Source organism: Ralstonia sp. VS2407 (assembly GCF_052950655.1).
Genome location: NZ_JBRFVG010000005.1, coordinates 1 through 110601, shown reverse-complemented (window position 1 = coordinate 110601; position 110601 = coordinate 1). Strand labels below are relative to the sequence as shown.

Genomic DNA, 110601 nt, shown 5'->3' with positions numbered 1-110601 from the left:
GACCCGCGCAGCCGAAGGCGGCGGCATGCAGTTCTCGTTCGACATGCCGCTGCGCGAAGCGCGCGACCTGTTTGAGCGCGCCTACTTCGAATACCACCTGCAGCGTGAGGGCGGCAGCATGACTCGCGTGGCAGAAAAGACCGGTCTTGAGCGCACCCACCTGTACCGCAAGCTCAAGCAGCTGGGTGTCGAGCTCTCGCGCAACAAGGGCGAACCGGCCACGTGATCATCAAAGTGCTCAGAGATGCTTGACGGCGGGGCACAACTCCTGTCATACTTGCCTTTCTTTGCTTGGCCCGGTAGCTCAGTTGGTAGAGCAGCGGATTGAAAATCCGCGTGTCGGTGGTTCGATTCCGCCCCAGGCCACCAAAATTCTTCGCCCTTCAAGATCAATCGATTTTGCAGGGCAACAAAAAGACCTCCTCGCGAGGTCTTTTTTCATTTCTGCGGCGCCATTCACGCGCGCCCGCCATCTCCGGATTTTCCGCCCCGGACGCCAATCTGCGGCGCAGTGTCGCACTCACAAAAAATGTACCCGCACCTCTTGACGCAGCGCAGCTCAGGGTATACCTAGCGGCGCAAACTGCGCCAAACTGTCGCAGGTCTCGGTATAGTGACTCAACGCTATCAAACGGCAAGCACAAGGAGATTCTCCATGGCACTCGTTGGCACCGGTCACCACCACTTCCATTTCCACGCTTTCGACGGCATCAGCCGCAAGACGCGGCTGACGTGGTTGCGCAATGCCGCAGCGCTGACGTGCTTGATGGCCCTCGTCGCGGCCATGTGGGTTGGCGGCAATCTGTCGGCGTTGATGCATACGCCGCTCATGAGCGGGGTTTCGTCGCTGGGCGCGGTGATGATTCTGGCCTGCACGTGCATGGCGCTGAGCTTGCTTGGCCTGATCGGCGCCGGCTTCTTCCAGTTCCGCATGGAACAGCTCGACGCCCCGGCAACCTGAAGCGCGCGCTTCACACACACCCAACGGAGGCTTCGGCCTCCGTTTTTGTTTGCCCGCCACGGCTGCACGCCTTGCGTTGCGGCCGTTTCGCTTTCGTGCGCGATCCCAAGGGTGAATCCGATATTGACTCAACTGTTTCAAATTAGTAGTTTACGAAACAATTGAATCAAAACGATCACCTCATGACGTTCGATGGGCTCATGCAAACGCTGCGCGACCGCGCCAGCGATCTCTCTCCGCAACTGCAGCGCGCCGCCATGTTGCTTGAGACGCACCAGCACGACATCGCCCTGCTTTCGATGCGGGACCTGGCGCGCCGCTGCGACCTGCCGCCGGCCACGTTCTCGCGCCTGGCGCGCGCGCTGGGCTTTGATGACTTTGCCGCGCTGCGCGATATCTGCGTGAACCACCTGCGCCAGCAGGCCGACGGCTTTGCCGGTCGCGCCAGCGCGCTGCAGGGCGACGATACGGCCGGCGCTTCGGAGGCTGAGCGCATCGGCATGGCCATCGGCGCACACGTGCAGTCGGCGTTTTCGCCAGCCAACCTGGCGTCGCTCGACACCGTGGCTGCCGCTCTCTGTAAGGCGCGCCGAGTCTATCTGCTGGGCGCACGCAGTTGCCTGGCGCTGACGCATGCGTTCGGTTATGCAGCCCAGCTTTTCGACGACAAGGTCATCCTCTGCACCGGTAGCGGCAACACGCTGGCCGACCCGCTGCGCTTTTGCGGCGAAGGCGACATCGTCGTGGCCGTCACGTTCGATCCGTACACCCGCGAAGTCATTGAGGCGATGCAGTACGCGCATGCGCGTGGTGCGCGCCTCGTGTACGTGACCGACAGCGCCATCGCCCCGGGCGCGGAACTGGCGTGGCAGCAGCTCGTCGCGCCCGTCGCCATTCCGTCGTTCTTCCATTCGCTGGCCGCGCCCATGGCGCTGCTCGACGCGCTGCTGATGACGTGGTTCCGCCACGCCGGCCCAACCGCGCTCGCACACCTTGCCGACAGCGACGCCCAGCTCAAGCAACAAGCCGCCTACGTGCGTAGCGCCCGCCGCAGTGAAGCGGCCGTCGCCGTGCCGTCCACCCAACGTTGAGCCCGCCCGACCGCCTATGACTCCGTCCACCACCTCTGTCTTCCACCGCGATCCGCGCAAGACGCTGCCCACCGCTGTCGGCGGTGAGGGCATGACCCTCATCGACTCCGACGGCAAGCGCTATCTCGATGCCTGCGGCGGTGCTGCCGTTTCGTGTCTCGGCCACGGCCACCCGCGTGTGGTGGATGCCATCTGCAAGCAGGTGCGCGCGCTGGCCTATGCACACACATCGTTCTTCACGACAGACGTGGCCGAAGAACTGGCCGCACGCCTGACCGCCGCCGCACCGGGCGATCTGGATCACGTGTATTTCGTCTCGGGCGGTTCGGAAGCGATTGAAGCGGCGCTCAAGCTGGCGCGCCAATACTTCGTCGAGATCGGCCAGCCGCAGCGCCAGTACTTCATCGCGCGGCGTCAGAGCTATCACGGCAACACGCTGGGCGCGCTGGCGATTGGCGGCAACGCATGGCGCCGCGAGCCGTTCCTGCCGCTGCTGGTGCCGGCACACCATGTCTCGCCGTGCTATGCGTATCGCGAGCGACTGGATGGCGAGAGCGACGCGCAATACGTGCAGCGCCTCGCCGATGAGCTGGACGCGAAGATCGTCGAACTCGGCACGGAAAATGTCGCGGCCTTCGTCGCGGAGACGGTGGTGGGCGCCACCGCCGGCGCCGTGCCGCCCGTGGCCGACTACTTCCGCAAGATCCGCACGGTGTGCGACCGCCACGGCGTGCTGCTGCTGCTCGATGAGGTGATGTCCGGCATGGGGCGTACCGGCTACCTGTTCGCGTGCGAGGAAGATGGCGTGGTGCCAGACATGATCGCCATTGCCAAGGGCCTGGGCGGCGGGTATCAGCCGATCGGCGCGACGCTGGTGAATCGCCGCATCTACGACGCCATCACGACCGGCAGCGGCTTCTTCCAGCATGGCCACACTTACATTGGCCACGCGACGGCGTGCGCGGCGGCGCTCGAAGTGCAGAAGGTGATCGAGGAAGACAACCTGCTTGCCAACGTGCAGGTGCGTGGCGAACAACTGCGTGCGGCACTGCGTGCGCGCTTTGCCGACCACCCGCACGTGGGTGACGTACGCGGGCGCGGCTTGTTTGTTGGCGTGGAATTGGTGGCCGATCGCGCAACCAAGGCGCCGCTGGCACCTGCATGCAAGACGCACGCGCGCGTGAAGGCCGAAGCGATGCAGCGCGGCCTGATGGTGTATCCGATGGGCGGCACGATCGACGGCCAGCGCGGCGACCACATCCTGCTGGCGCCGCCGTTCATCGCCACCGCGCAGGACATCGACGCCATCGTCGAACGCCTGGGCGATGCGGTTGACGCCGCCACTGCCAAGGCGCAGGAGGCCGCATGGTGACCCGGCCCATCGCCATCGCCGTGGCACCCAACGGCGCGCGCAAGACGCACGCCGATCACCCCGCGCTGCCGATTACGCCCGACGAACTGGCCGCTTGCGCGCGCCAATGCGTAGATGCCGGCGCAGCGATGCTGCATCTGCATGTGCGCCGCCCAGACGGCACGCATAGCCTGGAGCCTGAGGACTACCGCCCGGCCATCGCCGCCGTGCAACGCGCCGTAGGCGACGCGCTGGTGATTCAGATCACCACCGAGGCCGTTGGCATCTACACGCCCGAACAGCAGATGGCATCGGTGCGCGCCCTGCAGCCAGAAGCAATCTCTGCCGCGCTGCGCGAGCTGGCGCCCGATGCCGCGCACGAGGCGGAGGCCGCGCGCTTTTTTGGTGAGCTTGCCGCAGCGCGCACGGCCATCCAGTACATCCTGTATTCCGCCGACGACGTGGTGCGCTACCGCGACCTGCGCGCACGCGGCGTGCTGCCCGACACGCCGCATTGGGTGCTCTTCGTGCTTGGCCGCTATAGCGCAGGCCAGCGCTCTGATCCGTCGGATCTGCTGCCCTTCCTGCAGGCGTGGGCTGAGGGCGCTGACATCACGGCAAACGTACCCTGGGCGATGTGCGCATTCGGCCCGCGTGAAGCCGAGTGCGCGCTCAGCGCGGCGCTGCTCGGCGGCCACGCGCGCCTGGGATTCGAAAACAACATGGCGCTGCCCGACGGCAGCACGGCACCCGACAACGCGGCGCTCGTCACCCACCTGCGACGGCATCTCGACGCGCTGCATCGGCCGGTGGCCAGCGCCGCAGAGCTGCGCAGCTGGTTCGGCCGCTAAGACTCTCCGCACTCATCACCACGAAGCCAAAGCAAAGACGGCCGCAACACAACAGGCCGCGCACCACAACCATTGGAGGAAGTATGCGTTTGACCACCCGCTGTATCCGATCCATCCCGCTGGCGCTGGCCAGCCTGCTCGCGATCAGCGCGCACGCGCAGGCCCTGGACGGCACGCTCAAGAAAATCCAGGACAGCAACACGATCCTGATCGGCGTGCGCGAGTCGTCGATTCCATTTTCTTACCGCGACAGCAAGAACGAGATTGTCGGTTTCTCGGCAGACCTGTGCGCCCGCGTGATCGACGCCGTCAAGAAGAAGACGGGCAAGCCCAATCTGGACATCAAGCAGATTCCGGTGACGTCGCAGAACCGGACATCGCTCGTGCAGAACGGCTCGGTGGATCTGGAGTGCGGCGTGACCACGCACCTGAAATCGCGCGAGCAGCAGACCGCGTTTTCGACCACCCTCTTCATCGCCGGCACACGCTTGCTGACCAACGTGAAATCGGGCGTGAAGGATTTCCCAGATCTGGCGGGCAAGTCGGTCATCACCAACGCGGGCACCACGTCGGAGCGCATCCTGCGCAAGATGAACGACGAGAAGAAGATGAACATGAACGTGATCAGCGGGAAGGATTACGGTGAATCGTTCCTGACGCTGCAAAGCGGCCGCGTGGTGGCGTTCATGATGGACGACGTGCTGCTGGCCGGCGCGCGCACGCTGGCGCAGAAGCCCGATGACTGGGTCGTGACCGGTACGCCGCAGTCGTTCGAGGCCTACGGCTTCATGCTTCGCCGCGACGATCCGCAGTTCAAGAAGCTGGTGGACGACACCATGGTTGGCGTGATGAAGAGCGGCGAAATCAAGACGCTCTACGCCAAGTGGTTCGAAAAGCCCGTGCCGCCCAAGAACCTGAACTTCAACTTCCCGATGAACGATCAGTTGAAGGCGCTGTACGCCAATCCGAACGACACGCCGTTCGAGTGAACGGCCGCACGGCCGGCTTCTGGGGCCAACCTAGATGCCGGCCAGCGCAACGGCCTCGATGCGGGCCTGATGCACGGCTTGTTTGATGTGCGCCGGGTTGTCGGCATGGCGCTGGGCGACAGCGCCCGCGTCGATGGAGGATGCGGCCTCCAGCGCGCGCAGCAGGCGTTCCGTCTGCGGATAGCTGCGGTCTTCAAACCCGAGACGACCGCGCGCATCGGCCTCGCACGCCTGCAGGGCCTGACGGAAACGATCGGGCTTGCGCAACGCATCGCAACGCTCCAGCAGACGCACCAGCGCTGCGGCATCAAAGCCGTCACTGCGATGGATGTTGCCATGCTCGCGCGCAACCACCAGCGCCAGTTCACGGCACTCGGTGGGCACACGCAGGCGCTGGCACACCGCTTCGATCAGCGGCACGCTGCGCCCTTCATGGCCGATGTGGCGCGGCAGGATGTCCTCAGGCGTCGAGCCCTTGCCGAGATCGTGCACCAGCGCAGCGAAGCGTACCGGCAGCGGAGTCGCCATCGCTGCGGCCGTTTCGATCACCATCATGGTGTGCACGCCGGTATCGACTTCGGGGTGATAGTCGGCGCGCTGCGGCACGCCCCACAGCCGGTCAAGTTCCGGCAGCAGGCGCGCCAGCGCACCGCAGTCGCGCAGCACGGCAAACATGCGCTGCGGATGAGCCTCCATCAGGCCGCGGGCAATTTCCTGCCACACACGCTCGGCCACCAGCGCATCGACTTCGCCGGCCTGCACCATGCGCTGCATGAGCGCGTTGGTTGCGGGCGCGACATGAAAGTCGGCAAAGCGCGCAGCAAAGCGCGCCAGGCGCAGGATGCGCACCGGGTCTTCCATGAACGCATCGGACACATGCCGGAACGTGCGCGACGCCAGGTCAGCCTGCCCTCCATACGGATCGACGACGGGGCCCACCAGCGCGCCGTCTTCCGCCACGCGCTGCGCCATCGCGTTGATGGTCAGGTCGCGGCGGATGAGGTCGTCTTCGAGCGTGACATCCGGCGCGTAGTAGACCGAGAAACCCTTGTAGCCCGCAGCCGTCTTGCGCTCGGTGCGGGCGAGCGCGTATTCGGCATGCGTAACGGGATGCAGGAACACCGGGAAATCCTTGCCGACCGCTCGAAAGCCACGCGCCTCCATGTCTTCGGGCGTGGCCCCGACCACAACGTAGTCGCGGTCCTGCACGGGCAGCCCGAGCAGCGCGTCACGAATGGCGCCGCCTACGGCATACACATCCAGCCCGTGCGTGGCTGGATCGACGATGGCTTCAGTCTGCGCTGCGCGTTCCGTCATTGATTGGCGGCAACCAGCGTGTCTTCGTCCGGCGCGGTGCGATACGGCTCGTCGTCGGCGAGGAAGTCATGCTCGGCGCGCGCCCCGTCGATCCACTCCTGCATGGCGGGCAGATTGAGGATGTAGTCGGCGTAGGCCTTGGCGGCATCCGGCAGACGCACACCGTACGTGGCGAAGCGGCTGACCACCGGCGCGTAGAACGCATCGGCCACCGTGAAGTGGCCGAACAGGAACGGGCCTTCTGCGGCGTACTTCTGGCGAAGCTCGGTCCACATGGCTGCAATGCGGTCGATGTCGCGCTGCACGGCCACGTTCCAGCCCATGCCGGGCAGCACCGCCGTCACGTTCATCGGCATGTTGTTGCGCAGGTTGTTGAAGCCGCTGTGCATTTCAGCGCAGATCGAGCGGGCGTGCGCGCGGGCTTTCGGGTCTTGCGGCCACAGTTGCGCGCGCGGAAAGCGCTCGGCCAGCGTCTCGCAGATGGCGAGCGAATCCCACACGTTCATGTCGCCGTCCACCAGAACCGGCACGCGGCCGGCGGGCGAATGACGTGCCACGTCGGCGGCAAAGGTCTCGCTCAGCAGGCGCACGCGGATCTCTTCGAACGGAATGCCGGCCTGCTTGGCGAGCAGCCACGGGCGTAGCGACCACGACGAATAGTTCTTGTTGCCGATGACCAGTTTCATGATTCCCGTCCTTGGAGAGTGCACAGCAATTGTTGTGGGAGCCCGCCAGCATCGCGCGGGAATGCCGGGGCGCTCTGGTTTTGTTGTATCGGAAACGGCGAGCGGCAGCGCGAGGGCGAGCGAACCATTCTAGCCTCGCGCTGCACCGCCACAAAACGAATCCGATTGGCCACGGTTGTGAAGCGGATTCACAAACGCGGCAAATCCTCCGCGTTTTCGTAGCGGCTAGCGATGGACCCGTGTGCGTGCGGCACGCAATCCGCGGTCCGGCCCCAAGCCGGCCAGGGCGGGCAGCATGACGGCCTCCATGCCGAGCGGATGGATGCCGAGTTCCGGCGCGACCGGTTCCATGCTGACGTTGTCCACGCGCATGGAGTCGAGGTTGTCCCGCGAGATGGGCGCCCCTGGCAGATGCTCCAGCAGCGCGGCCTGCATGCGGCCCAGGCCTTCAGGCAGTGGCACGATCCAGCGCGGGTGGCCGCTGGCACGTCCGGCAAAGCGCATCAGCTCCGCCAGGGTGTAGACGCGCGGCCCGACCAGCGGATAAGCGTGCCGGATCGTCGCGGGCTTTTTGAGCGCATTGATGAACGCTGCCGCCACGTCATCTACGTACACGGGTTGGAAACGCGCATCGGCACAGGCCAGCGGCACAAACGGCGCCATGCGCTGCATGCTCGCAAACAAGTTCAGGAAATGATCCTGCGGACCGAACACCACCGACGGGCGGAACACCGTCCAGTCCAGCTCGCTGTTCATGACCACGCGTTCGCCGTCGCCCTTGCTGCGCAGGTACATCGACGGGCCGGCCGGATCGGCACCCAGCGCACTCATGTGCAGCAGCCGGTTCACGCCATGGCGTCGGCATGCGGCGACGATGCGGCGGGGCAGGTCGACATGCACACGCTGGAAATTCGGCCCGTACGGCATCCCGCGCGCATCCTGCAGCACGCCAACGAGGTTGACGACGGCACAGTGCTCGCCGCCGCGCTCGGTGAGCGCCAGAAACAGCGCGTCGAGGGCATCGTCGGCGTAGATGTCGGCGTCCATCACGTCCACGCGCGGCAGCAGGGTGAGGTTGTGCGCGCGGGCGGATTCAGGATCGCGCGTGGGCACGATCATCCGGCCCTCGGGTAAGCCGGGCGCGGAAAACGTCTCCGTCACCAGCCGAGACAGCAACTGCGAGCCTATAAAACCGGTACCGCCAAAAACGAGCAGATTGGAGGGCTGCATGGAGGCATCTCCAAAACGGGAAAGGAGGCAACACCACAATACATCCCGAACGCGATGGCCCCCAAGGTATGTCGACGCGACGTGCAGCGCGCCACACTTCTGTGCGCTAGCCGGCGCACATGCCCAAGAAAAACGCCCGCGTTGCGGCGGGCGTCGAATGACAGCGGGATGACGATCCGGTGCTTAGGGCAGGTCGTCCGGCGTGACGGATTCCGGCGCCACCTTGCCCAGGCGGTCCTTCAGCGACTGCGGGCGGCCGGTCAGCAACGCGCTGTAGTACGTCGCGTTCGACAGCACGTTTTTCACATACGTGCGGGTCTCGTTGAACGGGATCGTCTCGGCGAAGATCGCGCCTTCCACCGGCCGCGCGAGCGTCGAGCGCCAGCGTTTCGGACGGCCTGGGCCCGCGTTGTAGCCGGCGGTCGCCAGGGTGATCGAACTGTCCAGGTTGGTCAGGATCATCGACAGGTAGGCCGTACCCAGCAGCACGTTGGTATCGATGTCGCTCATCTGCGAAACGCGGAACGCCGGCAGGCCGATCTTCTTGGCAATGTGCTTGGCGGTTTCCGGCATCACCTGCATCAGGCCAGAGGCGCCCACCGACGAACGCGCGTCCATGATGAAGCGCGATTCCTGGCGGATCAGACCGTAGGCCCAGGCAATGTCCAAGCCCACGGCATCGGCGTTGCGCTGGACCACGCTGAGGTACGGCGTCGGGAAGCGCAGCGAGAAGTCGTGCTCGGTCTTGGTCTTGTCCGCGGAGTTGACGGTGCGATCGAGCAAGCCGAGCTTGCGGCCATATTCGGCCGCGGCGAGCAACTCGCGGTCGCTCATGTTGCGCAGCTCCCAGTTCCACTCGCGGTTGCCCTCGAAGCGCAGATTCAGATCGTACAGCTTCTTGGCACGCCCAAAGCCCGGGTGGTTGCGGCCCATCACGTCGATCTCGGCGTCGGTCACGGTTGTGCGCGGCGGCACGGTGATGCGCTGGCCGAGTTCTTCCTGCGCCAGTTGGCCGTAGAAATTGAACTGGCCGGCAATCGACTGGAACTGTTGGCGAGCCTCGTCGTTGCGGTTGTCGGCCTTGAGCGCGCGGCCGTACCAGTACGTCCAGGCGGGATCACGATCGCGCAGGCTGGGGCGCATCTTCTCAATGGACTGGCGCACCATCTTCCAGTCACCCGCGCGCAGGGCGGCGCGAACACGCCACTCCTGCGAATCGTCCGAAAGGTAGGCATCGCCGCCGAGCGTCAGTTGGCGACGGTAGGCGTCCAGCGCATCGGGCGTCTGCTTCTTGGCGGCGTACTGGCCGATCACGCCCCAGCCCGCGCCTTGCTCTTCGCGCGACAGGCTGCCGCTTTGCGCCAGCAGATACGCCGTTGCCTGCGAAGGATCGTTGCGCGCCATACGCGTCACGTTGGCCAGCGTGTCGTTGTCCACGCGATCACCGTCGGGCAGCACCGCCGCAATGCGCGATGCCTGCGTGACGAGGTTCTGCTCCAGCGAAAGCCGCGCCGCAAACGCCACGTCCGCACGGGTGAACTGCTTGGACTGCGCCAGATAGCCGATCAGGTCGACGCAGCCTTCGCCATAGCCCTTGGGATCCGACAGCGTGTTGCGCGCGTCGGCGGCCACGTTCTGGCCCTTCATCGCGCGCGAGAGCAGCGCATAGCACTCGACCTGCGTGTCGTCCTTCAGCACGAAGTTGGGGTACTCCGCATCGAACGTGGCCCAGTCGCGCTTCTTGCCGAGCACGAGCAGCCAGTCGTTGCGCAGCCGATCGGCAATCGCCTCGCCCTTGTAGCGCTGCAGGAACGAGCGGATCTCATCTTCCGGCGCATCGGTACGCGCATAGCCGCTGGCATCGAACAGCTGCGGCTTGATGCGGAAATACTGCACGTAAGACTGGATCGGGTAATCGGAGAGGCTGTCGGCCAACTCCCAGCTGCGCGACACATCGTTGCGGCGGGCAGCGTTGCGCAGCTCGACAAACGCATCGTCCGGATTGGCCGGGATGCCCTGCGGCGCCTGGCGCTTTGCGGCCACCGCCAGCGGCGTCGGGCCGACCACGCTCATGCCGACCATGCCTGCAAAAGCCAGCGCTACCGCGCGATATACTGCCTTGGCCTTCAATGTCATCTCCTGCCCCATCCAATCACTGTTAGGTCCGCCGAATTATCCCATGTCAGCCTTAGCGCCAATTCACCGGCGAGAGGCCACATCCAATGAATACGCACGATCCGGCCAATCCCACCACGCCAATCGAATCGCGCCGCACGCTGCGCGCCATGTTGCTCGATGCACGCGCTGCGCTACCGGACCGCATTGCCCACGATGCTGCGCTGGCACATCACCTGGCTGAGTTGCTGAACGCACTGCCCGTCAAACGCCTGGCCGCCTACTGGCCAACGCAGGGAGAGTTCGATGCGTTGACCGTGCTGGGCCATTGGCTGGCGGCCGACGCCACGCGCCATGCACTGCTGCCTGTGGTGACTGACAAGTTTTCTCCCCTGCAGTTTCGGCGATGGACGCCCGATTGTGAAATGACGCCGGGCGCTTACAACATCCCCATCCCCCGCTCGGGTGAGATGGAAACGCCCGATGCCTTGCTGATCCCGTGCGTGGGCTTTGACGCGCAGCGCTATCGCATCGGCTACGGCGGCGGCTTCTACGACCGCACGCTCGCTGCGCTGCATGCCGCCGGACACCGCCCGCGCACGATTGGCGTGGCGTACGAGGTGAACCGCGTGGAATCCATCGCGCCGGAACCGCACGACATCGCGCTGGACTGCATCGTCACCGAGCGCGGCGCGTTTTAATCCTGCACAGGAAGCCCATGTCCCACACGCTGAAAACTGTTGCCGACCTCGAAGCCGTGTATGGCGCCCCGAACCCGCGCTCGCTGCTCAAGGAGATCGACCACCTGAACGCCGACTACCGCGCGTTCGTGGAGGCGTCGCCATTCATCGTGCTGTCATCGGTGGGCGCGCAGGGCACGGACGCTTCGCCAAAGGGCGATGCGCCGGGCTTCGTGCGCATCCTCAACGAACGCTTGCTGGCGATTCCCGATCGGCCTGGCAACAACCGCATCGACAACCTGCGCAACATCGTTGAAGACGGGCGCGTGTCGGTGCTCTTCATCGTGCCGGGTGTGGGTGAGACGTTGCGCGTGAACGGCACGGCCACCATCTCGGCGGATCCGGCATTGCTTGCGTCGTTTGCGGTGCAGGGCAAGCTTCCGCGCAGCGTGATCCTCGTGCAGGTGCAGACGGTCTACTTCCACTGCTCGAAGGCACTGGTGCGCTCAAAGCTGTGGGAGCGCGGCGCGCAGGACACCAAGCCGGCTGTGCCCACCGCAGGCCAGATCCTGCAGCACATCAGCGGCGGCGCATTTGATGGAGACGCCTACGATCGCGAGTTGCCGGAGCGGCTGAAGACAACGCTGTACTGAGCGTTCAGCGCTTGGCTGTCTTTTTTGCGGCGACCGTCTTGGTCGCCGTTGTCTTTGTTGCCTTGGTAGCTTTCGCCGTCTTTGCCGTGGCGCGCTTCGGCTTGGCCGCCTTGGCATTCGCGTCACGCAGCGCGGCTTCAATCGCCAGCCGTGCCCAGTCGCGCAATGGCTGCCCACCGTCCAGCGCCTCTGCCGGCGTGCTCAGATAACCCGTCATGCTGATGGTGCGGCCGTTGCGCTCGTAACTGAACGGCGTGCATTTTTCAGCGAGAAAACGTTCGCGCGTGAGGTCGTCAACGCGCAGGTAAGACGTGCCGCGCAGCACCAGCGCAAAGACAATGTCGTCGTAATACAGCGCCGCGCCGCTGAACATTCGGCGCGCGCGAATCTCACCGATTTGCGCGGCAAGCGGCCGGAGTTCGTCAAGCAACCAGGCGATCAGCGGATCGGGTGCGGCTGCCATGACGACCTCCTTTGCAGTGCGCTTTCTTCTTACAGACCCAGGCGCTGCCAGATGGCGCGCGTGGAGCCGGCGGCGTTGAGCGTGTAGAAATGCAGGCCCGGCGCGCCGCCTTGCAGCAGGCGGTCGCACATGGCCGTCACCACGTCCAGGCCGAACGCGCGGATCGATTCACGATCGTCGCCAAAACCTTCCAAGCGCTTGGCGATCCAGCGCGGCACTTCCGCACCGCACATCTCGGAAAAGCGCATCAGTTGCGACGAATTCGTGATCGGCATGATGCCGGGCACGATCGGCACGTCCGCGCCGAGCTTGCGTGCGTCGTCCACGAACTGGAAGTACGCGTCGGCGTTGAAGAAGTACTGGGTGATGGCGGAGTCCGCACCGGCCTTCACCTTGCGGGCGAAGTTCTCCAGATCGTGCCGCGCCGAGCGCGACTGCGGATGGTATTCCGGATAGGCCGCCACTTCGATGTGGAATGCCTCGCCGGTTTCCTGGCGGATGAACTCGACCAGCTCGTTGGCGAAGCGGAATTCACCGATCTCGCCCATGCCCGAGGGCATGTCGCCACGCAGCGCGACGATGCGTCGAATGCCGTGCTCGCGATACGTGTTGAGAATGCCGCGGATGCTCTCGCGCGAGGAACCGACACACGACAGATGCGGCGCCGCTTCAATGCCTTCGCGCTGGATTTCCACCACGGCGTCGAGCGTGCCCTGTTGCGTGGTGCCGCCCGCGCCAAATGTCACCGAGATAAAGCGCGGCTTGAGCGGCGAGAGTTGCGCACGCGTGTTGCGCAGCTTCTCGGCGCCTTCCGCCGTCTTGGGCGGGAAGAATTCGAAACTGAATTGACGGTCTTGCATGACAGAAACCTTAAGCCTCGCGCAGCAACAGGCTCGAGAGCAGCCACGAGATCACGCTGTACAGGATGGAACCCAGCAGCGCGGCGCCAAAGCTGGCCACCTGAAAGCCCGCCAGCAGGTTGCCGACAAACAGGAACAGCAGCGCGTTGATGATGAAGATGAACAGCCCGAGCGTGAGCAGCGTCACCGGCAAGGTGAGGATTACCAGGATCGGGCGGATCAGCGTGTTGACCAGACCCAGCACGAGCGCCGCGATCAGCGCGGAGCCGAAGCCATTGACGTGGATGCCTTTGAGCAGATAGGCGACAAGAAGCAACGCCAGCGCGTTGATGACCCAGACAGCGAGCAGTCTCATGGAGGAGTCCTCGGTTGGAAAGCCGGCGGCAGGGAATGCCGCCGGCAGGTACGGCTTAGTAGCGGTAGTGGTCAGCCTTGTACGGGCCTTCCTTGCTCACGCCGATGTACGCGGCTTGCTGGTCGGTCAGCTCGGTCAATTGCGCATTCAGCTTCTTGAGCTGCAGGCGCGCGACCTTCTCGTCCAGGTGCTTGGGCAGCGTGTAGACGCCCACCGGGTACTTGTTCGAGCCCTTCACCGCTTCGGTCCACAGCTCGATCTGCGCGATGGTCTGGTTGGCGAACGAGCTGCTCATCACGTACGACGGGTGGCCCGTGGCGCAGCCCAGGTTCACCAGGCGGCCCTTGGCCAGGATGATGATCTTCTTGCCGTCGGGGAAGATCACGTGATCGACCTGCGGCTTGATCTCTTCCCACTGGTACTTCTCAACCGACGCGATGTCGATCTCGTTGTCGAAGTGGCCGATGTTGCAGACGATGGCCTGGTCCTTCATCTTGGCCATGTGGTCATGGGTGATGACGTGGTAGTTGCCAGTGGCGGTCACGAAGATGTCGCCGTGCTCGGCAGCGTAATCCATCGTCACCACGCGGTAGCCTTCCATGGCGGCCTGCAGCGCGCAGATCGGGTCGATCTCGGTCACCCACACTTGCGCCGACAGTGCGCGCAGTGCCTGTGCCGAACCCTTGCCCACGTCGCCGTAGCCGGCCACGACCGCCACCTTGCCGGCGATCATCACGTCGGTCGCACGCTTGATGCCGTCGACCAGCGATTCACGGCAGCCGTACAGGTTGTCGAACTTGCTCTTGGTGACCGAGTCGTTCACGTTGATGGCCGGGAAGCACAGCTCGCCGCGCTGGGCCATCTGGTACAGGCGATGCACGCCCGTGGTGGTTTCTTCGGTCACACCCTTGATGGCGTCGAGGTTGCGGCTGTAGAACGTGGCGTCCTTGGCCAGCTTTTCCTTGATGGCCGCAAACAGGAAGGTCTCTTCTTCGCTGCCCGGCTTGGCGATCACGGAGGCGTCTTTCTCAGCGCGGGCGCCCAGGTGCAGCAGCAGCGTTGCGTCGCCGCCGTCGTCCAGGATCATGTTCGGCGTGCCACCGTCGGCCCATTCGAAGATGCGGTGGGTGAAGTCCCAGTATTCCTTGAGCGATTCGCCCTTGAACGCGAACACCGGCGTGCCCGATGCGGCAATCGCGGCGGCCGCGTGGTCCTGCGTCGAGAAGATGTTGCACGAGGCCCAGCGCACGTCGGCGCCGAGTGCCTTGAGCGTCTCGATCAGCACGGCGGTCTGGATGGTCATGTGCAGCGAGCCGGCAATGCGCGCGCCCTTGAGCGGCTGGCTTGCAGCAAATTCCTCGCGAATCGCCATCAGGCCGGGCATTTCGGTCTCGGCAATGGCGATTTCCTTGCGGCCCCAGTCGGCCAGGCTGATGTCGGCAACGAGGTAATCGTGTTTCAGATCGGTGACAGCGTTCATTGGATCACTCCGGAAAAGAAGGGTGACCGCACGCGGAGAGATGACCACTGAGACGGGGCCCATGCTGGGGCCCCGGATAGATGCGTTCTCGCCATCGTGTCAGCCACGATACTGCGAGCGCCGTTTGAACTTCCGAGCCTGGCGGCCGCCCCGTCTGAACTTGGGCCGGTCGTTGCAACGCTCCTCGGAATGGGCTGGATTGTAGCGGATTCTTGCGACAGAGCGCCGGGGAAAAGAACAAGCGGGCATCAGCGTCATGGACGTCGCCGTCAGCCGTGAAGCATCGATCACTCAAGCGGTGTCGGTGGCGGGCCGTAGCCGCGACCCTGACATCCAAGCGGGATGCGGGAGTTGGCGAAATATGACAGCTGAGCACGTTGATCCCGTCGCTATAATCCCCACCGTCACCGCCTCAACGGTGACCGGGTTTCGCAGCCCATCTCCTCCTCTTTTTTCCCAGACGGACAGCCGCCTTTCGCGCGGCGTTTTCATGTCCGGTGCTTGTGCACGCCTATGCTTTTCATGGCGGGCCGGGCAGGGAGACCTTCGGGTCTGCCGGCAATGCTGGGATAGGAGGCCGGTCTGCGAACCCTGTCGTCAGGCCCGCCACCCTCGTTTCGCAGCGAGCGGCGAGCCTCCCTCTACCTATCCCCGGAGGCCACATTGGCTACCGCACTCAGCGGGCACCGCCCCGCGTCTTACCCTTCTCCACCCCCTTGGCGCCGCATGCTTCCCACACAACCGGGAGGCGCCCTATGTCGCTGACCAAGAACCGCCTCTACCTCGACGGTGCAGTGTCGGCGCGCGCGTTTCTGTGCCGCACGCGCACCGATATGCGCACCCATGGCCAATGCAGGCTAGGCATGCTGCGCGAGCAGCTCACGTACTTCTCGGAACATGCGTATCCACCGGCATTCGTGAAGGGCTTTGTCGATGCCATCGATGCGTATCTGTCGATGTCGCTCGGGGGGAGCGACGTGGACCCGCGCACGTGGGAGGTTTTGGCCGCCATCGAGCGGCGGCGGGTCTCCGCCGCATAACGACAGCAAGACGTATCCCCGGGGCGGGCCGGGGATATGCCCCGGAGCCAGCGGATTCGACCGCCACCACGGCAGTTCATTGCTCCAGCAGCATGTTCAGCATCCGCTGCGGATTCGCCAAAAAGTCTCGCGTCACCTGAAAGTGCTCGGTCTCTTCATAAGCGACGCGCCGAATGCCATCCCCGTCACACTGATAAATCCACGCGTCGGGATAGGCCATCAGGATCGGCGAGTGCGTGGCGATCACGAACTGGCTTTCCGCCTGCACCAGGTCATGCAGGCGCGTGAGCACCGCCAGCTGCCGCTGCGGTGACAGCGCCGCCTCGGGTTCGTCGAGCAGGTACAGGCCGTTCGGGCCGAAGCGGTTCATCAACAGCGCCAGAAACGATTCCCCATGCGATTGCGCATGCAGCGATCGGCCACCGTAGGAATCGATCACGCGCACGCCCAGGCCGGGCTCATCATCCATCTGCTGGATGTTGGTGGCCACGTTGAAGAAACTCTCGGCGCGCAGGAAGAATTCGGTGCGCGGCTTGCGAAAGCCCCTGGCAATGCGCAGATGCGCGTGCAGCTCGGAGTGCGACGCGTGCGTGCTGAAGTTGAAGTTGCGCGAGCCGCCCTCGGCGTTGAAGCCGAGCGCCACGGCAATCGCCTCCATGAGCGTGGATTTGCCCGAGCCGTTTTCGCCGACGAGGAACGTGACCTTGGGATGCAGCTCCAGCGTGTCGAGCGCGCGCACGGCGGGCAGGCTGAACGGATACGCATCGAACGCGGCAACGGTGTCGCGCCGCAGCGTGACGTGACTGACGAACTGGCGGGTGAGCATGGGGCGGCGCAGGGCGAATCGCAGATGCCGCATCGTATCGCGCCGCATGCCGCCTCGCGAGCGGCCACCTGCTCAGGCAACGGAGCCGCCGTAACGTGCGTCACGCGGCAGTGTCAATGCGCTGTCACATGCCAACCTTGCGATCCGGTTAGGAAGTGGCGCACCCGCATCACGGACCTGCAACACGCGGCCACCAAAGTGCCGGGCATCGTTCAGGGAGCCAACGATGCACAACCATAAACTCACGAAGTACGCCGCCGCCGCGGCCGCTGCACTGGCCATGGCCGCGTGCGGCAGCGACGGCACGTCCACCTCCGGCAGCGCCACGCCGGACACCACCCCGCCCAGCACCACGCCCGCCAAGAACGTCGTGTTCTTCCTGGGCGACGGCATGGGCCTGACCACCATGACCGCCGCGCGCATCTACAAGGTCGGCGAAGACGGCGAACTGACCATGGACACGCTGCCGGAAACCGGCTTCGTGCGCACGTATTCGAACAACGCGCAGGTGACCGACTCGGCGCCGTCGATGTCGGCCTACATGACCGGCGTGAAGATGAACAACGAAGTCATCTCGATGTCGCCGGACACGATGGCCTATGACGCGGGCGGCAAGGATTACATCTCGGGCGCCGACAGCACCTGCCCCAGCGGCAACGGCAAGCCCGTCACGACGCTGCTCGAACTGATGAAGGCCGCGGGCTACGGCACGGGCGTGGTCACCACCACGCGCATCACGCACGCCACGCCGGCCGCCACGTATTCGCACATCTGCCACCGCGACGGCGAAAACACCATCGCCGCGCAACTTACGCCGGCCGGCAAGGGCTTCAACGCGGCGCTGGGCGATGGCGTGGACGTCGTCTTCGGCGGTGGCCGCAAGCACTTCCAGCCGACCACGGCGGGCGGCGCGCGCACCGACGGCCGCGACCTGATCGCCGAACTCAAGGCCGGCGGCTACCGCTATGCCAGCAACAAGGCCGAATTCGACACGCTGCAGGCCACCGACGGCAAGGTCGTCGGCCTGTTCACGAGCAGCCACATGTCGTACGACCTGGATCGTGATCCGAGCAAGGAGCCGAGCCTGGGCGAGATGACCAACAAGGCCATCGACGTGCTGGCCGCCAAGAAGAAGGGCTTCTTCCTGATGGTGGAAGGCGGCCGCATCGACCACGCGCTGCACGAAACCACCGCCCGCAAGGCACTGCAGGACACCGTGGCGTTCGACTCCGCCATCCGGGGCGCGATCGACAAGCTCAACACGATCGACCCGGGGTTGAAGAACACGCTGATCGTCGTGACCGCTGACCACGACCACACGCTGGTGCTCAACGGCTACGCCAAGCGCACGGGCCCGACCAGCGACAGCAACCCCGGCGTGCTGGGCCTGCTGAAGAACTACGTGACGGGCGCCAACGCCACCGACACCGGCGGCAACCCGTTCACGATCATCGGCTTCGGCACCGGCGAGAACCGCCCGGCCACGCGCGGCGCACTGACGGATGCCGCCGTGTACGACAAGAGCTATCACCAGGAAGCCGTGATCCCGGTTGCACCGGGCGGCGAAACGCACGGCGGCACCGATGTCTTCATCGGCGCACGCGGCCTGGGTGCCGAGCGCTTTACCGGCACGATGGACAACACCGAGGTCTTCGGCCTCATCAAGCAGGCCGTGGGTCTGTAAGCGGGAGAGGGCACATCATGAACACGCAATCGAACCGTATCCTGCGCGCCACGCTGCTGGCGCTGGCAGCCGGTGCCTGCGCCCAAGCGCACGCCGCCGGTGAAGCCAAGAACGTGATCTTCTTCCTGGGCGACGGCATGGGCCCGACCACCGTCACCGCCACGCGCATCTACAAGGTGGGCGAGGCGGGCAAGCTGACGATGGAATCGCTCAAGCGCACGGCACGCATCAAGACGTACTCCAACGATGCGCAGACCACTGACAGCGCCCCCTCGATGTCGGCGTACATGACCGGCGTGAAGATGAACAACGAAGTCATCTCCATGTCGGCCGACACGAAGGCCAGCGATGCCACCGGCAAGGGCTACGTGAGCGGTGCAGACAGCACGTGCCCCGCCAACAACGGCACGCCTGCCGTCACGCTGCTCGAACTCGCCAAGGCTGCCGGCAAGTCGGTGGGCGCGGTGACGACCACGCGCGTGACGCACGCCACGCCGGCCGCCACGTACTCGCACGTCTGCCACCGCGACGGCGAGAACACCATCGCCGCGCAAGGCACGCCGGGCAACACGCTGTACAACGCCGCGCTCAAGGATGGCCTGGACGTGCTGCTCGGCGGCGGCCGCCGTCACTATCTGCCGCAAGGCACGACGGGCAGCAAGCGCACCGACACGACCGACCTGACCGCCCAGTTCCAGACCGCCGGCTACAGCTACGTGACCACCGGCACGCAGCTCACTGCCGTCAATCCGGCCACCACCAACAAGCTGCTCGGCCTGTTCAACCTGGACCACATGAACTACGAGCTGGACCGCAAGAAGAACAATGTGGACGAACCCAGCCTGGCGGACATGACCGAGAAGGCCATCCGCGTGCTGCAGAAGAACGGCAAGGGCTATTTCCTGATGGTGGAAGGCGGCCGCATCGACCACGCGCTGCACGGCACCAACGCCAAGCGCGCGCTGGAAGATGCCGGCGCGTTTGACGAAGCCATCAAGCGGGCGCTGGGCACGGCCGATCTGTCGAACACGCTGATCGTCGTGACGGCCGACCACGACCACACGATGACGATCAACGGCTACCCGCGCAAGGGCAACCCGATCCTGGGCGTGTCGAACGACATCAAGACCGGCCAGCCGCAACTGGCCGCCGACGGCCTGCCGTACACCACGCTGGTGTTCGGCAACGGCGGCACGACACGCAAGGCCACACGCGACAACGTGGCCTCGGTCGACACGGCTGCAGACGATTACCTGCAGGAAGTGGGTGTGCAGCTCGGCACGCCTGGTTCGGAAACGCACGGCGGCGGGGATGTGATGCTGTTCTCCTCTGGTCCGGGCAGCGCACCGCTGAAGGGCACGCTGGACAACACGAAAGTGTTCGGCGTGGTCAAGACGGCCATGGGCCTCTGATTCCTGCGTTTCCATTGATGCGCATGCCGAGGCAATCGGCATGCGCTTTTTTCGCTTCCGCCTGACCGAATTCGTATGACCCGATCTGCCCGCATTCTGTTTTCGTTCGCCTTCGCCGCGCTTGCTGCCACGGCACAGGCCGCCGGCCCGGCTTCGTCCAACCCGCTGACCGCCCTGCGCGTCGAACACCAGATGTCGTCGCTCGGCACCGACGGCATCCAGCGCGACGCCCGCTTTGCCGAACGCGTCTACCGCCAGGGCGACCGCGTCTGGATCGCACGCGAGCTGCCGCCCGCTTCGGCGCACGCCGAGCACGACCACGCCAACGCCCACGCCGGCCACAAGCACGCCGATACCGACACCGCCCCGCGCTGGATCGAACGCGACGCCAAGGGCGCGCTGAGCGTGCGCGTGGTCAGCGAATCGCAGCAGAAGAACTACGCCGTGGAACCTGCCGAATATTCCAACATCGGCTTCGACGGCTCGTGGGCGACGGCGTATCACTTGCTCGACCCCGCCGCGCTCAAAGGCATGCGTGCGGAGGGCTCCGTGCGCAATGGCGTGCAGACCTACCGCTCGACGCAGGGCGAGCGCACCATCACCGTCGATTGGGACGTGGCCGGCCAATACCCGCGTCGCGTGGAATCGCGCAACGCCACCGGCACCCAACGCAAGCTCACGCGCGTGACGGCGTTGCCGGCGCCCGCCGCCGCACCGTGGGAACGCGCCCAACGCTACGCCGCTGCTGATTACACCGACCTCATGGACTGACGCGCCGCCGTCTGCAGTCGGAGCGCCAGGCAAAAAGCCTCGCGCTCCACACCCGGACAGCCGATCGCGGGGGTCCAAGGCCCGTGCTCCGCTCTCCGAGCTTCAAATTTTCGACCTCGGACGGCCGCCTTCCACGGTCCAATGCTCACGCACCGGCCTTGGAGGGTGACGAACGGCGCTCGGAGCCCCACGCGCGGCTCTCCAAGAGCCAACAAAACGGTGCTTTGACAGCGGTGCGCCGCACTCTGAGCCCCGAGTTCGACCCTCAGGCGGTGGTGCTCCATGGTTTGAGCCTCGTGATCGTGGGTAAAAGCGTCGCGCTCCACGGTCCGAGGCTCGCATTCGGGCCGGAAACGATCGCTCCTGACGGTTTGAGCCTCGCGCGCGAGCCAAACACCGTCACGCTCCACGGTATTTGCTTCGCGCTTGGGCCTGAAACCGTCGCCTTCCTGGGTCAGAGGCTGGCGCGTCGATCCGGCCGCGATAGCGCTATAGTGCGAAACACCCCCCACACATTCGCACGACATGACGATCACCGACCCGACCCTCGCTGCGTTTGCCGCTCCTGCCTCGCACGTGCCGCGCGTGCTCACCATTGCCGGTTCGGACAGCGGCGGCGGTGCGGGCATCCAGGCTGACCTGAAGACGTTTGCCGCGCTCGGCTGCTACGGCATGTCGGCCATCACGGCCATCACCGCGCAGAACACGCGGGGCGTGACGGCGGTGGAGTCGCTCACGCCCGACATCGTCGCCGCGCAAATCGACGCCGTGGCAAGTGACATTGGCGTGGATGCTGCCAAGACCGGCATGCTAGGTACGCCGCAGGTGGTGGAGGCCATCGTGTCGGCGCTGGAGCGGCATCCGATCGCCAACCTCGTCGTCGATCCGGTCATGGTCAGCACCAGCGGCGCAGCGCTCGGCAGCGACGCCACCGTGCAAGCCATGGCGAAATGGCTCTTCCCGCGCGCGTTGCTCGTCACGCCGAATCTGCCGGAAGCCAGCGCGTTGCTCGGCCGCGAGGTGCGCACCGCCGACGACATGCTGCCCGCCGCGCGCGACCTGCTGGCGCTTGGGCCGCGCGCCGTGCTGCTCAAGGGCGGGCATCTGGCCGCCACGTCCAGCGCCGGTGAAGACGGCGTGCTGCAAGACGTGCTCGTCACCGCCGATGGCACCGAGCGCATTTACGCCCATACCTATATCGACACGCCGCACACGCACGGCACCGGCTGCACGCTGTCCGCCGCCATTGCCGCCCACCTGGCACGTGGCGATGCGCTGGAGGTCGCCATCGAAGCCTCGCTCGATTACCTGCTGCACGCCATCGGTGCCGGCCGCCACCTGGCGCTTGGGCGTGGCGCCGGTCCGTTGAATCACGGGTTCGCACCGCGCCCGCTCGCCGCACCGCGTTCGCTTGAAGTAGATGTCGAGGAAGACTGATCAGGGGAGCTGCCATGAAACGCCTGCCGATCATGCTGGTTCGCCACCTTCCGGTGGCTGTGCTGTGCGCGCTGCTCGGTGCCTGTAACGGCTACATCAGCCTGGGCTCGCCCATCGGCAGCGTCTTCTCGATTGGCGGGACGTTGTCCGGGCTGCCCGGTGGCCAGTCGATCGTGTTGCTCAACAACGGCCGCGATTCGCTCACGCTGGCGGCCAACGGCCCGTTCGTCTTTGGGGGGTTGGTGCCGTTCGACGACAGCTACCTGGTGACGATCAGCACGCAGCCCGCATCGGCCAACTGCGTGGTGACCAATGCCAGCGGCACGGTCAATGGTGATGTGAACAATGTGCAGGTGACGTGCCAGCCTCGCTAGGCCATTACCCGGGGCAAAGAAAAAGCGCGGCTCTCGTCCGCGCTTTTTTATTTGCTACGTCGATATTCAAGCCGATGCCGCTGCCTGCTCCTTCGTCCACTTCTCCATGCGCTTGGCCATCTCATCGGGCGCCACGTCTTCGACATGCGTGGATACGGTCCACACGTGGCCGAACGGGTCCTTGAGCGTGCCGGAGCGGTCGCCGTAGAACTGGTCCACCACGGGGCGGACTTCCGTGCCGCCGGCCTTCAGCGCATTGGCAAACACGGTGTCGACGTTGGGTACGTAGATCATCAGCCCGACCGACGTGCTCTGCAGCGTGTCGGGGCTGGCGCAGATCATGTTCGGCATTTCGTCCGCCAGCATGATGGGTGAATTGCCGATGCGGATTTCTGCGTGCGCGATGGTGCCGTTGGGGCCGTTCATGCGCATGATCTCGGTGGCGCCAAAGGCCTGCTTGTAGAAGTCGATGGCGCGCGCGGCGCCTTTGATGCTCAGGTACGGGGTGACGCTGTGGTAACCCTCGGGGATGGGCTGGACCGCCATGTCTTGTCTCCTGCAGCGTGTGTTGGAAAGCCGCTGCGGCAACAACCGCAGCGGCGCACGAACAGGATAGGTCAGCGATAAGGCGGCTGCGCGGCGCAAGCGCGCCTGCGTGCCGCGAACGATGCTTAGGCGCGCACGTGCGCCGCGAAGGTCGCTTGCAGTGCGTCCACCGCGGCTGGCACATCGGCCGCCTGGGTGATGGCGCGCACCACGGCCACGCTACCTACGCCGGATTCCAGCACGCGCGGCATCGCTGCCAGATCGATCCCGCCAATGGCGACCAGCGGCGGCGCCGGCACGCGCGTGCGCATGGCGGCCGCGTAGGCGAACAGGCGGCCGAGGCCCTGCGGCACGGTCGGCATGGTCTTGGTGGGCGTGGCGAACACGGCGCCCAGCGCGAGGTAGCTCGGGTTCAGCGGTGCGACGCGCAGCATTTCGGCAAAGCCGTGCGTGCTGATGCCAAGGCGCAAACCGGCCGAGCGGATCGCCGCCAAGTCAGCCTCGTCAATGTCTTCCTGGCCGAGGTGAATGCCGTAGATGCCGCTATTGGGCACCTGCGCGTGCACGTCCAGCGTGACTTGCCAGTGGTCGTTGATGAACAGACGCGTGGCGCTGCCGCGTGCGGCGGCTTCTGCGCGGCGCACCTGGTCCACCACGGCCTGCGCGTCGTCCGACTTGAAGCGCAACTGCACCGTCGGCACCTTGAGCGCGACGAGGCGCGCGACCCAGTCCGCATCCGGCACGACGGCGTAGATGCCGAGCTGCGTCGGGCACGGTGCAAATGCGACGTCCGCTGCGGTCGGGCACGGCAACGCTGGTTCGACCACGCGGGGCAGCGCGTTGAAGCGCGTCGGCCAGGCGAGCGCGTCGGCATTGCCTTCGGCGATCCACGCGCGCGCCACGCACAGCGCATCGCGCGGTTCGAACGCCAGCGCGAGTGCCGCACCGAACACGGCGACAAAGCGAGCGTCAAGTGCATCGCCTCGTGCAGCGGAGGCGACGCGGTACATGCCAAGGCGGTCGTGCACGGTATCGATGCGCTGATCGCCTTCCACTGCTGTCAGCACAACGGCTGCGCCAGCGGAGCGCGCGCGTTCGGCCTGCGCGGCATCCGTCGTCAGCAGAACAGTGTTGGGAGTGGTGGCTTCGTCAGCACGATCGGTCACGCTCCAGGCGTGCGGCGCGCGACCAAAGGCTTCCACATGGCGATCGATGATCTGTGCGGCAAGCGCAGCCGCTTCCGGCCACGTGGCGGAAAAACGCAAGGCGGACAGGCTCATGCGACCACCTCAGTCTCGTTATCGTTCATCAAACTGCATCGGCATCGGTGGTGGATCGTATTCGCGGACGTGCGCCTCCCCGCTGCGCGGGGGCCCTGCTTACTGCTCATACGTCCTCCTCTCTTCCGCATGCCAGAACGGCAAACCCACAACCGGCGTGCTCGCCTGCGCGACATCACGCTCGGGCATCGGGCCGGACAGGCGCGCGAGGCGACCGGCCTGCGTGGCCATCGCAAACGCCTGCGCCATCGCCACCGGGTCGCCGGCTTGGGCGACGGCGGTGTTGAGCAGCACGGCGTCGTAGCCCCATTCCATCACTTGCGTGGCGTGCGACGGTACGCCCAGCCCCGCATCGACGATGAGCGGCACGTTGGGCAGGCGTTCACGCAGCAGGCGCAGGCCATACGGGTTGGTGGGTCCGCGGCCCGTGCCGATGGGTGCAGCCCAAGGCATCAGCGCCTGACAGCCGACGTCGAGCAGGCGGCGGCACAGCACGAGGTCTTCAGTGCAGTACGGCAGCACCTTGAAGCCATCTTTGATGAGACGTTCGGCCGCGGCCGGCAGCGCGAGCGTATCGGGCTGCAGCGTGTAGTCATCGCCGATGACTTCGAGCTTGATCCAGTCGGTCTCGAACACCTCACGCGACATCTGCGCGAGGGTATAAGCCTCGTCGGCGGAATAGCAGCCGGCGGTGTTCGGCAGCACGGGCACGCCGAGGTCGCGCAGCATCTTCCAGAAGCCGGCACCGCCCTCGGGCGAGCCCGCGCTCTGGCGGCGCAGCGCCACCGTCAGCATGGCCGGGTTGGACACGCGCACCGCGTCTTCCAGCGCTTGCGGCGACGGATACCGCGCGGTGCCGAGCAGCAGGCGCGAGGCGAAGGTCTCGTCGTAGAGGCGCAGCGGGTCCGCCACGGCGGAAAGGTTCGTAGTGGTCATCGAAGACTCCTAGCCGCCCACAACGGGCTGCACGAGTGCAATGCGGTCGCCCGCGTTGAGCGCGTGCTGAGCATGGCGCGCCTTGGGCACAAAGTCGCCATTCACCGATGCGGCAAACGGCGGCGCAATTTGCAATTGCGGCGCAGCAGCACCAATGGCATCGGCCAGCGTGCTGCCCGCAGGCAGCGCGAGCGACAGGTCGTTGAGGGTGACGTTCAGCGTCATGACAAAACAGGTTCGGGGGGTGCGGCGGCGAACAGCGCGGGCCATTCGCAGTCATCCGCATCGAAGGCACAGCCGTCCAGCACATCGCACGCCGCTGCCACCGCGGCTTGGGTGACGGCGGGCGCAATCATGTAGCCGTGCCGGTACAGGCCATTGACCGACAATGTGCCCGCGCCATCCCAGCGGATGGCCGGACGGTGGTCGGGCAGCGTCGGGCGGCACTGCGTGTTCAGCTCCAGCACGCGCGCCTCGCCAAACGCGGGGTGCACGGCGTAGGCCGCAGACAACAATTCCAACGTGGAACGCACGCTGGCCGGCGACATGTCGTCGGATTCCAGCTCGGTCGCACCGATCACGTAGACGTTGCCCGGCTTGGGCGCGATGTACAGCGGGTAGCGCGGATGCAGCATGCGCACCGGCCGCGTGAGCGACACATCGGGCGCATGGATGCGCGCCACCTCGCCGCGCAGGCCACGCAGGCGTGGCCACTGCGGCTTGGCGCCCAGGCCACGGCAGTCGAGCACGAGGCGCGCACCCAGCCCCGCAGCAGCCAGCGCGTCGGGGCTCGGATCAGCAACCTCCGTGTTCCAGCGCAATTGCACGCCCAGCGCTTCCAGCTCGGTCGCCAGCGCATCCAACACGCCGCGCGGGTCAAGCTGACCTTCGCCCGCCAGATACAGACCTTGCGTGAAGCGTTGTGCGAGCAGCGGCTCGAGCTGGGCAATGCCGGATGCGTCTACGGCGCGCAGATCGGCGGCCACGCGCTCGGGCGGCGCGGCATTGCGCACGTGGTTGGCAAACAGCGATGCCTCACCACGGTCTGCCGCGTGCCACACCACCAGCGTGCCGGCCTCCTGGAAGAACACCGGCGTGCGCAGCTTGGGCAGCCAATCGCGCCACAGCGCCAGGCTTGCCAACCCCAAATCGACGACGAAACGATCGGCCACGGCGGCTTCGGCCAACGGCGCCAGCATGGCTGCAGCTACATACGCGGCGGCACCGCTGCCATCACGCGCGCCGCGCTCCACCACGGCAATGCGCGCGGGGGGCACCCCCGTTTGCGCAAGTTGCCAGGCACACAGGCGGCCAGCGAGGCCGCCACCGAGGATCGTTACGTCGAATGAAGTTGAGGTTGGCATTGCACCGGTTGTGGTTAGCTGTAGATCTTGCTGCCGCTCTTGCGGAACTCGATCGACTTCTCTTCCATGCCCGCAGTGGGGTTAACTGCTGCGGCTGTGGCGTTGGAATCGAGCGATGCCGCGTAGTCGCGCACTTCCTGCGTGATCTTCATCGAGCAGAACTTCGGACCGCACATCGAACAGAAGTGCGCGATCTTGGCGCCCTCGGCCGGCAGCGTTTCATCGTGGAAGGCGCGTGCCTTCTCCGGATCGAGGCCGAGGTTGAACTGGTCTTCCCAGCGGAATTCAAAGCGTGCCTTCGACAGCGCGTTGTCACGCAGCTGCGCGCCCGGCCAGCCCTTGGCAAGGTCAGCCGCGTGCGCGGCGATCTTGTAGGTGATGATGCCTTCGCGCACGTCTTCCTTGTCGGGCAGGCCCAGGTGCTCCTTGGGCGTGACGTAGCAGAGCATGGCCGTGCCGTACCAGCCGATGTTGGCTGCGCCGATGCCGCTGGTGATGTGGTCGTAGCCCGGGGCGATGTCGGTCACCAGCGGGCCCAGCGTGTAGAACGGGGCTTCGAAGCAGTGCTTCAGCTCTTCGTCCATGTTGGCCTGCACGCGCTGCAGCGGCACGTGGCCCGGGCCTTCGATCATGACCTGCACGTCGTGCTCCCACGCCTTCTTGGTCAGTTCGCCCAGCGTGTGCAGCTCGCCGAACTGCGCGGCGTCGTTCGAGTCGGCAATGCAGCCGGGGCGCAAGCCATCGCCCAGGCTGAACGACACGTCGTACGCCTTCATGATTTCGCAGATCTCGTCGAAGTGCGTGTACAGGAAGTTTTCCTTGTGATGCGCCAAGCACCACTTGGCCATGATCGAGCCACCGCGCGAGACGATGCCCGTAATGCGGTCAGCCGTGAGCGGCACATAGCGCAGCAGCACGCCCGCGTGGATGGTGAAGTAGTCCACCCCTTGCTCGGCCTGCTCGATCAGCGTGTCGCGGAACATCTCCCACGTCAGGTCTTCCGCCACGCCGCCAGTCTTGTCCAGCGCCTGGTAGATCGGCACCGTGCCGATGGGCACCGGCGAGTTGCGCAGGATCCATTCGCGCGTCTCGTGAATGTGCTTGCCGGTGGACAAGTCCATGATCGTGTCGGCGCCCCAGCGGATCGCCCATACCATCTTTTCCACTTCCTCGGCCAGCGACGACGTCACCGCTGAGTTGCCGAGGTTGCCGTTGATCTTCACGCGGAAGTTGCGGCCGATGGCCATCGGCTCCAGCTCGGTGTGGTTGATGTTGGCGGGGATGATCGCGCGGCCGGCAGCGATTTCTGCGCGCACGAATTCCGGCGTGATGTCTTCCGGGCGCTGCGGCAGGTTGGCGCCGTACGAGAAGCCCGGATGCTGCTTGAGCAATTGGCGGTATTCGGGCTTGTCTTGCAGCGCCTGCAGGTTCAGCGATTCGCGCAGTGCGACGTATTCCATTTCCGGCGTGATGATGCCGCGACGCGCGTAGTGCATCTGGCTCACGTTGGCGCCAGCCTTGGCGCGGCGCGGGTTCGTCAGTTGTGCAAAGCGCAGGTGGGCCGTGGCCGGATCATTGGCACGCGTGCGGCCGTATTCGGACGACAGGCCCGAGAGGATTTCCGTATCGCCGCGCTCGTCGATCCACTTGGCGCGCAGCGGGGCGAGTCCCGCCTTCAGGTCGATGTGCACGTCCGGGTCGGAGTAGGGGCCCGAGGTGTCGTACACCGGCACCGGCGGGTTCAGCATCTCGCCCTTGTCGGTGCGCGTGGCGGTCTGCTTGATGGTGCGCATCGGCACGCGGATGTCCGGGCGGCTGCCGACGATGTAGGTCTTGCTGGAGGCCGGATAGGCGAACTTCTGGTCGAGCTCGGACTGCAGCGAGTCGAACGATGCGGCGGGGGCGTTTTTGGCTTGGGGCATGGTCTCGTCCTAGATTCTGTGGCCTGGTGGAGCAGGCAGTGGACGAAACCGGGAGAGGTGGCGTGGCCAGAAGAACTGAGGGGGTGGCTGCCAGAGACTACGCGGTGTTCTGAAACTTCCCACGCCGGTACGAACCGGATCGGGTGCGAAGGGACTCTCTCAGCCGCACGGCCCATCCGTACGGCACCCCTGTTTCATCCAACGAGGCTGAATTTAAGCACAGGGCCGCCGGCGTTGCCAGCACGAAAACCCTTGAGGTGACGGTTGGCGGGTCATTTCAGTCCAAACCGCCACGCAATGTGCGGCGGCGCGCACGGGCACCGCCCGCCTTGATCTTGCGCAACCCCGCCGCGTTTCACCTATGCGACGCTCAATCCCTTTTCTATTGCATTGCGGCACTGCCGCTGGGAGTTGTCATGCTGGAGCGTCGGTTCACACTCGCGGGGCGCAGCCTCGTACCCATCGTGCAGGGCGGGATGGGCGTGGGTATTTCGGCGCACCGGCTGGCCGGCGCCGTGGCGCGCGAAGGCGGCGTCGGCACCATCGCCAGCATCGACTTGCGCCATCACCATGCAGACCTCGTCGCCGCCACCGAGAAATCCCGCGACAAGGACGCCATCAACGCCGCCAACCTTGTCGCGCTGGACCGCGAGATTCGTGCAGCGCGCGAAGGCAGCCAGGGCAACGGCATGATCGCCGTGAACGTGATGAAGGCGGTGGAATCGCACCCGGCGCTGGTGCGTCAGGCATGCGAGAGCGGTGCCGATGCGATCGTGATGGGCGCGGGGCTTCCGCTCGATCTGCCGGAGATGACGGCAGAGCACCCGAAAGTGGCGCTCATCCCGATCCTTTCCGACTCGCGCGGCGTGGGCGTGGTACTCAAGCGGTGGATGAAGAAGTCGCGCCTGCCCGATGCGGTGGTGATCGAGCATCCGACGCACGCCGGCGGCCACTTGGGCGCGGCGCGCATTGAGGATTTGCGCGACGAGCGCTTTTCGTTTGCGCGCGTGCTGGACGAATGCCGAGAGTTGTTCATCAAGCTGGGGCTGGCTGCGGAACAGATTCCGATCATCCTGGCGGGCGGCATCGACTCGCATGCGAAGGTGAAGCACTGGCTCGACAAGGGCGCCGCTGCGGTGCAGCTCGGCACTGCGTTTGCGGTGACGGAAGAGGGCGATGCGCACGTGCGCTTCAAGCGCGTGCTGACGGGCGCGGAGCAAGGCGATATCGGCGAGTTCGTCAGCGTGGCGGGGCTGCCTGCGCGAGCCGTGATGACGCCTTGGCTGTCGCGGTATCTGTCGCGCGAGAGCGCGCTGCAGGCCAAGGCCAAGGTGCGGGATTGCCTGCAGGGATTCGATTGCCTGCAGACGTGCGGGCTGCGGGATGGCATCGGCAAGGTGGGGCAGTTCTGCATTGACCTGAAGCTGGCGCAGGCGCTGCGTGGGGATGTGGAGCGCGGGTTGTTTTTCCGTGGTGCGGGGAAGCTGCCGTTTGGCGAGGCGATTCGGCCGGTGAAGGAGTTGATGCATTACTTGCTGACCGGAGAAAAACCGGCGGCATCCTCGACGGCCACCTGATGCGCTGACATCGCGTCCGAAAAAAAGAGCCAGCCCGAAGGCTGGCTTTTTGTTGGGCGCTGACCGCTTGTTGCGTCAGAACGGTGCAGCGAACGTCAACCGAACCCCCTGCTGCAAACCGCCCATCCCGGCCATCACGCTGTAGTCCAGCCCAAACGTGAGCGGCCCGGTGCGGAACTTCGTTCCCAGCCCGATCTGCATGCGATCGCGCCCAAACGGCGTACCCGGCACGTAATAAGCAGGGCCCGCCGAGGCCAGATCGGCATACGCCAACCCTGCATTGCTCTGCCCATTGAAGTCGTGTTGGTACTCCACCCGTGCGAACGGCAGGAACGTGCCCCACTTGGTCTTCTGCGTGTATTCCGCACGCAGGCCGAGCGTGCCGGATACCGTCGTCACCGTCTGGTCGAAATACGTCAGCGCGTTGATGCCGGCGCCTGATTCGGTGAACTGATCCAGCGTCGATTGCGAGACCGAGAGGCGCCCGTAAGGCGAGATCAGCCAGGTGCGATCGCGATGCTCATAGCCGGCCGATACGGACGCGAACACTTGCTTGCCGTTGCGCTTGCCGGTGGCGAAGTCGTTGGAGTCCGTCACCCAGCGGCGCGAGTCGAAGCTGAGCGTGCCGAAGCCGGCCACACCATCGACGAACAACGAAGGTAGCGGGCGATAGCTGCCGTAGAGCGCAAGGCTATAGCTGTCGCCCGTGCTCTTGGTGCCCGCGTTGCCGATGTCGGTGGAGTCGCGCCCGTAGCCGAAACCGCCCCCGATCGAGAACTGATCGGACACGCGGTAATCCGCGCCGGCCGTCACGCCGCCCGTGGTGAAGCGGAAGCCGGATCGTTGCGTGCCAGCGTTGGCGAAACCGAAGTCCAGCGTACCGGCACTCCAGAACGCGAGGTTCGGGTCGGTGTTGTCCGGGCCCGCGCCGGCCGCATCAGCACCGGGCAGGTCGGGGCCTGCATCGGCGTTCGACTTGTCGGTGTTGCCGCTGGCCGCATCGGTGGTGCGCTTGCCGCGCGCGAACGGCCGCACGCCCTGGCCCTCACCGCGCATGCAGGCATCGTGCGCGGAAATGCCGACCACATCCTGGCAACGCGCCTGCATGTCCACGCGCTGGCCCGGCATGGCGACTGTCAGACCGTTGCTTGACTGCGCCCGGCCGGTGCCATGCAGCGCTTCCAGACGACGGTTGTAGTTGTCGATCTGCGTTGTGGCGAAGCGGCGCGCGGCCTGGACTTGCGCGTTGATCAGACCTGCCACATCCGGGTCGGCCGAGGGGTCCTTGCGCGGCGCCACGCTCACCTGCACCGTTGCCGGTGCAGAGGTGGCAAACGCGTTGGACAGCGTGTACGTCAGCACGGCCTGGCCGCTGTAGGTGCCCGACGGGGTGAAGTTCAGCACATAGGTCGATGCCGCCGCAGCCTGCGGCTTCAGGCCGGCCGGTGTCTGCACGGCCTTCTGCACGATCGTGGCCGTACCGGCGTTGGCTGGCACCACCGACACCAGCGTCGCGCCTGTGAAGGGGCCGCCCGTGGCACCTTCGGTGAGGTCCACGCTCACCGCCTGACCCGACGACGTGATGGCCTGTTTCTGCGCCACCGCAATCGGCACGGCGTTCACATTGACCGTCACCGGAATCGGCGCGGATGTGCCGGCCGTGTTGATCAGCGCATAGGTGAAGTTGACGGCGCCGGAGGTGGTCGGGGTCGGCGTGTAGACGATGTCCAGGCCGTTGACGACGGCGGTGCCGCTGGCAGGCGGACTGACAATCGCGATGGACGAGAACGGACCGCCCGTTGCATTGGCCGTTGCATGCAGCGTGATCGGTGCCGTCGACATGGTGGTGGCCGTGATTGCCGGCGCGGTGCCGATCACCTGGCCCACCGTGATCGTGTAGCTGCGTGTACCGCTGTACGGAGCGCCGGTGCCTGTGCTGCTGTCAGTGGCCTTCACAGTGAAGGTGCTGCTGCCCAGCGTCGTGGGCGTGCCCGACAGAACGCCTGTGCTGGCGTTCAGGCTCAGGCCCGCGGGCAACGTACCGGTGGACACGGCGTAGGTGTAAGGCGCGGTGCCGCCGGTGGCGCTGAAGGTCTGGCTGTAGGCCGTGGTGACCTGGGCCGGGTTAGCAGCCGCCGGATTCACCGTGACCGTGGGCGCGCCGATGGTGACGCTGTAGCCCCGGCTGGCCGTGAAGCTGTTGGCATCCGTCGCCGTGATGGTGAAATTGAACGTTCCGCCTGCGGTGGGCGTGCCCGAGAGGACGCCGGTGGTGGTGTTCAAGCTCAGGCCTGCCGGCAATGCACCCGCCGTCACGGCGTAGGTGTAAGGCGCGGTGCCATTGGCTGCCGTGATGGTTTGGCTATACGCCGATGCAATCGCCGGGTTGGGCAGCGTGGCCGGCGATACCGTCACGCTTGGCGCGGCGATGGTGAGCGTATAGACCCCGCTTACCGCAAATGGAGCGCCCGTCCCCGTCGAGCTGTCGGTAGCGGTGACAGTAAAGCTGACCGTGCCGGCCGTGGTTGGTGTACCTGCCAGCGTGCCAGTGGCGCCATTCCACGTCAGGCCCGCGGGCATGGTGCCGCTGTTGACCACGAGACCATAGGTGTACGGGCTCGTACCGCCACTTGCCGTGAAATTGCGGCTGTAAGCGGTACCTGCCACACCGCTGAGAGAACCCGAGGCCGGCGTGATGGTCAACGAGGGCGACCCAATCGTCAGCGAGTAGGCGCGGCTGCCCGTGTAGGGGCCGGTTCCGGTACTGCTGTCAGTCGCAGTGACGGTGAAGTTGAACACTCCACCCGCCGTGGGCGTACCCGACAGCGTGCCGCTGCTGGACAGCGTCAGCCCCGTCGGCAGCGACCCTGCCGTGACGGCATAGGTGTAGGGACCTGTGCCGCCACTCGCCAAGAGGGTCTGGCTGTATGCCGTAGCGACGGTACCGCCGGGCAACGTGCTCGGGCTCACCGTGACGGTGGCAGCGTTGACCGTCAGGGTGTACGCACGCGAGCCGGTATAGCTGTTGGCGTCGGTGGCCGTGACGGTGAAGTTGAAGTTGCCGCCCGCCGTGGGCGTACCCGTGATTGCGCCGGTGCTGCCGTTCAAGCTCAAGCCCGCTGGCAGCGCGCCAGCAGTCAGCGCGTAGCCGTAAGGCGTGGCACCCCCGCTGGCCGTGGCGGTCTGGCTGTAGGCGGCGCCGACAGTTGCCGCAGTCAGCGTGGTGGGCGACACGGTAATGGTGGGCGCCGAGGTGGTCAGCGTGTAGGTGCCAGACGTGCTGTACGGCCCCGTGCCCGATGCGTGATCTGTGGCAGTTACCGTGAAATTGACCACGCCCGTGGTGGTGGGCGTACCCGATAGCACGCCGGTGCTGGTGTTGAACGAGAGACCGGTCGGCATCGTCCCGCTATTGACCACCAGGCTATAGGTGTACGGCGTTAGACCGCCACTGCCTGTGAAGGTCTGGCTGTAGGCCACGCCCGCTGAAGCACTGAAACTGCCCGATGCCGGTGTGATCGCCAACGTGGGCGCATTGACGACCAGCGAATAGGCACGGCTGCCGGTATACGGGCCGCTGCCGGTACTGCTATCGGTGGTGGTCACGGTGAAGTTGAACGTGCCGCCTGCCGTGGGCGTCCCCGACAGCACACCGCCAGAACTGAGCGTGAGGCCCGCCGGCAACGCTCCGGAAGTGATGGCATAGGTGTAGGCCGCCGTACCGCCGCTGGCCGTTATCGTCTGGCTATATGCCGTCGCAACGGTGGCATTGGTCAGTGAAGACGGCGAGAGCGTGATCGTCGGTGCGGCGACGGTCAGCGTGAGCGCGCCGCTGGTCGCCGTGAACGGACCGGTGCCTGTGCTGCTGTCGGTGGCCGTCACGGTGAAGTTGAACGTACCGCCGGCCGTGGGCGTGCCCGACAGCGTGCCGTCGCTGGCCAGCGAGATGCCGGCTGGCAGCGCGCCCGACGCGATCGTGTAGGTATAAGGCGCCGTGCCGCCACTGGCCGAAGCCAGCGTTTGGCTATAGGCCGTACCCACCGTGCCGGCTGCAGGCGAGGACGGCCCATACGTGACTGTCGGATTCGACACAGTGACAGTCACTGTGGCCGGCGCAGACGTACCACCCGCGTTGGTCGCTGTGTACGTGAACGAGTCCGTGCCCGAGTACGACGCGTTGGGCGTGTAGGTGATCGACGTGCCCGACGCGGTGGCTGTGCCGTGCGCGGCCTGCGTTGCGACGGCCACGCCGGTCGGCGTGCCGCCGGTGATGTTCAGCGTGACGGGGTTGCCTGTACTGCCGTGTCCAACGGTGGTGCTCACTGCGTTCGCAACGGGAGGCGCCACAAAGGTGTATTGATCGGCGGCGCTGGTGGTGCTGGTTCCGTTCGCGTTGGTCACGGTGACATCAACCGTACCGGCCGCCCCTGCGGGCGAGGTGGCTGTGATCGACGTTGAACTAGTGATGTTGTAGCTGGTGGCGTTGGTCGCGCCAAATTTGACGGCCGTGGCGCCGGTGAAATTGGTGCCGGTGATGGTGACGGAGGTGCCGCCGGCGGTCGTGCCCGAGTTTGGCGAAATGCTTGTGACCGTGGGCGCAGGCAATGTGACGTTGATCGTCACGTTGCTGGTATATGGAAAGCAACTGACACCGGCGGGACATCCGTAGAACGCAAAGGTCCACGGCCCAGTCTTGCCCGTCGCCGGCTGAAGCACGAGGTAGTCATGCGGGTAGGAGCTCAAATCGACGGACATGGAAGAGCCGTCAGGAGCAGCAACCGAGCCAATATCCCCGTTGGAATCCATCCAGATACCGTTCGCACCTGCGGTCACACCGTCCGTATCGCAGGCGCTGTATTCGGCGCTAGTGAGCTCCCGCCTGTAGGTACCATTGCCTTGACTCTCCGAAGGCTGCACGTTCCAGTTAATGGTGCAGTCCGCCCATGCTGCCGACGCCGACGCCCACAGTACGAGCATTAACATCAGAGCCCGCAGCCAACGCCACCACACTAGGCGATGTTGCTCAACGCACCACTGACGGGATGTGCCGATATAACGGTATGCGGCACCCGCGCCTCCCGAGCACTGAAACATTAACGATCCGGCCACCCCACGCCGGCCATACGGGCTGGTTTGTGTCAGCACGCGCATTTCTCCCTCGTCCCGCCCGCTGTATTGCGGGCTTTTTTCTTTTGCGCCTCGGGAATTTCGGGCCTGATTGCCATCAGGCACTCCCCGTTTTTTTTGGAAGCCGCGCCAGGTTTATTCCACCACAACCGATTGCATCATCCGTAATGATGAAAAGGCCAAGCGTTAACCCTTACGGAAACCCCAAGAAACCAGGCCTTCTTATTTTTTTCATTATCTGGATAGGCACTGTGATTCCGACGCGATGCTAGGAAAACCCTCCCGTGCCGTCAATCCCAAAGAATGAGGAGATGGACACGTGCCATGGGTCTTGGAACCGCTTACCCATTGACACCGGCAATACGTGTTATCGATTGGAAATACTGAGCATTATGTCTTATCGATACAACATAGCCGGGGTTCATCTGAAATTGCGGCACCTGACCAATGGGTGATAAAAATGGCGCACAGCAAAAATCAATATCGTGGCAGTGCCACATCACGAGGGAGGGGTTGTGGATCAATACCTGGGCGAGATTCGCCTCTGCGCATTTCCATTTCCACCAAAAGGGTGGGCGATGTGTAATGGCGCACTTTTACCGATTCAGCAGAACTCCGCACTGTTCTCGCTACTTGGCATTCAGTACGGCGGCAACGGCACGACCAATTTCGCGCTGCCGGATCTGCGTGGTCGCACGCCGCTGCACCGCGACAATCAGACGTATTTGCAGGGCGAGGTCGGCGGCGTCGAAACCGTCACGCTGACCTCGCAGCAGTTGCCGATGCACATCCATTCGTTTGTTGCATCGACTGCGCCTGCCACGGCAAGCAATGCCGGCACCGCGCAAGACCACCTTCTGGCTACCAGCAACCTCTACAACGCCACCAATCCCAGCATCAGCGGCCCCGGCACATTGCTTTACAGCGCGCCCGGCACCCTGACGGCGATGTCTGCCGAGGCCTGCGGCTCCGCCGGAAGCACGCAACCCCATGAAAACATGCAGCCCTCGCTGGTGCTGAACTACATCATCTCGCTGACGGGTATCTACCCGTCACGCGGCTAGGAGACAACGCATGGCACAACCGTACATTGGCGAAATCCGCCTGTTCGCCGGCAACTACGCGCCGGTCGGGTGGCTGCTCTGCCAGGGCCAGACGCTCTACATTTCCGATAACGAGCCGCTGTTCAGTCTGCTCGGCACCACGTATGGCGGCGATGGTCAGACCACCTTCGCGTTGCCCGCGCTGCAGGGCAAGCTGCCCGTTGGCCAAGGGCAGGGGCCTGGGCTGACCAACCGTCTCATCGGTCAGCAGCTTGGCCTTGAAAATGTTTCGATCACGACCACTGAGATGCCCGGGCATACGCACACCATCAACGCCACCAGCGCGGATGCCTCGACCATCACGCCGGGCCCGGGCGTGCTGTTGTCCACCGTCCCTAGCGCGCAGGGGTTCTACGACGCCGGCACCCCCAATCCGACAACCAAGGCTGCATTGGCCTTGCAGACGATCGGTCAGATGGGCGGCAGTCTTCCGCACTCTAACCACATGCCGACGGCATCCATTAACTACATCATCGCCACGGCGGGCATTTTCCCGTCGCAGAGCTGAGCGGAAAAAGGGAGATCACATGTCTGATCAATTCGTTGGCGAAATCCGCATCTTCGGTTTCAGTTTCGCCCCGGTGGACTGGGCCGCCTGCGACGGCGCAATCATGCCCATCTCTCAGAACACCGAACTGTTCTCGATCCTGGGCGTCAACTACGGCGGCAACGGCACATCCACCTTCGGGCTGCCCGATTTGCGGGCGCGCGCAGTGATGGGGCCCGTCAACGGGGCGCTGGGCGATCCGCAAGGCGCATCCACTATCACGCTGACAACGGCGGAAATGCCGTCGCACTCGCACACCGCTTATGGCGACAACGCGCGTCCTGCGTCGACTACGGCGGGCGGCCGCCTGGCCTCACGCTTCATGGTTCCGAACAACCAGGCCTTCGTTCCCGCGACCCCAACCCCAGCGCTCACAACACTGTCGCCGCAAGCAGTGGGCGTCGGCGGTGACAACCAGCCGCACGAGAACATGCAGCCATACCTGACAAGCAATTACTGCATCGCCCTGCAAGGCGCGTGGCCGACGCACCCGTAATTCGGGCTGTCGCAGCGGGCCGGCCTCGCATGTCACGCCGGCCCGACCTCACCTTGGATCTTCCAGATTCCCCGCATCCATGACCATTTCCGCTGAGCTATTCCAACCGCACGTTGGCACCGCGTTCTCCGTGACGACAGTGCCAGGCCAAGCGCCTGACCTGCCATTCACGCTGCGCCTGGACGAAGTCGCGATATCCCGTTTTGCGCGCCCAGGCCAGAAGGCGTTCTCCCTGTTGTTCGAGGGCGATGCCTCGTTCACGTTGCAACAGGGCACGTACTTCCTGCAGCACGACACGCTTGCAGAACAGCCGATGTTCCTGGTCCCGATCGCCCGCACCGCGGAAGGCTTCCGCTACCAAGCCTGCTTCAACCTTGCTTGAGACACCGGTATGCCCACCTTCCGCATCGAGCGCAATGGCACCACGCTGCGCCCCCTGACCGACGCAGACCAGCCCTTCCTCCTGCACCTCTACGGCACCACCCGCGAGGCCGAACTGCAGGCGACCGGCTGGACTGATGAACAGAAAGCGCAGTTTGTCCGGATGCAGTTCGATGCACAGCAACGCGCCTACTTTGCGTACCCCGACGCGGAATTTTTCGTGATCGAACAGGAGGGCGTGCCTGCCGGGCGGATCTACCTGCAGCACCGGCAGGAAGCCCTGCTCATCATCGATATCTCGCTGGTGCCGGAGCAGTGCGGTTCGGGGATCGGCAGCGCGGTGCTTTCTGCTGTATTTGCGCAGGCCCGCGCTTCAGGAAAACGCGTGCAGATCCATGTGGAGCGCTTCAACCCCGCTCAGCGTTTGTATCAGCGAATGGGGTTTCGACTGGTGGAGGACAAGGGCGTGTATCTGTTCCTCGAGTGGGATGGGGCCGCCATGCAAGCGGCAACCGTATAGAAATCCCCCTCCACCCACCTCCACCGCCGGTGGTCTACCATGGCCCACACAACCAAAAGCACCACGCCAGGAGACCCCAAATGCCCACCGAGGCCACCCACCGCGTCTTCAACCAAGTCCCAGACCTGACCGGCTTCAACCCCTTCACGTCGGACACCACGCTGCAAAGCGCACTCGAACGCCTGGGTGGCGGCTGGAACGCCAGCGCGCTGCAAGCCTTCGGTGACCAGCTCGGCGCGCCCGAGACGCTGCAGTGGGCCACAGAGGCCAACACCTACCACCCCGAACTCCACACGCACAGCCGCACCGGCGAGCGCATCGACGCCATCCGCTTCGACCCCGCGTGGCACTCGCTGCTCGGCCTGATGCGCAGCCAAGGCCTGCAGGCGCTGCCGTTTTCCGACCCGCGCCCCGGCGCCTGGGCCGCGCGCACCGCCGGTTATTTCATGCAAGCGCAGATCGAATCCGGCACGCTCTGCCCAGCAACGATGACGTTCGCCAGCATCCCCGTTCTACAAAAAGAGACGGCGCTGTTTGCCGACCTCGGGCCGCGTCTCTACGCCCGCGAACACGACGCACGCGATCTGCCGTGGCGCCAGAAGACCGCCATCCTCGTCGGCATGGGCATGACCGAAAAGCAGGGCGGTTCCGATGTGCGCAGCAACACCACGGTGGCAACACCGTTGCGCGGCGAGGGCCGCGGCGCCACATACGCGATCACCGGACACAAGTGGTTCTTCTCCGCCCCGATGTGCGATGCGCATCTTGTGGTGGCACGCATGGGCGCGGAAGACGGGCCGCTGTCGTGCTTCTTCGTGCCGCGCTTTCGTGACGACGGCAGCAAGAACCCAATCCAGATCCAGCGCCTGAAAGACAAGCTCGGCAACCGGTCCAACGCCAGCAGCGAAGTGGAGTTCCGCGGCGCGGAGGGCATCCTGATTGGCGAAGAAGGGCGCGGCATTCCGACCATCATCGAGATGGCGACGCACACGCGGCTCGATTGCGTGATCGGCAGCGCAGCCATCCTGCGGCACGCGCTGATGCAGGCGCTGCACCACGCGCGCCACCGCATGGCATTCGGCCGCCTGCTGGCCGACCAACCGCTGATGCGCAATGTGCTTGCCGATCTGGCCCTGGAATCGCAAGCCGCAACCTTGCTGATGATGGAACTCGGCAACGCGTTCGAGCGCGCCGATGTCGATCCGCTGGCCGGGGCGTGGAAGCGCATCGTCACGCCTGCCGCCAAGTTCTGGGTCTGCAAGCGCGCGATTGAGGCGACCGGCGAGGCGATGGAAGTCTGGGGCGGCAACGGCTACGTGGAAGAAGGCCCGATGGCGCGCCTGTACCGCGAAGCGCCGGTCAATTCCATCTGGGAAGGCTCGGGCAACGTGATGTGCCTGGACGTGCTGCGCGCCATCGCCCGCACGCCGGACGACGCGCTGCGCCTGGTGCACGACATTGGCGAACGCGCGCAGGGCCACCGCGCCGTGCGTGCGGAGCTGGCCGCGCTGCAGGCGATGCTGCACCAGCCCGGCGACATTCAGGAGACGTCTGCCCGCCGCATCGCGCAGGGGCTGACGCTCACCGCACAGGCCGCCCTGATGCTGGCCCATGCCCATCCAGATGACGCCGAGCGCTTTATCGCGAGCCGCTTCCATCATCAGCACGGCCGCGTGTTCGGCACGCTCGACGGACATGCGCAGGAGCTGGGTGCGGTGCTGCAGCGCGCGTGGCCTGTATGAAGACTCTGTGAAGAGAAACGCGGGAAGGCCGGCGTGAAAGCGGGATGAAAGATCACATCGCCTAGGGTGGGGGGAGCCGCGCGAGCGCGCCGGCACCAGAAAAATACCCAGACAGGAGACATTCCGTGCCGCACCCGACCCGCGCATTGCTCGCGGCCGGCCTGGCGTTGTGCGCTTTCCAGGCGTTGGCTGCATCCCCCGTGCTTGACCGCATCCGTGATACCGGCACCGTCCGGCTCGCATATCGCGAGAACTCCGTACCGTTCTCCTATGTCGATGGCGGCAAGCCGATGGGGTATTCGATCGACCTCTGCGCGCGGCTGGTCGACGCAATCAAGGTGGCGGTCAAGCGGCCCGATCTGAAGGTGCAATACGTGGCCGTGACACCCGCCACGCGCATCGCCGCCATTGCCGAAGGCCGCGCAGACCTCGAATGCGGATCGACCAACAACACGCGCGAGCGGCGCGAGAAGGTAGCGTTCACTATTCCGCATTACATTGCCAGCAGCCGCATGCTGGTGAAGACCAGTTCGGGCATCCACCGCTGGGAAGACCTCAACAACAAGACGGTGGTGTCCACGCGCGGCAGCACGAACGGCGGGCAGATCCGCGCGATGGCCGATGCGCGCGTGCTCAAGGTCAACGTGGTGGAGGCCCGCGACCACGCCGAAGCCTTCGGCATGGTGGCGGCCGGCCGCGCCGATGCGTTTGCGATGGACGATGTGCTGCTCTATGGCTTCCGGGCGACGTCGCCCAACCCGGCGGACTACGCGGTCGTCGGCAGCAACCTGGCTGTGGCGCCATACGCAATCATGCTCGGCAAGGACGATGCCGAGTTCAAGAAGGTGATCGACCTGGCGATGTCACGCACGATCCTCGATGGCGAGGCGGAAAAGCTCTACAAGAAGTGGTTCCAGCAGCCGATTCCGCCAAATGGCGTGAAGCTGGAAATCCCGATGAGCTTCCTGCTGCGCGATTCGTTCAAGTTCCCGACCGACAAGGTGGCGGATTAGCGCAACGCTCGCCAACCATGCACCGAGAAGGTGCTTGAGGGTATACCCGCAGTCAGCGCATAATGCGCGCCCATGGCGGCGCGTGACATTGCTTCACGTTTGGCATTCCCGGGGGGAGTGACGGCGCGCCCCAGCCAATGCTGCGCAGCCGGGCGGATGTCGCCCGGCAATCGATTGCGCGCACGGCCGCGTCGATAGGGCCCCGATGCGGCCGGTTGGCCATTAGAAGCCCGAACCTCTCCTAGGACTTTGACGATGCCGTTCTTTGCGCGCACGTGGCTGCTGGCCGCGCTTGCCGTTCCCGCTGCTGTTTCCGCCGCCTTCTTCCCATCCAACGCCGTTGCCGCCACCCCGACGCTCGATCGCATCCGCGATTCGGGCACGGTGCACGTAGCCTATCGGGAAGACTCGATTCCGTTTTCGTACCTCGATGGCAGCAAGCCGGTCGGCTACACGATCGACATCTGCTCCCGCCTGATCGATTCGATCAAGACCTCGCTCAAGCGCCCCGACCTGAAGGTGCAGTACCTGCCGGTGACTGCCGCCACACGCATGGACGTGGTCGCCTCGGGCAAGGCCGACCTGGAATGCGGCTCGACCAACAACTCGCGCGAGCGGCGTGAGAAGGTCGCCTTCACCATTCCGCACTACATCACCAAGGGCCGCATGCTGGTGAAGGCCAGCTCGCCGATCCAGCAATGGGAAGACTTGAACGGCAAGACGGTGGTGGCCGCGCGCGGCTCGACCAACGCCGACCTCGCACGCAAGCTCAACGAGACGGGCATGACCATGCACGTGGTGGATGCCAACGACCTGCGCAGCGCGTTTGCAATGCTGGCCGACGGCCGCGCCAACGCGTTTGCCGGTGACGACATCCTGCTCTCGGGCATGCGCGCCACGGCCAAGAATCCGGCTGACTACCGCCTGGCGGGCAAGACGCAGCTGGTGTCGTCGTACGCGATCATGCTCAGCAAGCAGGATGCAGAGTTCAAGAAGCTGATCGACCAGTCGATGACGCGGCTGATTGTCGACGGCGAGGTGCCGAAGCTGTACAAGAAGTGGTTTCAGCAGCCGATTCCGCCGAATGGGGTGAATCTGGACGTGCCGATGAGTTACTTGCTTCGGGATTCGTTTAATACGCCTACGGATAGTGCTGGGAACTGATGTTGTTGTCTGTTTCTCTGCGCGGGGTGGGCGTTTGTGGTTCACCCCTGATTCATCCCCTGCCGGGGCTGACTCACTTTCTTTGTCTTGCCAAAGAAAGTAAGCAAAGAAAGGCGCGCCCGAGATGGCGACTTCCCCTTGAATTTATGTGACCGTGCGGGGAAGGAGGCAAACTCGCTGCGCTCAGACAGGCCTCCTTCCTTTTTCCGCTCGCTCACACAAATTCAAGGCGCCATCTAGGGCAGTTACGTCAAAGGCCACGCCGTTGGTGTGCGTGCGTTGGCGCCCAGATGTGTCTTGTTGCTCAGTGCACCTCGGCTGGCGCTGCCTGCGCCGGGATGCTGCTCACCACGTTCAGCGTCGGGCGTCCGCCTTGGCGCATGAGGTCGGCGGCGCGCTCGGCGATCATGATGATGGGGGCGTTGGTGTTGCCGCCGATGAGCGTCGGCATGACGGAGCCGTCGATCACGCGCAGGCCTGTCAAGCCGCGCACGCGCAGTTCGGGGTCGACCACGGCCATGCCATCGTCGGCGCTGCCCATCTTGCAGGTGCCGACGGGGTGGTAGATGGTGTCGGAGTGCTGGCGGATGAGGGCGCGCACGGCTTCGTCGTCGGAGCCGTCGCCGCGGATGTTTCCGGAATACAGCTCGCGCCCGCCCAGGTCGGCCAGCGGCCGCTGCGCGAAGATGCTCTTCACGGCGCGGAAGCCGGCGAGCATGCCGGCCATGTCGTCGGGGTCGGAGAGGAACTTCGGGTCGATCAGCGGTGCCTCGCGCGTGTCGGCGGAGGCCAGACGCACTTCGCCGCGGCTCTTCGGGCGCAGCACGCACACGTGGCACGAATACCCGTGGCCGTAGTTGAACGTGCGGTTGTGGTTGTCGGCCATGGCCACCACGAAGTGCAGTTGCAGATCGGGATCGGCCAGTTCGGGCCGGCTCTTGATGAAGCCGCCGGCTTCGGCAAAGTTTGTGGCCAGCATGCCGCGACGCTCGCGCCGGTAGCGCAGGATCTCGCCCAGCATGTGGGCGCTGCCGCGCGCGGAATAGCCGATCAAATCCAGGTTGAAGACTTTCTTGTGCAGGATGATGTCGAGGTGATCCTGCAGGTTCTGGCCGACGCCGGGCAGGTCGTGCACGACGGGAATGCCGAGCGAGCGCAGATGCTCCGCGGGGCCCACGCCCGAGGCCATCAGCAACTGCGGCGAGCCGAACGCACCCGATGAGACGATCACCTCGCGACGCGCGCGCAGCGTTTCAGTGCGACCACCGCGCTCGACCGTCACGCCTGCCGCGCGCTTGCCTTCAAAGACGATGCGCAGCGCCTGCGTGTCGGGCATCACGGTGAGTTGGCGGCGATTGCGGCTGAAGGTGGCGTCTGCCTTGTCCCCGCCATGCAGATAGGCGCGCGCGGCGTTCCAGCGCTCGCCGTTGTATTGCGTGACCTGGTATGGGCCGACGCCCTCCTGGTCGGGGCCGTTGAAATCGTTGTTGCGGCGGTAGCCTGCGGCCACGCCGGCATCGACAAAGCGTTGTGCGATGGGGTTGCCGGTGCGCAGGTCGCTCACGTGCAGCGGGCCGGTGCCGCCGTGCAGCGCGTCGTCGTCGCGGCCGGCAAAACGCTCGTTGCCTTCGGAGCGCTTGAAGTAGGGCAGCACGTCGTTCCAGCTCCAGCCTGTGCAGCCGAGCGCCGCCCAGTGGTTGTAGTCGCTCGGCGTGCCGCGGATGTAGATCATCGCGTTGAGCGACGAGCTGCCGCCCAACCCGCGCCCGCGCGGCTGATAACCCTGGCGGCCGCCCAGCCCCGCTTGCGGCACGGTTTGAAACCCATAGTTGCGCTTGTTCTTGAACGGCAGCGACGCCGCGCAACCGGCCGGCACCCATACCGAGAGGTGATGATCGTGCGGCCCGGCCTCGAGCAGCGCGACGGTCACGTCCGGGTCTTCGGTCAGCCGGCTGGCAAGCGCACAACCGGCTGAGCCTGCGCCGACGATGACGTAGTCGAAGGTGAGCGCGGATGTCTGCGATTCGGTGGCCATGGGTGTCTCCGGATGGTTTTCTAATGGGCGAGCGACGCCGCCGGCTGTTTGCCGGTCACGAGTTCACATCCTAGGCGCCATGGGTTGTTTCAAACGACCGGGGTTACCCGCATTAGAGGCATCGTTCGATGGCATGCAACAAACCCGCACGCTGCGGCTGGCAGAGCGTTGCCTTGGTGGCGCTTGCGGCATGCCGCAACGCAGCAATTCCGCACCGGCACACGGTTGCGCGCGGCCCTGACAGGAGGCATGCCGCCCACGGCGGGTTGCCGATCGGGCCGCCCAGTACGCTCGCAAGCCATTAGCAACGATGCGGTTTTTTCGCCAAGGCATTAGCTTCTAGAATGCAGCGATGGCCAAGAACCTCGACATCACCCTCGTCCGCACCTTCATTGCCGTGGCCGAAAACGCCAGCATGACGGTGGCGGCCAACGCGCTGCACCTCACGCAGGGCGCCATCAGCCAGCAGATCAAGCGGCTCGAAGACGCCTTCGAATGCCGCCTGTTCGAGCGCGACGGCCGCCGGCTGGAACTCACCCACGCGGGTGAACGGTTCCTCGGCCGCGCCAAACGCCTGCTCGCCCTTAACGACGAAATTTGGGCCGACATGGCCGCACGCCCGCTGCAGGGGCCGGTGCGCCTGGGCGTGCCTTACGACCTGGTCGGCACCGTTTTCCCGCCGATCTTCAAGGCGTTTACCGAAGCGTGGCCGTCGGTGGAGTTAACCATCGTCTGCGGCACCTCGCCCGAGCTTGCGGAGCGCATTGCGCGCGGCGAGCTGGACGTCGCCGTGGTCGAAGCGCCCGTGGATGAAGCCACGGGCGAATGCCTGTGCGTGGAGCGGTTGGTGTGGGTCGGCCCGCGCGGCGGCAACGTGCATGCGAAGCGGCCGCTACCGCTGTCGATGGTGGACGAGAGCTGCGCCTTCCGCGCCCGCGTGCTCAAGGCGCTGGGCGAGCACGGCATCGAATGGCGCACGGTGTTCGAGAGCGGCAACATCGAAGCGACCACCGCCACGGTGCGCACCGGGCTGGCCGTCACGGCATGGCTGACGCCGACGGTGCCGGCAGACCTCGACATCCTCGGCCCCGAAGCCGGCCTGCCGGAACTGCCGATGTTTGCGATCAGCCTGCTGCTGCCTGCGCAAGGCGCGAGTGCGGCGGCGCTGGCGTTGGCCGATTGCGTGCGCGATGGGTTTTCTACGCGGCAGCGGGTGGGCGAGCGGCGCGCCGCATGATCTGTGAACGGCGGCAGTTAAAGCCCGCCGCCTTCGATCTGCACGCGCCCATTCGGCGTATCGAGCACGAGCGTCAATCCCGGCCGCGCCGCGTCGGTCAATGCGACAGACCGGTTCTCCGCAGCGGCAGCGTCCCAGCCGAGCTGATGAAACTTCTCGCGAATGGCCGCCATCTCCGGATGCGCGAGTTGGAACTGGTGCAGGCGCAGCCCAACATCCTGCATCCTGTCGACCGGGCTTTGGCCGCCCGCCCAGTCGATGAGCGCGGGCCAGCATCCGCCCGCTTCCGCTTCACCGTCCTTGCGGTGAAAGAAGTGCCATCGCAAATCGCCGCGCGTCACTTCAAGCAATTCGTGCTGCGGTGATTCGCTTGCGTTGCGCGCCAGGCCGGGAAGGCTCGCGACCCATCCGAACAACCGAGGTGCTTCTTCCAATGTGCCTTCGCGCATCAGGCGGTCGAGCGCAAACCAGCGTGCTCTGTTGGGCGGCGCGGCTTCCGGGTCGATGGCGATGAACTCCAGAAAGACGCCCGGCGCTATCCGCGTGACGAGGTTGTGCGTGCCCATCAAGGGATGCTTGCCGCCCGCAGGCAGCTCCACGCCGAACCGCTGCACGGCATAAGCCTGCGCTTGCTCCAGTGATTGCGCGACGAAGGCAATGTGATCGAGCTTCAAGATGGCTCCCGCTGTGTCCGTCTCAAATGTGAGGGCCCAGCATGCCACAGCGCCTCGCACGTTGTTGCAGCGTGGTGCCGGCATCCCCGCCCGTCTCGGGGATGGGTCTGGCTGTTGTTATGCGGCGGTGACCTGCCGTCGCTCGATGGCGGCTAACACCTCCCACGTGCGCGGGTCTACGTCGCTCCCCCCGAGCGACATCGACAGATACGCGTCGATGGCATCGATAAAGCCTTTCACAAATGCTGGTGGATACGCGTGTTCCGAGAAGTACGTGAGCTGCTCGCGCAGCCTGCCGGGCCGACAATGACCGGCGTCGTGCATGACGCTGCGCGTGCGGCACAAGAAAGCGCGCGCCGAGACCGCACCGTCGAGGTAGAGGCGGTTCTTGGTCAGCGACATGCGGCACCTCCCGGTTGCGTGGGAAGCCTGCAGCGCCAAGGCGGCGGGGAAGGGTAAGACGCGGGGCGATGCCCGCTGAGTGCGGTAGCCATATGGCCTCCGGGGATAGGTTGATGGAGGCTCGCCGCTCGCTGCTAAACGAGGGTGGCGGGCCTGACGACGGCGTTAGCAGACCGGCCCTATCCCAGCTACCGGCAGACCCGAAGGTCTCACCGCCCGGCCCGCCATGAAAAACATAGGCGTGCGCAAGCACCGGACATAAAAATGCCGCTCGGAGGCGGCTGTCCGTCTGGGAAAAAGGGGTGGGCTGCTAAACCCAGTCACCGTTGGTGCGGTGACGGTGGGGATTATATGGTCACGGTCTCGCCCAAAGAAGCGCTCCGCCCTCAGTTACGGCCAATTCCGATAGCGATGACTCTCATTGCTCGCTAAGTTTGTGCGCTTTCCCTCATTGACGAGCCACCACGATCTATACCACCAAGTGGTATATTTTGTTCTTACTGAAGCAGCATGACACCCCTCTCGCCGCGCATTTTCAAAACCAAGTGGTTCAACAAGGCGGCGAAAGTCGCAGGTATTGCCGACGTGGAACTATGCCGCGCGGCAAGACAGTTAATGCAGGGCATGGGCGACGATCTGGGCGGCAATGTGTGGAAGAAGCGCCTGGACCAGAACCGTAGGCGCGGCATCGTGGTGAACAAGATTGGCCACTGCTGGTTCTTTGTCTTTCTGTTCGCCAAGAGCGACCGAGAGAACATCAATGACCGTGAACTGAAGGACTTCCGAAAAGCTGCCGCAGATTTGGGCAAACTGCGAGACACAGAGATTGACTCGCTGGTCGAACTACAAGCGCTGGTGGAAATTTGCAATGACTAAGACACGATTCAAGAGCGACGCATCTGAGGCCATTCACAGCCTAGCCTCGGACCTGTATCGCGCCAAGCTCATCGACAAGAAAACCATGCGCGAGTACGACGACCTGTGCATAGAGCCTGTGCCGGAATTCGATGCGAAGGCAATCGCGCGCATCCGTAAGTCTGTGAACGTCAGCCAAAGTGTGTTCGCCGCATATCTCAACACTACTGCTTCGACAGTGCGTCAGTGGGAGCAAGGTGACAAAAAGCCTAGCGGCATGGCTGCACGCCTCCTACAGCTGGTGCAGAAACACGGACTGGCCGTGTTTTCCTGATTCGTCAACGCTGCAGACAAAACAAAAACCCCGCCAACCGGCGGGGTCCCCCAAATCCTTTTGAGCCTGCGAGCAATCAAGCCTGCGGCGCAGCCCCATCTTCCGGAGCGGCCTCGGCGCCTTCGGCCTTGGCTTCGTCCTTCTTTTCCAGCATCTCTTCCAGCGCGCCCGCGCCCTTGAAACCGGCGACGGCGGCGACGGCCTTGGTCAGCAGGCCGGCATCCGGATCGACTTTCTCGGCGGCTTCAACGGCGGCGACGGCGCCGGCGATCTTGCCCACTTCATCCAACAGTCCCATGGTCACCTCCGCGTGATTGAACGGGAGAGCCATCTTGCTCCCGGCAAAGAGCGCAAGTGCAAGCAAAGTTAAAAATTTTTCGAAGGCGTTCGTTTGCGTACCGTGTGCATCACTCCGCTTCTGCGCCAGCGGGGGTAGCGGTGAGCGCAGCCAGGCGCTGGCGGGCGCTGTCGCTAATGGGGCTCGATTGGCGCGTCGCAACGTCGATCTGCACGATCACCGATTGCGACGTGGCGGCGCATTGGCCGTTCTGGAAGATCGCCTGCTCCAGCTTGACCGAGCTGCGCCCGACGCTCGCCACACGCGTGCCGATCTGCACCGAGCCCGGCCAAAGAATTTCATTGCGGAAATCGAGCACGAGCTGCGCGATGACGAACTCGCAGCCGGGCGCGGCCAACGGGTTCTCTGGCGTGAAGAGCATCTCGACGCGGCCTGTCTCCAGGTACGTGGCGAAGACGGCGTTGTTGATGTGGCCCTGGCGGTCGGTGTCGCCGTAGCGGAGCTTGTCGGTCGAATGCAGCGGGTAATCGGAAAGGGATGGCGTGGTCGTCATGAGGGGCGCGAAGTCAGGGGCAACCTGCGCATTCTGCCTGCCTTCCTGTGCAAACGCTGAGAGCGTGACTGCACCATGGGCCTTCCGTTGACTCGTATCAACGCGCAGTTTTCAGCAGCGCTTACGTTGGAAGCAGACGCCGACCGCGCACGAGGCGCGGCCGCAGACATGGCAAGGAGGCCACATGAAAACCCTGGTACTGGCGACGGACGGATCGACCTACTCCGATGCGGCAGCGCGATGCATTGCCGACAAGACCCTCTTCGGCAGCGACGTGACGGTGCACGTCGTGCACTGCATGCCGGATCTCTCGGGCGACATCAAATCACTCGTCGGCAAGGCAGAGGTTGACGCCTGGTACGCGGAGGAAAGCACCGGCGCCATGGCTTCGGTCTGCGCGATCCTGGGTGCGGCCGGCGTGCCGTTCGAACGGCACGCGTTGGTGGGTTTTCCACCGGAGCGCATCGTGAAGCACGCACAAAATGCTGGGGCCGCGGCCATCGTCATGGGCTCGCATGGGCGCGGCGTATTTGTCGAGGCGCTGATGGGCTCGGTGGCGGGCCGGGTGCTTGCGCATGCCGAATGCCCCGTGGTGCTGGTGAAGGCGCCCAAGGCTTGACGATGGCGGGGAGCGCGGAGCAGTTCAACTCCGCCGCGCGCCGCGCTACCCCAGCGCTCGCACCGACGTGCTGATCGCCCGCGCGCATTGCAGCAGCGCGGGGCCCAGCTTCGTTTCCATCTCTTCCGCCGTCCATCGCCCGGTAGGTGCGACAAGGTGGATTGCGCCCAGCGGCCGCCCATTGCTGCTGACGATGGGCGCGGCGATGGTCATATCCCCCAGGAAGAGTTCTTCGCAGTTGGTGGCGTAGCCGCGCTGGCGCGCCTGGCGCAGCGTTTCCATGATGTCTGCCACATCGGTGCGGGTGTGCATGGTGTGCGCCACGCGCTGCGACGCCTCGACGATGGCTTGCGCTTCGGGCATCGGCAACGCACTCAGGTAGGCCCGGCCTGACGCGGTGCAATACATCGGAATGCGGCTGCCGATGGGCATGTGCACCGGCACGAAATGCGCGCTCACAAAACGCGCGACATACACCATCTCGTCCTGATCGGGCTCGGTCAGGCACGAGGTTTCCGTGGTCATCTTGGTCAGTTCGGCCAGGAACGGATTGGCCACGTCGATGAGCGTGTCGGCGGCGAGGTAGTTGAAGCCGATCTTCATCACCGCGGGGGTGAGCTGGTAGCGGCGCGTCTGCGGATGCTTGCGCAGGTAGCCGAGCTGCTCGAGCGTGTAGACCATGCGCTGCGCCGAGCTTTTGTTGATGCCAGCGGCGGCGGCCACGTCGGCAATCGTCATGGTGCGGCGCTGCGCGTTGAAGGCGCCCAGCACGGCCAGCCCTTTCTCCAGCGACTGGTTGAACAGCAGGTCGGGGGCGTCGGCAGGTTCAGCAGCGTCGGTCATGACAAGTGGCGGCTCAGTGGCAAATCAACGGTCAAAGAATCGCATATCGATTCGCATACGTCGATTAGTGGTTTTCCATAGTTATTTATCGATTCGCTACGTTCGAATATTGGCACAAGCATTGCATTGCGTTGAGCCAGCCCCCGTGCATTGCGCGTTCGGGGTGCGTCTTTTTCCGTTGCCTGGAGGATTGCCATGTCTGTTGTCACCACCTTCCGTCGCGCTGCACTGGCGTTGTGCATGCTCGGCACCGCATCGTTTGCCTGGGCGCAGGGTGCGCCGGCCACCTACAACGTCGGCGCCACGGCCACGGGCGTGCCGTTCACGTTTCTGGACGTGAAGACGAATTCCATCCAGGGGATGATGGTCGACACCGTCACGGCCGTAGGCAAGGCGGGCGGCTTCAATGTGAACGTGCAGCAGACGGTGTTCTCGGCGCTGATTCCGTCGCTCACGTCCAACAAGATCGACATCATCTCGGCCGCGATGCTCAAGACGCCAGCGCGTGCGCAGGTGGTGGATTTTTCCGACCCGGTCTACTCGTACGGCGAGGGCCTGATCGTCAAGGCCGACGACGCCAAGAACTACGCCACGCTCGATGATCTGAAAGGCGAGGTGGTGGGCGCGCAGGTCGGCACGGTGTTCCTCGACATGCTCAACAAGAAGGGCATCTTCAAGGAAGTGCGCAGCTACGACTCGGTGGCCGACATGACGCGCGACCTGGCGCTGGGCCGTATCAAGGCCGGGCTGGGCGACCAGCCGATCATCGCGTACCAGATTCGACAGAACGCCTTCCAGGGCGTGAAGCTCGCGCCCAACTACAAACCCGCCAACGTGGGCGACGTGTGCCTGGTGGTGCGCAAGGGCGATACGGAAACCCTCAACCGCCTCAACAAGGCCATCGCCAAGATCAAGGCAGACGGCACGCTTGATGCCATCGTGAAGAAGTGGGGCATCTGATTTTCGGATCGGTGATGCGCCATGAGTGTTGCAACGTTTCTTGAGAACGCGCAGGACTTCCTGCCGATCTTGCTGAAGGGGGCGGTTGTCACGGTGGAGGTGACCGTGCTGTCGTTCCTGCTCAGCAGCGTGATCGGCCTGGGGTTCGCGCTGATGCGCCTGTCGCCCATCAAGGCCGTGTCCGCGGCGGGGGCGACGATCGTCAACATCATTCGGGGGCTGCCGATCATCGTGCAGCTCTTCTACATCTACTTCGTGCTGCCGGACATCGGCATTCAACTCACGGCGTTCCAGGCGGGCGTGATCGGGCTGGGCATTGCGTATTCCGCATACCAGGCCGAGAACTTCCGCGCCGGCATCGAGGCCGTGGACCCCGGGCAACGTGAAGCCGCGCAGGCGATGGGCATGCGCGGCGCGCTCATCATGCGGCGCGTGATCCTGCCGCAGGCGTTTCGCATTGCGCTGCCGCCGTACGGCAACACGCTGGTGATGATGCTCAAGGATTCGTCGCTGGTGTCCACCATCACGGTGGCAGAAATGACGCGTGCGGGGCAGCTTATCGCTTCGTCCACGTTTCAGAACATGACGGTCTACACGCTGGTGGCGCTGCTGTATCTGGTGATGAGCCTGCCGCTGGTGTTCGGCCTGCGCAAGCTGGAACACCGCTTGGGCGCAGGGAGGGCCAAGCGATGAGCATGATCGAGATCCGTGATCTGCAGAAACACTTTGGCGACCATCACGTGCTGCGCGGCGTGAGCCTGCACGTGAACAAGGGCGAGGTCGTCTGCCTGATCGGCCCGTCGGGCTCGGGCAAGTCGACCGTCCTGCGCTGCATCAACGGGCTGGAGTCGTACGATGGCGGCGAGATCCGCGCCTTTGGCGAACGCGTCGATCAACACAGCAAAACCATCCACACGCTGCGCAGCCGCATGGGCATGGTGTTCCAACGCTTCAACCTGTTTCCGCATCGCAGCGTGCTGGAAAACGTGATGGAAGGTCCGGTCTACGTGAAGGGAGAACGCCCCGAAGCAGCCCGAGCGAAAGCGATGGCGCTGCTGGACAAAGTAGGTCTGGCCGCCAAGGCAGCGGCGTACCCGGCGCAGCTCTCCGGCGGCCAGCAGCAGCGCGTGGCGATTGCCCGCGCGCTGGCGATGGAGCCCGAGGCGATGCTGTTTGACGAGCCCACCTCTGCGCTCGACCCCGAACTCGTCGGCGATGTGCTGGAGGTGATGCGCGCACTCGCCCGCGAAGGCATGACGATGATCGTCGTCACGCACGAGATGGGCTTTGCGCGCGAAGTGGCGGACCGCGTGTGCTTTCTGCACAGCGGCACCATCGTCGAAGAAGGGCCAGCCGCGCAGGTCCTGGGTGCCCCGCGTCAACCGCGTACGCAGGACTTTCTGCGCCGCGTGCTGCACAAACCCGCCGATGCTCCGGCCGGAGAACTCGCGCCATGACGCAGCCGCACCTCGATATCACCCCCGGCACATCCGGCGGCGAGCCGCTACCGCCATCGTTGTGGGCTGCCACCGCACCGGCCGCGCCGCCCACGCCTGCGTTGATGGAATCGGTCACCACCGATGTGCTCGTCATCGGCGGGGGTTACACGGGGCTGTCCACCGCGCTGCATCTGGCTGAACGCGGCACGCAGGTCACCGTGCTCGAAGCCAACGATCCGGGCTGGGGCGCTTCCGGGCGCAACGGCGGACAAGTCAACCCGACGCTCAAGCACGACCCCGATGAACTGGTGAGCCTGCTGGGCGCCGCGCGTGCCGAACCGTTGATCGATGCTGTGTCGCGCTCCGCCGATCTGGTGTTCGATCTGATCGACCGGCACCGCATCGACTGCCAGCCCGTGCGCGCCGGGTGGCTGCAGCTTTCCTATTCGGACAAGGCCGTGCCGGCGCTGCATGCGCGCGCCCGGCAGTGGGAAAAGCGTGGCGTGCCGGTGGAAATGCTGGACCGCGCCGCCGTCGCGCAACGTGTCGGCACCGAGGCGTTTGCCGGCGCATGGCTCGATGGCCGCGCGGGCGCCATCCAGCCGATGGCGTATGCACGCGGGCTGGTGCGTGCCGCGCAGAATGCCGGTGCCGCCGTGCATGGCCGCACCACGGTCACCGCACTCGAGCAACAGGGCACGCACTGGATCGCCACCACCAGCACGGGCGCAAAGGTGCGTGCGCAGCGCGTGGTGATCGCCACCAATGGCTACACCGGCCCGCTGTGGCCCGGATTGGCGCAGACGGTGCTCTCAGCCAACAGCTTCATCGTCGCCACCAAGCCGCTCAAGACGGCTGAAGCCGAGCGCATTCTGGCGCGCGGCGAAACGGCTTCCACATCGCAACGGCTGCTGCTGTATTTCCGCAAAGACGCAGCCGGGCGCCTGCTGATGGGTGGACGCGGCTTCTTTGCAGAGCCGCGCGACGCACAGGATTTTGCACACCTTGAACGCTCGCTGGAGCTGCTCTTTCCACAACTCGGCCCGCTTGAGTATGAATACCGCTGGGCGGGCCGCATCGCCATCACGCGGGATTTCATGCCGCATATCCACGAGCCCGCGCCGGGCATCACGATGGCGCTGGGTTGCAACGGACGCGGCATCGCGCTGTGCACCAGCCTTGGCCAGCACATCGCCGCACGGCTTGCAGGCAGTGGAGACGCGTTTCCGTATCCCGTATCGCCCATCACACCGATCCCCTTGCACGGGTTGCAGCGCTTCTACATTGCGGCGGGCGTGGCGTGGTACAGCCTGCTCGACAAACTCGGCGGCTGAACGCGCATTGCCGCCACAAGCCGCTGCAGGATGTTCTAGGATGAAGGCTCCTTTTCGTCACATCCTGGGGGACCCATGTCGCATCGCCGCCGTCTTGCGCTTGCCTTTGCTGGCGCCGCGCTCTTTGCTAGCGCCACGCCTTCGTTTGCCTATTTCCGCAATGTGCTGGCCAGCACCATCATCGGCTCGATGAGCCCAACGGAGCTGAAGTCGTTTACCAAGGCCATTGGCGATGTGCTCAAGAGCGCCGCCGACAACACGCCCGCGCAATGGACCGCGCCGGCCAGAGGCAAGCAGGCCGCCGTCGACGCGACCATCACCCCGCTGGAATCCAAAACCGACGCCGGCCAGTCGTGCCGTCGCCTGCAGAGCGAACTCACGCGCGGCAGCAGCAAGGAGCAGTGGACGGCATGGCTGTGCAAGCAGCCGAGCGGGGAATGGAAGTTGCGGCAGCTGGCGCAGTAAGGCATCGGCCACCGGGCAACGATCAATGAGCGAGCCACCAAGACCAAGTGGCTCGCCTTCTGGCTTCAATCAGCGGATCGCCCGAAATGCCGCCGCCAACCCCACCAGAATCATCGCCATCCCGGCCATTGCGACGGGGGCCATGCGATGCCCGAACACGAGGTCATCCAGCAGCGCCGTCACCACCGGCACGAGATAGAACAGGCCCGTCACGTTGACGAGGTTACCGCGCTGCATAAGCCGGTAGAACAGCAACTGCGCCCCCACCGACATCACCACGCCCATCCACAACAAAGCGGCGAGGCCCGGCAGGTTCGGCGTGAATGCCAGTGATTGCACGGGCTGCGCGATGGAAAACCCCACACACAGCACGAGGCTCACTGCGTTCTGCAGCGGCAGCGTAGCGATGGGCGACTGGTTCAGCCGCTTCTGGCAGATGGCGCCCACCGTCATGCTGAGGAGCGCGGCCAGCGCATAGCCGAGACCAGCCATCGGCACCTGGTGCGCATCGGCCCCGCCGACCACCAGCGAAAGGCCGCCCAGCGCAAGCACGAGGCCGGCCATGCGCGGTGCGGACCAGGTACGTTCAGTTACCAGAAGCGTCAGCAGCGGCTGCACGCCAAGCACCGTGGCCAGCAGCCCGGGCGTGAGGCCGCGGTCCAGCGCGAGCAGATAGCAGATTGAGTACCCGCCGGTCAGCAATGCACCGGTGCTGGCCACCTTCAGCCGTGAACCCGGCGCCGGCCACCACTGCCCGCGCCGCAGGCCTAGGCCCGCCAGCACCAAAGACGCGAGCGCAAAGCGCCCGACCAGAAACGCGAACGCCGGGACATGCTGCACCCCGATCTCCGCAAAGATTGCGCCGCTGCTCCACAGCAGCACGAATAGAACCGTCGCGCCGGACCCTGCCAGCGCGGCTTGCATGGAACGCATACCACTCACCTGTCGAAAAGAGATGTCGGGTTCCGGCGCGCAGGCAAGCGCCTGCCTCGGGCGTGTGCCCGAGCCTCTTTGAGGTCAACCGGAAACGAAGCGGCTGGAAATCAGCCGAGCGCGGGCGGAGGCGGCGGCGGCTGTGCGCCGATCGCGTCGTAGCCCCAAGACACGACAGGAGGAGGGAAGGGCCCGGGCTGCACGCACACGTCATCCACGCGGGCGCGATGGCCGGCGGCGAGGAGGATGGCGTGAAGTCGAGGCATGAAGACGAAGATTCAGAGAATCAAAGAGTCGGCGAATCAGAATTAGCCGATGGCGTTCGAGCAGCGTATCGGCATCGCACGCATGGCGCAAGGGCGGCGCGCTACTTCAGGTACGACTTGATCACTTGCATCACCGCGTCGAGATCTTCTTGGCGTTGGGCCTCGGCGGGCTCCTTCACCACGTGATCCGTCAGGTGGCCCTCGATGACCGCCGCCATCAGCCCGTTGACGGCGCCGCGAATGGCCGCAATCTGCTGCAGGATGGCCGTGCAATCGCCCTCTTCGGCGAGTTGTTTTTCCAACGCGGCGGCTTGCCCCTGGATACGCCGTACGCGCGCCAGCAGCTTGGCTTTGTCGCGGATGGTATGGGCCATGGAATCGGGTATCGAGGTGGTGTGAATGACGCGGGAGGGTAGCATCACTATACTAGGGGGGAGTATATTTCGCCTACCCGAATTTACCGACTGCCATCCATGACCGCGTTCACCACCCTGCTGCAGCAAGGCAATGCCTGGCTGTTCGTTCCCAGTGCGATCCTGCTGGGTGCGCTTCATGGCCTGGAGCCTGGGCATTCCAAGACGATGATGGCGGCGTTCATCGTCGCCATCCGCGGCACGCTCACGCAGGCGGTGTTGCTGGGGCTATCGGCCACGGTGTCGCACACGGCGGTGGTGTGGGCGGTGGCCATGGCGGGCCTGTACTTCGGCCGCAACTGGAACGCAGAAACCACCGAGCCGTATTTTCAGATGGTGTCTGCCGTGCTGATCGTGGCCGTGGCCGCGTGGATGATGTGGCGCACCTGGCGCAGCACGCACGCGGCGCACGATCACCACCACGACCATCATCACCATGATCACGATCACGCTCACGGCCATGACGATGTCCAGCGCATCGACACCGGCCACGGCATCGTGCAGCTGGCCATCTTCGAAGATGGCGTACCGCCGCGCTTCCGGCTAACGCGGGAAGGCACGCGCGGCACCGCATGGTCGGCCGAGCAGGTGCAGATCGTGACCGAGCGCCCCGACGGCAGTCGGCAGATTTTCCGCTTCGTCCAGCGCGACGGCTTTCTGGAGTCGGAGCAATCCATTCCCGAGCCGCACGCCTTTGTGGCGCGCCTGTCGCTCGGCCACGAACACCATCGGCATGACTACGACGTCACGTTCACCGAGCATGACCATGACCACGACCATGGCCACAGCCATGGCGGGCTCGATGTGTCGTCTGCCGAATACCAGGATGCCCACGAACGCGCGCACGCCAACGACATCCGCCGCCGCTTTGCCAACCGTGAAGTGACCACGGGCCAGATCATCGTGTTCGGGCTCACGGGCGGGCTGATTCCGTGTCCGGCGTCGATCACCGTGCTGTTGTTGTGCCTGCAACTCAAGAAGATCACCCTGGGCGCGGCGCTGGTGCTGTGCTTCAGCATCGGGCTGGCCCTCACGCTGGTGGCCTCGGGCGCGCTGGCTGCGCTGAGCGTGAAGCACGTCTCCCGCCGCTGGGGCGGCTTTGGTGAATTTGCGCGCAAGGCGCCGTACCTGTCAGGCGTGCTGATTGCCCTGGTAGGGCTGTACGTGGGGTGGCAAGGCGTGCACGGGCTGATGCAGCTGCCGTAGCAGCGTCCACGCTTTTTTCTGCACCGCTGCATCCACTGCCGCATGGCCTGCGTATCTGCAGGTACAGGCTGGTGCGGCATGTTTTTCGTCGATGCAGTGTCAGGTTTGCATGCGCACCGCGACCAACCTGTGGGATCCGGGCGGCCACGCTCCGCCAGCGATCCGATGGGATGCCGCCTCCGGCGGCACGTTAACCGCTCGAGGAGTTCATCATGCACACCCACCGCATTGCCCTGGCCTTGCTTGCCACGCTTTCCGCTTCTGCCGCGCTGTTCATCGCCCAACCGGCTTCGGCCGCGCAGGCCAAGTACGATCCGTACACGCAAGGCGCCGTCGACAAGACGGACCCGTTCACGCAAGGTGCAGATCGGCAGGCCGATACCTACGGCTATCTGTCGTGGAAGTACGATCGTTTCGACCCGTATGCGCAAGGCGCAGATCGTCAAGCCAGCGCGCATGACGTGCTGGCATGGCGCGGCGATACGAGCTACCCGGGCAGCACGGACGGCGCTCGCGCGTGACGGGCCGGTATGGCGTGAGAGGGACCGTGTAAGCACGGCCCTCCACGCGAGCATCACCTCGCTGATGCGATCCGGTCGTACAACGCACGCGCTGCGGGCGACAGGTGCGCAGCCTTGCGCGTGACGAGCACCAGCGTGCGCGACACTTCAGGCTCCACCAGCTCCACCGTACGAATCATCGGGTACGCGTTCTTCTGAATCGCCAGCCGCGGCACCACCGCCGCGCCGAGCCCTTCAGCCACCAAGCCGAGCGCCGTTGAACTGCGCTGCACTTCGTAGAACGAATGCAGCGTCACGCCGCTCGCCTTCAGTGCGCCGTCGAGCAGGCTGCGGTTGCCGCTCACCTCGCCGGCAAAGATGAGTGGGTGGGGCTGCAGGGCCTGCCACCGGATGCGCCGCCGCTTCGCGAGCGGGTGATCATCGCGACAGACGAGGACGTACGGATCGCTCGTCAGCGGCACGCTTACGAGCTCCGGATGCTGGTCGCCCGCGATGCTGATGCCGAACTCGGCTTCACGACGCAGCACGGCTTGCAGCACGGAGGCCGATGCATGGTCGAGAATCTTCACGCGATCATGCGGCCGGTGCTCCGAGAACGCGCGCAGGATGCGCGGCAGGTATTGCACGCCCACCGTCGGCACGCAGGCGATGGTGATGTCGCCGCGCTGGCTCAGGCCCGTCTCGCGAATCTCCGTGAGCGCATCGGACAACTCATTGAGCAGCCGTCGCGCCTGCGGCAGAAAGCGCTCGCCGATTTCCGTCAGCTCGGTCCGGCGCGTGGTGCGCTCCACCAACGCGACGCCGAGAAACGCCTCCAGCTTGCGAAGGCGCTGCGTGATCGCGGTCTGTGTCACGTGCAGCGTGTCGGCGGCTTGCGTAAAGCTGCCGCACTCTGCAATCGCCACAAATGCCTGCACGCCGAGCGTATCGATTTTCATCAACGTTATAAATCAATCTGTAAATTGAATTCATTTTACTGATCGATCCGGAAACCGGACACTTTGCGCATCCCGCAAACCACAACAAGGAGCGCATCGTGACGACCCCACACGATTGGTACGCAAAGCAGTATGTGCAATTCGAGGATGAGCGCACGCGGCCGGTCCGGGACCTGCTTGCCGCGGTGCCGCCCGCGCCCATCCATATCGCCATCGATATCGGCTGCGGGCCAGGCAATTCAACGGAAGCACTGATGGCGCGCGCGCCCGCCGCAGCCGTTCGCGGCATCGACGCCTCGGCCGACATGATCCAAGCCGCACGCAAGCGCCTGCCCGAGGTGCGCTTCGATGTCGCCGACATTGCTGCGTGGGATGAGCCGGGCGCATATGACCTGATCCTGGCCAATGCGGTGCTGCAATGGCTGCCGGCGCACGACACGCTGTTTCCGACACTTGTCGGCAAGCTTGCGGCGGGGGGCCACCTGGCCGTGCAGATGCCGGACAACCTCGACGAACCTGCGCACCGCCTCATGCGCGAAGTGGCCGCTGCGGGGCCATGGGCCGGCAAGCTCAAGGGTGTGGAGCGCACAGAGCGCTTCGATGCGCGCCGCTATTACGCACTGCTGGCGCCGCTGTGCTCGCGCGTCGACGTGTGGCGCACCACGTACATGCACCCGCTGCAAGGCGGGGCGGATGCGGTGGTCGAATGGTTCAAGGGCAGCGCGTTGCGGCCGTTCCTGGCGGCGCTGAGCGAGGACGAGCGACCCGCATTCCTCGGTCGCTATCGAGACGCCATCGCCCAAGCCTATCCGGCTCTCGACGATGGCACGGTGCTGCTGCCGTTTCCACGCTTGTTCATCGTGGCGACGCGCAAGTAGGCGCAATCGCAGAAACGAGAATCAACGGCCATGAAAATGCCCGACGGCAAACCACCGGCGGGCTTTTTATCTGACACCTGCGGCGCTTAACGCGACGGGTTCAGCGTCAGGTTCATATGGCGGTTCACATCCTTGTACAGCAGGTAACGGAAGCGGCCAGGGCCACCCGAATAGCAGGCCTGCGGGCAGAACGCGCGCAGCCACATGAAGTCGCCCGCTTCCACCTCGACCCAGTCCTGATTGAGGCGATAAACCGCCTTGCCTTCGAGCACGTACAGGCCGTGTTCCATCACGTGGGTTTCGGCAAACGGAATCACGCCGCCCGGCTCGAACGTGACGATATTGACGTGCATGTCGTGGCGCATGTCGCTCATGTCGACAAAGCGCGTCGTCACCCAGGCGCCGTTGGTGCCCGGCATCGGGATCGGCTGGACGTCCTGCTCGTTGGTTACGAAGGCTTCCGGCAGGGGAATGCCATCGACGACCTGGTAGTGCTTGCGGATCCAGTGGAAGCGCACCGCGGCGTCGCTGACGTTGTGCAGCGTCCAGTCGGCGCCCGGCGGAATGAACGCGTAGCCGCCCGGCGTGAGCGTGTGCTTCTTGCCCTGCAGCGTCAGCTCGGCTTCGCCTTCAACGACGAACAGGACCGCTTCGGCGTTCTTGTCCTGCTCGGGCTTGTCGCTGCCGCCGCCCGGGTTCACTTCAACGATGTACTGCGAGAAGGTCTCGGCAAAACCCGACAGCGGGCGGGCAATCACCCACAGGCGCGTGTGGGTCCAGAACGGCAGCCAGCTCGTGACGATGTCGCGCATCACCCCCTTGGGGATCACCGCGTACGCCTCGGTGAACATCGCGCGATCGGTCAGCAGATCCGTCTGCGGCGGATGGCCGCCATGCGGCGCGTAATACGTGGTTTTAGACATGTTGCATTCAGGCAATGGGTTGGTCCGGCCCCGGGCGCGAATAGCATCGGGCAGTTCGTACACGGGCGGCGTTCACGATAGCGAAGCCGCCCACAATCGACCAATTAAATGTTGCGATGACTTCGATTCGATTTGCCACTACTGCGCCAGCATCAGATCGAGGTTCTGGACCGCCGCGCCCGAGGCGCCTTTGCCGAGGTTGTCGAATACCGCCGTGAGCAAGACCTGACCGTGGTCGTTGGCGAAGACGCCCAGCCGCATGTCGTTGGTGCCGTTGAGCGCCTGCGGATCGAGATGCGGCAAGGCGGACGGCGCCTGCAGCGGCATCACCTCCACATGCTGCGCCCCGGCGTAGTGGTCAGCCAGACATGCGTGCAGCGCAGCCGCATCCACGCCGGCGTTGAGCAGACGCAGCTCCAGCGGCACCGTCAGCACGATGCCCTGGCGATACGCGCCGTAGGCCGGCACAAACATCGGCCGCTGCGTGAGCCCCGCGTGCAGTTGGATTTCCGGCGTGTGCTTGTGCGCCAAACCCAGTCCATACACCTGGAACGGCAATGCGTTTGCCGCATCCGGCCCCTCGTAGGTTTCGACTGCAGCGCGGCCACCGCCCGAATAGCCGGACACGGCATGCATGCTGATCGGGTAATCCGCCGGCACGAGGCCGGCTTGCACGAGTGGGCGGAGCAGCCCGATCGCGCCGGTCGGGTAGCAGCCCGGGTTGGTCACGCGCGACGCTGCGGCAACACGTCGGGCTTGCCCTTCGCTCATCTCCGGAAAGCCGTACACCCAGCCGGGCGTGGTGCGATGCGCGGAGCTGGCGTCGATCACGCGCACGGCCGGGTTGACGATGGCCGCGACCGCCTCGCGCGCGGCCGCATCGGGCAGGCACAGGATGGCGATATCGCAGGCGTTGATGGCCTCGGCACGGCGTTGCGCGTCTTTGCGGGCATCGGCGGGCAGCGTCAGCAGCTTCAGGTCCTGACGCTCGACACGACCGCGCAGGCGCTCGTGAATCTGCAGGCCGGTGGTGCCTTGGTCGCCATCAATGAAGACGAGGGGCGTGGACATGGCGGAGCGCTCCAATGGAAAGAGGGTGAGGGTGGTGGTGAATGCGAGCCCCCATCTTCGATCGCGACCTAGAATATGAAAAGTTGAATTTCATAACCGTCACATTCAGCATTTCTGAATCATGCGAGAGATCAGCCTGGACCGCCTGCGCACACTCGTGGAAGTGGCTGGCCGCGGCTCGTTTGCCGACGCCGCGCGGGCGCTGCATCTGGCGGCGCCCACCGTGAGCCTGCATATCGCCGAGCTGGAGGATCGCGTAGGCGCGCAACTTCTCTCGCGCAAGCGCGGGCAGGTGCAGCCCACCGCCATCGGCGAGGTGATGGTGGAGCGCGCCCGCAAGCTGCTCGCCGATGCCGAGCAGGCGCTGGACGACATCCAGCGTCAGGTGCAGGGCCTGAGCGGGCGCGTGCGGCTGGGTGCTTCCACGGGCGCCATCGCGCATCTGCTGCCGCAGGCGCTGGACGTGCTGCGGCAAAACCACCCCGGCATCGACGTGCAGGTGGCGGTGCTCACGTCGCAGGAAACACTGGCGGGTCTGGCCGATGGCGCGCTCGACATTGGCCTCGTGGCACTGCCGCAATCGCAGGTGGCGGGGCTTGCCATCAAGCCATGGCGGCGCGATCCGGTAATGGCGTTCTTGCCTGCGCACTGGACGAGCCCGGCGCGCATCACGCCCGCGTGGCTGTCTGCGCAGCCGCTGATCCTGAACGACGCGACCACTCGACTCTCGCGCCAGACAACGGAGTGGTTCGCCGCTGACGGTCATCACCCCGTGCCGCGTATCCAGCTCAACTACAACGACGCCATCAAGAGCCTGGTCGCGGCCGGTTACGGCGCAACGCTGCTGCCGCATGAGGCCTCCGCCGCACCATCGGATGCGCGCATCACCATGCGCCCGCTGCGACCTGCGTTGTGGCGTGAACTTGGCATTGCGCACCGCGCCGGTGACGTAGCGCGATCGACACAGCACGTGCTCGACGTGCTTTGGATGCTCCGGGCGAAATAGTCCATTGCGCGCCTCGAAACCGTGACGAGGCGCAGAATCCCGCTTGAATAAAGTTTGACTTCTTGTGTCGCGACAACTATCTTAAGATATGTTTTGCGACACAACACGGCGTGCCAGCCGGCCGACTCCGGCCCCAGCCTGCGCGCGCCGCTTACTCCTCTTCTTCGCTCGCCCTCATGCCCTTACTTGATTCCTCGCGCGAGCGCCGGTTGCTCTGGCTGCTCGCGCTCACGCAGTTCACCGTCATCATGGATTTCATGGTGATGATGCCGCTTGGTCCGCAGATCATGCATACGTTTGGCATCGGCCCGGCGGCGTTCGCCACGGCGGTGTCGGTGTATTCGCTGTGCTCGGGCGCTTCCGGCCTGCTGGCCGCCACCTATGTCGACCGCTTTGACCGGCGCCGCCTGCTGCTGACCGTCTACGGCCTCTTCACGCTGGCCAACCTGGCCTGTGCACTGTCGGGCAGCTACGGCATGCTGCTGTTTGCCCGCGCATTTGCGGGCGTCACCGGCGGCGTGCTCGGGTCGATCATCATGGCCGTGCTGTCAGACGTGGTGCCGCCCGCACGGCGCGGCGCGGCCACCGGCGTGGTGATGTCGTCGTTCGCGCTCGCGGCCATGGCGGGCGTGCCAGTCGGCATTGCCATTGGCGCGCACTTCGGCTGGTCGGCACCGTTCTTCCTGCTGACGGCGCTCACGGTGCTGATCTGGCTGGGCGCGCGGCAGACCATTCCGCCGCTGGCCGAACATCTGGCAGGCAAGCGCAGCCAGACGCTGGGCGAGATTCTCTCCGGCCTGTGGCAGTTGCTCACCAACCCGCGCCACCTGCGGGCCTTCGTGCTGACCTTCGTGATGATGGGCTCGCACATGATGGTGATTCCCTTCATCTCTCCGGTGCTGGTGGCCAACCACGGTGTGTCGCCCGAAAACCTGTCGTGGTTGTATGTGGCTGGCGGCGCGGCGTCGTTCTTCAGTTCGCGCGCCGTGGGCAAGCTGGCTGATCGCTACGGCCGCCGCCGCATGTTCGTTGGCGCAACACTGCTGGCGTTCATCCCGGTGCTGGTGATGACGCATCTGCCTGACTGGCCCTACATCGGCATGTTGCTGTTCTTCCCGTTCTTCATGGTGATCCTCTCCAGCCGCATGGTCCCGATGCAAGCGTTGATGACGACAGTGCCCGCCCCGCAAGTGCGTGGCGCGTTCCTGTCGGCCAACAGCGCGGTGATGTCGGTAGGGACCGGCGTTGGAGCGTGGGTGGGTGGGTTGCTGCTGTCCGCCGGTACCGGCGGCCGCATCGAAGGCTATGGCCTCAACGGCTGGCTGGCCGTGGCAGCAGGGCTGTTCTGCGTGTTCTGGGTGAGCCAGGTGAAGGGATCGGATGCGCAGGGCGATCCGTCACTGGCTGCAGCAGCCGCATCCGCAGGCGCGTCGGGTCCGCAAACGGTGCCGCAAGCTCCGCGGGCGGAAAAGGCCTGAGTGCTTATTCTGCTTACTCGGCTTCCAGCACCATCTTCAGCTTCACCAGGTCACGCTGCACCCATTCGGCATCGGCGTCGAACTGCGCGTCGTCCATATTCGGTTGCTGAAACAGCGTAAGCGAGACGGTGGTGCCGGCGCCGTTGCGAACCACCCGTAGCGGCACGTACACGATTGACCCGTCCGGCAGGCGGACCCAGTGGTCGGCAATGCCAAATGTGTTGGGCGGGCTGAAGCGGATGAAGACGCTGCCTTCGTCGCTGTTGGGGGCGGCCTTGGCAATCCATTCGTCGGGGGCCGCGCCCGAACCCTGCGTACCGGGCGCGAGCCCTTCCGACAGGCCGGTCGCCCAGATCGGAAAGTTCAGCGGCTCGGCCAGAAACATGGCCACGTCATCAAAGTGACGCTCGACATTCACGCTTAGGGTGCGGACGTTGTGCAGCATGTGGCCTCCGTGTGCGGCGCGCGTCGTGCGAGGCAGTATATGCGGCGCTCAGGCGGGCAGCTTGCGAAAGCTGATGGCCAGGCGGTTCCACGTGTTGATGGTGCTCACCAGCAGCGTGAGGTCGACCAGCTCGGCATCGGAGAACTGCGCCCGCACGGACTGCCAGACGTCATCGGGCACGCGCGTTTGTGCGACAAGGGTGACGGCTTCTGTCCACGCCAGCGCGGCGCGTTCGCGGTCGGTGAAGAACGGCGTTTCATGCCAGACGGACACGGTGGCCAGGCGGCGGTCGTCTTCGCCGCCCTTGCGGGCATCGGCGGTGTGCAGGTCGACGCAATAGGCGCAGCCGTTGATCTGCGAGGCACGCAGGCGCACAAGTTCGGTCAGCGGCTTTTCCAGCGTGCTTTTAGTCAGCGCTTTTTCCAGGCCCATGACGGCCTGGATGGCGGCGGGATTGCTTTGGTAGAAGTCGAGGCGGGGTTCCATGAGATGGCTCCTGTGCTTGAGAACTGAAGCCAGTCTAGGCGCGCAGGTGGCACCTTGAAATTGCCAATCGCAGCGAATATCAGGTAGCCACTCTGTCCAGCACTTCCGCCAGCTTGCCGAGGCCCGCGTCGATCTCCGCAACGTTTACATGGCCGTAGCCGATCAGCAACCCGGGCTGCGGCGGCCGCGCCACATGCATCCTGGCCGTGCCGTATAACCCGACGCCCACGCTCTCCGCCAGCTTGACCAGCTCGGCTTCCGCCAACGGCGTTTGCAACTGCGCTGCCATGTGAATGCCCGCCGCCGACGGCACGGGCGCCAGCCACTGCGCCAGCGGGCCACGCAGATGCCGCAGTAGCGCATTCCGGCGCGCCGCGTACTCCTTGTGGATACGCCGCAGGTACTTGGCGAAATCGCCGTCGAGCATGAACTTGGCCAGCGCCGCCTGCATGAGCGATTCACTGTGCCAGTCGGCCACCTGCTTGGCGTGCCGCAGCGGCGCCACCAGCGAGGCCGGCGGTACCACGTAGCCGATGCGCAGCTCAGGGAAGATCGTCTTCGAGAACGTGCCCACGTAAGCGACGCAACCGGCTGTGTCCAGGCTCTTGAGCGATTCCATCGGGCGGCCGTCGAAGCGGAACTCGCTGTCGTAATCGTCTTCGATGATCAGCGCGTCATGGCGCTGCGCCCAGTCGAGCAATTGTGCGCGGCGCGCCAGGCTCATCGGCATGCCCAGCGGAAACTGGTGCGACGGCGTTACGTAGACGAGCTTGGCGTGCTTCGGCAGCGCATCGACGACAAGCCCTTCCGCATCGACCGGCACCGGCACGACGTTGGCGCCCAGCGCCTGCAGCGCAATGCGCGCGGGCGGGTAACCCGGGTCTTCGATCGCCACCGTATCGCCGGGGCGTACCAGCACGCGGGCGATCAGGTCAATGGCCTGCTGCGCACCCTGCGTGACGACAATATCGGCCCACGCACACACCACCGCGCGACTGAATGCGAGATAGCGCGAGATGGCCAGGCGCAGCGCCTGGTCGCCCGCCGGATCGTGATAGCCGCCGCGCCCGCGCGCCTGCTGGCGCAGCGCATGCGCAACACAACGGCGCCATACGTCGAACGGGAACAGGCGCTTCTCCGTCACGCCGCCCACAAAGTCGTAGAGGAGGTTCGGGCGCGGCAGGGGCAGCACCGCCGGCATGTTGTTCCAGGGCGTGTCGAAGGTGCGTACGGGCGGCGTGGGCGACGCAAGTTGTGCCGCAGGCGATGCGGCCGGCGCGCGGGCGCGCAACCCTTCAGTCGCTTCGGCCACGAAGGTGCCCGAGCCGGCGCGCGGCTGTAGATAGCCCTCGGCGATGAGGCGTTCGAATACGTCGAGCGTGGTCTTGCGCGACACCCCGATCTGCAGCGCCAGGTCGCGCGTGGAAGGCAGGCGCTCGCCCGGCACGAGCCGGCCATCGAGGATGGCGGTGCGAAGTTGTCGATAGAGCTGGCCGGCAAGGTCGTGCCGGCCGTGGATCGTCAAATGGACATCCATCGTGGGCGCAGTATGCGAAGGAGCTGCGCCATTCTACGGAAGCCGCCGGAGGCGGGAAGGGCAGGGTGAAGCTCAGCCTTCCCGGCCGTCAGCGCGCGGCGCCATCAGCCACGGCGTGTAGCGCCACAGATAAACCACAAACGCCGCCACCCACAGCACGCTCGCCCCGCCGATCCACACTTCGCGCGGCAACAGGGCGGGGCCGGCCACGCGCACGAGTGCAGCCAGCGCGACGGCTGCGTAGGCGAAATTCTCTGCACGGCCCGTACGCAACATCCGGCCGGTGTGGCCCAGCGCGGTGCGCGTGATCATGGCGATGATGGCGCCGCCGATGGCTCCCGCCGTGAGCGCATGCAGCGCGGTCGAACGGTCGCCCCAGCCGAGCGCTGCGGCGGCCAACATGGCAAAGCCGATGGGCAGGAAGGCATACGCCACATGCAGGATGGAGACGATGGGCGTGCGCAGCGTGCGGCGCGTGTCCCAGCCAGCCCAGCGGACAGCCTGCACGACCGCCGCCGCCGCAAACACGATGGCTGGAACAATGCCTTGAAGCGGCGTCGCCAGCATGGCAACGGCGAGCGCCGTCGCCGGCACGATGGCGCGCTCGGCCCACACCACGCGGCGCACCTGCACGCCAGGAACGGCGTTGGACGTGAACATCGGGATGACGCGTCCGCCAATGACCGTGACGAACAGGCAGACCAGCCCCGCGGCTGCATCGAGGCAACGCAGTGCGGCCAGCGGCGCGTCCAGAGCCAGCGCGGCATGAAACGCCGCGTTGACGCCACCGAGCACCAGCAGCGCGATCGCCAGGCCATAGTTGCGGGCGCTTTTTGCGCGCCGCAGGACACGCAGGAACGCCACGCCGCACGCCGGCAGGAACGCCACGTCCGCAGCCACGGCCAGCGGCACGGGGCCTGTCCACATCAGCACACGTGCCGCCAGCCACAGCGCAGCCAGCGCCGCGAGCTGCGTGCCTTGCGGCGTCTGCAGGCCGGTCCAGTTCTTACCCGCTGTGAAAAGGAAACCGACCACCACCGCCGCCGCAAAGCCAAACACCATCTCGTGCGCGTGCCAGAACAGTGGCGCCATGCTGGCCGGCCCTTGGGCCGAGGGCAGGACACCCAGCAGCAACGCCGCCCACAGCGCCATGCCCAGTGCGGCAAACGCCGCGGCCAACAGGTAGAACGGCCGGAAGCCGAGCGCGAAGACCGCTCGCCCCGTGTAAGGCACGCGGCTTGCCGGGTCGGGCTTGCCGATGGTGAGCAACGGGGCTTGGCGGGGCATGGTGATTTCCGTGGTTCAAGTCAGAGGATGTCGTCCAGCAGATCGGGGCCGAACACTTCGCGGTGGATGCGCTCCGACGGCACGCCGCTGGCAAGCAGCGTTGCACGCTGCGCCTGCATGAACGGCAGCGGGCCGCAGAGATAGAAGTCCGCTTCCGTCCCGTGGTCGCGCACGAACGTGTCGACCGTCATGCGGCCAGGCTGGGCCGGGCGCGATGCGAACTCCGCGTCCTCGCCGGACTCCAGGAACACATGCGCCTCGAACGCCGGCAGCGCTTGTGCGGCACGCTCGAGATCATCGGCGTGGGCAACATGCGAGGCAGCACGGGCGGCGTGGCTGAATACGATCTTGCGCGCGCTGTTCTCCTGCGCGAGCGTGTTGAGCGCCGAAATCATGGGCGTGATGCCAACACCGGCCGACATCAGCACGATCGGGTTGTCGGTCGCCAGTTGCGGCACAAAGTCGCCGTACGGTTGGCTGACCAGCAGGACGTCGCCTTCGCGCGCATTGGCGTGCAGCCAGCTCGACACGGTGCCTGCAGGGCGGTCGGCGTCGCCCGCATCACGCTTGACCGAGATGCGCCACGTGCGGCCATTCGGTGCGTCCGACAGGCTGTACTGGCGCTGCTGCAGTGCGCCCGGCGCCAGCTCCACTTGCACCGAGATGTACTGCCCCGGCAGGAAATCGGCCAATGGCGCGTCGCCCACGGCTTCGAGCGTGAGCGAGACCACGTCTTCGGCCTGCTGACGGCGGCTGACAATGCGCACCGGCTGACGATGGTCGGGGCCGCTGCCGGTGTGCTGGTACAGGCGCGCTTCCGCCGCGATCAGTTCCGCGGCGAGCAGCCAATAGGCTTCGTCCCAGGCAGCAAGCAGGTCCGGCGTGGCGGCGTCGCCCAGCACTTCGGCAATTGCGCCCAGCAAGTGGCGCGCGACGATCGGGTAATGGCTCGGCTTGATGCCCACGGCCGCGTGCTTGTGCACGATGCGGTTGACCACGGGCGCCAGCGCCGCGTTGTTGCCATGGTTGGCAGCGTACGCAAACACCGCCGAAGCCAGCGACTGCTGCTGCGACCCATTGGCCTGGTTGCCCATGTTGAACACGTTGGTCAGCTCGGGGTGGCTGGCGAACATGTTGCGATAGAAGGTCTGGGTGATGGTCAAGCCATGCTCGCGCAGCACGGGAACGCTGGCATCGATATAGGGCTTGGACTTGTCGGACAGCATGCTGGACTCCAAATATGCGTGAAATATGCAACAAATAAGACGGGGGGCGCCGTCACGCTTTGTTCTGGATAGCCTGGGGCTCAGGCAACCGCTTGCATTGGATTCTATTAAACGTATATTTGTGATGCAACAAATTGACCTGCGGCAAACCGGCGCATCTTGTGGGCAACTTCCCGATAAGATGTTCCTCTTATGAATGTTTTTACCTGCGGCAACGCCGCACGCCCACCATGCGACTGACCGACTACACCGACTACGCCCTGCGCACGCTGATCTACGTGGCCGTGCACCCGGACGAACTCGTCACGATCCAGCGCATTGCGGATGCCTTCGACATTCCCAAGAACCACCTCATCAAGATCGTCCAGCAGCTAGGGCAGGACGGCTTCCTGCACACCGTGCGCGGGCGCGCGGGGGGCATCACGCTCGGCCGCCCAGCGGCCGAAATCAACCTCGGCGACGTGGTACGCGCCACCGAGCCCGACTTCCGCATGGTCGAGTGCTTCCACGGCGACGATAACCACTGCGTCATCACCCGCGTGTGCGGCCTGCGCGGCGTGCTGCACGCAGCGTTGCGGGCGTACTTTGAAGTGCTTGATGGCTACACGCTGCAGGATCTGGTCGACAAACCGAACGCGGTGAACCGGGCGCTGGGAGAGGTCAGAGCGTTGCCGATGCCACGCCCTCGGGCCAAGCCCGCATCGCGCGCGTAGCCTGCGCGCCGCTTCTGTCGCGCGTTTCTTTTCCTCATCGCCGCAGGTTTGCGCAGGCATGTTCGCTGCTGCAAAACGGTTGCGGGCCGCGCCATCTTGGGTGACGGTCCAGTCAACCGACCAGCGGAGGTGTCATGAAACCCACTCGCGACAAGAGCAAGCACGCGTCGCACTCGAAATCGACGTCCACAAGCCAGCGCAGCAGCGCGTCCGACAAGGAGCGTGGCGGGCACGCCAGCCATGGCAGCGGTGGCAAATCGTCTGAACGTGCCGGTGCGAAGTCGCACGAGCGCGGCACACAGGGCGGCAGCGCGCGTGAACACGCAACGCATTCGCCGATCGGCATTCAGAAGGCTCTGAAGGGCGCGACCTACCCCGCGAAGAAGCAAGAGTTGATGAAGACCGCGCAGGCCAACGGCGCAGACGACAGCACCCTCAAGACCCTGCGCGACATGCCTGACGACGAGTACGACACGCCGGCCGCCGTTTCCAAGGCCATCGGCCACGAAAAGTGATGCGCACCCGCGCAGGAGGACGACTCATGAACAGATCAACACAGCATATTGGTGCGCGTCGCGTTGCGGCGCTGCTGGTGGCCGGTGCGCTGGGCTTTGGCGGCGCGCTCGGTATCGCGCGGGCGGCGGCGGACAAGTCCGACACCACCTTCGTCACCAAGGCGGCGGCGGCCGGGATGCTCGAAGTGCAAGCCAGCCAGGTTGCCATCACGCGCGCAAGCAATCCCGACGTACGCGCCTTTGCACAACGGATGGTGAAGGACCACACCACCGTTGGCGATGAACTCAAGGCGCTGGCCGGTAAAAAGGGCATTACGGTGCCGGACAGCCTGCCCACCGACGAGCGCGCCAAGGTCGACAAGCTCAGTGGACTGGAAGGTGCGAAATTCGACAAGGCCTACGCGGATGAGGTGGGCGTGAAGGCGCACAAGGAGGCGGTCTCGCTGTTCGACAAGGCCTCGAAGGATGCGAAGGACCCCGACATCAAGGCGTTCTTTTCACATAACCTGCCAGCGCTGCGCGAGCATCTGCAGATGGCGGAGCAGTTGAAGCCCGCGATGAAATAATTCCGCGCTGCGCCCCAAGCCCCCGCCCCGGCGCCGAGAGAAATCGCGATGAACGCGGCCCCTTTTTGGGGCCGTTTTCTTTGCGCCCCGTTTGCGTGCCAAACGAATTCGCTTCGGGCCCTGTCCCTTCCTGTTTTCATATCGCTTCGTCACTAAATTTTCATGGTTTGCCGCCAAGATTCGGCCGCGCAAACGTTTTAGTCATGCATGAGCTGCCCACACGCATGGGTGGCCGGAGGCGTTTGCCCGACCTCATCGAATCGACAGGAAACCACAATGCTTTCGACCAAGAAAACGCTGCTCGCGATTGCGGTGCCGGCGTGCATGACCCTCGGCCTGTATGCCTGCGGCGGCAGTGACGACCCCGCGCCCACAAGCACGGCAGGCACCTCGCCAGCCCCGACGACGCCCACCACGCCGACACAGCCCGCCAAGCCGCAAGGCATGTGGACCACGGGCGACCTGCACGTGCACACGGCGGAATCCGCCGATGCCGTCACGCCCCTGTCGACGGTGCTCGACCACGCGTTCGACCTCAACGGCTTGGACTGGATGGCCGTATCGAACCACCTGCGCCCCTCGCCGCGCGATGCCACGGGCGCCACGCTTGCGGGCGGCTCGATTGCCGCATCGGCCGGGATCGCCAAGTACGAGATGCCCGCCATTGCGCAAGCGCAGGCGGCAGGCAAGTACGCGGGCAAGCTGATCTTCTCCGCCGCCGAGTGGGACATGCCCACGCACGATCACCTGAACGTCGGCATCTTTGATGGCGCCGACAAGCTGCAGACGTCGGCCAAAGGCCTGAACAAGTTCGAGTACTTCTTCACGCAGCAGTCGGCATCGCTCTTCGATCCGAACGATGTGACCGCATGGCAGCAGGAAGGCCCGCGCGCCGGCACGACACACGCCGACGTGGTCAATGCCTTCAAGTGGCTCAAGACGAATTACCCGAACACCAGCTACGGCCTGATCAACCACCCGTCGCGCAACCCGGGCAAGTACACGGTGGCGGACTTCCGCGAGTTCAACGACACGGCGCCCGACATCATGTTCGGCATCGAAGGCATGGTCGGCAACCAGATGGAACCCGACCGCGGCGGCTATACCAGCGCCTACACCGACGCCAACCTGAAGAACCGAACGTACGGCGGCGTCGACTACGTGGTCGCGCAAGTCGGCGGCGTCTGGGATGCGCTGCTCGGCGAGGGCCGCCGCGTCTGGAACTTTGCCGATTCCGACCACCACTTTGAAGTGGACGCCACGCAGCAATTCAGCAGCGGCTATTACCCCGGCGAATACGCCAAGACCTACATCTGGCTGCCGGGCACCAACACAGACCTGAAGACGCTGCTGGCAGCCATGCGCTCGGGCAAGTCGTTCGGCGTGTTCGGCGACCTCATCAACGCGCTCGATTTCAGCGCAGGTACCGCAGGCACCTCCGCCGACATGGGCGGCACGCTCACGGCCAAGGCCGGCGACAAGGTGACGATCACCATCCGCTTCAAGAGCCCCGATCACAACAACTACGAGTACCCGCTTGGCAGCGGCTTCAAGGTCAACATGCGTCCGGTGGTGGACCACGTTGATCTGATTGCGGGCGACGTGACGGGCAAGGCTGCTTCTGGCACGCCAGCCTATGCCAAGGACACCAACGACTCCACCAAGGTCATCGCCACGTTCACCAAGGCCGACTGGAAGGTCGACGCGGATGGCTACAACAGCATCACGTACACCTACACGGCCGCCAAGAACCAGTACTTCCGCCTGCGCGGCACCAACCTCGGCATGAACGTGTCGGGCGAAACCAGCAACGGCAATCCGCTGCCCGACCAGAAGACCGTGGTGACGGAGAACGCCGCGCGCTTCAACGCCATCAACGATCGCAACTACAACGATCTGTGGTTCTACTCGAACCCGGTGTTTGTGTCGGTGCAATAAATGCCGAAGCGGTAAGGCAGCGGCGGTGACTTACGCTGCGGCGGGCGCACTCGTTCGCCGCAGCCACACCGTCACCGCCAGCCCAGCGCCACCCGGCCCGGGCGCCAGCGCAATCTGGCCCCCCATGCGATCCACGATCTGACGCACAATCGCCAGGCCCAGGCCGCTGCCCTGGGTCTGCGTGCCTTCCAGACGCGTGAAGCGTTCGAACACACGTGCGTACGCCTCGGGCGGAATGCCGGGGCCGTTGTCGGTCACGGCCAGGATGGCCCAACCGTAGTCCGCCGACACATGCACCGTCACGCGGCCGCCTTCCTGCGTGTAACGCACGGCGTTGTCGACGAGGTTGAACAGCAGGGCGGCAATGAGTGTGCGGTTGCCCGACGTCCACACGGGCTGCTCGGCGGGTTCGATGCCCAGATCGATCCGACGGCCATCGGCCAGCAGCGCGAGATCTTCCAGCACGGTGCGCGCTACCTGCGAGAGGTCGACCGCCTCGCTCGTCGCGGCCGATGCTTCGGCCTGAGACAGCAGCAGCAAGTCGTTGATGAGATCCGCCAGGTTGCGCGTGCTGGTTCGCGCGGCCTTCAGGACTTCGTGCAGCGCGGCATCTGCGTTGGTTTGCGCCGCCACCTGCATCTGCGTATCGAGAATCGCCAGCGGCGTGCGCATCTGGTGCGCAGCGTCAGCAATGAAGCGCTTCTGCGTGATCGCGTTGTCGGCAATGCGCTGCAGGTATTGATTGAACGCCCCGGCAATCGGCTGCAGCTCGTGCTGCAAGCCATCGGGGTCGAGCGGCGCAAGGTCGGTGGGCGCGCGTGCCGACACGTTGCCGGCCAGCCGCAAGATCGGCCGCAGCTCCAACGTCAGGCCGATGAGGATCATCGCCAGCGCCAGCCCCACCAGCGCGAGCTGGCGCACGGTGCCAGGCCACCACAGCTGGCGGATCATCGCGTCACGACCGTTCATGGTTTGCGCGACACGCGTGACAACGCGTTCGGTACGGCCGGCGTCGTACATGGTTCGTACCACAGCGGCGACGTGCACGGGCTGGCCTTCCACGGTATCGGTGTAGGTACCGGCATCGGCCAGGCCCGCCGCGTCAAACGCCGGGCGCGTACCGAAGTCGAGCCGCCCGGCCAGCAGGCGCCCGTGCTCGGTGCTGACCTGGTACGCCACCTGGTCGCGCACCGGGGTTTCCGGCGCGGCAAACACGGCCAGCGCCGCCGGCGGCACCGACACGCGCAGGCGGCCTTCGTCCCACTCGATCTGGCCGCTGATCATCTGTGCGGCCGTATCGAGCGCATGGAAGTGCACGAGATCGGCGTTGTGGCGTGCGGCGGCCAGGTCGAGCCAACCATCGGCCGCCACATAGACGACCAGCGGCAGTGCCAGCCACAACACCAGCCGCGCACGCAGGCTGCGCGCCCGCGCCGGGGCCTGCGCTGGCGCTTGGTCAGGACTGCGCGGCGGAGGCATCGCGCAGCAGGTAACCAAGGCCGCGCAGCGTAACGATGGTGGCAGCGGAATGCTCCAGCTTCTTGCGCAGGCGGTGGATGTAGATCTCGATGGCCTCGGGACTGGCTTCGTCATCCATCCCGAACACGCCGTTCACCAGCGCCGGTTTGGACACGGTGCGCCCCAGCTTGAGCATCAGGATTTCAAGCACGGTGTGCTCGCGCGCGGGCAGCACCAGAGGCTGGCCGGCCAGATTGAAGGTGCGGCTGCCGGTGTGGTACGTCAGGTCGCCACATTGCAGTTCGACGGATTGGTCGGGGGCGCTGCGCCGCACCAGCACCTGGATGCGTGCAATCAGCTCACGAATCTCGAACGGCTTGACGAGGTAGTCATCGGCGCCGGCACCCAGGCATGCGACCTTGTCGTCGATCCCGCCGCTCGCAGTGAGGATCAGCACCGGCACCGGGTTGCGGCGGCCCCGCAAACGTTGCAATACACCTTGCCCTGACAACGTGGGCAACTGCAGATCAAGCAGCACCACATCGTAGTGTTGCGTGAGCAACAGCGTGTCGGCGGATTCGCCATCGGTGGCGTGATCCACGGTGAACTGGGCGCGGCGCAGGGCTTCGGACAGCCAGTGCGCCAGCGGGGCGTTGTCTTCGATCAGGAGCAGCTTCATGCGAAAACAGCGCGTCCGAAAAATGAAAGCGATTTGTGGGTTGCCGCTTCCTAGAATGGTGGCGGCTGCCTACGCGCGCCGGAGGCGTCATTCACCAGATCCGGACCGCGCGATACCGATATCTACAAAAGAGCCGGAGACAACTCAATGGGTGTTTTTACCTGCAGGAGCGCACGCGCACGCGGCGTCCGGGGCTGGATCACGCCGTGGCTCGCTGCCCTTCTGGCAGTGGCAACTTCGCATGCCCTCGCGCAAGACCCGACGCGCCTGACGCTCATGGTCAGCGGCACCGCCAAGATGATCTACCTGCCCGCGACGCTGGCGCAGCGCCTGGGCTATTTCCGTGACGAAGGACTCGATGTGGAACTGGTCTCGCAGCCCGCCGGCGTCGATGCGGAGAGTGAACTGCTCACCGGCTTTGCGCAAGGCGTGGTCGGCTTTTATGACCACGCCATCGACCTGCAGGCCAAGGGCAAGGAAGTGCGCGCCATTGTCGTATTCAGTCAGGTGCCGGGCGAGGCGGAAGTCGTGTCGACACGGTTGCCGGCGACGGTACAGTCGATGCGTGACCTGCGCGGCCGCACGCTGGGCGTGACGGGGCTGGGCGCATCCACCAGCTTTCTCACGCGTTACCTGATGACGCAGCAGGGGCTGTCGGCCGGCGACTACACCATGCTGCCGGTTGGCGCTGAGCGCAGCTTCGTCACCGCGCTGCGCAGCGGCCGCATCGATGCCGGCATGACCACCGACCCGACGGTCTCGCGCCTTGTGCACAGCGGCGAAGCCCGCGTGCTGCTCGACCTGCGCACGCTGGAGAACACGCGTGCCGCGCTGGGCGGTTCGTATCCGGCCGCGTGTCTGTACCTGCAGACCGAATGGCTGGAAGCGCATCCGGACGTCGCCGCCAAATTGGCCCGCGCATTCGTGCACACCCTGCGCTACATGCGCACGCACGGTGCTGAAGATATTGCCGCCCGCATGCCGCCTGAATTCAGGCGCGATCATCCAGAGCTGTACACAAAAGCGCTTGCCGCCGCGTTACCCACGTTCAGCACCGACGGACGCATGCCGGACGACGGCCCACCCACCGTCCTGCGCGTCCTCGCTGCCAGCAATGCCAACGCGCGCGACAAGCACATCGATCTCTCGCGCACCTATACCAACAGGTTTGTCGATCAGGTGCGCGAGCGCCGCTAGCTCACGACACGCAGCTTCAGAAGCGCGTGCGCATACCGACGCCAAACTCCGTCTGGCTGTTGTGGCCGTTGGTACCGCCTACGATGTACTGATCCTTCAGCTTCATGTAGTCGGCTGCCACGTAGAACTCCGTGCGCTTGGACACGTGGTAGAACACCGAGCCGTACAGCGTGTTCTTGCGGCCGCTGCCCGCTGCGGTGGCACCCACCACGCTGGCGTACGCGTTGAGCGTGTTGCCGTCGGCGCTGAAGGCAGCGTTGTCGGCCTTCATGATCTGGTAGCCGATCTCATAGTCGAACGCGCCTTGCGGAGCGATCTTCAGCGACAGCGTGTAGGCGTCGTCCTTGCGATTGCCCAGCGCGGCCGGTTGCTCGCCGGTGTAGTGGAAGTAGCCGGCGTTGACACGGAACATGCCCATGATCACGTTGCCGCCCACCGAGTACGAACGGTCAATGAAGCCGCCCACCTTGGCCTGTTGCGCGAAGCCCGCCAGATGGAAGTTGTCGCCGTTGTAGCCCAGTGCGAGCGACTCGGTGGTGCCTTGCGTGAACTGGCCCGGCACTTCGCCAAACTGATAACCCAGGGCCGTCAGGAAGCGGCCGCCCCACATCTTCTTCCACACCACACCGTTGTTCATGCGCGTGCCGGTGGCGCTGCCTGCGTAGAAGATCAGTTGCTTGAAGTTATTGGTATTGGTGTAGCCGCCTTCGTCCAGACCGACTTTCGCACTGGTGTACGGGTCGCCGTAGATACCCGACACGTCACGGGCAATCGCGTTCTGGCGGCCAAAGGTCAGCTTGCCCAGCGATTCGCTCGACAGGCCCACCCAAGCGTCACGATTGAACAGTACGCCCGGGGTGTCCATATTGCCCGTCGGCGTTTCATATTCCGATTCCAGCTTGAAGATGGCCGACGTGCCGCCGCCCAGGTCTTCCTTGCCGGTCAGGCCCCAGCGGCTGCCCGAGAACCAGGGGATCTGGAAGCCGGTGGTGCGCGCGCCAGCAGCGTTGGTGTTGTTGACGGTGCTGACGGTGGTGTCGATCAGGCCGTAGAGCGTCACGTTCGACTGGGCATGGGCGGCGCTGGTGGCCAGCGTGGCCGCAGCGGCTGCTGTTGCCGCAAGGGCAAACTTGATGCGGGACATTGAAGTCTCCTTCCTTTGTGGGTGATGGTGTCCGGTCGTGATGCCGGCTTTGGGAAACGCGCAACAGCGGTTGGTCAGGCCGCCGATGCAATCGCTGGGCGAGCGTAGAAGGGGGCACCTTTCTGGAGCCTTTCGCGTCGGTACGCACGCAACGCTAGGGTCTACCCGCATTGGGACATGTGCAGAGGCGGGGGTTGTTGCGCCAGACAATGCAACGCATTGCAGCCCTGGCAATCGGCCTCGCGGTAGAGTGTCGAGTCGCCCCCATCTCAACTCCACCGGTCCTTTCCCATGCATCCGTCCCAAATGACCGGCCTGCAATTGCTGCAGGCCATGTCGCACGGTGATCTGCCGCGCGCGTCCATCAGCGAAACCATCCCGATGACGATGGATTCCATCGAAGCGGGCACCGTGCACTTCACCGCCCAGGCCGACAAGCGCCACCTCAATCCGCTCGGCGGTGTGCACGGTGGCTTTGCGGCGACGGTGCTGGATTCCGTGACGGGCTGCGCCGTGCATTCGATGCTCGAAGCCGGCGTCGGCTACGGCACGGTCGACTTGAACGTGAAGATGGTGAAGGCCGTGCCGGTGGATACGCCGCTGGTGGCCGTTGGACGCGTGCTGCATGTCTCGCGCACGATCGGCGTGTCGGAAGGCACGCTCAAAACGCAGGACGGCACATTGCTGGCGCATGCCACCGCAACGTGTGTAATCCGCCGTCCGTAAATCCGATTGACCTGGAGCACCTGATGTCTGAACCGCTGCAAACCCTGTCCGACTTGTCTGCGAAAACCACCGCGCTGGTGTTGATCGACCTGCAACGCGGCATCCTGCCGTTTGCACAGGGGCCGTACACGGCCGAGCAAGTCTTGGGCGCGTCCGCCAGGCTCGCCAGGCGCTTTCGCGAGCTGGGTGCGCCCGTGGTGCTCGTGCGCGTGGGCTGGGCGTCGGACTACGCCGATGCGCCGCGCCAGCCCGTCGACCGCCCCGCGCCCACACCGCCCGGTGGCCTGCCGCCGCAATGGTGGGAACAACCGGCCGAGCTGGAAGTGGCGGCCACCGACATCCAGATCACCAAGCGCCAGTGGGGCGCGTTCTACGGCACCGAGCTGGATCTGCAACTGCGCCGTCGCGGCATCACCACCATCGTCCTGGGCGGTATCTCGACGCACGTGGGTGTGGAATCGACCGCGCGCGCCGCGTGGGAGCACGGCTACGCGCTGGTGCTGGCCGAAGATGCGATGAGCTCGAACGATGCGGCGATGCATCGATCGTCGGTGGAGAACGTGTTCCCGCGACTGGGCCGCGTACGCGACACGCAGACCATCCTGGCGGCGCTGACGGCCTGAACGTTCAGGCGCCGTCCTCGACCGGCACGTACAGCACCATGCGCAGGCGCGGGTCTTCCATCACCGGCAGGCCGATATAGTCGTAGCGGACGACCTTGCCGCCAGGCGTGCGGATCAGCTTGTGCTCCGCACGCTGGGCGCGCACTTCGTGCTGACGCCACCACGTATCGAACTCGCGGCTGCTGCTGCGCAGCCGGTCGACCAGCGCCACGAGCACCGGGTCGTCTGCGTGCGGGTCGTACACCGCGCGAAATTTCGCCAGCATGCGCCGCGCCTCGTTCTCCCACTCGACGAAACGCTCGCGCGCATTGGCGTACAAAAACATGTAGACCAGCGAGTTGCGGTCTTCGGGCGGCATCGTGCCGAAATCCATGAAGAGCTGCGAGGTCGCCTCGTTCCAGCACAGCAGTTCGGTGCGGTAGCTGCGCACGTGGGCGGGCAAAACCATGCCGGCAACGGCGCGGCGCAAGACATCGGGCACCGCTTCAGCGGCCGAACGCCCGGTCGCCGCCGCAGTAAAGACCGATTCCGCGCGCGCCAGGCCACGCATGTGCGCGCGCTCATCCGAAGACAGCTTCAGTGCGCGCCCGATCGCCTCGATGGTCGCCACCGAGGGCCGCACGTCGCGCCCCTGCTCGATGCGCACATACCAATCGATGCTGATGTTGGCCAACTGCGCGACTTCTTCCCTGCGCAGGCCAGCAGTGCGGCGGCGCCCGCTGCCTTCGGGCAGCCCCACGTCCTGCGGACGCAGGTGGCTGCGGCGGCTGCGCAGGAATTCGCCCAGCTCGTTGCGCGGCGCGGCAGGGAAGGGGGCAAGGTCGGCGGTGAAATCGTCCATGGGGGCATTACACACGACAGCGCGTGAAGGTGGGAGGGACAACCCAATCCTAGGTTAATCCTAGCTCTGCATCGAATCGGCTCGCGCACCTACGCTGCGTTCATCCCTCTTTCCGGAGCCGATCGTGACCCAAGTTTCTTCTGCCCCCTCAGTATCCGAACCCCGCCGCTGGCTCGCCTTTGGTGTGATGGTGACGGCGCAATTCATGTTCATCGTCGACGCGTTCATTGCCAATGTGGCGATCCCGAGCATCCGCACGAGCCTGCACGCCACACCCGCGCAACTGGAGGCGGTGCTGGCGGTGTACCAGCTTGGCTACGCGATTCTGCTCATCACCGGCGGCCGCCTGGGCGATCTGTTCGGGCGCAGGCGCGTGTTCCTGTTTGGCCTCATGGCCTTTACCGCCACCTCGGCCGGCTGCGGGCTGGCGGGCAGTGCGGCGGCGCTGATTGCATGGCGCTTTGCGCAAGGCCTGTCGGCCGCGATGATGGTGCCGCAAGTGCTGGCGAGCGTGCAGGCGCTCTTTGCCGGCGCCGAGCGTGACCGCGCGCTGTCGATCTTCGGCCTGGTGATGGGCACCGGCGGCGCGGCCGGGCTGCTGGTGGGCGGCGCACTCACCAGCGCCGACATCGCCGGGCTGGGCTGGCGCTCGGCCTTCCTGATCAACGTGCCGGTTGGGTTGACTGCCGCGCTGCTGGGCTGGCGCTGGATTCCGCACCCGAGCGCCAACGCAGAGAAGGTGCATCTCGATACAGCCGGCGTGGCGTGGATGGCCGTGAGCGTGGCGGCCGCGCTGGTGCCGCTGCTGTTCGGCCGCGAACTGCACTGGCCGGTGTGGACCCTGGCATTGCTTGTCGTAGGCGTGCTGGGCATGGCCACGTTCCAGCAACTTGAAGCCCGTGTCGATCGTGCCGGCGGTACGCCGCTGCTGCCGCCCACCTTGCTGCAGCATCGCGCCTTCATGACGGGCCTGACGGCGTCGGCGCTGCACTACATCGGGATGATGGCGTTCTTCCTGGTGCTGACGCTGTATCTGCAAAACGGTCGGCAGCTGTCTGCGGTGCGCATGGGGGTTGCCATCCTGCCGCTGGCCATCACGTTTCTGATCACGTCGCGGGTAGCCAATGCCTTGGTGCGGCGCTATGGTGTCCGCGCCCTGCTGGCAGGCCTCGGCCTGATGGCGCTGGGCTTGCTGGCACTGCTGTCGGGTTTCGGCACGGAGTGGGCGCACCCCGCCACGCCGAGCATGGTGCGCATCGGCATTGCGGTGGCGCTGTACGGGGCCGGGCAAGGCCTGGTCGTCGTGCCGTTGATCGGCCTGGTGCTGACTGGTGTCGTGCGTACGCAGGCAGGCGCGGCAGCAGGGCTGCTGATTACCGCACAGCAATTGGCGGGCGCACTGGGCGTCGCCTGCATCGGCGGACTGTATTTCAACTTTGCCGCTGCCGGCGGCGCCAACGGCATGGCGCACGGCACGATGGCGGGATGCATCGCCATGCTGGCAGCGCTTGGCGCAGCGGCCGTCGGCTTTGCGCGACTGGCCGCACAGCAGCGGCAACTGGCCGCCGCTGGCGCTGCAAGCCCTGCCTGAACCACGCTATCAAACCACCCCCGACATTCGATACTCGGGCGCGCGACACAAGCGCGCCCCTGTGCATTGATCGGCCCCGGCGGAGGTTCCAAACTCCCGCGCGATGCGCTTGGCATCGTTCGCCTCCTTCCCGCATGACCACTGTGTCCCACCTTCGTACCGCAGCTTCGGCCGCGTCCGCTGCACCATCCCTGGCGCGCCGCATCGTCGCGGAGGGGCTCGGTACGGCCTTGTTGATTGCGGTGGTGATCGGCACCGGCATCCACGCAAGCCGGCTCTCCGGCGGCGATGCCACGTGGACACTGCTGGCGCAATCACTGGCGGGTGGCGCTGGTCTGCTGGCACTGCTGACGGTGTTCGCGCCGGTGTCTGGGGCGCACCTGAACCCGGCGGTCACACTGTCGACGTTGCTGCGGGGCGGCTTGCGTGGGCATGAGGCGCTGGCCTATCTGGCTGCACAGGCCATGGGCGCCGCGCTGGGTGTGGCCGCTGCGCACGCCATGTTCGGCATGCCGGCGTGGGCGCCGGGCACGCATGCCGCCACGGGGCCTGCACTGTGGTGGAGCGAAGCGCTGGCAACGTTCGGACTGATCGGCGTGGGCATCGCTTGCGGCCGTCACGCGCCGAAGCAATTGCCGCTGGTGGTGGCCGCCTATATTGCGGCGGGGTACTGGTTCACGTCGTCGTCATCGTTGGCCAACCCGGCATTGGCCTTTGCCTGCGCACTGACCGACGGCCCCTCCGGCATCCGCCCCGGCGATGTCCCGGGCTACATGCTGGCGCAACTGGTCGGCGCGCTCCTGGCAACGCCGTTGTTCAGTTGGCTGATGGGCGTGGAAGGGCCGCCCGCGCAAGCATCCAGCACCGCCATCGCGCCGGCTCAAGCCGTGCCGATGCACCGCCAGGCAAGCTGACGCTGGACGCTCAGCGGAGCGCTGTCAGCCCGCTGGCGCGGGCGTACTGGAAAAGATCGATCTCGCGCGCCAGGCCAAGCTTGCGCAGCGCCACAGCCTTTTGCGTGCTGACGGTCTTCACGCTCGAGCCGAGCATGAGCGCTATGTCGGACACGGCCGCGCCACCCGCATACAGGCGAAGCACTTCGCGCTCTCGCGCGCTCAGCCGCTCGAACGCATCGCGTTCGTTGGACCCGAGGCCCGTGTCTTCCAGGATGCGGGGGCTGTCATACCGCACGCCTCGCGCGGCCGCCATGACGGCGTGCCCGACATGAACAAAATCATCGTTCTTGCTGACAATGCCAGCCACGCCAATCTGCCGCATGGCGCGCAGCAGCGCCGGGTTGTGGACCATCGTGCAGACAACGATGCCGCACCTGGGATGCTGCTTGCGCAGGCGTGCCAGCAATTGCATGCCATCGAAGGCCGGTTCGCCACCCAGGTTGTAGTCCGTCACGATGACATTGCAGTCGACGGACGTGAGCACCTGCATCAGCTCGCGCCCGTCGTGCGCCTGTGCGACGACCTGCTGCTGTGGAAACTGCCCAATGGCCGCGGCCAGCCCCATGAGGATCACCGGATGATCGTCCACCAGCACGACCGAGAGGACAGGGCACATGCGCACGCCGTCAGGCCGGGCGCGTCGCCGGGGAAGACTTGGCCGGCGTGACGAGCAACAGGGTGGAAGAGATCGGAGCCGTCATGGAGGTCAGGAGCACCGCTGAAAGGAGCCGGTACCTTACTCACCGGATATGCCCTGCGGGATCAGACTTTTCTTACTTTGGCGCCGCGTAACCTTTCGGGGCAGAAGCTGCTTTTATCTGGGTTGAGAGAAACTGAATGGCCCTGCAGCGTTTGTACTTATGCCGCCGCCTGCACGTGAGCAAGAAACGCGGTGACAGACAGCGGGGCCGCCCACAGATAGCCTTGGCCCGTCGCACAGCCCAGCGCGCGCAACGTCTGGCGCTGTGCTTCAGTTTCCACGCCTTCGGCAATGCACTCTAGATGCAGCGTGCGCGCCAGTTCGATCATCGTGCGGCAGATCACGCCGCGCTGGCTGGTCTGGTCCACCGCGGCGGTAAACGAGCGATCGATCTTCAGGATGGTGAAGGGCAGGTCGGCGAGCAGCTTGAGCGTGGCAATGCCCACACCAAAATCGTCGATGGCCAGCGGATGGCCCAGCAGGCGCAGGCGGTTGAGTGCGATGGTGAGTTGCGTGGCATCGTGCACGGGCGAATCCTCCGTCAACTCGATGGCGATGGCGGCCGGCGCAATGCGGGCCTCGCGCACGATGGCTTCGATTCGCTCGATGGTGCCGGCGCGGCTGAGCGTCTGCGCAGACGCATTCACGCCGATCGAAACGGGATATGCATGCGCGGCCAGCGCGTGCTGCACGCGCACGCAATGCTCCAGCACATGGAAGAACAGGCCATCAGCCAGCCCGAGCGCCTCCAGGCGCGGCACGAACGCCGCAGGCGACACACGCCCATGCAGCGGATGCATCCAGCGGCAGAGCGCCTCGGCGCCGGCAATCTGGTTGGTGGCCAGATCGTGCTGGGGTTGGAATACGACCTCGATCTGTTCAGGCGTTTCTTGGATGAGCGCGGCCAGCTCGTCGTCGGAAAATTGCGGCAAGACAGCGGCTGCGGCCGGTGCTCCGTCCCGCTCCCGCGCGGCGGCTTCTTCCAGCAACGGCAGCACGTGTGCCGGGCGTAGCGGCTTGTGCACGCCGCGCGTGCGCGTCAAGCCGATCGCATCGGCCAGGCTGATGTGCGACTCGACAATCGGCGCGTCCATCGCGCTGACCCACGCCCACACAGGCGCCTGTCGCGGAAAGACGTGGCCGCCGCGCAGGTGCATCTGCTCCATCAGTTCGGGGCCGTTCATGCCGGGCATGTCGATGTCGCACAGCACGAGATCGACGTGGCAAAGCTGGAGGAGGTAGAGCGCCTCGCGGCCGTCGCAGGCGGTCAGGATCTGCTGCACACCCAGCGTATGGAGCAGTTGCCGGGCCGCGGCCCGTTGCACGGGGTGGTCGTCCACCACCAGCACGGCGAGTTGCGCGAAACCTTCCATCGGCCAGTCCTTGTTGTTGTAGGGATCGGAGGCAAGGCGCATCTCGCTTGCGCTGTGTGACGCCGCCGTCAGCCGCCATTGAAGCACCGGCCACGCGCCTTGTCAGGCGAAGTCGATGCGCGGCGACAGAAAAAACAAAGCCCGCGCAGCTTTTCAACTGCGCGGGCCTTGAGCGATTCCCCCAACCTTTTGAGCTTCCGGCGCCGGTGTCGACGGCGTCGGGATGGAGGAAATCGTGCCCGAAAAAAATGAAGCCCGCAACAGGGGCGGGCTCAAAAGGGGGGGAGTGCTCTCTAAAGAGAGAGCAAGGTGAAGTTTAGTGGAGGGGGTGAAGTCAGACTGTCCGGGGTTGGCCGAAAGGCTTGTAGGACAAAAGCTGACGATATTTCGCGATGTTAGCCGCACAAAGCAGGCGGTTACGCGCACATTCGACGCGTTGACGTGATTCAAGCAGCGCTTTGCCTTTTTCCTACCGAGAGACGTGTAGGTGTTCGAGGGGCGACTCGAAGCGCACGCTTGAAAAATCCTCGCTCGTTGCTATCGGGCAACGTCGCTGAGCAAAACGCGCAGAAAAATCGAGAATTCAGGGTAGCCGGAACCGGCTGAGATGCAAGGCGGCCAGAAGAACAGCAAAAGCCGCGCACCAAAGAAAAAAGCCCGAGCACCAGGTGCTCGGGCCACAATCCACCAAGGAGGGTGGAGGAGACAGTTCCTACTATAGCGAATCGTTTGTTGCGTTGCAATAACGTAGAACTACTTAATGTAACGAGAAGCTACAAGCGTTGCCGCAACGCCACGCGTGACGAAAACGATTGCATCTGTCACACGATGACGCAGCGCAGCAAAACAACGCGGCGCGCTAAAAAACTCTTCCAGCTCCAGACCTGCCGCGCCTCACTCGCGGGACAATCCGCGAAAGTAACCGCTGACTTAGCACCTGCTGCTTAAAACGCCGGCAGGATCGCGCCTTTGAACTGCGTGTCGATGAACTTGCGCACGTCTTCCGATTGGTAGGCGTGCACCAGCGTCTTCACCCACGGCTGGTTCTTGTCTTTTTCGCGCACGGCGATCAGGTTGGCATAGGGCCCCTGGCGATCTTCCAGTGCGATGGCGTCCTTGGCCGGCGTCAGGCCGTTCTTGACCGCGTAGTCGGTGTTGATCGAAGCGGCGTCCAGGTCATCCAGCGAGCGCGGCAGCTGCGCCGAATCCAGCTCGATCAGCTTGATCTTCTTCGGGTTCTCGACCACGTCACGCGGTGTCGCATTGTTGCCGTTCGTGCCGGCGCCCGCCTTGAGCTTGATCACGCCCGCCTTCTGCAGCAGAAGCAGCGCGCGGTTGCCGTTGGACGGATCGTTCTGGATGCCGACCTTGGCGCCTTCCTTGAGCTGCGCGAGCGACTTGATCTTCTTCGAGTAAAAGCCCATCGGCGCCACGTAGGTCAGGCCCACGTTGACGATCTTGTAGCCGCGCGCCTTGATCTGGCCATCGAGGAAGGGCTGATGCTGGAAGCCGTTGGCGTCCAGGTCGCCGGAATCGAGCGCGGGGTTGGGTTGGGCGTAGTCGTTGAACTCGATGATCTTGACGTCCAGGCCGTCCTTCTTGGCGACCTTCTGCACGACTTCCCAGATTTGCGCATCGGGGCCGCTCATGGTGCCGAGCTTGATCTGCTTGGTGTCGGCGTTGGCGGCGGTGGCGACGGCAAAGGCGATGGCCGGTACGGCCACGCGCGCAAGGCGGGAGAACAAAGACATGGAGAAACCTCGTGGATCTTGTCGTGAATGAAATCCGCCCGCGGGTAGCGGGCGTGTGACGAAATCCTGTCATAGCGGCGAACGTAACCGAACAACATTTTCGGCATGTCCATATGCCCAACAACGGTGCAGGCTAGGCGAGGGGCTCGGCGTCTTCCACAGGCGGCGGCTCGGCGGCGGGCAGGGCGATGACGAAGCACGCACCGCCATCGGCCGGTGCCTCCACCCAGATGCTGCCGTGATGCGCGCTGACGATGGCCTCGCACACCGCCAGGCCCAGGCCGACGCCGGTGGTGGCCGATTCCTTCTCGCCGCGCGTGAACTTCTCGAAGATGGTGCGCACCGAGCCCGCCGGCACGCCAGGCCCGTGGTCGCGCACACGCAGGCGCAGTTCGTCGCCACGTGCTTCGTCGTGGACGATCTCGCCGGAGATGCGGACCTCGCTGCCGGCCGGCGCAAATTTGCCCGCGTTCTCCAGCAGATTCGACAGCACGCGCTCCATCAACGGCCCATCGCAGCGAATGAGCGGCAGGGCCGCGAGGTGATCCACAACCACACGATGATCGGGCAGCGGATTCGCCTGCAGCGCCGCCCCAACCAGCTCTTCGATCGACTGCCATTCCAGCCGCAGCTTGACGTCCTGGTTCTGCAGACGCGCCATGTCGAGCAGGTTGGTGACCATGGTGCGCATGCGCTGCGCCTGCTGGCCGATGGCGGCCGCAGCCTCGGCCTGCAGCGCGGGCAAGGGCGGCTGCGCGCGCAGCAGCGTCTCCGCCATCCCCACCAGCCCGGTGAGCGGCGTGCGCAAATCGTGCGACACCGCAGCCAGCAGCGAATTGCGCAGCCGCTCCGATTCAATGCGCACCAGGGCATCGCGAGCCACTTCCACGTAATGCACCCGCTCGATGGCAATGGCGATGAGCGTGGCGCAGGCGTCAATCTGGCGGCGGTTGTCGGGCTGGGCGAGCACGTGGAAGGTTTCGGGCTCCACGGCCAGCACACCGCGAATCGCCATCGGCGCCTTCAAGGGCAGATACAGCACCGAGCCCGACGGCAGCGTATGCGTGCCCGTGCCGGCAGGCTGGCCGTGTTGATACGTCCAATCGGCCAGCACGCGGTCAAGATTCGGCATGCCGGACGGTGCATCGGTGCTGCCTTCCGGCTTGGCGACTTGCGGCGCACCAAGCCGTCCATCGAGTCCGACGAAGAAGAACGCGCAGCGCCCGCCAAAGGTCGCGTTGACGAAGCGCCCACCGATGCTGACGATCTGGTCCAGCGTCAGCGCGGCGGACAACTCCCGTGCGGCCTCATACAGCGCATGTGCCGCCGCCCCGCGTTGCACCGCCACCTCGGCTTGCTCACGCAAGCCCGCCGTCAACTGGCCCACCAGCATGCCCACGGCCAGCATCACCGCAAACGTCAGCAGGTACTGCACGTCGCTCACGGCAAAGGAATATCGTGGCGGCACGAAGAAGAAATCGAACAGCGCCACCGACAGCACCGATGCCAGCGCCGCCGGCCCGCGCCCGTGGCGCATCGCCACCGCCACCACGGCGGCCAGGAACAGCATGACGATGTTGGCCAGGTCGAACACTGGCCGCACGAGGCTGGACAGCGCCGTCGCCACGCCCACATACACGCACGCGGCCACATAAGCCGGCTTGAGCCAACTGGCTTGCGCATCGGCCACACGCTGCGCCTCGCTGCGCACGTCAGCACGGCCAATGTCCGCCGCGCGCGGCGGCAGCTGGATATGCGCCGGGTCCGCCGCCGCACGGATCACGTCGACCTCGGGGCACTGCCGGGCCAGCGCTTCGGCAAAGTCACCGCTCGGCAGGCGGCGCTCCAGCCCGATCGCCAATCGCAGCGCAACCACGATGGCGCGCGCCGATCGCCAGCGCTTCTCCGGCGGCCGCCCGATCACCGCCTTGGTGATGTTGTGGCGGCGGATATAGCCGGTGATCGCCTCGACGGCGTTGGTGCCGGCCAGCGTTTCCACACGCGCACCCGCGTCTTCGGCCAGCTTGAGCAACGCGTGCAGGCGCTCGGCGCGCGCATCGGCGGCGCGCAGATGCGGCATCACCACGGCCACGGCATGCCAGTCGCACTCCAGTTGCGCAGCCAGGCGCGCGGCGCTGCGGATGACCTGCTCGCCATCGCCCTGCGGGTCCAGGCAGGCGACGACGGTCTCGCGGGTGCGCCAGACGTTTTCAATGCGGCGCGCACGGCGGTAGGCCTGCACGTCATCGTCGACGCGATCGGCGGTGCGGCGCAGGGCGAGTTCGCGCAGCGCGATGAGGTTGCCCTTGCGGAAGAAATTGCGCGCCGCGTGCTGCGCCTGCTCGGGCATGTAGACCTTGCCCTCGGCCAGGCGGCGCAGCAGTTCATCGGCGGGCAGGTCGACGAGGATGACTTCGTTGGCGGCATCGAACACCGCATCCGGCACGGTTTCCCACACGCGGATGCCGGTGATGCTGCCGACGGCCTCGTTCAGGCTGTCGAGGTGCTGGACGTTGACTGTGGTCCAGACGTCGATGCCAGCAGCGAGCAGGTCTTCAATGTCCTGCCAGCGCTTCGGGTGGCGCGAGCCTGCCACGTTGGAGTGGGCAAGCTCGTCGACGAGGATGAGTGCGGGCCGGCGCGCCAGCGCGGCATCGAGATCGAACTCGGGCAGCGTGCGGCCCTTGTATTCGACTTGGCGGGTGGGAAGGTGCTCAAGGTCGGCGACCAGCGCGGCGGTTTCGGCGCGGCCGTGGGTTTCGACCAGGCCGATGATGACGTCGATGCCGGCGGCGCGGGCGGCCTTTGCCGCTGCCAGCATCGCGTAGGTTTTGCCTACGCCGGCCGAGGCGCCGAAATAGATGCGGAGTTTGCCGCGGGCGGACTGTTCTTGGCCGGATTGGAGTTCGGCTAAGAGTTGGTCGGGGTTCGGGCGCGCGGCTTCTGGCATGTTGCGTATTTTGGGTTTTTGGGACTTGGTGGTCTATCCCTTGTTTCATCCCCTGCCGGGGCTGACTCACTTTCTTTGTCTTGCCAAAGAAAGTAAGCAAAGAAAGGCGCGCCCGAGATGGCAACTTCCCCTTGAATTTATGTCGCAGAGAGGGGAAGGGAAAAACTCGCTGCGCTCAGACAGTTTCCCTTCCTTTTTCCTCTCTGCAACAGAAATTCAAGGCGCCATCTAGGGCAGGGTACGGCCACACCGTCGAAGCACAAGCGCCGCAGTGGGTGCACAGCAACGCGCGAGGCAAAGCAGCAAGAGTGGGTGGAGACCGCGAGCGAAGCGAAGCAGCACACCGCAACAAACGAGCCTCCGACAGGCCACGCAAACCACCGTTTTGGCCTTTGACGTTCCTGCCCTAGATGGCGCCTTGGATTTTTGTTGCGGGGAGGATAAAGAGGGGAGGCCTGTCTGAGCGCAGCGAGTTTGCCTCCCCTCCCTCCCCGCGACACAAATCCAAGGGGGTGTCGCCATCTCGGGCGCGCCTTTCTTTTGCTTACTTTTCTTTGGCAAGACAAAGAAAAGTAAGTCGGTCCCGGCAGGGAACGAAAGGGGGATGGACCACCAACACATAACCCGGTGGTCCACAAACCTCACCTCAACCCATCCAACGCCAAATTCAACTCCAACACATTCACAGTAGCCTCCCCAAACACCCCAAGAATCGGCCCTTTGGTGTTCTCAGCAACAACCCGCTGAACCACTTCCACCGATATGTGCCGCGCCCGCGCCACCCGCTCCACCTGGTACGCAGCAGCAGCCGGACTGATCTGCGGGTCCAGCCCGCTAGCAGAAGCCGTCACAAGATCAGCAGGAATCGGCGCAGTGTTCGTCGGGTCCGCTTCCTTCAGCGCTGCAATCCGCGCCTTGGCGGCATCAGTCAACGCCGGGTTGCTCGGCCCAAAGTTCGAACCACCCGAAGCCTGCGCGTTATACGGGTTCGGTGCAGTCGCCGAGATCCGCCCCCAGAAATATTCCGGCGTATCAAAGTTCTGCCCGATCAACGAAGACCCAACAGCCTTGCCGCCACGCTCAATGATCGAGCCCCCGGCCTGCGCCGGAAACAGCGCCTTGCCAATGCCCGTCACCACCACCGGATACAACACACCGGTAATGAGCGACAGCCCGACGAACACTACCAGCGCCGCACGCAGCAGCCCACCTTGTTGCGGCACATCGGCCTGCACGTTTTGTGTTGTGGTTGCCATGAATGCACTCCTTCCTTAAACCCAGCCCATTGCGGCCAGGAACATGTCGATGATCTTGATGCCCGGGAAGGGCAGCAGCAGGCCGCCCAGGCCGTAGACCAAGAGGTTCCGGCGCAGCAGCGCAGCCGCCCCCAGCGCGCGGTATTTCACGCCCTTGAGCGCCAGCGGAATCAGGAACACGATGATCAGCGCGTTGAAGATCACCGCGCTCATCACGGCCGATGCCGGCGTTGCCAGGTGCATCACGTTCAGCGCGGCGAGCTGCGGATACGTCGTCGCGAACGCGGCCGGGATGATGGCGAAGTACTTCGCCACGTCATTGGCGATCGAGAACGTGGTGAGCGAGCCGCGCGTCATCAGCATCTGCTTGCCGATCTCGACAATCTGGATCAGCTTGGTCGGGCTGGAATCCAGGTCGACCATGTTGCCGGCCTCCTTGGCGGCCTGCGTGCCGCTGTTCATGGCGACGGCCACGTCAGCCTGTGCCAGCGCGGGGGCATCGTTGGTGCCGTCACCGGTCATGGCAACAAGGCGGCCCTGCGCCTGCTGTTCGCGGATGAGTGCCAGCTTGGTCTCGGGCGTGGCTTCGGCAATGAAGTCGTCGACGCCGGCTTCAGCGGCGATGGAAGCCGCGGTTAAGCGGTTGTCACCGGTGATCATCACCGTCTTGATGCCCATCTGGCGCAGCTCGGCAAAGCGCTCGCGGATGCCGGCCTTCACGATGTCCTTCAGCTCCACCACGCCGAGCACGCGGTCGTTGTCGGACACCACCAACGGCGTGCCGCCTTGGCGCGCGACGTCATCCACGGCTGTCGACACGGCATCGGGAAACTTGCCAGCCAGCAACGTCACATGCGTGCGAATCGCATCGGCCGCACCCTTGCGGATCTGGCGCGCCTCGCCGTTGTGCCCAACGTTGATGCCGCTCATGCGCGTCTGCGCAGAGAAGGCGACGTACACCGGTTGCGTCTTCGCCAGTGCAGCTTCATCGATGGACGCCTCGCCCAGGTTGCGCGCGAGCGTGACGATGCTACGGCCTTCCGGTGTTTCATCGGCCAGCGACGACAGCCACGCGGCCTCGGCCAACTGCTTGGCCGTCACGCCCGGCGCAGGGATGAAGCGCGACGCCTGGCGGTTGCCGTGCGTGATCGTGCCGGTCTTGTCGAGCAGGAGTACATCCACGTCGCCGGCGGCTTCCACTGCACGGCCCGAGGTGGCGATCACGTTGGCCTGCATCATGCGGCTCATGCCCGCCACGCCAATGGCGGAGAGCAGCCCGCCGATGGTGGTCGGGATCAGACACACCAGCAGCGCAACGAGCACCGTAATCGTGATCGGCGAGCCGGCCTTCATCGCCTCCACCGAGAACAGCGAATACGGCAGCAGCGTGACGGTCGCCAGCATCAGGATGATGGTCAGGCTCACCAGCAGAATCGTCAGCGCCAGCTCGTTGGGCGTTTTCTGTCGCTTGGCGCCTTCCACCATCGAGATCATCCGATCGAGGAAGCTCTCACCGGGGTTGGCGGTGATGCGCACGACGATCCAGTCCGACAGCACGCGCGTGCCGCCCGTCACGGACGAGAAATCCCCGCCCGATTCGCGGATGACCGGTGCAGATTCGCCGGTGATGGCGCTTTCGTCCACCGAGGCCACGCCTTCGATGACCTCGCCGTCGCCGGGCACCATGTCGCCAGCTTCGATCAAGACGATGTCGCCACGGCGCAGCGCGGTGGCGGCGCGTGCTTCTACGCGCGATTTGGCACCATCGTGGCGATGCGGGTCTGCCAACACCTTCGCCTGCACCGTGGTCTTGATGCCGCGCAGCGATGCGGCCTGCTGCTTGCTGCGGCCTTCGGCCAGCGCCTCGGCAAAGTTGGCAAACAACACCGTAAACCACAGCCACACCGACACGGCGAGGATGAAGCCCGCCGGCGCTTCGGCCTGGCCGCGCAGCGCCATGACCCACAGAATGGTGGTGAGGATGCTGCCGACGTAGACGACAAACATCACCGGGTTCTTGGCCTGCGCGCGCGGCGACAGCTTGCGGAAGCTGTCGACAATGGCGGGCTTGACCAGCGCCGACGAGAACATCGACAGCTTGCGCACATCCTTGGCGGACAGCGTGGTGTGCGTGCTGCGTGCGTGCGGCTCGGCGGCCGCAGCAGTACCAGTACCGGCGCTCGGCTCAAGCTTGTGCTTGACCGTGCGCACAGCCGGTTCGGATTCGGGATAACGGATAGCCATAAGGCACCTGTTGATATGGGGTAGACGACTCGCCGTGCGCTTAGCGTGCGAGGTGTTCTGCGATCGGACCGAGAGCAAGGGCCGGGATGTATGTGAGCGCGCCCACCAGCAGCACCGAGCCGATCAGCAGCACCACAAACAGCGGCCCATGCGTGGGCAGCGTGCCGGCCGTCACGGGCAGGCGCTTCTTGGCGGCAAACGTGCCTGCCATCGCCAGCACCGGCACGATGATCCAGAAGCGGCCCAGCCACATCGCAATGCCCAGCGCCACGTTGTAGAACGGCGTGTTGGCAGACAGGCCGGCAAACGCGCTGCCGTTGTTGTTGGCGGCGGACGAGAAGGCGTACAGCACTTCAGAGAAGCCGTGCGTGCCGGGGTTGAAGATGCCCGCCTTGCCCTGCGTGACCACCACGGCGATGGCCGTGCCCACCAGCACCAGCAGCGGCGTGACGAGGATGGCGATGGACGTCATCTTCATCTCGAACACCTCGATCTTCTTGCCGAGGTATTCCGGCGTGCGCCCGATCATCAGGCCCGCAATGAACACGGCCAGGATGGCGTACACCAACATGCCGTACAGGCCCGAGCCCACACCGCCAAACACGACTTCGCCCAACTGCATCAGGAACATTGGCACGAAGCCGCCCAGCGCGGTCAGCGAGTCATGCATGGCGTTGACCGCCCCGCACGACGCTGCCGTCGTGATGGTGGCAAACAGCGACGAGGCCACGATGCCGAAGCGCGTTTCCTTGCCTTCCATGTTGCCCACGGCCTGGTCGATGCCGAGGTTGGCGAGCATCGGGTTGGCGTGCAGCTCAGCCCATGCCAGGAACGTGGCGAGCGCCACAAACAGCACCGTCATCGCCGCCAGCACGGCCCAGCCTTGCCGGCCATCGCCCACCATGCCGCCGAACGTAAAGCACAGCGCCGCCGGGATGATGAAGATCGCCAGCATCTGCACGAAGTTGGTCAGCGCGTTGGGGTTCTCGTACGGGTGTGCGGAGTTGGCGTTGAAGAAGCCGCCACCGTTGGTGCCGAGCATCTTGATCGCCTCCTGCGACGCGACCGGGCCCATCGGCAGGGTCTGCGTTTGCGTGGTGGCTTTCTCGGTGACGGGGTTGCCTTGGGCATCCTTGAGCGGATTGCCCTGCGCGTCCATCTTCGGGTTGTCGTACGTGGTGGCGGTGACGGTGGTCACCTCCTTGTAGCCGTCGAAGTTCTGGATCACACCCTGGCTCACGAAGAACACCGACACCAGAATCGACAGCGGCAGCAGCACATAGACCGTCGCACGCGTGAAGTCGACCCAGAAGTTGCCGATGGTGTTGGCCGAGTGCCGCGCAAAACCACGGATGAGCGCAATCACCACCGCAATGCCGGTGGCCGCAGACAGGAAGTTCTGCACCGCCAGACCGAGCATCTGCGTGAGATAGCTCATCGTGCTTTCGCCCGAATAGCCTTGCCAGTTGGTGTTGCTCACAAAGCTGATGGCCGTGTTGAAGGATGAATCCGGCGTGATGGCACCAAAGCCCTGTGGGTTGAGCGGCAGCCACTGCTGCGCGCGTTGCAGCGCATACACCGCCAGCGCGCCCAGCACGTTGACGACGATGATGGCCAGCGCATAGCGCTTCCAGCCCATCTCGGCCTGCGGGTTGACGCCGGCCACGCGGTAGAACAGCCGCTCGATGGGGCTGAGCCAGTGCGCACGTGAGGGCTTGTCGCCAAACACGCCGGTCATATACGCGCCCAGCGGTTTGGCCAGAACCAGCAGCACGACCAGATAGATCGCCAGCTGGAGGAGGAACGCATTCATGGTGTGCCTCGCAGTGTTGTTAGAAGCGTTCGGGCCAGAGCAAGGCCACGAACAGATAAACCAGCAAGGCCACCGTGATGGCCCCGGACAGCACATAGAGCCAGGTCATTGCTGTTTCTCCATCGCGTGCGTGGTCGGTTGGTCTTTGGTGGCAAGCCGGCCGGAGAGGGCGAGCAAGCCGCCCACTGCCAGCGCCAGCACCGCAAGGCCGGCGAGATAAACGAGGTCCATATGCGCTCCCCTTTCCTTCAGGTCGTGATGGTCAGAACGTCTTGGTCACGGCCAGCAGCGCGGTGGCCTTGCCCATGTAGTTGCCGCGCGTGTTGGTGTACGCGGCGCGTGCAGCGTTGGTGTCGATGTACGCAAGCGATGCCGTCCAACCTCTGCCGAAGTCTTTCGTCACGCCCACCTTCCAGTCGGCATACGAGGTGCGCACCACCTGATGCGGCACCTGCTGGTAGCCCACGTGCAGGTTCAGCGTCAGGCCCCAGAAGCCGGTGTCGAAGTTGCCCGACAGATCGAAGTACTGGCTGTGGTGGCTATCTGCAAAACCGAACAGGTTGGAGAACGCATGCGAGTACTTGAACGAGACCGGCCCGTAGCCGATCTGCGCATAGCCCTCGGTGGTGTGCGGGCGCGTGTAGCCGTCGGGGTAGCTGCCCGGGTAGTAGTACTGCAGCACGCCCACATCAATGGGCACGTCCTTCATCAGCTCGGTCTTGTAGCCGCCGTAGAAATCCATCTCGATGGGGGCGGAGACGTTGGGGTTGGAATCCCCCAGCCAGCTGATCGACGAGTTCCAGTTGCCCACGTAGAAACCGTTGGGCAGCGCGTAATCCACACCGCCCTGAATGGCCGGCTTGTTGTTGGTCTGCATGAGACCGCGATAGCGGTACTGGCTGGCGAGCGTGACGTTGGCCGTCAACGGGCTGGCGGGTGCAGCGGCGGGGGCCGGCGCAGCGTCAGTGGACTGCGCAAAAGCGGCCGCGCTGGACAGTGCTGCGGCACAGAAGACAACGCCACCCATGACGGTGGCGTGCAAAGAAACCTTGGCTTGCATGGACCTTTCCCTTGTTGTTTTGGGTGCCGCCCGGCCCGGCGCAGGTGCGCGTCAACTGAGGCCGGATGCGGCGTGCAGGCAGGCTCCCGTCACAGGGCCTGCGTGCAGTGCAACATTAGGGAAAGGGGGGTAAAAACGGGGTAAAGGTTGGGGGGGAGGGGTGTAAACAGGATGTAAAAACGTTGCTGAAACCTGGGCGCCGTGCAGCGACGCCGGTTTCTCCATTGGGGGCCGCTTACCTGTACTCCCAGGTGTCGTCGATTTTGATGATCTTCCAGGCAGCATCCACTCGCTTCATGAACACCAGCACATGCACTGGGTCTTGCGAGCCAAAAGAGACCGGCACAACTGCAACATCGCCCAGCATCAGTGCGCGTTGCACTTGCATATGGGCAAGCCAGTCGCGGCTATCGTAGTCCTGCACCTTCAGAAAATAGTCCACGCCATTTGGCGGGCCGGCGTGCGCGTAGTCGTTGCGCAACCGGGCAACCGTATCTTTGGCGACATAGCGCTCAATGTCCGGCTCGCGCAGCGGATACGTTCGATCCGAATCGTGCTGAATGAACCAGGTGTAGAACGAACTGACTGCGGCTTCGGGCGTGTTTTGCGAGACGGCCGCCTGTGCAGCGTACGTTGACGAAACCGCGACGGCGCAAACCACAGCCATGAGCAGGGAAAGGAAGCGGGTCATGAGCTTGCCTCAGTGATAGCGGTAGATCTTGTAGGCCGGTTGGGCGCTTCTGTACGCCGGGCCAGGATAGAAACCGTGTAGCTGCTTGAAGTCCGAAATCCAGTGCGAGCCATCGTAGATCGCCATGTGTCCGTGAGGGTGCCCGGGGGCGGGTTGAATCACGATCACGTCTCCCTTCATCGGCGAGCCTATCGCCTCATGAAACCCGGCCGCCAGCAATGATGGGCCGTAGTCCTTTGCGGAACGGGTGCGCTGCAAAGAAATGCCGCCCCATTCAATCGCCTTGCGCACGTATTCTGCGCAGCGGCCCACACTATTCGGCTCGATATTGCTTGCTGCATAGTTTGCAGCCAAGATGCCGTCATACATTGCGTGCTCCTGAGAAAGTTGGTGAAGGACTTTCTCTTTTACGGGGTGCACATCGGCAAATGCATGAGCCGTTTCTGAAAATTCAACCGAGGTCGAAGACCTCCTTGCAGCTGGGATTGATCGTGACTATTTCAGCTTGCCGAGAACGGCAATGTGAAGGCGATGCACAACAAGCTAGGACATGCGGGCATGGAACCTCAGGAGCATTTGTGAAGCGATTGGTAGCGTTGTTCTTCGGATTGTTTTCGCTCAATGCGCTTGCTCAGATCCCAGAATCAGTCGTGAGAAGCTGCATGCTTCTGGAAAGTAGCGGCCCGGACGTCGAATACAGCGAGCTTGATAGCAACGGAACGATCAGCGACGATGAAATTCCGGGCTACTCGCTCTTTTCCTATGCTCGCCATGACCAAATTTTCGGCTATGCGACGGCGAACAAAGGATCGCGTGATCTGATCGTTGTTGGAGCGATGCGGGTTCCGATTTCTCGAGCAACGACGCTCGGAAGGGATCGCCCCCCGCGTATTGACTCTTCCAAAGCGGTTTATTCGATCCTCACCAAGGCGCATAAAGACTATTTCTGCATTGCGTCGAATTTCGACGGACTGGGTCGGAGCGGGTCATTCCAGAATGTTCGGCAAGCCTACATAGCACCGTTGAAAGTCGCTCATAGCGGTGGTCGCATGGAAGCGGTCTATTACGGTGTGCGGGACATTCGGAATTTCGCAAACAAGGTGAAATAGAAAAGCGGGCGATGCCCTAGGGGGATTCACTGCATGGAAGCCGCGCAAGGCGGCTTGCCACCAGAAAGAGCACCAGCGCTTCAAACATCAGGTCGTCTCCGGATCAGAGTGCTCAGCCACCACATCGTCCACTCGCTTCTGCGGCCCGCGACTAAACCGCACCGCCAGCGCCTTGCGCGCCGCGTCCAATCCTTCTCCCTGACCCGCCACCTTGAGGAACGCGTACCCCTCCAACGTGGCGCTCATCACATCGCTGCCCAGCGCCAACTGCGAATCCGCCATGCGTTCGTGAATGCGCGCCACGCGCATGAGGCGACTGCGTAGCTGATCGAAGCCCGCCAGATCGCGGCGCAGTTCCGTCAGGTCGAAATTGCCGGGCAGCACGTTGGGGTTGTTGTTCAGCACCTCCACGGCCTTGCGCGCGAAGGCTTCGGACTTGTCGCCCATCTTCACCAGCGTTCGGCGCTGCACCGGGGTGAGGTCGATCAGGCTGGCGAGCCGGTCTTCCAGCGTCTTCAGCGCGCCGTCGACGGCGGCCAAGTCAGCTGACGTGAGCTGATACGAAATCAAGTTCTGCGGCATTTCACTCCTCGCAAGTCAATTGGCTGTGCCGTGCCGTCAAGGGCACGAGGGCGGGAGATTGGCCGCTGCAGCGCGGCTCCGCAATGCCAGAAGGCAGTTTCGGACGAAGAATCAGAATGATCTGATGCGGCCTTCACAACTCGACACATCGAGAGGCGTTCTCGACGGTCCGAGCTCAGAGCTCGACGTGTGGGGCTTTTTGCTCGACTGTCCGAGCTCGGAGCTCGGCGTGCGAGGCTTTTTGCTCCGCTGCCCGAGCTTTGAGCTCGACGTGCGAGGCTTTTTGCTCGGCGGCCCGAGCTCGGAGCTCGACGTGCGAGGCTTTTTGCTCGGCTGTCCGAGCTCGGAGCTCGGCGTGTGGGGCTTTTTGCTCGGCTGCTCGAGCTCGGAGCTCGGCGCGTGAGGCTTTTTGCTCGGCTGCCCGAGCTTGGAGCTCGACGCACGAAAATCAGAATCCGGTGCGTACCCCCCATCGCTATAATTCCCCCGCTGCCGCACCAACGGCAGCCGGGTGTAGCAGCCCGTCTCTTTCTCACAGGCCGGATAGCCGCTGCCACGCGGCTTTTTTCATCCGGAGCTTGTGCACGCCTATTGTTTTTACGGCGGGCCGGGCAGGGAGACCTTCGGGTCTGCCGGTTTCCTGTGAGGCCGGTCTGCTACCCCTGTCGTCGGGCCCGCCACCCTCGTGTAGCAGCGAATGGCTGGGCCTCTCTTGTCTCACAGGAGGTTCCATGACCGGAGTCGCAAGCGGGCACCGCCCCGCGTCTTATCCATCTCCACCAACAGCACCACCCAGCCAACGCCCACGTCATCCGACACAGGCAGGCTCACCAAGAACCGCACGTACCTGAACGGCGCCATCGCAGCACAGGCGTATCTCAAGCGCACGCGCACCGCCATGTGCACACACGGCCAATGCCGCCCAGGCATGCTGCGTGAGCAGCTTCAACACCTCTCTGCACACGCGTTCCCGCCGGCTTTTATCAAAGGCTTTATGGATGCGATTGATGCCTACGTATCGATGTCGCTGGGGGGCCGCGATGTCGATCCGCAGACGTGGGATGTGCTAGCCGCCATAGAGCGGCGTGGCTACGGCCAATAACAATGGGTTGATGCATTCCCGTGACGGGCGGGAATGCCGGAGCGGGTAGGGTGCAGTGAAGTCGGCTGTGGCCAAAGGAAAGCCCCAGGCTGCTCGCCTTGCGGCCTCTAAATCAGGACAACGAAACCACGGCTATCCCGATGCGGCGGCTTCATTCCCGACCCGGCCTCTCTCGGGGACGGAGATCCCGGCGACTGACCGGATACGGCAGTTGTGGCCCGAGCAAGAAGAGGCTCGGTGAATGTCGTATCGCATGGGAACACGTCATTGGCTGCCGTGTTGATCGGGGTCAATTCCTGTTTGTGTGCCCCGCCAAGATGGTCTGGTACGCATTTCCAGAGCCGTTCATGCAGTTCATGACGGCGCTGTTCCATGGCATCGATTTCCACACACTGCAGAGTGGAAAAGCAACGCTCGGGGGCACGGCCTATGCCGATCTCATCCTTGGGGTCTGGGCGTTTGTTGCGGCGACGTTCTTCGCTTGGCTGAGCGCAAAGCTTCCGCCAGAAAATTGAATCGGTGGCTTGGCGCGGCAGCATGGCAACTGCTGTCGGAGTTAAATAGTTAGCCGACGCAGACGCAGAGCATTCGATACCACCGAAACGGAACTCAGGCTCATCGCCAGCGCTGCAATCATGGGTGACAGCAGCAACCCGGTTGCGCTGTAGAGAACGCCAGCGGCAAGCGGCACGCCCAGGGCGTTGTAGACAAACGCAAACCCAAGGTTTTGCTTCATGTTGGCGATCGTTGCCTCGGACAGGTTCCGCGCCCGTGCGATGCCGCGCAGATCCCCCTTCACGAGCGTGACCTGCGCGCTATTCATGGCGACATCCGTGCCCGTGCCCATGGCAACACCGACATCGGCCTTTGCCAACGCGGGCGCATCGTTGATCCCGTCACCTGCCATGGCGACTGTCCGGCCTTCGCTTTGCAGCTTCGTCACGAGTGCCAATTTGTCGGCGGGCCTGACTTCTCCATGAAACTCGGCGATGCCCAGCGACTCAGCGACCGCTCTGGCCGTTGCCTTGCCGTCACCAGTGGCCATGACCACACGAATGCCCGCTTCCTTCAGTTGCGCCAACGCTTCCGCCGTTGTCGGCTTGACCGGGTCGGAGACGGCAAGCAAGCCGGCAAGCGTGCCGTCTGCGGCAAGGTACATAACGCTCGCGCCTCGCGCGCGTAGCTCGTCTGCGGCGTGGGCCAGCGGAGTTGCATCGATGCGTTCTTGTTCCATCAACACCGTATTACCCAGCGCCAGCTTCTTGCCGGCGACAGCGCCGCGTACGCCGATACCGCTGCTGGATTCGAAGTTATCCGCCTTGTGCAGAGAGAGTCCGCGCGCTCTGGCAGCCTCCACAATCGCCGCAGCCAATGGGTGTTCGCTGCCTTGATCCAGACTGGCCGCCAAGCGAAGCACTTCCACGTCGTCAAAACCGTTGGCGCCCACACTGCGTTCAAAAGCAGGCTTGCCTTCGGTGAGCGTTCCCGTCTTGTCGACCACCAGGGTGTCAACCTTGCGCAGGTTCTCGATGGCGGCGGCATCCCGAAACAAGATACCGTTCGATGCGCCCTTGCCGCTCGCCACCATGATCGACATTGGTGTGGCAAGACCCAGCGCACATGGACAGGCAATGATCAGCACGGCAACCGCGTTGATGAGGCCATACACCCAGCTTGGCTGCGGCCCAAAGAAGCCCCAGGCAAAGAAGGTCAGCACGGCAACGGCCACCACAGCGACAACGAAACCGCCCGCAACCTTGTCCGCCATGCGCTGCATGGGCGCCTTGGAGCGCTGAGCCTGCGCAACCATCTGGACGATCTGCGAAAGGACGGTTTGGGATCCCACTTTCTCGGATTCGATGATCAAGCTTCCTGCCGTGTTCATCGTCGCGCCAATGACGTGGTCACCCACCCGCTTGGTAATGGGGATGGGCTCGCCGGTAATCATGGATTCATCGAGCGAGCTTGTGCCTTCGACAACGATACCGTCGGTGGGCACCTTCTCGCCCGGTCGCACGCGCAGCCGGTCGCCAACGTGTACATGGCTCAACGGTACATCGGCTTCGGTGCCGTCCGCGTTGATGCGCCGGGCTGTCTTGGGAGCAAGGCCAAGCAGTGATTTGATGGCGGCAGACGTCTGCGACCGCGCCTTCAGTTCCAACAGTTGACCCAGCAGCGTGAGGGAGATGATGACCGCGGCCGCTTCAAAGTAGACGCCAATCCGGCCATGCTCGGTGAACGTCTCAGGAAACGCACCCGGCACCACGGTCGCGACCACACTGTAGATATATGCGGCTCCGGTTCCCAACCCGATCAGCGTCCACATGTTCGGACTGCGATGCATGAACGACTGTGCGCACCGCTGGAAGAAGGGATAACCCGCCCACAGCACCACGGGCGTCGACAGGACCAGCTCGACCCAGCTTTGCTGCGAAGCATCCAGCCAGCCGTATCGGTGTCCGAACATTGCGAGGATGAACGCCGCAATGGTGAGCGGCAGCGTCCACCAAAAGCGGCGCTGGAAGTCGATGAGTTCCGGGTTCTCTTCTTCGTCCAACACCGGCATGACAGGCTCCAGCGTCATGCCACAGATCGGGCAATTCCCTGGGCGGTCCTGCCGGATTTCAGGATGCATGGGGCACGTGTAGACGGTGCCTGTTGTGGACTCCGCGCGGACGGGCACGGCAGTGTCTTTTTGTCCGTCAAGGCGATGACCGGCGTGCCGACCATGCGAGTGCGTGTGATCGTGCTCGGCTGCGTGGATGTGGCGGTGCTCTTCCATCGACATCGGCTCCTATCAGTTCGCATGCTGCCAAATGCACTAGCTTGAGGGGCAACATGCGTTTCCAGTGCTCAGGAAACGATAAACCCTCCCATGCAGGGAGGGTCAACGGTGCGCGTTGCGCCAGCGCAGCACTGCGCGACTCGACCATCTACCTACTTCGACATCATGCCGCCCATTCCGCTACTCATGCTGGGCATCAAAGTCGGCATTGCGTTGCTGCACAGCCGTTACAGCGCGATGGGCCCGCAGCGAGCGCCAGAGAAGCCCACATGCATACGACGGCGGTCGAGGCGGTTGCAATAAGGGGCCGTCCGGTGTTTGAAATGATGACCATCCTTGAGTGTTATTTGCTCCAGAGTCACCAACGGCAGACGGGCGTAGCAACCCGCACAGCAGTCTTTACGTTAGGGAAGCCGCACCGCGCTATCACTCAACGCGCTCCTCAAACTCACTCAGCCGCCTCATGACAGCGGGGTTGTCTTTGTACCGCCGCTTCAACGCAGCGAGACGCTTGTCAGTGCCGGCGCAGTAGATGTCAAAGCTGTCGAGCAGAAATTCTCTTCGCTCCACTTGTTCCGGGCTGTCTCCCTAGAATGGTTCCCCACGAAAGTGGTCGCAGATTTTCCGTTCTTCAATGAACGCCCTGACCTCCGATGGCAGCGGCGACGGCGTAAGCGCGCTTGCGTGCGAACACGCCGTCAGGAGGATGAGGCAGCCGGCAAACCTCAATGTGGTGTTCATGTGCCTCAAACCCTCTCCACCGGCTTCAACTCCCACATCGGCAGGTAGTTCATGATCGGCCGCTCAAACGTGCCGCCCTTGTCGATAAAGGGCTTGCCCGAATCCAGCATCGGTCGGAACGTATCGAGTTGCTTGGCCGCGTCCAGATCTGTCCACAGGCTCACGTTCGACAGCGACGATGTCGACTCGTCCTCACCCACATAAAACGCGACCAACCCGCGCATCGCCTCAATGCCGGGCCGGAGCACGGCTTCGAGGTCGTTCATCATCTGCCGCATCTCGGCAAACTTCTCTGGCGGGCACCGCAGAATCGAAACTCGAACGACGGGCTGCATTGGAAACTCCTTTCGTTGAGATGCGTGAAACACCAATAAAGAAAATGCAGAAGGCCGACGCTACCGCGCCAAAAACTTAATAACCGCATTCACCGTAGCCTGCGTCTGCTCCTCCATCAACCAATGCCCGGCATCCGGAATCACCAGCTCCTGCACGTTGGTGGCGGCATTGCGCATGACGATGGCTTCGTTCTCTCCAAACGACTTGGCGCCGCCAATGGCGAGCACCGGCATGGGCAGCTTGGTGGCGATGGCTTTCTGGTTGTCCTCCGCGTCTTGCGGGATCGACAGGAATTGCGCAAACGCTGAATGCATGGCGCCCGGCTTGGCGTAGAGGCGGGCGTAGTGCACGCGCGTGGCTTCGTCGATCTTGGAAGGGGTGCCGGCAAACTCATTCCAGAAGCGGTCGAGGTAGATGCGCTCGCGGCCTTTGACGAGCCGCTCGGCATCGGGGCCGCCGAACGAGAAGTGCCAGAGCTTGGGCGAGCGGACGATCTGTTCCCACGGCGGCACGCCCGGCACGGGGGCGTCCATCACGACCAGCCGCGTGGTCTTGTCCGGATAGCGCGCCGCATAGGCAAACGCCACCATGGTGCCGATGTCGTGGCCGACCACGTCGGCCTGGTCGATGTTCAGCTTGGTGAGCACGGCACGGATGTCTGCGGCCTGTGTGCGCTTGTCGTAGCCGCCTTCGGGGTGCGACGACAACCCCATGCCGCGCAGATCCGGCACCACCACGGTATGCGTGCGGGCCAGCTCGGCGGCCAGCGGCGCCCACATGTCACCCGTGTCGCCAAAGCCGTGCAGCAACACCACCGCCGGGCCACTGCCGCCCACGCGCACAAACAGCGTCGCGCCGTCGGTCTGGATGTTCTGGTGCCGAAAGCCCGGCGGATACGGTTTCACCTGCGCTTGCGCAAAGGGCGTCATGGCGAGCATGAGCGTGACGGCTGCCAACAGTTTTCGCATGGCTGTTCTCTTTGGGGGAGCGGGGCGGCTGGCCGGGCCGATGAGGAAGCAGCCTGTGGATCAGGTCGTACGGGCCGTGCGCGACGCAGGCAAACGGGGCAGCGCGGGGCCTCGTAAAGAGTAGTACGCGCCGCGCGTGACGCAAGCGTGAAGGAGAGGGGGAGGAGGAAGCGCGCGTTGACGCCTCAGGCGTTATGGCCGGGGTGAGTGCCCGCCAGACGATTCAAGCGCGCCGACCGCCGGATTGAAACGTGTACCGCTAGGTCCGGCACTCGTACCAGCCCTGCGTCTGGTTGACGATGCGCACCACCAGCAGCATGACGGGCACTTCGATCAGCACGCCGACGACGGTGGCCAGCGCTGCACCGGAATGGAAACCAAACAGGCTGATCGCGGCCGCGACGGCCAGTTCGAAGAAGTTTGATGCCCCGATCAGCGCAGACGGGCAGGCGATGTTGTGCTTTTCGCCCACCGCGCGGTTAAGCCAGTAGGCCAGCGCTGAATTGAAAAACACCTGGATCAGGATCGGCACCGCCAGCAGTGCAATAACGAGCGGCTGCTTCAGGATCGCTTCGCCCTGGAATGCGAACAGCAGCACCAGCGTTGCCAGCAGCGCCGCGATCGACCACGGGCCGATCTTCGCCATTGCTGCATCGAACGCCGATTGGCCTTTGGCGAGCAGAACCTTGCGCCAGATCTGCGCGAGGATCACCGGAATGACGATGTAGAGGACGACCGAAGTCAGCAGCGTCGCCCACGGCACCGTGATGGCGGACATTCCCAGGAGCAGACCGACCAGCGGCGCGAATGCGATGACCATGATGCTGTCGTTCAACGCGACCTGAGACAGCGTGAACAGCGGATCGCCGCCCGTCAGCCGGCTCCAGACGAACACCATTGCGGTGCACGGTGCGGCGGCCAGCAGGATCAGGCCTGCGATGTAGCTGTCGAGCTGGTCTGCCGGCAGCATCGGCGCAAACAGATGGCGGATGAAGAGCCAGCCGAGAAACGCCATCGAGAACGGCTTGACGAGCCAGTTCACGACAAGCGTGACGCCGATGCCTCTGACGTGCTGCCGTACTTCATGCAATGCGCCAAAGTCCACCTTGACCAGCATCGGGATGATCATCACCCAGATCAACAACCCGACCGGGAGGTTGACCTGCGCGTATTCCATCCGACCGATCTGCTGAAACACGTCAGGCAGCACCTGGCCGAGCACGATGCCGGCAACGATGCAGAGAGCCACCCAGACGGTCAGGTAGCGCTCGAAGAAATTGATGGAAGGCTTGGCGACGGCCTGTGTCGGCGGCGCTACGTTGGATGCAGTCATTGGACGGAGTGCAGATCAGTTTTGCGAGATGCCTTCCAACGCCGTTTGCAGCTCGGCATTGCTCATGCTGTCGAGCGGCAGGGCCAGCAACTGCAACATGCGATAGCCGATTGCTTGGCGCGTGAGGTCAAAGGCGAGGCGCTTGCCTTCGTCGCCGCCGGTCGCGTTTGACGGGTCGGCATAGCCCCAATGCACCTTGACGGGGCTGCCCGGCCAATACGGGCAGGTCTCGGCTGCAGCGCTGTCGCATACGGTAATGACGATGCGCATCTGCGGGGCGCCGTCCGCAACAAACTCGTCCCAGCTCTTGCTGCGGTAGCCGGTGGTGTCGATGCCTGCGTTGGTGAGGGCTTCGAGTGCGAATGGGTTGAGGCGGCCGCTCGGTGCGCTGCCGGCGCTGTAGGCGCGCACGTCTTTGCCGAGTTGCTTGGCCCAGTGGTTGAGCATCCCTTCGCTCAGCACGCTGCGTGCGGAGTTGTGGGTGCAGAGGATCAGGACGTTGGTGGTCATGCGTGCGCCCTTAGCAGCAGGATGAGCCGGAGCCGGACTTCACGGCAATGCCGATCGGCTTGCCCTTTGGGGTACGCGGTGCGCAGCAGGCAGAAGCCTCCGGGGCGGCTTCTTCCTTCTTGTCTTCGCTGAAGACGGGGATGTTGCTGAGCGAATGGAAGTGCTCCCAGGCGATGCCCTGCGGGTCGGTGATCCAGTGCTTGTCGCTGCGGGCATAGCAGCAGGTGGTTTCGCCTTCGTCGAGCAGTGCCATGTCTGCGGCTTCGGCGCGGGCCTTCAGGTCGGCCAGCTCGGCGGCGTCATCGACTTGGAAGCCAAGGTGGTCAACGCCCGGGGCATTGCCACGTGTGGAGATGGCGAAGTTGATGCGCGGATCATCCAGCATCCACTTGGCGTAGTCGGTTTCCACGCGGGTCGGCTCGGCGGCAAAGAGCTTGGAGTAGAAGGCGATGCTCTTGCTCAGGTCGTCAACGTGGAGATGGACGTGAAATCGTTTCATGGGATGCTCCTTCAGCACTTGCAGTCGGTGGCGCTCGCTTCCAGGCAGGCTTCGCCCTGGCAGCAGTTGGCGGTCAGGAAGCCCAGCAGGGCGTTCATGTGGTCATATGCCGCGCGGTAAATCAGGTTGCGGCCGTCACGCTCTTGCGTCACAAGGCGCGCGGCCGTCAGTTCCTTGAGGTGGAACGACAACGTGGCGCCCGGCACGTCGAGCCGTTCGGCAATCGCGCCTGGCGTCATGCCCGCAGGCCCTGCGACCACCAGCATGCGAAACACTTGGAGGCGCAGGCCGTGGGCCAGCGCGGCGAGGGATCGGATAACGTCGTTTTCTTCCATATTTCCAATATATTCGAAATATAGAGCTACAGCAAGGCGGTCAGTCTGCGATATCGGGAACCGCTTGGGGAGCACTTGACGCTGTTGCGCGAGAGATTGGGCGGTGGCGTCCGGTGGTTGCTCCACCCATCGCCAGAACCTGCATGCTGCTTTGCCCACAACCCAGCCACGGGCTCGATGCCCGACAGAGGGTTTATAGGTTTACTTCTTTATGTATACAGATAGTAGTAGTAGATAACGGTGGATAAGTCCTGTGGACAAGTACCAAAAGCGCTTTGACATCAAAGGCTTGCAGAACGGACAACCCATCGGACAGCGTGTGCCGTTGCGTGGATGAGTGCGGGGGATCGCGTTGGGCCCTCCCGACACGGTGGGAAGTTGTTCCCGTGCTGTCTGCACGCTGACCCCGGAGAACCAACACGCTTGTCCCTGGAGTTATTCACAGGGGGAAGGGCGGTTATCCACAGTGGAGTCTTCCCCCGCCCGGCTAGTGCGGGTAGTACTCCAGCTCTGCAATGCGCGTCCGGATCGCCTCGACGTTCAGGCCTTCGATATCGGGGCTCGCCATCGAGCCGCTGTCTGCTCGCCACGGCGCGTTGTCGGCGGTCTTCTGGGCGTTTCGATAGGCCAGCCACGCACGCTGGGCGTTGCGGATGGCCTCGCGCGATACGGGGTCGGATTTAGCCATCACGGCCTGATACAGCGTGTTCATCTGGCGGTCGTAGGCCTGATACGCGGTGTGCGTGCACTCGGTCATACCGGCCGTGGTTTGGCCGTGTGGGGTTTTCAGGCACTGCTCCAGCGCGTCGTCGACGGGGTCGGCAGCCCATGTGGCCAAGGGGAGCAGCGCCGCCGCGAGTGATAACGCGGTTACGAAATTACGTAGACCAGGGCGGACCGGATGGCGTGTGTCGTTCGGCAGGTAAGTGCCTTGTGCCGGGCATCGTGCGCAGACAGAAAGGGCCATCGCATACCTCGTTTTGTTGTCGCTGCGGGGGTGCTTGCCATGGTAGGAAAAGTCTTGCCGTGCCGCACTGGCTGAATACCTGTCGAAGTCGCTGCGGGCCCGGCCAGCGCTCGGTCAGTCGAACATTCGGGCCGGGAGGGGGACATTCTTTCTGCGCTTGAGTCTCACGCCAGCCGGACGACGGTGTCCTGCATGGAGCCTTCGGCCCAGACATCTTTGTACTTTTCGAGCAAGGCAGCGTAGTCCCGATCCCCCAGTAGTTTCTCGTTCACTTGCTGCATCTTGTCGAGGCTATCGGCATCGAAGTGCCAATGAACATTGCCGCCCCCAAACTGCTCGGCACCGAAGCGCATGTTGAGCGAATACGCCTTGTTGAGGTGGGCCGTGACCTCTGCCGCAAAAGCCAATGCCGACGGCAGCACCGCGGCATTCTTGACGGTAGCGGTGCGGATGAATCTGTACATGGTTGCTCTCCTATCAACGTGTCTGGAACCGATGCGGCACGCCGACAGCAGAACATCGTTGCTTTCATGGCCTCCGCCAGCCCATGTTAGGAGGCACCCTCATGCTTGCTTTGCTCTGGCTCAAGAACGATGGGCCAAGTTGAGCGGCCATCACGCTGGGATCGTGCGCAGTCGGCGTAACGTTCTCGCGCGGTTGCGGTTCTCGCCAACGATGCTTGCAACGGCAATTGGCGGAAAGAAAGCACACCACTTGGCCCAATTCCCCAGCACAATCGCGCACACATTCACATCCCGCCCCCAAGGGTTTATCCAATGACGCCATTTCGCGGCATCTCCGCAATCGCCTTTGCCATCGCTGTGTTGCCCGCGGCCGCGCATGCAGCCAGTTTTGATTGCGCCGCTGCGCGCAGCCCCATCGAGCACGCCATCTGCAATGACGCGCAGCTCTCTGCGCTGGATAGCCAACTGGCCGATACGTACCGCGCTGCGTTGAGCAAGCACGGTGTCGACACCGGTGAATTGAAGGCCGCGCAACGCGATTGGCTGAAGCAACGCGCGCCATCGGGCCAAATCGACGTGGAAGAATTGAAGTCCGCGTACCGCACGCGGATTGACGAGTTGGAAGCCCAACCCGCTTTTCCGGAGCCAAGCGAGCCGGTCAATGGTCAGGTCTTTCCGCTGACGGCGATCGCGAAGCAGCACGACTTCGTGCTGCGCATGCTCGAAGCCTGCCCGGCGCAAAGCGACAAAGAGGACACCACCTGCGAAGGCCCGGCCCAGTTGCTCATCCATGACAAGGGCCAGCGCGCCGTGCGCCAGGTCATCAACCTGCCTAAGGTCTTTGTCACGCTGCCCAAGGGAAGTAAGGGGCCGCTGGTCAACTCAGCGCGCCTTTATGACTACCAGGGCGTGATCAACGTTGGTGATTTCAACTTCGACGGCCTAGAAGACTTCGGCATCCAGACCGGCAACGAGGGCAGTTACGGCGGCCCGAGCTACGACATCTATCTGTTCAATGCGCAGGCGCAGCGCTTCGTACCCAACAGCGAGATGACGGCGCTGATCCAGGAAACGCTGGGGTTCTTTGAAGTGGACGCCAAGAACAAGCGTCTGCGCACGTGGGCGAAGAGCGGTTGCTGCTATCACGAGCGCACGGTGTACGCCGTTGAACACGACGTACCGGTTGCCGTCGAGCGCCGCATTGACGACGCGCAGGGGCCTGGCGACAAGATGAAAGTCACCGTCGAAACGCTCGTCAACGGCAAATGGCGCAGCAAGGTGCATTACGAGCCGATACCGAAGTGAACGAACGCCACCATCAACAAACATGAAACACGCTAACGTATCTCATCTGCTGTGCATTGCCGGCCTGCTGCTCGGCACGCAAACCGTCCACGCCGCAGAAGACGCCTGCACCGCGCAGGTAGAAGGTGCGATCAAGCGGGCGTACCCCGCTGCGAAACGCTCGGGCAGCGGCTACAAGGTCGACGGCGCCCGCATCCAGTTGTCGGAGGCGTTCAACCCGCATGCAGTGGTGTGCCGCACGTGGCCCGCGCACCCGGAACTCACGCTCATTGCGGTGCCGCTGATGCAACAGGAGGATGCTGACGCAGGTAACGAAGGCGACCTTGAACTGCTCGTGCTCGACACGGCCAACGGCGGCATCCGGCAACGTCTGCGCCTGCCCGCGCGCATGTCGGACGATGCGGTGCGTATCCGCTCCGTCACCTTCGATACCGCGCGCTATGTGGTCGCGCCCGGCCAGATGGCGTTTGGCGTGCGCATCGTCAAAGAGGGTGACTCACGGCCCAATCCGTTCAGCGAGACCGGTCTGTGGCTCTACACGGTGCAGGGCAATCAATTGAAACCGGTGTTGGACGGCGTTGTCGTGGAAAGCGGGGGCGGTGAATGGGATACCAACTGCGCCGGCACGTTCGAGCAGACCAAGCGCACGCTGAACATGACATCGGACACCCACAACGGCTACGCCGATATCGCGGTGTCGGAAACCAAGTCTTCCTCCACCAACACGGTCGACAAGGCCGGCGAATGCCAGACGTACGACGCCAAGCCGCAACGCACCACCTACCGGCTTGCGTACGACGGCAAGCAATACGTCGTGCCGAAGGCGCTGGTGCCGCTGGATTGAGGGGCAGACGCGGCCGGATTTGCTGCGCCCTCATCCTGGCTTCTAGGCCATCACCCAGGAGGCAAATCATGCGCATGCTTGTGAACGTGCGGATCCCGCACGAACCCTTCAACACCTACGTGCGCGATGGTTCCATCGCCGAGCTGATCCCGCGCGTGATGGCCGAAAGCAAGCCCGAGGCGGTGTACTTCACCGAGCAGAACGGCCATCGCGGCGCGGTGCTCATCGTGAACGTGGAATCGGCTTCGCACATTCCCGCGCTGGCCGAGCCGTGGTTCCTGCTGTTCAACGCAGACTGCGAGTTCCGCATCGTGATGAGTGCGGAGGATTTGCAGCAGGCGGGGTTGGCGGAGATTGGCGCCAAGTGGAAATGAGGTCAGACCCAGAGGCCCTGGCCCCATAGTGCTGCACGCTCGCGATGGTGGTTACGTTTGGTTGCACTGAAACGCACGTTCTCATCTGTGCGTCCCTACAATCGGTGGAACCAAAAACCAGGAGGAGGAAGCAGATGACCCGAGCACAATGGATGGTGGCGGCGGCAATGGCAGCGCTGTGCACCGTTTCGCTGTCGGCGCAGGCCAAGGGCAATGCCGGTGGTGGTTCTGCAGCACATATGAGCAGCCACGGCATGTCCAACACCAACGGCCCCGACAGCCTGGACCGCGATAAAGGCAAGGCGCGTGCGGCAGACCGTGCGCATCAGCATGGCAAGTCCACGCAGCACAAGCACGCGGGCAAGGGCAAGTAAGCGCCGCAACGCAGCAAAGAAAAAGCCGGTCACGCAGACCGGCTTTTTTGTTGCGCGTGACCCGTCCTGAATAAGGTTGACACTTTTTCCGGGTGTAGGAAGGAGAGTCAGGATGGAAGGGTCAAAGAAGCGAACGCAGCGGGACTACAGCCTGGCTTTTAAGCTGTCGGTGGTGGAGCAGG

110 protein-coding genes, 1 tRNA gene, 2 pseudogenes and 2 riboswitches (1 of these 115 only partly in view) are annotated in these 110601 nt (G+C 64.5%); of the genes and pseudogenes, 55 read left to right on the top strand and 58 right to left on the bottom strand.

What is annotated here, in order from left to right:
- The 7 genes from ACU8YE_RS10570 to ACU8YE_RS10540 all read left to right on the top strand — a co-directional run.
- Positions 1–226 carry the 3' end of a response regulator gene (locus tag ACU8YE_RS10570; protein ID WP_446928661.1) on the top strand. Its footprint begins 488 nt before the window's first position, so only the last 226 of its 714 coding nucleotides appear in the window; its start codon lies beyond the left edge, outside the window; its stop codon occupies positions 224–226.
- Between the two features lie 67 nt (positions 227–293).
- A tRNA-Phe gene (locus ACU8YE_RS10565) sits at positions 294–369 on the top strand.
- A gap of 286 nt (positions 370–655) precedes the next feature.
- A complete protein-coding gene (locus ACU8YE_RS10560) occupies positions 656–961 on the top strand; it encodes a hypothetical protein (RefSeq protein ID WP_024977076.1) in 306 nt (101 codons plus the stop codon).
- 182 nt (positions 962–1143) lie between these two features.
- Positions 1144–2052 carry a MurR/RpiR family transcriptional regulator gene (locus ACU8YE_RS10555; protein WP_260803708.1) on the top strand — a complete coding sequence of 303 codons (909 nt, stop codon included), beginning with the start codon at positions 1144–1146 and terminating at the stop codon, positions 2050–2052.
- A gap of 16 nt (positions 2053–2068) precedes the next feature.
- Positions 2069–3424: an aspartate aminotransferase family protein gene (locus ACU8YE_RS10550; RefSeq protein WP_232041533.1), complete on the top strand. Its 1356-nt coding sequence runs from the start codon at positions 2069–2071 to the stop codon at positions 3422–3424.
- Positions 3418–4254, top strand: coding sequence for a 3-keto-5-aminohexanoate cleavage protein (locus ACU8YE_RS10545; RefSeq protein ID WP_446928660.1), 837 nt, complete (start codon positions 3418–3420; stop codon positions 4252–4254). The genes ACU8YE_RS10550 and ACU8YE_RS10545 overlap by 7 nt, the downstream gene beginning before the upstream one ends.
- An 83-nt stretch (positions 4255–4337) precedes the next feature.
- Complete coding sequence (locus ACU8YE_RS10540; RefSeq protein WP_446928659.1) at positions 4338–5243, top strand: glutamate/aspartate ABC transporter substrate-binding protein; 906 nt, start codon at positions 4338–4340, stop codon at positions 5241–5243.
- Positions 5244–5273: 30 nt separating this feature from the next.
- On the opposite strand, the gene ACU8YE_RS10535 is transcribed toward ACU8YE_RS10540, so the two are convergent.
- The 4 genes from ACU8YE_RS10535 to ACU8YE_RS10520 all read right to left on the bottom strand — a co-directional run bounded on the left by ACU8YE_RS10535 (position 5274) and on the right by ACU8YE_RS10520 (position 10612).
- On the bottom strand, positions 5274–6560 hold the full coding sequence (locus ACU8YE_RS10535) for a multifunctional CCA addition/repair protein (protein ID WP_446928658.1): 1287 nt from the start codon (positions 6558–6560) through the stop codon (positions 5274–5276).
- Positions 6557–7246, bottom strand: coding sequence for a glutathione S-transferase family protein (locus tag ACU8YE_RS10530; protein WP_260803704.1), 690 nt, complete (start codon positions 7244–7246; stop codon positions 6557–6559). The genes ACU8YE_RS10535 and ACU8YE_RS10530 overlap by 4 nt, the downstream gene beginning before the upstream one ends.
- A 225-nt stretch (positions 7247–7471) precedes the next feature.
- Complete coding sequence (locus ACU8YE_RS10525) at positions 7472–8476, bottom strand: complex I NDUFA9 subunit family protein (RefSeq protein WP_232041528.1); 1005 nt, start codon at positions 8474–8476, stop codon at positions 7472–7474.
- Between the two features lie 183 nt (positions 8477–8659).
- On the bottom strand, positions 8660–10612 hold the full coding sequence (locus tag ACU8YE_RS10520; protein ID WP_232041527.1) for a lytic transglycosylase domain-containing protein: 1953 nt from the start codon (positions 10610–10612) through the stop codon (positions 8660–8662).
- Positions 10613–10698: 86 nt separating this feature from the next.
- On the opposite strand from ACU8YE_RS10520, the gene ACU8YE_RS10515 reads away from it, so the two are divergent.
- A complete protein-coding gene (locus ACU8YE_RS10515) occupies positions 10699–11292 on the top strand; it encodes a 5-formyltetrahydrofolate cyclo-ligase (protein ID WP_322017043.1) in 594 nt (197 codons plus the stop codon).
- Positions 11293–11309: 17 nt separating this feature from the next.
- Positions 11310–11924, top strand: a complete 615-nt coding sequence (locus ACU8YE_RS10510) for a pyridoxamine 5'-phosphate oxidase family protein (RefSeq protein ID WP_232041525.1) — start codon at positions 11310–11312, stop codon at positions 11922–11924.
- A gap of 4 nt (positions 11925–11928) precedes the next feature.
- Here ACU8YE_RS10510 and ACU8YE_RS10505 read toward each other — a convergent pair whose 3' ends face one another.
- Genes ACU8YE_RS10505 through ahcY form a run of 4 tightly spaced genes read right to left on the bottom strand, consistent with a single transcriptional unit; the run spans position 11929 to position 15082 of the window.
- Positions 11929–12387: a TfoX/Sxy family protein gene (locus ACU8YE_RS10505; RefSeq protein ID WP_232041524.1), complete on the bottom strand. Its 459-nt coding sequence runs from the start codon at positions 12385–12387 to the stop codon at positions 11929–11931.
- 29 nt (positions 12388–12416) lie between these two features.
- Positions 12417–13247 carry a methylenetetrahydrofolate reductase [NAD(P)H] gene (gene metF, locus ACU8YE_RS10500; protein WP_446928657.1) on the bottom strand — a complete coding sequence of 277 codons (831 nt, stop codon included), beginning with the start codon at positions 13245–13247 and terminating at the stop codon, positions 12417–12419.
- Between the two features lie 10 nt (positions 13248–13257).
- Complete coding sequence (locus ACU8YE_RS10495) at positions 13258–13602, bottom strand: phage holin family protein (protein WP_004628357.1); 345 nt, start codon at positions 13600–13602, stop codon at positions 13258–13260.
- Between the two features lie 55 nt (positions 13603–13657).
- Positions 13658–15082 (bottom strand): adenosylhomocysteinase, encoded by a 1425-nt coding sequence (gene ahcY / locus ACU8YE_RS10490; protein WP_446928656.1) that lies wholly within the window; start codon positions 15080–15082, stop codon positions 13658–13660.
- A 108-nt stretch (positions 15083–15190) separates the two neighbouring features.
- Positions 15191–15274: riboswitch (S-adenosyl-L-homocysteine riboswitch) on the bottom strand.
- Positions 15275–15745: 471 nt separating this feature from the next.
- On the opposite strand from ahcY, the pseudogene ACU8YE_RS10485 reads away from it, so the two are divergent.
- Positions 15746–16122 (top strand): annotated as a pseudogene (locus tag ACU8YE_RS10485) (hypothetical protein).
- 76 nt (positions 16123–16198) lie between these two features.
- On the opposite strand, the gene ACU8YE_RS10480 reads toward ACU8YE_RS10485, so the two are convergent.
- The gene (locus ACU8YE_RS10480) at positions 16199–16948 is read right to left on the bottom strand and encodes an AAA family ATPase (RefSeq protein ID WP_446928770.1); all 750 of its coding nucleotides are present in this window, start codon (positions 16946–16948) and stop codon (positions 16199–16201) included.
- A gap of 226 nt (positions 16949–17174) precedes the next feature.
- Here ACU8YE_RS10480 and ACU8YE_RS10475 point away from each other — a divergent pair, with 226 nt between their 5' ends.
- From ACU8YE_RS10475 to ACU8YE_RS10455, 5 genes are all read left to right on the top strand, one after another.
- Complete coding sequence (locus tag ACU8YE_RS10475) at positions 17175–18632, top strand: alkaline phosphatase (RefSeq protein WP_446928655.1); 1458 nt, start codon at positions 17175–17177, stop codon at positions 18630–18632.
- Between the two features lie 17 nt (positions 18633–18649).
- Entirely contained in the window at positions 18650–20044 is a 1395-nt protein-coding gene (locus tag ACU8YE_RS10470; protein ID WP_260803691.1) for an alkaline phosphatase, read from the top strand.
- Positions 20045–20119: 75 nt separating this feature from the next.
- Positions 20120–20815: a hypothetical protein gene (locus ACU8YE_RS10465; RefSeq protein ID WP_446928654.1), complete on the top strand. Its 696-nt coding sequence runs from the start codon at positions 20120–20122 to the stop codon at positions 20813–20815.
- Positions 20816–21340: 525 nt separating this feature from the next.
- Positions 21341–22252, top strand: a complete 912-nt coding sequence (gene thiD, locus ACU8YE_RS10460) for a bifunctional hydroxymethylpyrimidine kinase/phosphomethylpyrimidine kinase (protein ID WP_446928653.1) — start codon at positions 21341–21343, stop codon at positions 22250–22252.
- Positions 22253–22266: 14 nt separating this feature from the next.
- On the top strand, positions 22267–22626 hold the full coding sequence (locus ACU8YE_RS10455) for a hypothetical protein (protein ID WP_446928652.1): 360 nt from the start codon (positions 22267–22269) through the stop codon (positions 22624–22626).
- Positions 22627–22692: 66 nt separating this feature from the next.
- Here the strand turns inward: ACU8YE_RS10455 and ACU8YE_RS10450 are convergent, their stop codons facing one another.
- From ACU8YE_RS10450 to thiC, 6 genes are all read right to left on the bottom strand, one after another.
- A complete protein-coding gene (locus ACU8YE_RS10450; protein ID WP_316880820.1) occupies positions 22693–23172 on the bottom strand; it encodes a VOC family protein in 480 nt (159 codons plus the stop codon).
- Positions 23173–23297: 125 nt separating this feature from the next.
- Positions 23298–24452, bottom strand: a complete 1155-nt coding sequence (locus ACU8YE_RS10445; RefSeq protein WP_446928651.1) for a thiamine phosphate synthase — start codon at positions 24450–24452, stop codon at positions 23298–23300.
- Between the two features lie 99 nt (positions 24453–24551).
- Positions 24552–25388, bottom strand: coding sequence for a thiazole synthase (locus ACU8YE_RS10440; RefSeq protein ID WP_232041510.1), 837 nt, complete (start codon positions 25386–25388; stop codon positions 24552–24554).
- Between the two features lie 9 nt (positions 25389–25397).
- Positions 25398–25613, bottom strand: a complete 216-nt coding sequence (gene thiS, locus ACU8YE_RS10435; protein ID WP_045205182.1) for a sulfur carrier protein ThiS — start codon at positions 25611–25613, stop codon at positions 25398–25400.
- Complete coding sequence (locus tag ACU8YE_RS10430; protein WP_433865878.1) at positions 25610–26752, bottom strand: FAD-dependent oxidoreductase; 1143 nt, start codon at positions 26750–26752, stop codon at positions 25610–25612. The genes thiS and ACU8YE_RS10430 overlap by 4 nt, the downstream gene beginning before the upstream one ends.
- Before the next feature lie 14 nt (positions 26753–26766).
- Positions 26767–28674: a phosphomethylpyrimidine synthase ThiC gene (thiC, locus tag ACU8YE_RS10425; protein WP_232041508.1), complete on the bottom strand. Its 1908-nt coding sequence runs from the start codon at positions 28672–28674 to the stop codon at positions 26767–26769.
- A 99-nt stretch (positions 28675–28773) separates the two neighbouring features.
- Positions 28774–28875, bottom strand: a riboswitch (TPP riboswitch).
- A gap of 215 nt (positions 28876–29090) precedes the next feature.
- Between thiC and ACU8YE_RS10420 the strand changes: the two genes are divergently transcribed.
- Positions 29091–30251, top strand: a complete 1161-nt coding sequence (locus tag ACU8YE_RS10420; protein WP_252692162.1) for an NAD(P)H-dependent flavin oxidoreductase — start codon at positions 29091–29093, stop codon at positions 30249–30251.
- A 75-nt stretch (positions 30252–30326) separates the two neighbouring features.
- Here the strand turns inward: ACU8YE_RS10420 and ACU8YE_RS10415 are convergent, their stop codons facing one another.
- Positions 30327–35006 carry a putative Ig domain-containing protein gene (locus tag ACU8YE_RS10415; protein ID WP_446928650.1) on the bottom strand — a complete coding sequence of 1560 codons (4680 nt, stop codon included), beginning with the start codon at positions 35004–35006 and terminating at the stop codon, positions 30327–30329.
- A gap of 887 nt (positions 35007–35893) precedes the next feature.
- On the opposite strand from ACU8YE_RS10415, the gene ACU8YE_RS10410 reads away from it, so the two are divergent.
- From ACU8YE_RS10410 to ACU8YE_RS10375, 8 genes are all read left to right on the top strand, one after another.
- Positions 35894–36442 (top strand): tail fiber protein, encoded by a 549-nt coding sequence (locus tag ACU8YE_RS10410; protein WP_433865873.1) that lies wholly within the window; start codon positions 35894–35896, stop codon positions 36440–36442.
- 10 nt (positions 36443–36452) lie between these two features.
- A complete protein-coding gene (locus ACU8YE_RS10405) occupies positions 36453–36989 on the top strand; it encodes a phage tail protein (RefSeq protein ID WP_260803679.1) in 537 nt (178 codons plus the stop codon).
- 19 nt (positions 36990–37008) lie between these two features.
- Positions 37009–37524, top strand: a complete 516-nt coding sequence (locus ACU8YE_RS10400) for a phage tail protein (protein ID WP_316880810.1) — start codon at positions 37009–37011, stop codon at positions 37522–37524.
- 79 nt (positions 37525–37603) lie between these two features.
- Positions 37604–37906, top strand: a complete 303-nt coding sequence (locus tag ACU8YE_RS10395) for a DUF6916 family protein (protein WP_260803678.1) — start codon at positions 37604–37606, stop codon at positions 37904–37906.
- A gap of 9 nt (positions 37907–37915) precedes the next feature.
- Positions 37916–38425 (top strand): GNAT family N-acetyltransferase, encoded by a 510-nt coding sequence (locus ACU8YE_RS10390; protein WP_316870415.1) that lies wholly within the window; start codon positions 37916–37918, stop codon positions 38423–38425.
- A gap of 80 nt (positions 38426–38505) precedes the next feature.
- Positions 38506–40167 carry an acyl-CoA dehydrogenase family protein gene (locus ACU8YE_RS10385; RefSeq protein WP_343620344.1) on the top strand — a complete coding sequence of 554 codons (1662 nt, stop codon included), beginning with the start codon at positions 38506–38508 and terminating at the stop codon, positions 40165–40167.
- A 125-nt stretch (positions 40168–40292) separates the two neighbouring features.
- A complete protein-coding gene (locus tag ACU8YE_RS10380) occupies positions 40293–41180 on the top strand; it encodes an amino acid ABC transporter substrate-binding protein (protein WP_232041505.1) in 888 nt (295 codons plus the stop codon).
- Positions 41181–41435: 255 nt separating this feature from the next.
- Positions 41436–42344, top strand: a complete 909-nt coding sequence (locus ACU8YE_RS10375; RefSeq protein WP_232041504.1) for an amino acid ABC transporter substrate-binding protein — start codon at positions 41436–41438, stop codon at positions 42342–42344.
- Between the two features lie 304 nt (positions 42345–42648).
- Here the strand turns inward: ACU8YE_RS10375 and ACU8YE_RS10370 are convergent, their stop codons facing one another.
- The gene (locus ACU8YE_RS10370) at positions 42649–44379 is read right to left on the bottom strand and encodes a GMC family oxidoreductase (protein WP_446928649.1); all 1731 of its coding nucleotides are present in this window, start codon (positions 44377–44379) and stop codon (positions 42649–42651) included.
- A gap of 352 nt (positions 44380–44731) precedes the next feature.
- On the opposite strand from ACU8YE_RS10370, the gene ACU8YE_RS10365 reads away from it, so the two are divergent.
- On the top strand, positions 44732–45616 hold the full coding sequence (locus ACU8YE_RS10365) for a LysR family transcriptional regulator (RefSeq protein WP_232041502.1): 885 nt from the start codon (positions 44732–44734) through the stop codon (positions 45614–45616).
- A 17-nt stretch (positions 45617–45633) separates the two neighbouring features.
- Here the strand turns inward: ACU8YE_RS10365 and ACU8YE_RS10360 are convergent, their stop codons facing one another.
- Complete coding sequence (locus ACU8YE_RS10360) at positions 45634–46290, bottom strand: VOC family protein (protein ID WP_446928648.1); 657 nt, start codon at positions 46288–46290, stop codon at positions 45634–45636.
- Positions 46291–46407: 117 nt separating this feature from the next.
- The gene (locus ACU8YE_RS10355; protein WP_260803671.1) at positions 46408–46692 is read right to left on the bottom strand and encodes a hypothetical protein; all 285 of its coding nucleotides are present in this window, start codon (positions 46690–46692) and stop codon (positions 46408–46410) included.
- 510 nt (positions 46693–47202) lie between these two features.
- Here ACU8YE_RS10355 and ACU8YE_RS10350 point away from each other — a divergent pair.
- Together ACU8YE_RS10350 and ACU8YE_RS10345 are read left to right on the top strand one after the other, a co-directional pair.
- Entirely contained in the window at positions 47203–47568 is a 366-nt protein-coding gene (locus ACU8YE_RS10350) for a type II toxin-antitoxin system RelE/ParE family toxin (RefSeq protein WP_260803670.1), read from the top strand.
- Positions 47561–47881, top strand: a complete 321-nt coding sequence (locus ACU8YE_RS10345; protein WP_102080461.1) for a helix-turn-helix domain-containing protein — start codon at positions 47561–47563, stop codon at positions 47879–47881. The genes ACU8YE_RS10350 and ACU8YE_RS10345 overlap by 8 nt, the downstream gene beginning before the upstream one ends.
- Before the next feature lie 76 nt (positions 47882–47957).
- Here the strand turns inward: ACU8YE_RS10345 and ACU8YE_RS10340 are convergent, their stop codons facing one another.
- Complete coding sequence (locus ACU8YE_RS10340) at positions 47958–48179, bottom strand: hypothetical protein (protein ID WP_027678733.1); 222 nt, start codon at positions 48177–48179, stop codon at positions 47958–47960.
- Between the two features lie 109 nt (positions 48180–48288).
- Positions 48289–48732, bottom strand: a complete 444-nt coding sequence (locus tag ACU8YE_RS10335) for an acyl-CoA thioesterase (RefSeq protein ID WP_232041496.1) — start codon at positions 48730–48732, stop codon at positions 48289–48291.
- A 184-nt stretch (positions 48733–48916) separates the two neighbouring features.
- On the opposite strand from ACU8YE_RS10335, the gene ACU8YE_RS10330 reads away from it, so the two are divergent.
- Positions 48917–49351: a universal stress protein gene (locus ACU8YE_RS10330; RefSeq protein WP_260803669.1), complete on the top strand. Its 435-nt coding sequence runs from the start codon at positions 48917–48919 to the stop codon at positions 49349–49351.
- 45 nt (positions 49352–49396) lie between these two features.
- On the opposite strand, the gene ACU8YE_RS10325 is transcribed toward ACU8YE_RS10330, so the two are convergent.
- Positions 49397–50194, bottom strand: coding sequence for an IclR family transcriptional regulator (locus ACU8YE_RS10325; protein WP_446928647.1), 798 nt, complete (start codon positions 50192–50194; stop codon positions 49397–49399).
- Positions 50195–50389: 195 nt separating this feature from the next.
- Between ACU8YE_RS10325 and ACU8YE_RS10320 the strand changes: the two genes are divergently transcribed.
- The 5 genes from ACU8YE_RS10320 (at position 50390) to ACU8YE_RS10300 (ending at position 54392) form a co-directional block, all read left to right on the top strand.
- The gene (locus tag ACU8YE_RS10320) at positions 50390–51154 is read left to right on the top strand and encodes a transporter substrate-binding domain-containing protein (protein WP_440076467.1); all 765 of its coding nucleotides are present in this window, start codon (positions 50390–50392) and stop codon (positions 51152–51154) included.
- A gap of 21 nt (positions 51155–51175) precedes the next feature.
- Positions 51176–51847 (top strand): ectoine/hydroxyectoine ABC transporter permease subunit EhuD, encoded by a 672-nt coding sequence (ehuD, locus tag ACU8YE_RS10315; protein WP_446928646.1) that lies wholly within the window; start codon positions 51176–51178, stop codon positions 51845–51847.
- Between the two features lie 2 nt (positions 51848–51849).
- On the top strand, positions 51850–52611 hold the full coding sequence (locus ACU8YE_RS10310; RefSeq protein WP_440840220.1) for an ATP-binding cassette domain-containing protein: 762 nt from the start codon (positions 51850–51852) through the stop codon (positions 52609–52611).
- Positions 52608–53927 (top strand): NAD(P)/FAD-dependent oxidoreductase, encoded by a 1320-nt coding sequence (locus tag ACU8YE_RS10305; RefSeq protein ID WP_446928645.1) that lies wholly within the window; start codon positions 52608–52610, stop codon positions 53925–53927. The genes ACU8YE_RS10310 and ACU8YE_RS10305 overlap by 4 nt, the downstream gene beginning before the upstream one ends.
- A gap of 75 nt (positions 53928–54002) precedes the next feature.
- Positions 54003–54392, top strand: a complete 390-nt coding sequence (locus ACU8YE_RS10300; RefSeq protein ID WP_260803668.1) for a hypothetical protein — start codon at positions 54003–54005, stop codon at positions 54390–54392.
- Between the two features lie 69 nt (positions 54393–54461).
- On the opposite strand, the gene ACU8YE_RS10295 is transcribed toward ACU8YE_RS10300, so the two are convergent.
- A complete protein-coding gene (locus tag ACU8YE_RS10295) occupies positions 54462–55325 on the bottom strand; it encodes an EamA family transporter (protein WP_440076463.1) in 864 nt (287 codons plus the stop codon).
- Positions 55326–55692: 367 nt separating this feature from the next.
- Positions 55693–55965, bottom strand: a complete 273-nt coding sequence (locus ACU8YE_RS10290) for a metal/formaldehyde-sensitive transcriptional repressor (RefSeq protein WP_092973887.1) — start codon at positions 55963–55965, stop codon at positions 55693–55695.
- A 99-nt stretch (positions 55966–56064) separates the two neighbouring features.
- Here ACU8YE_RS10290 and ACU8YE_RS10285 point away from each other — a divergent pair, with 99 nt between their 5' ends.
- Complete coding sequence (locus ACU8YE_RS10285; protein ID WP_260803663.1) at positions 56065–57210, top strand: nickel/cobalt efflux protein RcnA; 1146 nt, start codon at positions 56065–56067, stop codon at positions 57208–57210.
- Positions 57211–57422: 212 nt separating this feature from the next.
- Positions 57423–57731, top strand: coding sequence for a hypothetical protein (locus ACU8YE_RS10280; RefSeq protein ID WP_316870437.1), 309 nt, complete (start codon positions 57423–57425; stop codon positions 57729–57731).
- A gap of 53 nt (positions 57732–57784) precedes the next feature.
- Here ACU8YE_RS10280 and ACU8YE_RS10275 read toward each other — a convergent pair whose 3' ends face one another.
- On the bottom strand, positions 57785–58669 hold the full coding sequence (locus tag ACU8YE_RS10275; protein WP_446928644.1) for a LysR family transcriptional regulator: 885 nt from the start codon (positions 58667–58669) through the stop codon (positions 57785–57787).
- Between the two features lie 98 nt (positions 58670–58767).
- Here ACU8YE_RS10275 and tam point away from each other — a divergent pair, with 98 nt between their 5' ends.
- A complete protein-coding gene (tam, locus tag ACU8YE_RS10270; protein WP_316870439.1) occupies positions 58768–59547 on the top strand; it encodes a trans-aconitate 2-methyltransferase in 780 nt (259 codons plus the stop codon).
- Positions 59548–59633: 86 nt separating this feature from the next.
- Here tam and ACU8YE_RS10265 read toward each other — a convergent pair whose 3' ends face one another.
- Both ACU8YE_RS10265 and argC read right to left on the bottom strand, forming a co-directional pair.
- On the bottom strand, positions 59634–60470 hold the full coding sequence (locus ACU8YE_RS10265; RefSeq protein WP_440475784.1) for a bifunctional allantoicase/(S)-ureidoglycine aminohydrolase: 837 nt from the start codon (positions 60468–60470) through the stop codon (positions 59634–59636).
- 138 nt (positions 60471–60608) lie between these two features.
- Complete coding sequence (gene argC / locus ACU8YE_RS10260; RefSeq protein ID WP_316870440.1) at positions 60609–61541, bottom strand: N-acetyl-gamma-glutamyl-phosphate reductase; 933 nt, start codon at positions 61539–61541, stop codon at positions 60609–60611.
- Between the two features lie 121 nt (positions 61542–61662).
- Between argC and ACU8YE_RS10255 the strand changes: the two genes are divergently transcribed.
- Both ACU8YE_RS10255 and ACU8YE_RS10250 read left to right on the top strand, forming a co-directional pair.
- The gene (locus tag ACU8YE_RS10255; RefSeq protein WP_260803658.1) at positions 61663–62547 is read left to right on the top strand and encodes a LysR family transcriptional regulator; all 885 of its coding nucleotides are present in this window, start codon (positions 61663–61665) and stop codon (positions 62545–62547) included.
- A 176-nt stretch (positions 62548–62723) separates the two neighbouring features.
- Positions 62724–64025, top strand: coding sequence for an MFS transporter (locus ACU8YE_RS10250; protein ID WP_260803657.1), 1302 nt, complete (start codon positions 62724–62726; stop codon positions 64023–64025).
- Between the two features lie 13 nt (positions 64026–64038).
- On the opposite strand, the gene ACU8YE_RS10245 is transcribed toward ACU8YE_RS10250, so the two are convergent.
- The 5 genes from ACU8YE_RS10245 to ACU8YE_RS10225 all read right to left on the bottom strand — a co-directional run bounded on the left by ACU8YE_RS10245 (position 64039) and on the right by ACU8YE_RS10225 (position 69006).
- Positions 64039–64470 (bottom strand): SRPBCC family protein, encoded by a 432-nt coding sequence (locus ACU8YE_RS10245; RefSeq protein WP_322017002.1) that lies wholly within the window; start codon positions 64468–64470, stop codon positions 64039–64041.
- A gap of 48 nt (positions 64471–64518) precedes the next feature.
- Complete coding sequence (locus tag ACU8YE_RS10240; RefSeq protein WP_446928643.1) at positions 64519–64956, bottom strand: carboxymuconolactone decarboxylase family protein; 438 nt, start codon at positions 64954–64956, stop codon at positions 64519–64521.
- Between the two features lie 79 nt (positions 64957–65035).
- Positions 65036–66493: a MocR-like pyridoxine biosynthesis transcription factor PdxR gene (gene pdxR, locus ACU8YE_RS10235; protein ID WP_446928642.1), complete on the bottom strand. Its 1458-nt coding sequence runs from the start codon at positions 66491–66493 to the stop codon at positions 65036–65038.
- A gap of 72 nt (positions 66494–66565) precedes the next feature.
- Positions 66566–67780, bottom strand: a complete 1215-nt coding sequence (locus tag ACU8YE_RS10230) for an NnrS family protein (RefSeq protein WP_446928641.1) — start codon at positions 67778–67780, stop codon at positions 66566–66568.
- A 20-nt stretch (positions 67781–67800) separates the two neighbouring features.
- Positions 67801–69006, bottom strand: a complete 1206-nt coding sequence (locus tag ACU8YE_RS10225) for a globin domain-containing protein (RefSeq protein WP_446928640.1) — start codon at positions 69004–69006, stop codon at positions 67801–67803.
- A 230-nt stretch (positions 69007–69236) separates the two neighbouring features.
- Here ACU8YE_RS10225 and ACU8YE_RS10220 point away from each other — a divergent pair, with 230 nt between their 5' ends.
- From ACU8YE_RS10220 to ACU8YE_RS10205, 4 genes are all read left to right on the top strand, one after another.
- Positions 69237–69719, top strand: coding sequence for an RrF2 family transcriptional regulator (locus ACU8YE_RS10220; protein ID WP_232041480.1), 483 nt, complete (start codon positions 69237–69239; stop codon positions 69717–69719).
- A gap of 134 nt (positions 69720–69853) precedes the next feature.
- Positions 69854–70234: a DUF2795 domain-containing protein gene (locus ACU8YE_RS10215; RefSeq protein ID WP_440815477.1), complete on the top strand. Its 381-nt coding sequence runs from the start codon at positions 69854–69856 to the stop codon at positions 70232–70234.
- 26 nt (positions 70235–70260) lie between these two features.
- The gene (locus ACU8YE_RS10210; protein ID WP_446928639.1) at positions 70261–70800 is read left to right on the top strand and encodes a DUF4142 domain-containing protein; all 540 of its coding nucleotides are present in this window, start codon (positions 70261–70263) and stop codon (positions 70798–70800) included.
- A gap of 276 nt (positions 70801–71076) precedes the next feature.
- On the top strand, positions 71077–72738 hold the full coding sequence (locus ACU8YE_RS10205) for an S-layer protein (RefSeq protein ID WP_316870448.1): 1662 nt from the start codon (positions 71077–71079) through the stop codon (positions 72736–72738).
- 30 nt (positions 72739–72768) lie between these two features.
- On the opposite strand, the gene ACU8YE_RS10200 is transcribed toward ACU8YE_RS10205, so the two are convergent.
- Both ACU8YE_RS10200 and ACU8YE_RS10195 read right to left on the bottom strand, forming a co-directional pair.
- Entirely contained in the window at positions 72769–74217 is a 1449-nt protein-coding gene (locus ACU8YE_RS10200) for a sensor histidine kinase (protein WP_414561320.1), read from the bottom strand.
- The gene (locus ACU8YE_RS10195; RefSeq protein ID WP_232041476.1) at positions 74195–74875 is read right to left on the bottom strand and encodes a response regulator; all 681 of its coding nucleotides are present in this window, start codon (positions 74873–74875) and stop codon (positions 74195–74197) included. Before ACU8YE_RS10195 ends, ACU8YE_RS10200 begins: the two co-directional genes overlap by 23 nt.
- 147 nt (positions 74876–75022) lie before the next feature.
- Between ACU8YE_RS10195 and ACU8YE_RS10190 the strand changes: the two genes are divergently transcribed.
- A complete protein-coding gene (locus tag ACU8YE_RS10190; RefSeq protein ID WP_446928638.1) occupies positions 75023–76072 on the top strand; it encodes an ABC transporter substrate-binding protein in 1050 nt (349 codons plus the stop codon).
- A gap of 16 nt (positions 76073–76088) precedes the next feature.
- On the opposite strand, the gene ACU8YE_RS10185 is transcribed toward ACU8YE_RS10190, so the two are convergent.
- Positions 76089–77216, bottom strand: a complete 1128-nt coding sequence (locus ACU8YE_RS10185) for a porin (RefSeq protein ID WP_446928637.1) — start codon at positions 77214–77216, stop codon at positions 76089–76091.
- A 291-nt stretch (positions 77217–77507) separates the two neighbouring features.
- On the opposite strand from ACU8YE_RS10185, the gene ACU8YE_RS10180 reads away from it, so the two are divergent.
- Together ACU8YE_RS10180 and ACU8YE_RS10175 are read left to right on the top strand one after the other, a co-directional pair.
- Entirely contained in the window at positions 77508–77942 is a 435-nt protein-coding gene (locus tag ACU8YE_RS10180; RefSeq protein WP_232041473.1) for a PaaI family thioesterase, read from the top strand.
- A 23-nt stretch (positions 77943–77965) separates the two neighbouring features.
- Positions 77966–78565 (top strand): hydrolase, encoded by a 600-nt coding sequence (locus ACU8YE_RS10175; protein WP_446928636.1) that lies wholly within the window; start codon positions 77966–77968, stop codon positions 78563–78565.
- A gap of 4 nt (positions 78566–78569) precedes the next feature.
- Here the strand turns inward: ACU8YE_RS10175 and ACU8YE_RS10170 are convergent, their stop codons facing one another.
- A complete protein-coding gene (locus tag ACU8YE_RS10170) occupies positions 78570–79406 on the bottom strand; it encodes a helix-turn-helix transcriptional regulator (RefSeq protein WP_260803643.1) in 837 nt (278 codons plus the stop codon).
- A gap of 124 nt (positions 79407–79530) precedes the next feature.
- Here ACU8YE_RS10170 and ACU8YE_RS10165 point away from each other — a divergent pair, with 124 nt between their 5' ends.
- Together ACU8YE_RS10165 and ACU8YE_RS10160 are read left to right on the top strand one after the other, a co-directional pair.
- Positions 79531–80997 carry an MFS transporter gene (locus ACU8YE_RS10165; RefSeq protein WP_446928635.1) on the top strand — a complete coding sequence of 489 codons (1467 nt, stop codon included), beginning with the start codon at positions 79531–79533 and terminating at the stop codon, positions 80995–80997.
- A 134-nt stretch (positions 80998–81131) separates the two neighbouring features.
- Positions 81132–81911 carry an aquaporin gene (locus ACU8YE_RS10160; RefSeq protein WP_446928634.1) on the top strand — a complete coding sequence of 260 codons (780 nt, stop codon included), beginning with the start codon at positions 81132–81134 and terminating at the stop codon, positions 81909–81911.
- Positions 81912–81921: 10 nt separating this feature from the next.
- On the opposite strand, the gene ACU8YE_RS10155 is transcribed toward ACU8YE_RS10160, so the two are convergent.
- The 4 genes from ACU8YE_RS10155 to ACU8YE_RS10140 form a co-directional block, all read right to left on the bottom strand.
- Positions 81922–82569: a response regulator transcription factor gene (locus tag ACU8YE_RS10155; RefSeq protein ID WP_316880748.1), complete on the bottom strand. Its 648-nt coding sequence runs from the start codon at positions 82567–82569 to the stop codon at positions 81922–81924.
- Positions 82570–82811: 242 nt separating this feature from the next.
- Positions 82812–84026, bottom strand: a complete 1215-nt coding sequence (locus tag ACU8YE_RS10150; protein ID WP_322017219.1) for an EAL domain-containing response regulator — start codon at positions 84024–84026, stop codon at positions 82812–82814.
- Positions 84027–84970: 944 nt separating this feature from the next.
- Positions 84971–85777 (bottom strand): MetQ/NlpA family ABC transporter substrate-binding protein, encoded by an 807-nt coding sequence (locus tag ACU8YE_RS10145; RefSeq protein ID WP_232041467.1) that lies wholly within the window; start codon positions 85775–85777, stop codon positions 84971–84973.
- A 133-nt stretch (positions 85778–85910) separates the two neighbouring features.
- Positions 85911–88727, bottom strand: coding sequence for a DUF4118 domain-containing protein (locus tag ACU8YE_RS10140; RefSeq protein WP_446928633.1), 2817 nt, complete (start codon positions 88725–88727; stop codon positions 85911–85913).
- On the opposite strand from ACU8YE_RS10140, the gene ACU8YE_RS10135 reads away from it, so the two are divergent.
- Entirely contained in the window at positions 88726–88959 is a 234-nt protein-coding gene (locus tag ACU8YE_RS10135; protein WP_322016985.1) for a hypothetical protein, read from the top strand. The two genes, ACU8YE_RS10140 and ACU8YE_RS10135, sit on opposite strands and share 2 nt — an antisense overlap.
- 409 nt (positions 88960–89368) lie before the next feature.
- Here ACU8YE_RS10135 and kdpC read toward each other — a convergent pair whose 3' ends face one another.
- The 8 genes from kdpC to ACU8YE_RS10095 all read right to left on the bottom strand — a co-directional run bounded on the left by kdpC (position 89369) and on the right by ACU8YE_RS10095 (position 96160).
- Positions 89369–89983: a potassium-transporting ATPase subunit KdpC gene (gene kdpC / locus ACU8YE_RS10130; RefSeq protein ID WP_446928632.1), complete on the bottom strand. Its 615-nt coding sequence runs from the start codon at positions 89981–89983 to the stop codon at positions 89369–89371.
- A gap of 15 nt (positions 89984–89998) precedes the next feature.
- Positions 89999–92227: a potassium-transporting ATPase subunit KdpB gene (gene kdpB, locus ACU8YE_RS10125; RefSeq protein ID WP_446928631.1), complete on the bottom strand. Its 2229-nt coding sequence runs from the start codon at positions 92225–92227 to the stop codon at positions 89999–90001.
- Positions 92228–92267: 40 nt separating this feature from the next.
- Entirely contained in the window at positions 92268–94040 is a 1773-nt protein-coding gene (gene kdpA, locus ACU8YE_RS10120; protein ID WP_446928630.1) for a potassium-transporting ATPase subunit KdpA, read from the bottom strand.
- A 19-nt stretch (positions 94041–94059) separates the two neighbouring features.
- On the bottom strand, positions 94060–94149 hold the full coding sequence (kdpF, locus tag ACU8YE_RS10115) for a K(+)-transporting ATPase subunit F (RefSeq protein ID WP_037026363.1): 90 nt from the start codon (positions 94147–94149) through the stop codon (positions 94060–94062).
- Positions 94146–94271, bottom strand: coding sequence for a hypothetical protein (locus ACU8YE_RS10110; protein ID WP_004628489.1), 126 nt, complete (start codon positions 94269–94271; stop codon positions 94146–94148). Before ACU8YE_RS10110 ends, kdpF begins: the two co-directional genes overlap by 4 nt.
- 31 nt (positions 94272–94302) lie before the next feature.
- Positions 94303–95100 (bottom strand): TorF family putative porin, encoded by a 798-nt coding sequence (locus ACU8YE_RS10105; RefSeq protein WP_446928629.1) that lies wholly within the window; start codon positions 95098–95100, stop codon positions 94303–94305.
- A 235-nt stretch (positions 95101–95335) separates the two neighbouring features.
- A complete protein-coding gene (locus tag ACU8YE_RS10100; protein ID WP_446928628.1) occupies positions 95336–95791 on the bottom strand; it encodes a DUF3828 domain-containing protein in 456 nt (151 codons plus the stop codon).
- A 9-nt stretch (positions 95792–95800) separates the two neighbouring features.
- Entirely contained in the window at positions 95801–96160 is a 360-nt protein-coding gene (locus tag ACU8YE_RS10095) for a CHAP domain-containing protein (RefSeq protein WP_446928627.1), read from the bottom strand.
- Between the two features lie 209 nt (positions 96161–96369).
- Here ACU8YE_RS10095 and ACU8YE_RS10090 point away from each other — a divergent pair, with 209 nt between their 5' ends.
- Positions 96370–96900: a hypothetical protein gene (locus ACU8YE_RS10090; RefSeq protein WP_446928626.1), complete on the top strand. Its 531-nt coding sequence runs from the start codon at positions 96370–96372 to the stop codon at positions 96898–96900.
- A gap of 87 nt (positions 96901–96987) precedes the next feature.
- Here ACU8YE_RS10090 and ACU8YE_RS10085 read toward each other — a convergent pair whose 3' ends face one another.
- On the bottom strand, positions 96988–97482 hold the full coding sequence (locus ACU8YE_RS10085; RefSeq protein WP_446928625.1) for a hypothetical protein: 495 nt from the start codon (positions 97480–97482) through the stop codon (positions 96988–96990).
- A 731-nt stretch (positions 97483–98213) separates the two neighbouring features.
- Between ACU8YE_RS10085 and ACU8YE_RS10080 the strand changes: the two are divergent.
- Together ACU8YE_RS10080 and ACU8YE_RS10075 are read left to right on the top strand one after the other, a co-directional pair.
- Positions 98214–98584 (top strand): annotated as a pseudogene (locus ACU8YE_RS10080) (hypothetical protein).
- 347 nt (positions 98585–98931) lie between these two features.
- A complete protein-coding gene (locus ACU8YE_RS10075; RefSeq protein WP_440475802.1) occupies positions 98932–99099 on the top strand; it encodes a hypothetical protein in 168 nt (55 codons plus the stop codon).
- Positions 99100–99140: 41 nt separating this feature from the next.
- Here the strand turns inward: ACU8YE_RS10075 and ACU8YE_RS10070 are convergent, their stop codons facing one another.
- From ACU8YE_RS10070 to ACU8YE_RS10030, 9 genes are all read right to left on the bottom strand, one after another.
- Complete coding sequence (locus tag ACU8YE_RS10070; protein WP_446928624.1) at positions 99141–101366, bottom strand: copper-transporting P-type ATPase; 2226 nt, start codon at positions 101364–101366, stop codon at positions 99141–99143.
- A 749-nt stretch (positions 101367–102115) separates the two neighbouring features.
- The gene (locus ACU8YE_RS10065; protein WP_446928623.1) at positions 102116–102445 is read right to left on the bottom strand and encodes a hypothetical protein; all 330 of its coding nucleotides are present in this window, start codon (positions 102443–102445) and stop codon (positions 102116–102118) included.
- A gap of 60 nt (positions 102446–102505) precedes the next feature.
- Entirely contained in the window at positions 102506–103414 is a 909-nt protein-coding gene (locus tag ACU8YE_RS10060) for an alpha/beta fold hydrolase (protein WP_446928622.1), read from the bottom strand.
- A gap of 259 nt (positions 103415–103673) precedes the next feature.
- The gene (gene arsB, locus ACU8YE_RS10055) at positions 103674–104747 is read right to left on the bottom strand and encodes an ACR3 family arsenite efflux transporter (RefSeq protein WP_446928621.1); all 1074 of its coding nucleotides are present in this window, start codon (positions 104745–104747) and stop codon (positions 103674–103676) included.
- 15 nt (positions 104748–104762) lie between these two features.
- Positions 104763–105257, bottom strand: coding sequence for an arsenate reductase ArsC (locus ACU8YE_RS10050; RefSeq protein ID WP_260803626.1), 495 nt, complete (start codon positions 105255–105257; stop codon positions 104763–104765).
- A 10-nt stretch (positions 105258–105267) separates the two neighbouring features.
- Positions 105268–105756 (bottom strand): ArsI/CadI family heavy metal resistance metalloenzyme, encoded by a 489-nt coding sequence (locus tag ACU8YE_RS10045; RefSeq protein ID WP_232041452.1) that lies wholly within the window; start codon positions 105754–105756, stop codon positions 105268–105270.
- An 11-nt stretch (positions 105757–105767) separates the two neighbouring features.
- Positions 105768–106091 (bottom strand): ArsR/SmtB family transcription factor, encoded by a 324-nt coding sequence (locus ACU8YE_RS10040; RefSeq protein ID WP_260803625.1) that lies wholly within the window; start codon positions 106089–106091, stop codon positions 105768–105770.
- A gap of 487 nt (positions 106092–106578) precedes the next feature.
- On the bottom strand, positions 106579–106929 hold the full coding sequence (locus tag ACU8YE_RS10035) for a lysozyme inhibitor LprI family protein (RefSeq protein WP_260803624.1): 351 nt from the start codon (positions 106927–106929) through the stop codon (positions 106579–106581).
- A 293-nt stretch (positions 106930–107222) separates the two neighbouring features.
- Positions 107223–107522 (bottom strand): hypothetical protein, encoded by a 300-nt coding sequence (locus ACU8YE_RS10030; protein ID WP_260803623.1) that lies wholly within the window; start codon positions 107520–107522, stop codon positions 107223–107225.
- 312 nt (positions 107523–107834) lie between these two features.
- Between ACU8YE_RS10030 and ACU8YE_RS10025 the strand changes: the two genes are divergently transcribed.
- From ACU8YE_RS10025 to ACU8YE_RS10010, 4 genes are all read left to right on the top strand, one after another.
- On the top strand, positions 107835–108827 hold the full coding sequence (locus tag ACU8YE_RS10025; RefSeq protein ID WP_446928620.1) for a lysozyme inhibitor LprI family protein: 993 nt from the start codon (positions 107835–107837) through the stop codon (positions 108825–108827).
- 22 nt (positions 108828–108849) lie between these two features.
- On the top strand, positions 108850–109671 hold the full coding sequence (locus ACU8YE_RS10020) for a PA3715 family protein (protein WP_446928619.1): 822 nt from the start codon (positions 108850–108852) through the stop codon (positions 109669–109671).
- Positions 109672–109739: 68 nt separating this feature from the next.
- A complete protein-coding gene (locus ACU8YE_RS10015; protein WP_440076431.1) occupies positions 109740–110045 on the top strand; it encodes a panthothenate synthetase in 306 nt (101 codons plus the stop codon).
- Positions 110046–110179: 134 nt separating this feature from the next.
- Positions 110180–110419 carry a hypothetical protein gene (locus tag ACU8YE_RS10010; RefSeq protein WP_392397775.1) on the top strand — a complete coding sequence of 80 codons (240 nt, stop codon included), beginning with the start codon at positions 110180–110182 and terminating at the stop codon, positions 110417–110419.
- Positions 110420–110601 lie beyond the last annotated feature (182 nt).

What these genes read in the sequence shown, in the direction of transcription:
- ACU8YE_RS10560 (WP_024977076.1), top strand. Translation starts at nt 656, where the DNA reads ATGGCACTCGTTGGCACCGGTCACCACCACTTCCATTTCCACGCTTTC.
- ACU8YE_RS10555 (WP_260803708.1), top strand. Translation starts at nt 1,144, where the DNA reads ATGACGTTCGATGGGCTCATGCAAACGCTGCGCGACCGCGCCAGCGAT.
- ACU8YE_RS10550 (WP_232041533.1), top strand. Translation starts at nt 2,069, where the DNA reads ATGACTCCGTCCACCACCTCTGTCTTCCACCGCGATCCGCGCAAGACG.
- ACU8YE_RS10545 (WP_446928660.1), top strand. Translation starts at nt 3,418, where the DNA reads ATGGTGACCCGGCCCATCGCCATCGCCGTGGCACCCAACGGCGCGCGC.
- ACU8YE_RS10540 (WP_446928659.1), top strand. Translation starts at nt 4,338, where the DNA reads ATGCGTTTGACCACCCGCTGTATCCGATCCATCCCGCTGGCGCTGGCC.
- ACU8YE_RS10535 (WP_446928658.1), bottom strand. Translation starts at nt 6,560, where the DNA reads ATGACGGAACGCGCAGCGCAGACTGAAGCCATCGTCGATCCAGCCACG.
- ACU8YE_RS10530 (WP_260803704.1), bottom strand. Translation starts at nt 7,246, where the DNA reads ATGAAACTGGTCATCGGCAACAAGAACTATTCGTCGTGGTCGCTACGC.
- ACU8YE_RS10525 (WP_232041528.1), bottom strand. Translation starts at nt 8,476, where the DNA reads ATGCAGCCCTCCAATCTGCTCGTTTTTGGCGGTACCGGTTTTATAGGC.
- ACU8YE_RS10520 (WP_232041527.1), bottom strand. Translation starts at nt 10,612, where the DNA reads ATGACATTGAAGGCCAAGGCAGTATATCGCGCGGTAGCGCTGGCTTTT.
- ACU8YE_RS10515 (WP_322017043.1), top strand. Translation starts at nt 10,699, where the DNA reads ATGAATACGCACGATCCGGCCAATCCCACCACGCCAATCGAATCGCGC.
- ACU8YE_RS10510 (WP_232041525.1), top strand. Translation starts at nt 11,310, where the DNA reads ATGTCCCACACGCTGAAAACTGTTGCCGACCTCGAAGCCGTGTATGGC.
- ACU8YE_RS10505 (WP_232041524.1), bottom strand. Translation starts at nt 12,387, where the DNA reads ATGGCAGCCGCACCCGATCCGCTGATCGCCTGGTTGCTTGACGAACTC.
- metF (WP_446928657.1), bottom strand. Translation starts at nt 13,247, where the DNA reads ATGCAAGACCGTCAATTCAGTTTCGAATTCTTCCCGCCCAAGACGGCG.
- ACU8YE_RS10495 (WP_004628357.1), bottom strand. Translation starts at nt 13,602, where the DNA reads ATGAGACTGCTCGCTGTCTGGGTCATCAACGCGCTGGCGTTGCTTCTT.
- ahcY (WP_446928656.1), bottom strand. Translation starts at nt 15,082, where the DNA reads ATGAACGCTGTCACCGATCTGAAACACGATTACCTCGTTGCCGACATC.
- ACU8YE_RS10480 (WP_446928770.1), bottom strand. Translation starts at nt 16,948, where the DNA reads ATGCTCACCCGCCAGTTCGTCAGTCACGTCACGCTGCGGCGCGACACC.
- ACU8YE_RS10475 (WP_446928655.1), top strand. Translation starts at nt 17,175, where the DNA reads ATGCACAACCATAAACTCACGAAGTACGCCGCCGCCGCGGCCGCTGCA.
- ACU8YE_RS10470 (WP_260803691.1), top strand. Translation starts at nt 18,650, where the DNA reads ATGAACACGCAATCGAACCGTATCCTGCGCGCCACGCTGCTGGCGCTG.
- ACU8YE_RS10465 (WP_446928654.1), top strand. Translation starts at nt 20,120, where the DNA reads ATGACCCGATCTGCCCGCATTCTGTTTTCGTTCGCCTTCGCCGCGCTT.
- thiD (WP_446928653.1), top strand. Translation starts at nt 21,341, where the DNA reads ATGACGATCACCGACCCGACCCTCGCTGCGTTTGCCGCTCCTGCCTCG.
- ACU8YE_RS10455 (WP_446928652.1), top strand. Translation starts at nt 22,267, where the DNA reads ATGAAACGCCTGCCGATCATGCTGGTTCGCCACCTTCCGGTGGCTGTG.
- ACU8YE_RS10450 (WP_316880820.1), bottom strand. Translation starts at nt 23,172, where the DNA reads ATGGCGGTCCAGCCCATCCCCGAGGGTTACCACAGCGTCACCCCGTAC.
- ACU8YE_RS10445 (WP_446928651.1), bottom strand. Translation starts at nt 24,452, where the DNA reads ATGAGCCTGTCCGCCTTGCGTTTTTCCGCCACGTGGCCGGAAGCGGCT.
- ACU8YE_RS10440 (WP_232041510.1), bottom strand. Translation starts at nt 25,388, where the DNA reads ATGACCACTACGAACCTTTCCGCCGTGGCGGACCCGCTGCGCCTCTAC.
- thiS (WP_045205182.1), bottom strand. Translation starts at nt 25,613, where the DNA reads ATGACGCTGAACGTCACCCTCAACGACCTGTCGCTCGCGCTGCCTGCG.
- ACU8YE_RS10430 (WP_433865878.1), bottom strand. Translation starts at nt 26,752, where the DNA reads ATGCCAACCTCAACTTCATTCGACGTAACGATCCTCGGTGGCGGCCTC.
- thiC (WP_232041508.1), bottom strand. Translation starts at nt 28,674, where the DNA reads ATGCCCCAAGCCAAAAACGCCCCCGCCGCATCGTTCGACTCGCTGCAG.
- ACU8YE_RS10420 (WP_252692162.1), top strand. Translation starts at nt 29,091, where the DNA reads ATGCTGGAGCGTCGGTTCACACTCGCGGGGCGCAGCCTCGTACCCATC.
- ACU8YE_RS10415 (WP_446928650.1), bottom strand. Translation starts at nt 35,006, where the DNA reads ATGTCCGTCGATTTGAGCTCCTACCCGCATGACTACCTCGTGCTTCAG.
- ACU8YE_RS10405 (WP_260803679.1), top strand. Translation starts at nt 36,453, where the DNA reads ATGGCACAACCGTACATTGGCGAAATCCGCCTGTTCGCCGGCAACTAC.
- ACU8YE_RS10400 (WP_316880810.1), top strand. Translation starts at nt 37,009, where the DNA reads ATGTCTGATCAATTCGTTGGCGAAATCCGCATCTTCGGTTTCAGTTTC.
- ACU8YE_RS10395 (WP_260803678.1), top strand. Translation starts at nt 37,604, where the DNA reads ATGACCATTTCCGCTGAGCTATTCCAACCGCACGTTGGCACCGCGTTC.
- ACU8YE_RS10390 (WP_316870415.1), top strand. Translation starts at nt 37,916, where the DNA reads ATGCCCACCTTCCGCATCGAGCGCAATGGCACCACGCTGCGCCCCCTG.
- ACU8YE_RS10385 (WP_343620344.1), top strand. Translation starts at nt 38,506, where the DNA reads ATGCCCACCGAGGCCACCCACCGCGTCTTCAACCAAGTCCCAGACCTG.
- ACU8YE_RS10375 (WP_232041504.1), top strand. Translation starts at nt 41,436, where the DNA reads ATGCCGTTCTTTGCGCGCACGTGGCTGCTGGCCGCGCTTGCCGTTCCC.
- ACU8YE_RS10370 (WP_446928649.1), bottom strand. Translation starts at nt 44,379, where the DNA reads ATGGCCACCGAATCGCAGACATCCGCGCTCACCTTCGACTACGTCATC.
- ACU8YE_RS10365 (WP_232041502.1), top strand. Translation starts at nt 44,732, where the DNA reads ATGGCCAAGAACCTCGACATCACCCTCGTCCGCACCTTCATTGCCGTG.
- ACU8YE_RS10355 (WP_260803671.1), bottom strand. Translation starts at nt 46,692, where the DNA reads ATGTCGCTGACCAAGAACCGCCTCTACCTCGACGGTGCGGTCTCGGCG.
- ACU8YE_RS10350 (WP_260803670.1), top strand. Translation starts at nt 47,203, where the DNA reads ATGACACCCCTCTCGCCGCGCATTTTCAAAACCAAGTGGTTCAACAAG.
- ACU8YE_RS10345 (WP_102080461.1), top strand. Translation starts at nt 47,561, where the DNA reads ATGACTAAGACACGATTCAAGAGCGACGCATCTGAGGCCATTCACAGC.
- ACU8YE_RS10340 (WP_027678733.1), bottom strand. Translation starts at nt 48,179, where the DNA reads ATGGGACTGTTGGATGAAGTGGGCAAGATCGCCGGCGCCGTCGCCGCC.
- ACU8YE_RS10335 (WP_232041496.1), bottom strand. Translation starts at nt 48,732, where the DNA reads ATGACGACCACGCCATCCCTTTCCGATTACCCGCTGCATTCGACCGAC.
- ACU8YE_RS10330 (WP_260803669.1), top strand. Translation starts at nt 48,917, where the DNA reads ATGAAAACCCTGGTACTGGCGACGGACGGATCGACCTACTCCGATGCG.
- ACU8YE_RS10325 (WP_446928647.1), bottom strand. Translation starts at nt 50,194, where the DNA reads ATGACCGACGCTGCTGAACCTGCCGACGCCCCCGACCTGCTGTTCAAC.
- ACU8YE_RS10320 (WP_440076467.1), top strand. Translation starts at nt 50,390, where the DNA reads ATGTCTGTTGTCACCACCTTCCGTCGCGCTGCACTGGCGTTGTGCATG.
- ehuD (WP_446928646.1), top strand. Translation starts at nt 51,176, where the DNA reads ATGAGTGTTGCAACGTTTCTTGAGAACGCGCAGGACTTCCTGCCGATC.
- ACU8YE_RS10310 (WP_440840220.1), top strand. Translation starts at nt 51,850, where the DNA reads ATGATCGAGATCCGTGATCTGCAGAAACACTTTGGCGACCATCACGTG.
- ACU8YE_RS10305 (WP_446928645.1), top strand. Translation starts at nt 52,608, where the DNA reads ATGACGCAGCCGCACCTCGATATCACCCCCGGCACATCCGGCGGCGAG.
- ACU8YE_RS10300 (WP_260803668.1), top strand. Translation starts at nt 54,003, where the DNA reads ATGTCGCATCGCCGCCGTCTTGCGCTTGCCTTTGCTGGCGCCGCGCTC.
- ACU8YE_RS10295 (WP_440076463.1), bottom strand. Translation starts at nt 55,325, where the DNA reads ATGCGTTCCATGCAAGCCGCGCTGGCAGGGTCCGGCGCGACGGTTCTA.
- ACU8YE_RS10290 (WP_092973887.1), bottom strand. Translation starts at nt 55,965, where the DNA reads ATGGCCCATACCATCCGCGACAAAGCCAAGCTGCTGGCGCGCGTACGG.
- ACU8YE_RS10285 (WP_260803663.1), top strand. Translation starts at nt 56,065, where the DNA reads ATGACCGCGTTCACCACCCTGCTGCAGCAAGGCAATGCCTGGCTGTTC.
- ACU8YE_RS10280 (WP_316870437.1), top strand. Translation starts at nt 57,423, where the DNA reads ATGCACACCCACCGCATTGCCCTGGCCTTGCTTGCCACGCTTTCCGCT.
- ACU8YE_RS10275 (WP_446928644.1), bottom strand. Translation starts at nt 58,669, where the DNA reads ATGAAAATCGATACGCTCGGCGTGCAGGCATTTGTGGCGATTGCAGAG.
- ACU8YE_RS10265 (WP_440475784.1), bottom strand. Translation starts at nt 60,470, where the DNA reads ATGTCTAAAACCACGTATTACGCGCCGCATGGCGGCCATCCGCCGCAG.
- argC (WP_316870440.1), bottom strand. Translation starts at nt 61,541, where the DNA reads ATGTCCACGCCCCTCGTCTTCATTGATGGCGACCAAGGCACCACCGGC.
- ACU8YE_RS10255 (WP_260803658.1), top strand. Translation starts at nt 61,663, where the DNA reads ATGCGAGAGATCAGCCTGGACCGCCTGCGCACACTCGTGGAAGTGGCT.
- ACU8YE_RS10250 (WP_260803657.1), top strand. Translation starts at nt 62,724, where the DNA reads ATGCCCTTACTTGATTCCTCGCGCGAGCGCCGGTTGCTCTGGCTGCTC.
- ACU8YE_RS10245 (WP_322017002.1), bottom strand. Translation starts at nt 64,470, where the DNA reads ATGCTGCACAACGTCCGCACCCTAAGCGTGAATGTCGAGCGTCACTTT.
- ACU8YE_RS10240 (WP_446928643.1), bottom strand. Translation starts at nt 64,956, where the DNA reads ATGGAACCCCGCCTCGACTTCTACCAAAGCAATCCCGCCGCCATCCAG.
- pdxR (WP_446928642.1), bottom strand. Translation starts at nt 66,493, where the DNA reads ATGGATGTCCATTTGACGATCCACGGCCGGCACGACCTTGCCGGCCAG.
- ACU8YE_RS10230 (WP_446928641.1), bottom strand. Translation starts at nt 67,780, where the DNA reads ATGCCCCGCCAAGCCCCGTTGCTCACCATCGGCAAGCCCGACCCGGCA.
- ACU8YE_RS10225 (WP_446928640.1), bottom strand. Translation starts at nt 69,006, where the DNA reads ATGCTGTCCGACAAGTCCAAGCCCTATATCGATGCCAGCGTTCCCGTG.
- ACU8YE_RS10220 (WP_232041480.1), top strand. Translation starts at nt 69,237, where the DNA reads ATGCGACTGACCGACTACACCGACTACGCCCTGCGCACGCTGATCTAC.
- ACU8YE_RS10215 (WP_440815477.1), top strand. Translation starts at nt 69,854, where the DNA reads ATGAAACCCACTCGCGACAAGAGCAAGCACGCGTCGCACTCGAAATCG.
- ACU8YE_RS10210 (WP_446928639.1), top strand. Translation starts at nt 70,261, where the DNA reads ATGAACAGATCAACACAGCATATTGGTGCGCGTCGCGTTGCGGCGCTG.
- ACU8YE_RS10205 (WP_316870448.1), top strand. Translation starts at nt 71,077, where the DNA reads ATGCTTTCGACCAAGAAAACGCTGCTCGCGATTGCGGTGCCGGCGTGC.
- ACU8YE_RS10200 (WP_414561320.1), bottom strand. Translation starts at nt 74,217, where the DNA reads ATGCCTCCGCCGCGCAGTCCTGACCAAGCGCCAGCGCAGGCCCCGGCG.
- ACU8YE_RS10195 (WP_232041476.1), bottom strand. Translation starts at nt 74,875, where the DNA reads ATGAAGCTGCTCCTGATCGAAGACAACGCCCCGCTGGCGCACTGGCTG.
- ACU8YE_RS10190 (WP_446928638.1), top strand. Translation starts at nt 75,023, where the DNA reads ATGGGTGTTTTTACCTGCAGGAGCGCACGCGCACGCGGCGTCCGGGGC.
- ACU8YE_RS10185 (WP_446928637.1), bottom strand. Translation starts at nt 77,216, where the DNA reads ATGTCCCGCATCAAGTTTGCCCTTGCGGCAACAGCAGCCGCTGCGGCC.
- ACU8YE_RS10180 (WP_232041473.1), top strand. Translation starts at nt 77,508, where the DNA reads ATGCATCCGTCCCAAATGACCGGCCTGCAATTGCTGCAGGCCATGTCG.
- ACU8YE_RS10175 (WP_446928636.1), top strand. Translation starts at nt 77,966, where the DNA reads ATGTCTGAACCGCTGCAAACCCTGTCCGACTTGTCTGCGAAAACCACC.
- ACU8YE_RS10170 (WP_260803643.1), bottom strand. Translation starts at nt 79,406, where the DNA reads ATGGACGATTTCACCGCCGACCTTGCCCCCTTCCCTGCCGCGCCGCGC.
- ACU8YE_RS10160 (WP_446928634.1), top strand. Translation starts at nt 81,132, where the DNA reads ATGACCACTGTGTCCCACCTTCGTACCGCAGCTTCGGCCGCGTCCGCT.
- ACU8YE_RS10155 (WP_316880748.1), bottom strand. Translation starts at nt 82,569, where the DNA reads ATGTGCCCTGTCCTCTCGGTCGTGCTGGTGGACGATCATCCGGTGATC.
- ACU8YE_RS10150 (WP_322017219.1), bottom strand. Translation starts at nt 84,026, where the DNA reads ATGGAAGGTTTCGCGCAACTCGCCGTGCTGGTGGTGGACGACCACCCC.
- ACU8YE_RS10145 (WP_232041467.1), bottom strand. Translation starts at nt 85,777, where the DNA reads ATGTCTTTGTTCTCCCGCCTTGCGCGCGTGGCCGTACCGGCCATCGCC.
- ACU8YE_RS10135 (WP_322016985.1), top strand. Translation starts at nt 88,726, where the DNA reads ATGTTGCGTATTTTGGGTTTTTGGGACTTGGTGGTCTATCCCTTGTTT.
- ACU8YE_RS10140 (WP_446928633.1), bottom strand. Translation starts at nt 88,727, where the DNA reads ATGCCAGAAGCCGCGCGCCCGAACCCCGACCAACTCTTAGCCGAACTC.
- kdpC (WP_446928632.1), bottom strand. Translation starts at nt 89,983, where the DNA reads ATGGCAACCACAACACAAAACGTGCAGGCCGATGTGCCGCAACAAGGT.
- kdpB (WP_446928631.1), bottom strand. Translation starts at nt 92,227, where the DNA reads ATGGCTATCCGTTATCCCGAATCCGAACCGGCTGTGCGCACGGTCAAG.
- kdpA (WP_446928630.1), bottom strand. Translation starts at nt 94,040, where the DNA reads ATGAATGCGTTCCTCCTCCAGCTGGCGATCTATCTGGTCGTGCTGCTG.
- kdpF (WP_037026363.1), bottom strand. Translation starts at nt 94,149, where the DNA reads ATGACCTGGCTCTATGTGCTGTCCGGGGCCATCACGGTGGCCTTGCTG.
- ACU8YE_RS10110 (WP_004628489.1), bottom strand. Translation starts at nt 94,271, where the DNA reads ATGGACCTCGTTTATCTCGCCGGCCTTGCGGTGCTGGCGCTGGCAGTG.
- ACU8YE_RS10105 (WP_446928629.1), bottom strand. Translation starts at nt 95,100, where the DNA reads ATGCAAGCCAAGGTTTCTTTGCACGCCACCGTCATGGGTGGCGTTGTC.
- ACU8YE_RS10100 (WP_446928628.1), bottom strand. Translation starts at nt 95,791, where the DNA reads ATGACCCGCTTCCTTTCCCTGCTCATGGCTGTGGTTTGCGCCGTCGCG.
- ACU8YE_RS10095 (WP_446928627.1), bottom strand. Translation starts at nt 96,160, where the DNA reads ATGTATGACGGCATCTTGGCTGCAAACTATGCAGCAAGCAATATCGAG.
- ACU8YE_RS10085 (WP_446928625.1), bottom strand. Translation starts at nt 97,482, where the DNA reads ATGCCGCAGAACTTGATTTCGTATCAGCTCACGTCAGCTGACTTGGCC.
- ACU8YE_RS10075 (WP_440475802.1), top strand. Translation starts at nt 98,932, where the DNA reads ATGCAGTTCATGACGGCGCTGTTCCATGGCATCGATTTCCACACACTG.
- ACU8YE_RS10070 (WP_446928624.1), bottom strand. Translation starts at nt 101,366, where the DNA reads ATGGAAGAGCACCGCCACATCCACGCAGCCGAGCACGATCACACGCAC.
- ACU8YE_RS10065 (WP_446928623.1), bottom strand. Translation starts at nt 102,445, where the DNA reads ATGCAGCCCGTCGTTCGAGTTTCGATTCTGCGGTGCCCGCCAGAGAAG.
- ACU8YE_RS10060 (WP_446928622.1), bottom strand. Translation starts at nt 103,414, where the DNA reads ATGCGAAAACTGTTGGCAGCCGTCACGCTCATGCTCGCCATGACGCCC.
- arsB (WP_446928621.1), bottom strand. Translation starts at nt 104,747, where the DNA reads ATGACTGCATCCAACGTAGCGCCGCCGACACAGGCCGTCGCCAAGCCT.
- ACU8YE_RS10050 (WP_260803626.1), bottom strand. Translation starts at nt 105,257, where the DNA reads ATGACCACCAACGTCCTGATCCTCTGCACCCACAACTCCGCACGCAGC.
- ACU8YE_RS10045 (WP_232041452.1), bottom strand. Translation starts at nt 105,756, where the DNA reads ATGAAACGATTTCACGTCCATCTCCACGTTGACGACCTGAGCAAGAGC.
- ACU8YE_RS10040 (WP_260803625.1), bottom strand. Translation starts at nt 106,091, where the DNA reads ATGGAAGAAAACGACGTTATCCGATCCCTCGCCGCGCTGGCCCACGGC.
- ACU8YE_RS10030 (WP_260803623.1), bottom strand. Translation starts at nt 107,522, where the DNA reads ATGTACAGATTCATCCGCACCGCTACCGTCAAGAATGCCGCGGTGCTG.
- ACU8YE_RS10025 (WP_446928620.1), top strand. Translation starts at nt 107,835, where the DNA reads ATGACGCCATTTCGCGGCATCTCCGCAATCGCCTTTGCCATCGCTGTG.
- ACU8YE_RS10020 (WP_446928619.1), top strand. Translation starts at nt 108,850, where the DNA reads ATGAAACACGCTAACGTATCTCATCTGCTGTGCATTGCCGGCCTGCTG.
- ACU8YE_RS10015 (WP_440076431.1), top strand. Translation starts at nt 109,740, where the DNA reads ATGCGCATGCTTGTGAACGTGCGGATCCCGCACGAACCCTTCAACACC.
- ACU8YE_RS10010 (WP_392397775.1), top strand. Translation starts at nt 110,180, where the DNA reads ATGACCCGAGCACAATGGATGGTGGCGGCGGCAATGGCAGCGCTGTGC.